Below are 102,807 nucleotides of genomic sequence, written 5' to 3'. Positions count from 1 at the left end.
GTCTCGAAGGCCTTAGATTCTCATCGTCCAGCTTATGTGTTTGAACCGTGGCTACTTCTCAAAGTACTATAAATAGTATTTAAGCGGTTTGCTATCTTGTCGTACATTCATTCAAAGAACTTTTGCTTTCCTTAATGACTCATTCAACTGTCACACTCTTGGCTATTCTCGTAAGGTGTGACACCCTAAATGATGTCGGATCGCTTCGTGATTTAATTCCCTTTTACTGGAGAAAAATCTTTTGTGTTTTTTCGATTCAGAAACTTTCTTCCTGAATTAATTTTGGACTTTCTCCGTTTCATTATCTGCGAAAGCGGATGCAAAGATAAGTGGTTTGTTTCTCACTTTCCAAATTAAATTTGAAAAAGTTTTACTTTATTTTTTCGGATTCTCGCTGACTCCTAACGCCTGCTTTTTCTACCGAAAACCACTCTTATCATGTCTTTTTTCTCTTTCCCGTCTCGCGCTTTCCGTGATTGGGAGTGCAAAGGTAAAAGAAGTTTTTAACTCCGCAATAAATAATCGAAAATAAATTTGAAAAAGTTTTTAAGGCTTTTCCTCTTCTTCATCTCCCTCAAACAATCCCATCATTTCAGCCTCCCTTTCTCTTCTTTCTCCCTTTTTTCCCGCCTCGCTTTCCGTATTGGGAGTGCAAAGGTAGAAGCTTTTTTCTTCTAAACAATGGCTATTTTTCAATTGGATTGGAAATAATTCTAAACTTCTGAAATACAAAACTTTAGTTTATTTTCAATAAAATACAAGCTTTCTTAAAAAGAAAAAACCTCCTATAAAGGAGGTTTTGGTACCTTGGGCCGGAGTCGAACCGGCACGAGTGTTACCTCATTGGTGTTTGAGACCAACGCGTCTACCAATTCCGCCACCAAGGCATTTCAAAAAAACGTTCAGGCATTTCCTAAACGGGATGCAAATATAGGTAATGATTTTTAAAAGAAAACATGTGAAGGTGAAATTTATTTAAAAATAATATGTTTTGGAATACATTAAAAATTAAGATTATTCAACTCTACTTTAAACCCATTTATTATCAAACATTTAAGCCGATTAAGATTCTAATTCACTTAACTCTAACCAACGCATTTCTAGTTCTTCTAACTTCTCATTAATCGAACTAAGCTCCTTTCCCCATTTGGTGAAATCAACTGCATCTCCTTCTCCGCTTGCTAATTTAGCTTCGAGCTCTTCCTTTTGTTTATTAAGTTTAGGAATTTCACTATCTATTGATTCCAATTCTCTTTTCTCCTTATAACTCAGCTTTTGCTTATCTTCTGCCTTTGGTTTCTCCTTATTAACTGATTCTTTACTTTTATCAGATTTAGTTTTTGGAGTTTGATTCTTAGTTGATCGATAGTCTGTATAATTCCCATTAAAGATTTTGATCTGATTATCTCCTTCAAAAAGAAATAATTGTTCTGTCAAATTATCCATGAAATATCTATCATGAGAAACAATGATTAAGCAACCTTGAAATCTATCGAGAAAGTCTTCTAATATAGAGAGCGTTTGTAAATCCAAATCATTAGTAGGCTCATCTAAAATTAAGAAATTTGGGTTCTTAATCAATACCAACAATAATTGCAATCGCCTTTTCTCTCCCCCACTAAGCTTATGTACAAAATCATGTTGTTGTTTTGGTGGAAAAAGAAATTTATTCAAAAACTGAGAGGCTGATATTTCACTTCCGTCTGGTAAAGTAAAATGCTCTGCAATTTCGAGCACAACTTCAATTACTTTTTTATTATTATCGAATTGAATTTCTTGTTGTTTGTAGTAGCCAAACTCAGTGTTAACCCCTAAATCCAATTTGCCAGCATCTGGTTTAATTTTTCCAGTCACAATATTCAGGAATGTACTTTTGCCAGTACCGTTTTTTCCCACAATTCCAATGCGATCTCCTTTTTTAAAAGTATAGCTGAAATTTTCGAATAGCTTCTTTTCATCAAACCCTATAGAGACTCCTTTCAATTCAAGAATCTTCCCTCCCATTCTCTTTTGAGAAATCTCTAATTCAACCTGATCTTTTTTGAGGTTCTTTGAGGCTTTTTCCTTCAATTCTTGAAAGGCATCAACTCTGTATTTAGCTTTCGTTCCGCGAGCTTTAGGCATTCTTCTCATCCATTCCTGTTCTTTCTTCATGAGGTTTTTGGCCTTGTCCACCTCAAGCTTTTCGATTGATTCTCGCTCTTCTTTTTTTACAAGAAACGCTTCATAATTACCCTTGTATTTAAAAATCTGCTGACGATCAATTTCTAAAATCCCGTTGCAAACTCTATCCAGAAAATAACGATCATGCGTTACCATTAAAAGCGTCATATTTTGAGTGGCCAAATAATTCTCCAACCATTCAATTATATTGATATCCAAATGATTGGTTGGCTCATCCAAAATTAAAAAGTCTGGTTTCACAATTAATTGAGCGGCCAAGGCTACTCTTTTCTTTTGCCCGCCTGACATATTCTCAACTGATTGCGTAATACTATCTATTCCTAATTGCCCTAAAATCTGCTGGACCTGACTTTCATAATCCCAAAGTTGATGTGCCTCCATTTTTTCCATCAAATCTTGGAAACGGGCTTGCTCCTTATTATTCATCTCAGGAATTGTGGCCAATTTTTCATATTCCTTAATGATGTTCAGAGATTCGTGATCGGAACTAAAAATAGCCTGCATAGCATTTTGACCCACTTCGAATTGTGGGTTTTGTGAGAGAAATCCGACTTTTATATCATTACGGAAGCTTAAATTCCCAGAATCTGGAGTTTCTTCACCCATTAAAATTTTTAAGAGTGTGGATTTCCCTGATCCATTGATACCTACCAATGCTACTTTTTCCCCTTGCTCCAAACCGAAAGAAATGTTTTCAAATAATACTCTTTCGCCAAAGCTTTTGGTAATATTTTCTACTGAAAGATAGTTCATGGAGCAAAATTAGGTCTTATATTTAAAATAGTAATGCATAAAGAAAAGTATTTCTATTAGTCAATTTTGGAATTTAAGAATTGATTTGAAAACTGAAAATTAAATAGAGTCTTTCAAGCAATTACAAGAGAAAAAAATATATCTATATGATATTCATTATTATCCAATAATTAATTATGGGATTGATTTTTGGATACCATTAAATATTTTCGATGTATTAGGTTTAAATTCTAAATTAATAATTGGCACATTCTGAATTATTCTTTTAATTGCATTGCTCAAAACCAATCCTATGAAAGTTTTTATCAATGATGTTCCATTATATATTATTCCCATGGAAAAGGAAATTGACAGGGAGCATTATGACCTGATTATTGATGCTGAAAAAGAGAATATCCGATTTGATAATTTGATTGATGACGTACTAATTAGAAAAGGCAATCTGGCCAATATTCTAGATTTTTATAAATTTCTATCAGCAGATAAAAACAAAAAACTTGATTCCCTTGCCTGTAAAGTATTTGACTATGATAATGTAGTAAAGGCTTTTAAAAAAGAATTCAAAATTGTAGAAGCAGCTGGAGGTATTGTCACCAAAGAGGACAAATATCTTTTTATTTACAGGTTAAAGAAGTGGGATTTACCAAAAGGAAAGCTTGAAAAAAAGGAGAAAGTTGAAATTGCTGCTGTAAGGGAAGTTGAAGAAGAATGCAATGTAAAGGTTGAATTAGGCCCGAAAGTCTGCAAAACGTGGCATACTTATACTAGGAATGGGAAAAACCATCTCAAAAAGACTAGCTGGTACCATATGACACTGAAGGAGGATAAAAAAATGAAACCACAGAAGGAAGAGGGGATTGAAAAAGTAATTTGGGTAAATAAAGTTGAACTAAGAACCGTGCTTTTGACTACCTATCGATCTATTCGGTACGTGATGAAAAAATTTCACGAATATCAGGAAGGTTTGATAACTGTAAAGAAAACAAAAGCTTAACTAATTTTTCGGGTTATACTCCATTTGCGTTTTCTTTCGCTTGCAAGTTCATCATCCAAGGCTTCAAAACGAGATGCGTGGCTAACGAATTCTGGAAGAATACTTTTTATTTGCATAATCATACCCAATTCATTTTCGTCATTCATCAGATCATTAAGTTTTTGTAATTCCTTGATGATGTCTTTATGCCCCATCCTTTCCGTTTTGGCAATTAAGATTTTTTCATGATGAGTTGGCAAAGTAGTTTCCTTATCACTTAGTAATTCTTCATACAATTTTTCCCCTTCACGCAAGCCAGTGAAAACTATTTTAATATCTTCCACATCAAAGCCTGATAATTGGATCATTTTCTTGGCCAAATCAATGATCTTAATGGATCTCCCCATGTCAAATACAAAAATCTCTCCCCCAAAACCCATTATCCCTGCTTCAATAACAAGCTGACAGGCTTCGGGAATTGTCATAAAGTACCGAGTGACATCAGGATGGGTAACGGTTATTGGCCCACCTTTTTCAATTTGCTTTTTGAAAAGCGGGATTACAGAACCATTTGACCCTAAAACATTTCCAAAACGGGTGGTGATAAATTGTGTACTATTTTTTACATCTTCTGAATTGGAATCATTTAAAGACTGCACATAGACTTCAGCTAATCTTTTGGTTGCCCCCATAACATTGGTAGGGTTCACTGCTTTATCAGTAGAAACCATCACAAATTTTTCCACATTATATTTAACAGAAAAATCCGCCAATGATTTGGTACCAAATACATTGTTAGCTACAGCTTCGAATGGATGCATTTCCATCAAAGGAACATGTTTGTAAGCAGCCGCATGATAAACTACATTAGGTCTGTATTTTTCAAATATTACCTCTAGTCTTCTTTTATTGGAGACATCCAATATGACAGGTATAATTTCTACATTCTTATCAATATTCAAATTAGTCAATTCGATATCAATAGCATATAGAAAAGATTCGGCTTGATCTAATAAAATTAGTTTTTTTGGTTTTACTTTAAGGATTTGCTTGGCAATTTCAGAACCAATAGACCCAGCCGCGCCTGTAATCAAAACGGTTTTACCAGCAATATTCTCTGCCACTTTAGGGTTTTGTAACTTTATGGATTCTCTTCCCAATAAATCTTCAATACGAATCTCTTTGATTTGATTCATACTTAACTCACCATTCACCCATTTGTCAGGAGCTGGAACTGTTCTGACTTTAACATGAGCTTTTAAGCAATAATCTACTAATTCATTCTTACGGTCAACCGAAAGATTTGCTATCGCAATTACGATTTCATGGATATGATATTTATTTAAAATTTCATCTAAATTATAATCTGCATCATAGATTGGGGCACCATTCAATATCTTACCTACTTTTTTAAGATCATCATCAATAAAGCCTACCACCCTCATTCTTGCATTTGGATCAGCATCAATTACCTGCTTTGTAATAATCCCATATTGGCCGGCTCCAAAAATCATTACATTTTTCCTGTGACGAACAGCATCTCTGTAGTATGCAAACAGGTTTTTAACTAAAACTCTATAAGAAAACAGAATGACAACTGATAGGATAAAACTTATTATCAAAACCGAGGCGGGAATAATCACACTTCCCCGATACCAATAATTAAGATAACTCACGATAGCAATTAAGAGCGTACCAATAAAGGTTGTATAGGAAATCCTTAGTCCGTCTTCAATGGAAGTATATCGGATAATTCCTGCATAGCTCTGGGTAATTAAAATTGAAATTAAGTGGCATATTAAAAATAATACTAAACCTTCTGTGAATTTGAAGGCTAACATATCAGCAACACTAAAATTAAATCTTAATAAATAAGCAAAAACGATTGCAGACATCAACAACACCAAGTCGATTAACAAAATAATCCACCTCGGTAAAAAACTGATATCATTAATCTTTTTGATCATAATATTACAAATATAATCTATTTAATATTTTTTTATAATAAATTAAGCTTTTATTTACAAAAGTCCTTTATCTTTTCGATAACCATGTTTTTTTGTTCGTCAGTTAATGAAGAACTTGAAGGAAGACAAAGTCCTTTTTGGAATAAAATTTCAGATACTCCAGATAAATAAGCTTTAGATTCTTTAAAGATGGGCTGTAAGTGCATTGGCTTCCATAAGGGTCTGGTTTCAATATTGTATTTTTCTAGTTCTTGTCTTAATTCTTCAGGCTCTTTTTCCATATCCTGATTGAATAAAACACAAGTTAACCATCTATTACTAAAAGCGCCATCAATTTCGTGTAAAAAATCAAAACCCAAAGATTTCAATTCCTTTTCATAAAAATCATGGTTAGAACGTCTATTTTCAATCCATTTGTTCAAAACTTTCATTTGACCTCTCCCTATGCCTGCTGCTATATTGCTCATCCTATAATTATAACCAATTTCAGAATGTTGGTAATGAGGCGCGACATCTCTAGCTTGCGTAGCCAAAAATCTTGCTTTATCAATCCAGTCTTTATTTTGAGAAACTAAAGCTCCTCCACCTGATGTTGTAATTATTTTATTTCCATTGAAAGAATAAACCCCAAAATCACCAAAAGTACCAAGTGGTTTACCATTTAATTTTGACCCCAGTGCTTCGGCAGCATCTTCTATTAATGGGATTTCGTACTTTTCGGATATGGCTTTAACTTCTTCAATTTTACCAGGCATCCCATATAAATGGACAAAAATTATAGCTTTTGGCTTTTTACCTTTTGCGATATAATCCTTTATAGATTGTTCTAGAAGATTAGGATCCATATTCCAAGTTTCCTTTTCACTGTCAATCAATACAGGTTCTGCCAATTGATAAACAATTGGATTTATAGTTGCTGAAAAAGTAAAACTAGAAGCCATCACCACATCATCTTTTTTTACGCCCAAAATTATGAGTGCTAGATGAATGGCAGCAGTTCCTGAACTCAATGCAGCGGCATAAGGAATGTTATTATACTTTTGAATATCCTCTTCAAAACCATTGACATTGGGCCCTAAAGGAGCAATCCAGTTTTCATCAAAAGCATGTTTTATAAAATTTATTTCTTCACCGCCCATGTGGGGTGCTGATAAAAATATTCTTTCGTTCATGGAATTATATATCTCCTAATTGTGGTCTTAAAATTATTTCTTCAACAACTGTTCTATCTGATAAGGAATATGCTGACCAAACAGATTCTGCAACATCTTCTGACTTCATAAATCTTTCATGAGGTAAATCCACTCCTTCCCAACTTGCAGTAAAAGTAGCTCCTGGTAAAACAGCTGTAACTTTTATTCCTTCTTCCTTCAATTCTTCTCTCAAACATTTGGTAAATCCTTGCATAGCATATTTTGTAATACTATAAGATCCTCCGCTAGCATAGGCAGTAATTCCAGCAATACTGCTCATAGAAAAAATATGTCCTTTTTTATGAGGCAAAAATACGGGTAATAATGCTCTAGTTAGATGATAAGCTGAAAATAAATTTGTATTCATCATCATCTCTAAATTTCCCTCGGGTTCGTCTTTAATGCTTCCGGGTATGAAAACCCCGGTATTGTTCACCAATACATCAACTTTGGGAGTTGTCTTCAAAACGAAATCAGCAAATTCATTTACCTCTTCTTTTTTAGACAAATCTGCCTTTTTAATAAAAACCTCAACTTTAAATAGCTTTTCTACTTCTTCTTTCAGTACACTTAAATCAGCTTCCTTTCTTGAACACGTTATTATATTAAATCCATTTTCAGCAAATTTCAAAATTAATGCTCTTCCAATTCCTTTGGTGCCACCTGTTACTACTATATATTTACTCATACCGTAAAATCTATTTTTATCTTTAAATTACGAAACTAAGGATTATTATGTTGGTTCAACAAACTTCAATGCAATAGTAGCGTAATGTTTATAAATTAATTTTACTGAAGGCTAAAATTTTTGATCACTTTAAGGGTTTTATTTATTGCAAAGAAAAATTTCATGCTAACTTTAAATTTGAAGACTCAATAAACTAAACCTTATAAAATCAGCATAAATATTCTAAGGTGAATTCCGTAAGCTATATGGATTAAGTTTAATGAATATTAATAGAGAATTTCATAGCCAGTTTCGACTATTTGGATTGGCTATTAAAAATAAAAATACACATGAAATGAGCATAAATCTAGAATCCTTAATATACCAACCGAAGGATGAACAGATTTAATGTGAATTCTATGTGGCAACTTTAAAACAATTATATACACATGAAAGCAATAGGCGCCTATTTTATATTTCTTGGTAGCATGTTCGTTAGGCGAGAGACTTTTTCTTCTTACTTCAAGCTTACCATAAACGAATGTATTTCCATAGGCTGGAACTCCATTATAATTGTTGCCATCACCTCTACCTTTATGGGCGCAGTTACTACCGTACAAACAGCCTATAATTTAGTAAGTCCGCTAATACAGAATTATGTAGTAGCACAAGTAACCCGAGAAATGGTAGTTTTAGAACTTGCCCCCACCATTACTGCAATAGTTATAGCAGGAAAAGTAGGATCGAGTATTGCCAGTGGATTGGGCACCATGAGAATAACAGAACAAATTGACGCCTTGGAAGTAATGGGGATCAATTCATCTTCTTACTTGGTTTTACCCAAAATTGTGGCTGCCATGATCATGTATCCACTTTTAGTAATTATTGCTGGTTTTCTTTCATTATATGGTGGGTATATAGCCGGTACAATGACTGGTATCTTAACTGAAACCGAATATATTTATGGAATTAGAATTGATTTTAATCCCTATACTGTACAATTTGCTTTGATCAAGTCAGTAGTTTTTGCTTTTCTGATTTCTTCAATTTCGGCTTTTCAAGGATTTTTTACTACTGGTGGTGCTTTAGAAGTGGGACAATCAAGTACAAGTGCTGTGACAAAAAGTTGTATTGCTGTGCTTTTAGCTGATTATATTTTAGCAGAACTATTATTAAATTAAGTTATGATTGAAATCAATAATATATCCAAATCTTTTAACGGTACACAAGTTTTAGATGATATCTCAGGCACTTTCGAAAGAGGTATTACCAACCTAATCATAGGTGCTAGCGGTACTGGAAAAAGTGTATTATTAAAATGTATAGTAGGCTTAATTATTCCCGAGCAAGGAGAAGTACTGTATGATGGGAGGGCTTTTTTAAAGGCAGATAAAGAAGAGAAATCTCAAATGCGAAGGGAAATAGGGATGCTTTTTCAGGGAGGTGCGTTATTTGATTCAAAAAATATTGAAGAAAACGTGATGTTTCCCCTTGACTTGCTAACCGACATGAAAAAAGATGAAAAGCTCGATCGTGTAAATAATGTATTGAACAGGGTTGGGCTTGATAATATCAATAAAAAAATGCCTTCTGAAATAAGTGGTGGTCAGAAAAAAAGAGTAGGAATTGCCCGAGCCATTGTAAATGATATTAATTATCTTTTTTGTGATGAACCTAATTCAGGTCTTGATCCTAGGACTTCTTTATTGATTGATGAGTTAATTCAAGAAATAACACATGAACTCAATGTGACCACCATAGTTGTTACCCATGATATGAATTCTGTAATGGGAATAGGAGAACACATCATGTATCTGGCAAACGGTAAAAAATTATGGGAAGGTACCTCCGATAATATCCTAACATCAGATCAGGAAGACCTGGAGGATTTCATATTTGCAAGTAAGTTTATGAAGAAGCTAAGAAAATCACTTTAAAATATAGCTGTTATCTGTACACTTCCATTATGAATGGTTTTTTGGTCCTCGCTTTTTCTACCTATATATTGTAAAATTAAGTTTAAATCCCCAATAATTTTCCTTCTTAAAGATACATTCCAAACATAGTTATCGCCAGCTCGAAGCCCCTCAAACATCTCATAGGCAAGTGGGCTTTGATTATTGGTCAATTCGGAATTAACACTTACGTAACTAAACTTAGATTCCAGAACGCCATTAGAACCTTGGATAAATTTATTAGAAAGCTCTACTGAATTCACTAATACCTCTCCTCCTACTGCTTCTTCAGGACTCCATTTATTTTCATTTTTATAAGATAAACTCACCCTATGATTTTTACCACCTTGCCACATAATTTTAGGAATAACTGCCGTAGAATTAAATTGATAGTCCCTCTCCTCTACCCTATCTGAAAATGAGCTGTTTTGAGAAGTTTTATATAAAGCATTGAAATTCCAATCTTGAAATGCATTCCAACTTCCTGCAAAAGAAAAATGGCTTCTATCCATACCTTCAAAACCATCTAATAATAGCTGTTTTCTATTGGATTGCGACCAAGTAGTTTCCAAAAAGGCATTTCCTCCACGATTATAAAATAAACTGGATTTCCACATATTTCTTGAGGATAAAATATTTTCATCCTGCTGTATATTAAAAGGTGAAATTCTATCCGTCCATTCCTCAAAAATATTTTTGGTATCCAAATTGGCATTGAAATTCCCTGAAAGTTTACCTAAATACTGCAGTAGATTTGGAGATTTTGCCCAACTATTTGGCATTTTCCACCTAAGTTGATATTGCAAATTATTAATGTAGGCGGTCTGATATTCATCTCCCATGGTCAATACTTTCACATAATTTCTATCTCCATAATCAGTTTCATCTTCAAAAAACTCATTTAATTCTTGTTCTCCATTCTCATTCAAATCTGACCAAGAGTGCGTTCCTAAGCCTCTAGCTACTTCCATAAAAAAATAGCTCCTCTGCAAAACCCGACCAGTTCCTGTTTGAAAATTCAGGTTTTGAACGATGTTATTATCCCAAATTGAGGATTGCCAATTCACGCCTCCTTGGAAATACTGTTGTGACTGAGCTGAATCTATTCTTTGTTGAATATTTCTCCTCAAAAAATTAAAAGCAAATTTATTTCCCTGACCATAATTAAATGAGGATTTCAATTGAGTATTTTGTGCATTTTCAGCATTGATCATTTGTCCTTCTCTAGGAATTTTATCGGAACGCAATTCATGGGATAAAGTAAAATTCCATTTCCCGGAATCTTCCTTAGCGATATAAAATTCATGGCTATCAAAATGTTGGAAACTTCTGCTTATCTCGCCTTCATTTTTGATCTTATGCTGTTGGGTTCTAAAAGTATAGCCAGGCATAAATTTATATTTGGCATATTTAAAATCAACTAAAGCCTTTTTCCAATCAGTATTTAAATCCCCATTTTCACTTTCCATAAAAAAGCCTTCAATGTTAATTCTGAAATCGCCATCACTATGGAAGTTCACATTATGTTGAAATCCACTTCCCACAGTTTCTTTATTTCTTAAAGCCAAATCATAACTTAAAACTTTATTTTTAGACTCAATACTTGTTCCCATCTTAATTAAATGTTCATCTCCAGCTAGAAATCTGGCTGATTCCTCCATTCCCCAATTTCTATTGAAGTCCATTGCTCGGAAAGGCTGAACTGGAGCAAAAGCAGAATCCAGATATTCATATTTTATGTGATATTGAATTCTCGTATCTTGCATAAAATGGATGGAATTTTTAGCAGAATTAAATCCTATTGCCATAGCATTTCCTTTAAGTTGAGTATCTTCTTTATTGAATCGGTTATTAACAAATTCAGAACCAGCATATTCAAAGCTTAAATCAGCCTCATCGTTCAAATTATAATTCAACCCGACATTTATAATTCTATGATTTTGAGGCAAAGCCATTATCTTAATTGGCTCGTAATTACCCTGAGGAATATCATTTATGGGAGCTACCCATTCGTACACAACCCCATTTTCTGAAGAATTTGCTATTCTATAATCACCTTTATGGTCTCCTACCATAGTGAAATTCAATTGGTAATGAGCGGTTTTAGGATTATTTGACAGCTTAAAAACAAGATAAGTTTTTCCATTAACCAGAGAATCAATTTTTGCATATCTTGCTTTATCTGGGGAAAATCCCAGGCTATCAATAGCAGGGATTTCGGCATAATCTGCATTATTACCCAAATTCGATAGCGCATCAAAATCTGATTGACTTAAATTTTCAAGTTGGTTATCCGGTTTATCAGTCTGCTGAAAGTAAGCAATATTTAAATCCAAATTACCAATGGTTTGCTCATGTTTCAACGCACTTACATTCCTGCTATATTGCCTATCAGAATATTCAAACTCTATTTGGATAATGCTATACTTTGAAATATAATGTTGGGTATTAAAAGTGATTTCCGCTGAGTTATAGTCAATAATATAATCATTTTCCAATCCTCTTTTTAATAGATTACCATCTAAAAACACTTTTTCAGAACCTGCTAAGATGAAGATAAAAGGTTCATTTTGAGGACCTTCAATCCTGTATGGTCCTAGGACACCTTCAAGGGGCTCAATATTTTGAACTCCTGTTTTGCTTCTGGCAAAGGAAGTGACCACCTGGGTATTTGATTGGGATGAATCAAAAGAAAGTTTGGAAGAAGAAACGCCCAAGCCTTGTACTTGCCGATTGAATTTTAAAAAATTTAAGTTTGAATTAGATTGAATATTCAAATCACCGGCTTCCAGACCCCAATTTTCATGAATGAGCTGCACATTCACTCTATCAAAATCCTGCAGGCGTTGGGTATTCCCTTCTGGTTCGAAAGGCATTTGTTGATCTGTCAATCGAGCTTGGAGTCTTAAATCATCGGAGATATTTCCAGCTATAGTTAAATCCATAACCGAATGCATCAAGGCAGATTGTTGCCCACCAGCTGAAACGGACCGCATAAAGGCACCAGAAATATCTATACCTCCAAGTCCCAATAATTCTTGAGTCGATTTCGGATTTGAAATTTCCACCATTAAATTCTCTTGAAACCTTGCTGAACTATCAAAAAGTTGTTCAGGAACTGCAGTTTTGACAATTAGTTGATTTCTGGGTAAATAATTAAAGCAAATTCTGAGCGTGTCATGCTCATTCAGTTTTGAGATTTTAAGAAGTCCTTCTGATAATTCATAGGCAATATTTTCCCCAAACTGATTTTGAATCTCTATGGAAGAGGGAATAATCAAGGCTGAATCAGGAACCGAAATTGCAGAATAGTAGGTTTGGAAGCAATGATTTTGGGCATTTAGAGACAAGGAGCTTAAAACAAAGCCCAATAAAACTATCAAAATAAATCTCTTTGCCCACTTCAAAATTAGCTCAGCCTTTTTAATTCAATAAAGAAGGTGGTTCCAATATTTGGTACTGATTCAAACCAAATATCGCCCCCTGCATGTTCAATTCCTCTTTTGGCAACAGCCAGACCAATCCCCGAACCGGTGGATTTTGTTGTAAAGTTAGGCAAAAATACTTTGTTATAATTGTCTTCAGGAATACCCATGCCATTATCTTGAATTGAAATTCTGACAGCATCATTTTGCAAATCAATCTTAATATTGATTTCAATATATTGATCATCTTCACCACTTTGCAATGCATTCAAGATCATATTATTGAATGTTCGCTCTATTATTTTAGGATCAGCCAGCACATAAATATCTTCAAGGGGCAAATCCAATTTAATCTTGACATGTTCGGCTTTAAAGAAATCGACTACCTTTCTTAAAATATCGGTTATGCAAATTCTTTCATTCTCAGGAATAGGCATTTTGGCAAAAGAAGAAAAGGAGGTAGCAATATCACTTAAATTTTCAATCTGCGACAAAATACTATCAATTTTCGCTGAAGCATCCGGCATTTGATTATCTGATCTTTGAATCTTCATTTGAAGATGTTGTAATGAAAGCTTCATGGGCGTCAATGGATTTTTAATTTCATGTGCCACTTGCTGTGCCATTTCTCTCCAAGCAGATTCCTTTTCAGTTTTACTTAATGCTTGCCTACTTTTTTCTAGTTTAAGAAGCATTTGATTATATTCTTTAATTAATAAACCGATTTCATCATCCACCTGCCAATTGATGGGCTTATTATCTGCAGATAAATTTACTTGAGAAAGCTTTTGTTTGAGTAGATTTAAAGGAGATGTTAGAATTTTAGTAGCAGTATAAGCCAAGAAAATAAAAATGATAAAGGAACCTACAAATATGTTAAATACATTATTCAGTAAATCGGTAAACAACAAATCATATTCTTTATTGGATTTGAAGAAAGGACTGCCCAGAATAGCTAACAACTCACCTGTATTGTAGGACCTGATCCCTACATAAGCAGATTGATAATTTAAATTTCCAATTTGCTCTTCAAGGGTTATCATCTTTTGTCCATTTTGAAAAATGGATGCATAAGCTTTCGGGTTAATTTTATAGGACAATAAGTTTTTTTCAAATACCTGTGGCTGGCTTGTTAAAAAAAGTTGTCCGCTTAAATCATACAGATTTATATCTGCATTTATAATTTTAGTAATGGTAGAAATATCATTGTTCAAATTGGCCTTATCCAATAAGCCACTTTCATAATTCATCAATAAAGGAACCAATTGATTAGCCACTCGGGTAGTGTTTTCTTCATATTTAGAAACTATATCATCCAAAAAAGTGGCATTTACGAATCCTAAAGTTGAAATGCTTACTGAAAGAAGTGGAATTAGAAAGGCTAAGGAAAAATATAGTTGGATTTTGGCACTAAGGCCTATACTTCTTGTTTTCCAATAGATTTTAATAAATTGAATTGCCGATATAATAAATATTAAAACAAAAGATAGAACGAAAAAAAATGAGATATTAGAAAAAAAACTATACCAGAAATTACTGACCTTACTAAAAATCAATTTCTCTCCATTGTTAACTATTACATTAAATTGGTAATTACCCTCTTTTTGAATTTTCAGTAATTGAATATCCTCTGAAACATCATCTTCTACCACATTGGGGAAATTTAAATCACCTACACTATAAGATAAAGTATCATTCTTATAAAGTGCATAATCGTATGGGATGTCTAAAAAGGTAGGTATATTACGATTTTTAACCAGTAGTTCAGGAAATACATTATCAGGTCTTATCTTTTTTGGCTTCAATTCCAATACAATCTTGGCAAATACGAAATCATTGTGCTTTACTTCAAAAACATATATATAATTTCTTTGTAATTGATTTTCTTCATTATTTCCAACTAAGAACAAATTCATTTCTCCCCTTTTATTTCTTTCATTCATTTGCTGAATGGGATAAGAAGAGGACATTGGCAAGCTACCACTGGGGTAAATTGTATTGCCTTCAGCATCATAAATTTTAATCGATTTCTCATACTTCTCGAAATAATCATTAAGATAATACTTCTCAATTTTATCGACTATGGTTTTATAGGGAGTTAAAGGCATTAAAAATTGCCTCTTTATATATTCATCTTTTTTAAGACTTTCCTCAAGCTGAACCAGCATATATTCTGCTAAAACATCATTTCCATTTAAGATCTTATCGGCCAAAATATTTCTTTGGTTGCCTTCATTCTGCTTTTCGAGAAACTGAACGGAAATAGTACTAATTATTGAGATTGCAATAATCAATAAAAACATATAAATAAAGCTCAGGAAATTAATATTCTCCAGTACAGACCCTAAGTTAGTTAAGAAAATAACTGTGTGGAGTATGAAGACAGTAAGCCCAATCCAGACAATCGGATAACCAAAATTGATGGTAAATAATTGAAAAATGACAAGGCAAAATAGTTGTACAAGCAAGAATTGTAGTGGCCTTGTTTTTTTTTGGGAATTATAAAAATGAACCACTTTAAACAACTCAAACACTAAAAAACCGAACAGTAGCACAATTGCAAATGACAACAATTGGAATATGCTGAATTCAATTGAAGAGGTGCTGTCCAATCCCCAATTTGAATGAATATAAATAAGATGAATAAAATAGAAGATACTTAAAGTGGCAATATATGAGAGCAGGTTTATACCCCATCCAAGGATTTGCTTGTTTTTAATATTTTTTAATAAAAAAGGTTTAATCTGCTTAATGGTAAAAAAACCAATGATAAAAAATAGCAAACAATTAATCAGTAAGTACCCTAAAGATGAATTAAAGTCAGAAGAGGCGAAAAATTTCGGGTCAAAAAGTCTTAAATCTATTGAATGAAAAGGAAAATCAAAGAACTCCATCAACCACCATAAAATGGCAATGCCCAATATAAAAGAAACGATCTTGAGAAATAGATTTCTTTGTCCTTGGCTAAATTTCCACAAAGATAAGATTAATATCCCTATGAAAATAAATTCCAAAATGAGGATTAAATAATGTAATTCGAGATGATAATATTCAAATTCATTTGTTAAAGAAATATAGAAAACCGGATTCCCATTTATATCATTTATAGCATACGCTTTTTCATTAGGGTTTTGATAAAGATTGATACCGGAAGGAGGTAATATTTTATTATTGTAACCCGACTGGACATATTCATTATTCACATCATAGTATTCAAATAATGGAATAACTGATATTATATGAACATCTCCGCTTTTAGACTTTAATAAGTATTCTAAATATTGTCCGGATTGCTTATTCACAAAATGCCATCCTTCATTTCTATATTTTTTCGAATCAGGAGCATAATGTTCATCAGACCAATAAACCAATGATATATTTTTAAAAATATAAAAAGGATAAGCAGTTTTGATCTCGTTAAGTGATTTGAAATCTAAAGATTTATTCTGCGAGAAATATTTGTTCCACTGCCCTTTATCTTTCTCAACTTTTTGGAGTTCCTTTAATAGTTTTGTTTGAGTTTCAGAAATAAACCCTTCTCTATCCGATTCTATAGAATGATAATAGCTTCGTAAGCTAAAAATCAAAATGGACAGCACTATTAAAAGAATATAAAGTAAATATTTCCTCACAATTGATGGATGTAAATTAAAGCATCAATATAGCAATAATCGTACTGGACTTTAAAAAATTGAAATGAAATAAATTTCAAATAAAACATGAACTCTTTGTAAGCATAGCTTAAGAATTCTGTTTTCTGGAAAGGAGTTCTTTAATATTAATTTTTCTATTCTGTTTTTTACTGTTTTTATACCATAAAAAACCAATTACCATAGCTACTAAATAAGGAGCTGCGAAAAGGTATAAGATTCCAAAATTTAATGAACTAGCAATCCCAACCTCACCATTATTGACATTATTCTCTACTGTTGCCCTACACATAGCGCACTGTGCTGAAAGCTGAGCTAAGTTAAAGAAGATAAATGATAACGATAAAATCAGAATCTTTTTCATGTGTATATTATTGTTTATTAAAGCCGCATGGAATATTCAAGGTTCCCCAGCCTAGTAAACCAACCTTTAACGACCTGTTACATTCATTTCGGTTGGTATGCAATGTTAATGACTATTTCATTTTAGGATATTGATTAATCTCTAAACTCAATTTTAAGACAAAGAGTTCTATTTAATTAAGATAATATGGACTGATCATAAAGTAAACTACAACTCCTGTGATAGAGACAAATAACCAAATCGGAAATGTCCATTTTACAATTTTTTTATGCTTTTCAATTTTATCAGTCAGTGCGTAATAAAAAGCAAAAAGGACAAATGGAACCACTACTGCGGCCAAAACTATATGAGGCAATAAAATACTAATATAAAAACCTCTCCAAAAAGTTAAACTTTTACTTTTTTCTGCTTCGTCTAAAATTCCATTTCCATTTATATCTCCATAAACAGTAGAATCTGCCGTTGAGTGATAAGTTACATAACTCACCAAAAATAAACTCCCTAGGATAAAGGCAATCGACATCATACTTTTATGCGCCTTAATATTTTTTTGTTTGATAAAATAAAGACCTAATAACAGTACAACAGTCGTAATAGAATTGAAAGTAGCATTCAAATGAGGTAGCATATAAACCCAATCCCCGGCACCCTGAATTTTCTCTGGAGTAAATAATAAAATAGCTACCACTACTGGTATAGCAATTGATAACACCCAGATTAATTTGGTATAAGACTTTTGACTTGTATTTACTGATTCCATTTATTTTTTACTTAATAAAACCCTTATTTCTAATATCAACCTGTCCACCTCTTTTGTTTCGTAGCCATTATAATAGCCTCTAATCCTATTTTGCTCATCCAATAATACTAAAGTTTTATCAATATCAATGGTTTCTTCTGAAGGATGATCTCCATTCCATTCTTTAGTCGGAAACATATAAATGCAATTGACAAAAAAATCCTTTAAATCATTGGGATAAAGATAGGTGTTTGCTTTTGCTGCAGATAAAAATAATTCATTACCCAACTGATCTACCATTCCAGTATCGATTGGTTGAAAACTTAAAATATTAACAGATACATCACTAAAGGTGTTCAATACCCTATTTAATTCATTTTTTAATGTTTGAATTTCTGAATCCTGAGCATTTGGAAAGTGGATAATCTTAAAATCAGTATTGTAAACCTCTAACAGTCTAACAAAATTCTTCTGATTCAGATCAACTAGCTCTATAGCTTTATTTGAAGATTCAAAATCTTTACAATAGGCCTTTTCTTCATTCTCAAAAAAAATAGGCAAATCAAATTCATTTTGCCCGTAAGATCTTAAAAACAAATATAAGATGACAGGAAAACTAAGGGTAAATAGCAGAATAAGAATTTTTGACTTCTTCATAAACAAAAAAATCAGGCTGATGTGAACCAACCTGATTTATTAAATTTTTAAATTTTAGAAATTAATTTCTAATATTAAAGATGGCACTACCTTCTACCATTAAGGCTATCACTAGCCATAAAATTAAAATGGTAGGGATTAAAATAGACCAAATTAAAGCTTTTTGTTCATGTTTTAAGTGCATAAACTCAGCTACAATATAAAATGCTTTTACAACTGTTAATCCTAAGAAAATAGACACCAAAATAATACCTCTTGGCAAAGTAAATGCAAATATAAACTCTATTATCGTTACAACGGCTAAAATACCGGCAACTTTCCAAATCTTTTTGGTCTTTTCTTTATCTTCAGGAATTACCTGAACATTGTTAGTTTCTTCGTGTGACATATCTTATATAAATTCTTTTTATTAATATCTCTTATTTTACCTAACTAATCTTCTAAAGTTAAATTAAGTAAAAAAGTGTAAATACGAATACCCAAACCAAATCAACAAAGTGCCAATAAAGTCCGGTTTTTTCCACCATTTCGTAATGACCTCTTTTTTCGTAGGTACCCACAACAGCATTGAAAAATATAATAAAGTTGATCACAACTCCACTAAATACATGGAAACCATGGAATCCGGTAATAAAGAAGAATAATGATGCGAATAATGGCGGGCCATATTGGTTTTCCGTTAAGTTGGCACCAAAAATAGTTTCTCCCATTGCATTTACAGTTCCTTCAGCAGTTCCGTGAATGAAGTGACTCCACTCCCATGCTTGACAAGCTAAGAAAGTTAATCCACCAATGATTGTCCATAGCATCCATTTGATAACGCCTTTTCTGTCCATTCTATGGCCTGCCTCAACCGCTAATACCATGGTAACACTACTTAAAATCAAAATGAAAGTCATGATACCCACAAAAATCAAAGGTGCGTGCCAACCATGTATAAACGGTACTGCTTCAAATACCATTTCAGGAATAGGCCAATATTCTGTGCTGAATTCAAATTCAGAAACAGTTCCTTGATAAGCAGGATGCGCATATCGAATTAGCCCGTAAGTTATTAGTAAAGCAGAAAATGAGAATGCATCCGATAAAAGGAAGAACCACATCATCAGTTTTCCATAACTAGCATTCATAGGGGCTACTCCACCTCCCCATTTGCTTTTTGTAGTAGTATCAATTGTTGCAGAAGTTGCCATAAATTTAACTGTTCAAAATAGGATTAATGATTTAACAACAAAAATATATATAAATATACCCAAAGTCCATCTAAAAAGTGCCAATAAGTGGTACACATTTCCATTTTCACCATATTTTTAGAATGTACTTTATATTTAAAAGCCGAAAATAACATAATTAATATAAATATCAGCCCTGAAATCAAATGAAATGCATGTAATCCTGAAATAACATAAAGAAATGAGCCCGAAGGATTACCTACGAAATAAACATCCCTATCCACCAATGCTCCCCAAGCTTCATATTGACCAATAAAAAAAGCCACTGATAATAAAGCTGTCAGTACCATAAAAAGCTTCAAGTTTTTAAAATTATCTTTTTTAGCGGCCAAATAAGCCAAATGCATGGTTACACTACTCGCTACCAAAATGATGGTATTATATAAAAAGATGTTTGGTAATTCAAAAATCAACCAATTACCTTCAGATTGACGAACAATATAGGCACTGGTTAGTGCAGCAAAAATCATTACAACAGTGACAATAAAAAGCCATAATGCAAACTTTAAGGGATGCATTGAGAGTATTTTAATACTCGGCTGTAATTGTTGTTGTTCTTTATTTATTGAAGTCTCCATTATTAAATTTTATCTAAAAGATAAGCTACTTGTACTATTGGTAAATATAAAAACGAACCGAACATTATTTTTAATGCTGCCTCTTTACTGCATTCTTTCATCAGATAGAATGTTTGGCTTAAAAACAAAACTCCACAAATGGTGGCTACCAAAGCAGAATATATCCCTGTAATTCCAAACATAGTTGGCAATAAGCCTAAAGGAATTAAAAACAAGGTATAAATCATAATTTGTATAGCGGTATTCAAATCCTTCTTACCACCTGAAGGTAATAATTTAAAACCAGCTTTTTTATAATCTTCATCCGCTACCCAAGCAATTGCCCAAAAATGTGGGAATTGCCAGATAAATTGAATTCCAAAAATAATCCAGGCTTCAATGCTAAAACCATTTGTTGCCGCAACCCAACCTAATAAAGGAGGCAAAGCCCCTGGGATAGCGCCAACAAAAACAGCTACAGGCCCCACTCTTTTCAATGGCGTATAAACAAAGCTATAAAGAATGAGGGAAATAAGGGAAAGAATAACGGTTAATACATTGGTGTAGATTAAAAGCAATCCTAAACCAGCAATTCCGGTAATGATAGAAAACACAATTGCTTCTTGTATGGATATTCGGCCAGTAGGCAATGGACGGTTTTTAGTTCTATCCATCGTTTTGTCATAATCAACTTCAAGAATTTGATTGATTGTCACTGCAGAACCAGAAACTAGAAACCCACCTAAAGACAAAAATGCCAAAATAGTATAATTAATACCTGTACCACTAAAACCCAATACATAGCCAAAAGCTGAAGAAAAAGCGACTAAAAAACTTAATCTAGGCTTAAGCAAAATAAATAAGTTCCTTACATAACTTAAAACTAAGTCCGAATAGGATAAATTTTGTGAATTAGGATATTGCATATTCCTTTTTATTAGTCATTTGAGTGGTATAAGCCACTTGCAAAAATATATAAAATTGAGCTCCAAAAATCATACTGCCTAAAACCAAATGAATTGGTTGTGCCCAAAATGGAATGGCAAAATAAGCCATTATAGTACCTGATAAAATTTCAAGGATTATCAAGCTCAAGAGTATTTTAACATTTCTATAAATATTATTTAAACCATTCTTCAGCTTGAATAATTCAAATAATAAGTAAAAATGAACAAGCGCAATAGCAATTGAAAAAGATCGGTGTATATAAAATTCAACTCCTAATCCTTCAATCCAGCTTCCTCTTAAAGCCTCTCCTAATCTATCTGCCACAATGTCTAAGGACTCTCTAACTTGAGTACCTAAAATAATCTGAATTAAAATCATTGCCATAGCTATTACCAGAACATAGGACAATTTTTTACGATTTTGTAATCCAGTTTTTTCTTTATTCTTGTTGTGATGAACAACAAAGTATAGAGCAGTTAATACAGCTAAAATGACTAAAGCCAATACCATATGAACAGTTATCAGCCATGACAACAGATTAGTTGAAACAACCACTGAGCCAATCCAACCTTGGATTAAAACTAATACCAAAGAAGAAAAAGCTAATATGAATATAATTTTAGATTGCTTTAAATACTTTAAAGAGCATAAAACACATAAAATAATTAAAAAACCAACTATTGCCCCTAGCAGCCTGTTCAAATATTCGGTCCAGGTTTTAGAAGCATTAAATGCTGCCTCTTCTTTGATGGACTCATCTTCCAAAATGGCTCTTCCAATTTCAGAATACCCAAAAACATCTAGGTATTTGGCGAATTTTATATTCTTTTGATGTCTATACTCAGCGTAGAAATCCTGATAATCCTCTGGTAACTCATCAACAGAAGTTGGTGGTACCCATTGACCAAAACATTTAGGCCAATCAGGACAACCCATACCAGAGCCAGTACTTCTTACAATACCACCAGCTAGTATCAAAAGATAAACAGCTATTACCGTAACTAATGTTAAGTTACGATAATAGCTGCTTACTTTAAATGATTTATTATGCGTCTGATTTTGCATCCGCAGCTGTTTTATCAACAACCTCTTTTTTCGCTAATTCCACTTCATGGTCTAAGTTAGACTCAGGAGTTTGCGACAATGGAATATGCTGTGGAATGAAATCCTCTTTAGCACCAGGCTTACTGTAATCGTAAGGCCATCTGTAAACTTTAGGGATTTCTCCAGGCCAGTTACCATGACCAGGCTCGATTGGCGCAGTCCATTCTAATGTATTTGATCTCCATGGATTCTGAGGTGCTCTTTTTCCTCTATACATTGAATAGAAGAAATTGAATAAGAATAGGAACTGAGCTGCTACCGTTACGAAAGCGGCTACAGAAACAAACATATTCAGATCAGTATAGCTACTGAATGCATCAAAATTCGTCCATGAATAGTATCTTCTAGGGAAACCAGCTATACCGATATAATGCATCGGGAAAAAGATCATGTAAACACCAATGAAAGTCATCCAGAAGTGGATATGACCTAATTTTTCGTCCATCATTCTTCCAAACATTTTAGGGAACCAGTGGTAAACACCCGCTAACAAACCGAAGATTGATAAACTACCCATTACCAAGTGGAAGTGAGCCACAACGAAATAAGTATCGTGCAACTGAATATCAATTACAGAGTTACCTAAGAAAATACCTGTTAAACCTCCTGAAATAAAGAAAGACACCAAACCAATTGAGAATAATGTAGCAGGCGTAAAGATGATATTACCTTTCCATAAGGTAGTTAAATAATTAAATACTTTAACCGCGGAAGGAATGGCGATAATCAATGTTAAGAACATGAAAACTGATCCCAAGAAAGGGTTCAATCCTGAAACGAACATGTGGTGTGCCCATACTACGAAAGACAATACAGTAATTCCTAACATTGAACCAATCATCGCTCTATAACCAAAAATTGGTTTTCTTGAATTAGTAGCAATAACTTCTGATGTGATACCTAAGGCAGGTAATAATACTATATAAACTTCAGGGTGACCTAAGAACCAGAACAAGTGCTGATACAAAATAGGACTACCTCCCATATTTGGCAAGGCCTCCCCTCCAATATAGATATCAGATAAGTAGAAAGAAGTACCAAAACTTCTATCAAATACTAATAATAGAGCAGCCGCAAATAAAACAGGGAATGATAATAAACCGATTACAGCGGTTAAGAAAAATGCCCAGATCGTTAATGGTAATCTTGAAAAAGACATTCCTTCAGTTCTTAAATTGATCACTGTGGTAATGTAGTTGATACCACCCAAAAGCATTGAAACAATAAAAAATACCATTGCTACCAACCACATCGTCATTCCGAGACCAGAACCGGCAATAGCCTGAGGCAATGCACTTAAAGGAGGATATACCACCCAACCCCCAGCGGCAGGTCCAGTTTCAATAAAGATAGATGACATCATCACCACACTTGACAAGAAGAAAAACCAATAGGACAGCATGTTCATGAAACCTGATGCCATATCACGTGCACCAATCTGTAGTGGAATCAAATAATTACTGAATGTACCACTTAGACCTGCGGTTAACACAAAAAATACCATAATAGTACCATGCATCGTAACCAGAGCTAGATAAAACTCAGGATCTAATTTTCCTTGTTCAGAAATCCATCCACCTAATAATGGTCTTAACCATCCCAAATCCATTTCAGGAAATCCTAATTGGAGACGGAAGATTACGGACATAGCAACACCTACTAGACCCCATATAATCCCGGTTATTAGGAATTGCTTACCAATCATTTTATGATCGGTGGTGAAAATGTATTTAGAAATAAAGCTTTGTTCGTGGTCATGGTGCTCATCATGCTGAACATCTTGACCTATATTTACTTCTGCCGTTGTTGACATAACTTTATAATTTAATTTTTTAGTCTAACTCCTTGTTATCAATTCCTGTTTTCAAAAGTGCCAATTCTTTTAAATCTTCCGGAACTTTTGTTAAATATTCAGGATTCCTCTTTAAGAATGATTCCTGTTCTGCATACCATTCTCTATAATCTTCAGGCTCATCTACAATAAGTGTTAACCTCATTGAATTATGACCTCTACCACAAACCTCTGTACAAGCGATTTCATAATTGAATTCAGGGTCATTCAATTCTTCGCGCATTTCCTCTGTTGTTTTAGTGGCAGTAAAGGTAAATGAAGTTGGCATACCAGGTACTGCATCCATTTTTAATCGGAAATGAGGTGCAAACACACTGTGCAATACATCTCTGGCTCTAATTCGAAAAGTTACGGGCTCTCCTTTTGGTATATGCATTTCACGAGGAATAAAATCATCATAAGCTGCTTTATCATTAAAATCGATACCGAAACTATTGGTAGCTTCGATTACTCTGTAATCGGTATTACCCAATTCGCCATCAAGACCAGGGTATCGAACTCCCCAAGCAAATTGATAGCCCATGATTTCAATATTATTGGTGTTTTCTGGAGCTGGTGCCGTGATATCGGTCCAAACTCTCCATCCAGTAAAAACCAAGATAGCTAAAACAACTGCTGGAACGAAAGTCCAAATTACCTCTAACTTATTGTTCTCAGGATAAAAAAGTGCCTTTGAATTTTCTTTATATTGGTACTTCCAAGAAAAGTAAAAAAGTAGAATTTGAGTCAATACGAAAACAACACCCGTTACTGCCATGGTGATCCAAAACATGAATTCATATTCTGAGCCATGTTCTGAAGCAACCGGCAAATTATAATTTTCAAATTCTTTGAAAGAATACCAGAAAAATAAGAACCCGGCCCCTACTAAAAAGACCATGAAAAGAGCTCCATTAATCTTATTAGAACTTGTCTCCAATTTATCGGTATTTCCTTTTGCCACACTAATCAGTGAGGAAATCCTGAAAATCAAGAACAAAATTGCTAATAATAGTACTACTCCTAAACCTATAGCTAAATTGAACATATATGTTATTGTTACTTAATTAAATTAAAATACGTGATGATGTTCTGCTTCTTTCAACATTGGGTGATTTTTAGCCACCAAAGGATATTTAGATAGACCAGTTAAGGCTACAAATAAGAAGGCCACTCCGAAGATAATTGCCATTCCAATTTCCAATAGACCAAAACCACCATTTTCCTTTAATACTGCTGGTGTCACCATCAAATAAAAATCAAACCAATGACCGATTAAAACAACTATTGTAACGATTTTCAAGAAAACTGTATGCCTTTTTGAATCTCTTGGCATGAAAACCAAGAATGGAAAGAAAAAGTTTAATATCAAGTTAACAATAAATACAATACTGTAATGATCGCTAGTCAACCTCTCAATGAAGTAAACAGTTTCCTCCGGAATATTGGAATAATAAATCAACATGAACTGAGAAAACCAGATATAAGTCCAGAAAATAGAGAAAGCAAAAACAAACTTTCCTAAATCATGAAGAACACCCGTATTCACAATTTTTAAATATCCGTTTTCTTTAAGAACAACTGTTATCAAAGTGATTGCGGCTAAAGCTGTTACCCACCATGAAGCGAATACATACCATCCGAACATAGTAGAGAACCAGTGTGTATCAATTGATAAAATCCAATCCCAAGCTGAGGTAGAAGAAGTAACGGCAAAGAATACAATAGAACCAGCAGAAATGCCTCTTAACTTATAGTAATATTTTTCACCTCCATTTAAATCCTCTTCCAAAGATTTTTTACGGATCCAACGGAACATTAAGAACCATACTACAAAGTAAACGACCATTCTAGCAAGAAAGAATGGAGTATTTAGATATCCTTCTTTACCGGCAATAATAGGATCATATCTTGGGTCATTTACATCGTATAAGTAATCGTGTGTCCAATGAAAAATATCATGACCTCCTAAAAAGAATATCGCTAATGTTAAAATAAAACCGATCGGTAGCCAATTTCCAAACGACATTGGAATTCTTATTAAAGCAGCAGACCAGCCAGCCTGTGATACATATTGAATTGCTACAAAGAAAACACCTAATAAAGCAAGACCGACAAAATACATATTGTTAATCCAAAGGTTGGCAAATATTCTCTTTGACCAGTGGTATCCGTGTCCTTCCTCTGCATGTTCTCCCGCATGAGCTTCCTCTCCATGAGATTCTGCAACTTGTTCAGTTTGCTCGCTATGAGATTCTTCATCAGCGTGACTACTGGAGCTAGCAGAAAAAATGCCTAATATAAGTAAAACGACACCGACAATTGCAAGAATAGAAAGTCTCTTTTTTGCTTTTGCAGTAAATTGAAATTGTTCTTCAGCCATGATAAATTATCTTAAAACTGTTTATTGATCTTGTTTTTGTAAAGTTTGTACATAACGTACAATTTTCCACCTGTCTTCTTGCTGCACTTGAGAACCATGAGCTCCCATTCTTCTAATACCATGAGTAATCACATGGAATATATGTCCCTCAGAAAGTTGAGAAGTAGCCCCAGCACTATATGAAGGAACCCCTTGATAAACTTTCCCCACTTTTGCAGTTTCATCCATTGAACCACCACCATTTTCACCATGACAATGGGTACAATATTTAGTATATAAAACCTTACCTTCTTCTAAAATCTGCTCGTTATCAGGTAAAGGGTTTTTCATGATTCTAGCTGCCAATTCAACACTATCTTTTGGCAGTCTGTATGGAAGCATTCCATTTTCATCTCTTGGAACTGTATTACCTACTGGCTCCCTCATTGTCATACCAAAAGGATTATTAGGATTAGAATTGAAATACTCACCATATTCATCCTCGTCAGAACCAACCCAAGCTCCTGCATCTTTATCAGTGATTTGGGTCAAGGGCTCATAAGAAACCGCATGATACATATTAGGCGCATATTCTGTTCCCGGATTATCTTCGCCTGGCTTACAAGCCACAACTAAAACGGTAACTAAGCCGAAAAATAAGATTTGAAATATTTTATTTTTATTCATCATTTCTTCAATCAACTTAAAATTTCTTTTCATTTATTTCTACAGCACCTGAATCTTTCAATATGGCATTAAGCTCATCAGTTGACTTACTATTCTTAGCTAAATCAATTGCCATTACATGTTTGTCATCTGTGCTTCTGATGTCGTAAATTCTTGGCTTGCCATAAGGCTTAAGATTACTAATCACGAAGAAAGTAGCCACCATGCCTAATGCAGAAAGTAACACCGTTACCTCAAAACCAACAGGAACAAATGATGGGATAGCTACATAATCCTTACCTCCAATAATCATCGGCCAATCAATTCCCATCATGTATATCATCATAAGGAATGCTAGACAAGTTCCAGTGATACCAAACATAAAAGCTGCTATGGAAATTCTGGAGCGTTTGTAGCCCAATTCGTCATCCAAACCATGAACCGGATAAGGAGTATAACATTCATGAATTTTTACATCGCTTCCACGGACTTTTTTGACTGCACTTAAAAGTACTGACTCGTCATCAAAAATCCCTACGATAAAGTTTTTACCGCTTTCCATAATTATTTTTTATTTTCAATTTCACCTGAACTAGATTTCAATACTGCTTTTACCTCTGCCATGTTAATCACTGGGAAGAATTTGGCAAAAGCAAAGAATAATGTAAAGAATAAACCAAAGCTGAATAGATAAATACCCATGTCATAAATAGTAGGGCTAAACATGGCCCAACTTGATGGCAGGTAATCTCTATGCAATGAGGTTACTATAATTACAAATCTCTCAAACCACATTCCGATGTTTACCACAATGGATAAAATGAAAGTAGCCCATAAACTTGTTCTAATTTTCTTAAACCAGAATAACTGAGGCGAAATCACATTACAAGTCATCATTGCCCAGTAAGCCCACCAGTATGGACCAGTTGCTCTGTTCAAGAATGCATATTGCTCATATTGTACTCCTGAATACCATGCCATGAAAAGCTCCGTAATGTAGGCTACACCCACAATAGAACCTGTGATCATGATGATGATGTTCATCAATTCAATATGATTGATTGTGATATAATCTTCTAGGTTGTAAACTTTTCTGGTCACCAACATAAGGGTCAATACCATAGCAAACCCTGAGAAAATTGCCCCTGCCACAAAATATGGCGGGAAAATAGTAGTGTGCCAGCCCGGAATAACCGAAGTAGCAAAGTCCATGGATACAATAGTGTGTACTGAAAGTACTAAAGGAGTAGCGAGACCAGCTAAAACCAATGATACTGTTTCATATCGTTGCCAAGTTTTAGCAGCTCCGTCCCAACCAAAACTTAAAGCACCATATATAACTTTTGAGATTTTGTTGGTAGCTCTATCTCTAATTGTAGCAAAATCAGGAATTAAACCAATATACCAGAATACTAAAGAAACTGTGAAATAAGTTGAGATCGCAAAGAAATCCCATAATAATGGAGAGTGGAAGTTAACCCATAAAGAACCCCAAGTATTCGGAATTGGTACGAACCAATAAAAACTTAACCAAGGACGTCCTGTATGTATTAAAGGGAATAATAATGCACAGATAACTGCGAAAATCGTCATTGCTTCTGCCGCTCTGTTAATGGACGTTCTCCATTTCTGACGGAACAAAAGCAATACTGCTGAAATCAATGTTCCTGCGTGACCGATACCTACCCACCATACGAAATTGGTGATATCCCAGGCCCATCCTACAGTTTTGTTCAAGCCCCACATGCCGATACCGTCCCAAAGGGTGATGGCCAAGGCATAGCCTCCGACAAATAGTGCTCCTAAGGAAAGTGCCATAGCACCTAACCATTTCGGATTTGGTTTGGCTTCTACGTGCCTACAAATATCATGAGATACATCATGATAGGTCTTATTTCCCGTTACTAATACTTCTCTTACTGGTGAAGTGACTTCCATATTGCTACAGTTATTAAATTAAGCCTTAGTATTTACTTTATCTTTATTTCTAATTTTGGTCATATACCAAACGTTAGGTGCTACTCGCAATTCTTCCAATACATGGTAAGCGCGTTCCTCATTCACCTCTTTAATTGGTTCATCAGTTTTCTCTTTCAATTTCAAATATTTAGAAATTGCTGAGTCCTGATTATTCAAGTCTCCAAAAATGATGGCATCAGAAGGACAAGCTGAAGCACATGCTGTGTTCACATCCTTATCCTCTAATTTTCTCTTCTCTTTCTTAGCTTTCAATTTACCCGCTTGGATTCTTTGAACACACATAGAGCATTTTTCCATTACTCCACGAGAACGAACCGTTACGTCTGGGTTTAACACCATTTTACCTAAGTCATTATTCATGGCCATGTTTTTATCAAACTTGGTATTGTCATGGTATTTAAACCAGTTGAATCGCCTTACTTTATAAGGACAGTTGTTAGCACAATATCTTGTACCCACACACCTGTTGTATGTCATTTGGTTTAATCCTTCAGAACTGTGAGTAGTGGCTGCCACCGGACAAACAGTTTCGCAAGGTGCATTATTACAATGCTGACACATCATCGGTTGGAAAGTAACTTCCGGATTTTCCGCAGCAATCTCCAATCCATCAGTATCATTTACATCAGCATCAGAGCTATAGTAACGGTCAACACGCATCCATTGCATATCCCTTCTCATTACTACTTCTTCCTTACCTACAACTGGGATGTTATTTTCTGATTGACAAGCAATCGTACATGCAGCACATCCTGTACATGAGTTCAAGTCAATCGCTAATCCCCAATGATGGTTATTATATTTGTGCCCATTCCAAAGAGTTAGTTTAGAAGGAGCCACTTTTCCTTTGCTTGTTTTAATATGAGGTTGGAATTTTCTCTTCCAATCCTTTTTCTGGTAATCCTCTAATAAAGCTTCTTGAATTACAGTTTCACGCCCCATGAAAGTTTGGTGCGTTTGAGTTTGAGCCAATTGATAACTTCCAGCAGTTCCATCTACGCTAACACCTGAGGTTAATACATAAGATTTATTGCCGTTTAATTGACCTAATAAAGGATAAACATCAAAACCAACTCCATTAGCTACTTTACCGGCCATTTTTCTACCGTAACCCAAGGCCAATCCGATAGTTCCATTAGCTTGCCCCGGCTGAACCAAAGCAGGAACTTCCATTGCCTGACCATTGATAGTCAAATTGATTTTAGAAGTTTTACCTTCAAATATTTTAATCCCTAACTCATTAGCCATTTTTTGAGAAATAGTAGCATAGTTATCCCAAGTGGCTTTAGAAATTGGATCTGGTAATTCTTGTAACCATGGGTTATTGGCATGAAAACCCGTTCCTATGGATACTTTTTGATAGAAAGCTACTTCTAATCCATTATTGTTAGGCTTGTAATTTTTATTGATTCTATTGGCGCAAGCTGATAAATCAACATCTTGAGTTGATAAATCACTACTTTCTACAGAATAGGTGAATACTCCATTATATAAAGTCTTATCCCAAAATATATCAAAAGTAGGCTCTTGGCTTCTATAATGATTATCTTCCCAATTCTTTCTTAGGAAGTTGTAATATTCTTGTTTGTTACCAGTCCATGTTAAGAAACTGTCCTGTGCTTGACGAGTTTTGAATAATGGAGAAATAGTTGGTTGCGTTAAGCTCAACTGACCTTTCTTTGGTTCTGCATCATTCCATGATTCTAGGAAATGATGATCAGGCGCCACGTATTTAACAACATCAGCTGTCTCATCTTTTCTATCGGAAGTAGAAACTGTTAAGGAAACTTTTCCTAAAGCTGCTTTCAAATCCTCTCCCATTCCTGAATCATAAACAGGATTGGCATTGTAGAAAATAACAGCTTTAATACTTCCTGCATTTGCATCTTTCACAAATTGAGTAAAAGCCGCATCATCACCCTTTCTTGCATTTGAATATTGGTTCAAGTCAATGGTAGTTCCATAATTACTTAACATGGAATTGATACCATTTACCAATATTTGAATATCGGTATCATTTGAGCCTGCCACAACCAAAGATTTACCTTGATTGGAAACCAAATCTTTTGCAGCCTTTGTAATGTTAGCAACATCAACTTTATTGGTATTCAGACCAGTATTACCAGTCATTTTAGCCACCTCATTATATAAAGCAGCAACCACTAATCCTTCCTGTGAAGGTTTAATAGGTGTTCTGTAATCAGCATTTGAACCAGTTAGTGAAAGGTTAGATTCAAATTGATAGTGACGAGACATTTTTTTGTTGTCACTATTTACCTTTCTAGTTTTGCTGTATTGTTTAGTATGTTCAATTGGAGAAACCCAGGTGCCTAAGAAATCAGCTCCAAAACTTACAATAGTTTTGGCTTTACTAAAATCATAAGCAGGAACGGCTTTCACTCCAAACATTTTATCATTAGCCACTAACATTCCATGCTGAGAAGCAGCATCATACATAATGTGCTCAGTATTGCCATACTTATCAGCCATTTCATTAATGGCCTTTAAAGTAGATGGTGAATTGATGGTATTAGAAACTATTCTAATCTGACCACCTGCATCGCTTATGGCTTGTAGTTGTTCAGTAATTTCTTTATTAATTGTCCCCCAATCTGCATTTTTTCCTTCTTTTAAAGGACCTCTTAACCGCTCTTGATCATATAAAGAAAGAACTGATGCCTCAACCTGTGCATTCACACCACCTTGAGTAATTGCAGAGTTTTTATTGCCCTCTATCTTGATAGGTCTTCCTTCACGGGTTTTCACTACTATGCTGGCATAATCACCACCCACTGAATAAGTAGAAGCATAGTAATTAGGAATACCTGGATCAACATCAACAGGTTTATTTAGATAAGGGATTGCTTTTCTTACAGGTGCTTCACAAGCCGCTAAAGAAGCCGCTGCGACACCAAACCCCATCATTTTCAAGAAGTCTCTTCTGGAAGGACTACCTCCGTTGGACTCTTTTTTATCATTGATTGGTAAGTACTCAGGAAATTCCTTTTCCGCATTTTTAACAAATGAAGGATCATTCGTTAATTGTTCAGTTCCTTTCCAATATGTTTTTTGATCACTCATATCTATGATTAATGAAGTCGATTAATTTCTTTTACTTAATAATGACATTTTGCACATTCCAGACCGCCTATGTCCACTACTTTCAAGTCGCCACCATCATGTGCCTCAACTAATTGATCGTAATATGCATTACCTTTTGCATTTACTTTAGTCTCTCTGTGACAGTTAATACACCATCCCATAGTTAATGTGCTCCATTGTTTAACAACCGCCATTTCCTCAATAGGACCATGACAAGTTTGACATTCAATTTCGCCAACATTCACGTGCTGAGAGTGGTTGAAATAAGCCAAATCAGGAAGGTTATGTACCCTTACCCATTCAATTGGTTTTACATTATCACCATACTCACCTGTTTCAGGATCGTAATCTATTGCTTTATATATTTTTGCGATTTCTTTCGATTCAGTTTTGATAGCTGTATGACAATTCATACAAATATTAGCTGAAGGAATATTTGCACTCTTACTGATCATTACGCCAGTGTGACAATACTGACACTCAATTTCATATTGACCTGCATGAATTTCGTGAGAGAAAGCAATTGGCTGAGTTGGCTGATATCCTTGCTGAACACCTACTGTGTAAAGACCATCAATAACTGTTTTAGCCACAACCGCTGTGAAAATTAGAATCACAAAGAATAAGAATCCGTTACTACGAACAAGCTTATTAAGGTTTAAGCTTTGGTTTACAAATTCTTTATCCCTCTCATCTATTTCTTCTTTTTGATTAATGAATTTAGTAAGAACAGTTACGATCAATACTAATACAACTAAAATAAGTATTAAAACTACCACAAAACCAACAATGATAAGCGTTAAGTATTCAGAAGGGATTCCTGAACCACCACCTGCTCCAGCCTGAGTAGCATCACCACCTGCATCAGCAGTTGCTTCTTGAGGTGGATTATCGGTTTGATACTTGATGTAACCTAATATATTTTTGATTTCTTCATCTTCGAAGTAATCAAAGCTAGGCATTACTGCCTTTCCATACTCATTGTAAAGATTTACAGCATACTCGTCACCGCTTTGGATTACCTTTTGAGAGTTACTAATAAAATTCAATAACCAAGGCAACTCACGTCTTTCATAAACGTTTTTAAGAGCGGGTCCAACCATTTTATTTTGGACTTGGTGACAAACAGCACAATTATTTTTAAATAGTTTTTCACCATTAGCTATCGCTTCCTCGCTTGTAGGCAGTTCATCGGCCTGTGCAAAAGAATTGTTGGGTAATGATAAAAAACTCACTAATAGGAATGCTATAAAAGATAAGCGAGTAATATACGTTTTCAAGGACATATTTATTTGTTCATTTAGCATCTGGGAACACCAATTATTAATTGGGTACAAATCTACTGCCCAAAGCCATTATTTCAAATACATTTCACTCACAAATTTGGCATTTTTATTACACTAATCAAGGAAATAGCCATAAACAACTGAAAACAAGTGTTTTATAAGGTTATAAATCAATTTCGCAATACTAATTTAGAAAAGTTATAAATAGGTCTTTAATTGAACTATTTATGCATTTAGAGGAAATTAACGGAATAATGCAATGAATTCATCTGTAAGTATTGAAAAAAGCCCCATCCTCAATCCTTCCCAAATGCCCCATCCTTAGTCCTTCCCCAAAAGGGAAGGAGATTGAGAGATTGTGCATGCTCGATTTCGATCTGAATGTTTTTAACTCAAAATCCGCTATACTGAAGCTATACTGAAATAGATAAACTTTTAATTAACAGGATGTTGGAAATAAAACAGCCTTTTCACCGTCTGAGCGATATTCTAAAGGTAAGACAACTAGCGATTAGACGAGTTGGTTTCCTTAAAGTTCAGATCTTAAGTTACTCCGCTTAATTTTTTAAAATTATCTTTGATTGAATTTGACAAATTTTCGCTTTGAAAAATGAAAGGTTATTATTATAAATCCTTTGGCAATTAAATCTGAAAAGTATTTTTCAGAAGCTATTTACATTTCCTTTTTGTTGCTATATTCTTATATTTCTTCTGAACCATGTGACACCCCTATAGTCCCCTCAAGCGCCAAAGGCATACCTATGGGGGGGGACAGTCTCACAGAATTATTTTAGTAGAAAGGAGGAAGCTTTGTCAATCTTTTTGTCATTTCTTAATTAAAATAATTAATGTAGAGAAACTACATTAAATTAAATAAACAAAAGAAATACTGTGCGACTCCCCCGCCAGCTGGCGGGGGCGAAGGGGGGTGTTGTAGGTTAAAAATAAACCATTAACACATTCGCGCTGAAAAATCACATTTTATTCAACATAATACGCTCTCAGTAGTATAATATTATAGACTATAAAACTAAATTTCATATGAGGAAACTAACTTTTAGAAACGGAGATATTTTACCGGCATTAGGTCTTGGAACTTGGAAATCAGAACCGGGAGAAGTTTATAATGCCGTAATAGAGGCTATTAAGGTGGGCTACAGGCATATCGACTGCGCCTACATTTATGGAAATGAAAAAGAAATTGGGGATGCATTGCAAAAAGCTTTTCAAGATGGATTGTGCACTCGAGATCAAATTTTCATTACCTCAAAATTATGGAACAATGCACATTTACCAGAGGATGTAGAACCAGCTCTTCAGCAAACTTTAAAGGACTTACAGTTAGATTACTTAGACCTTTATTTGATGCACTGGCCAGTGGCGCAAAAGCCAGCATCGCAATTTCCAAAATCAGGTGATGACTTCTTAGGACAGGACAATGCTCCTATCCAGAAAACATGGAAAGCCATGGAGGAATTGGTGGAAAAAGGACTCACCAACCATATAGGCGTGGCCAATTTCAATATCAATAATCTGGAAAAATTAAGAGAGATTGCGACCATAAAGCCTGAAATGAACCAAGTGGAATTACATCCTAATTTAGTGCAGGAGGAATTGGTCAAATTCTGCAAAAAGCACGATATTTTAATGACAGCCTACTCTCCATTAGGCTCGAAAGACAGGGCTAGCCAAATGAAAAAAGAGGATGAGCCAGATTTATTCGAGCTCCCTATCATTAAAAACTTAGCTGCAAAATATGATAAAACGCCTGCTCAAATTTTAATTGCCTACGGACTTAATCGTGGAATATCCGTAATTCCTAAATCTACCAATGCCGGTAGAATACAGCAAAATATTGAGGCTGACGCCATCGAATTGACCCGAAATGAGGTAGAGGCTATCAGCGAAGAAGATAGAGGATACCGATTTGTGGATGGTAGTTTTTGGACCCAAGAAGGGTCGCCTTATACGATGGATGATCTTTGGGGTGATTAATTAATAATTAAGAATTAAAAAAATAGTAATTAGAACAGCCTACGGAATTGAATTTCGTTGGCTGCTTTGTTTTACTTTTATAAAATCAACTTCTATTTTCAGGCAGTAAAGTATATTCCAGGAAATTACCATAGAGCTTTTTACCATCATCTGTTTTGGTAACTGCCTCCACTAAATATTTACCTCCTACAAAACATCCTTTCCAAGATTCTCCAATTCCACCAAAGGTCGCTTCATTATCTCCCCTTGATTTCATTTTATTGATCCCCACTTTATAAGCTCTCAATTGTGAGGCAATTTCTTTAGCTTCTTGTGAATCATCGCAAGCAATTGAACTTACCAAGGCCCCGTTAGAAACATTCATTTCATTGATTAACTCATTTTTATGATCTACCAAAATAATACTGTCCAATGGACCAAAAGGTTCATTATAATAAAGTTCTGCATTTTTTGGTAAGTTCAATAAAGCCGCAGGCGCATAATATGCTGAAGTATCTTGGTTAGGTAAGAATAATTCATCCTCTAACTCTCCTTGGTAAATGGAAACGGCTCCTTTACCTAAGGCATCATTATACATTACATCCAATTCACTTACTTTATTGGAATTGATTAATGGGCCAAAATCATAATCGGGTAATTCGGTTTCCCCTTCTTCTATCAGTAAAGGATGACCATAAGTCAAAGATTTCAGGACAGGCAAATACATTTCCAAAAACTTGGGGAATAGGCCTCTTTGTACAACAAATCGAACATAAGCAGTACACCTTTGCTTTCCGTATTTGAAACCGGATTTTATTTGTTTGGCTAAATTATCCCAATCGGAAAATTCCCACACGCCATAAGTGTTGATTCCTTCCATTTCCAGCATGTAGCGCTTATCAACATTATAAAGAGAACTTGCAATTGACCTCCCATTACTTTTTCCTCCCACATAAGAGAGACAATCAACGGCTTCATGGGTTACTAAGGCCTCACTTAAAATCCGCCCTGAACCACTAATTAAAGATACAGGAAGCCCTTCTCTTTTGGCCAATGCAAAACACAAAGTCAGCGACCAAAGTCCTCCGTCTGATGGGGTTTTTGCTATCACTGCATTTCCCGAAAGCACTTGTACCAAACAAGCATGTACCAAAACGGAAAGCGGATAATTCCAAGATGCGATATTGGAAATAACCCCAAGTGGTTCTCGATCACCCAACATTTCCTCAATATTATCTATATACCACCTTACACCGCTGATACATCGTTGAACACCATCCAATGCCTGAGGGTATGGCTTGCCGATCTCCCAAATCAAAATCAAGGCTAAGAGTTCCTTATGTTCGTCTATCAAGTCGATGGTCTTGCTAACCATTTCCTTCTTTTTTTCTAAAGAAACTTTTTTCCAGCTTTTAAATTCTTCAGCGCAATAGTCCACAGCTTCTTTTCCATCCTGACTTTTCATCATAGGATAAAAGCCCAATTGGGTGCCATCTAGACAGGAGTTGAAGGGTTTCAGATTCATTTGATTGTTCCAATCTCCTTTGATGAGATTCATCACATTGCCTTCTTCATTGAAAGCTTCAGGAATTAAGTTTTTAAGTTGATCAATAAGGACTGACCACTCTGCTTTGGGTAAGATATGCTTTGCCATAATTTAATTTTTCTTATTAACCTTTCGTGAGAAAAATATGTTTTGACAAAAAAATTGTTCCCCAATGAAAAAGGCGAGGGAAATATACTTCCTCGCCTTTTTTATAACAGCCAATTAATTAAGTATTGACCAAGTCCTCGCAGTCTTGAAACTGAACATCAAGAAATATAACAAAATTATTCTCTGCGAAAACTCTGCGTCTCCGCGACTCTGCGAGCTTTTTTAGCGTCTTTAGACGCCTGCGGTCAATCTTGTTATAGTAGCAAACTAATATTTTGCAGACTTCCCTTTTGCTAAAGTGTTGAGAATAAATTCTCTTAAATCATCATTGGCCGTTTCCAAATCAGCTTTCCGTAAGTACATCATATGACCACTTCTATAGCCTTTGAAACTCAAGCGATCTTTCATTTTCCCGCTTGGGTCTAACTGCCACATGGTATATTTAGAATTAAAATAAGTGGTGGCACCATCATAGTAACCTGTTTGGAACATCACATTTAAATATGGGTTTTCTGCCATGGCTTTTCTTAGGTCATCACGTGTATTGTTGTTAGTGAAATCCCATGGATAAACAGAGCCGAACATATTGTATTTGATATCGGTCTTAAATTTCAATTCTTCACGGATATAGGAATTAATCGCAGGCGTAAAAGAATGCAGCCAGGAAGTCAGCTCTGCACTATAATCAGGAGCAACACCCGCTTCTGTTTTGTCAATTCCCAAATAGCGAGAATCTAAACGACCAATCGTATATCCTTTTTCATCTCGCAACAACTCTTTCCAAAAAAAGCTAGTGGGCACATCCAAATTATGTTGTAAGATAGACTCTTTTGATAAGCCTGAATAATAAGCCATTTTCTCAGCAATTTCTCCTTTTTTCTGAGCTGATAAAAAACCACCTTTCGCCAAAGCCGGCATTAAAGTATTAATAGCAAATTCTTCAGCTTCAGGTAAAATTTCTAATAGGTCTTTTGATTGCAAAGCATCTGCTAAAACCCCGTGGTGCCAGGCAGCCGCGGTGAAATAAGGAAAATTTACAACTGAAGAAACCGGGCTGTCAGAATTAATGGCTTTATAATCAGCTGGTGAAACCAAAATTACTCCATTCAAATACATCCATTGTTGTTCTTGAAGAGCTAAGGCTAAACCTGATACACGAGTTCCGCCATAGCTCTCTCCTATCAGGTATTTGGGTGAAGTCCATCTTTCATGACGACTTACGAAAGTATTCAACCATTCCGCTAAATACTTAATATCTGCATTGACACCAAAAAATTTATCCCTATTAACATCTTTTCCACTTTCAGGTATTGTTCGAGAATAGCCTGTATTAGCAGGATTTACGAATACAATATCGGCTACATCCAAAACAGAATATGGATTTTCCTTGAACCCATAGGGCTGAACTGGATAGCCTTCTTCATCAATATTGAGAATCTTTGGGCCTGTATAAGCAACGTGCATCCAAACAGAGGCTGACCCAGGGCCACCATTAAAAGAAATCAATAAGGGGCGATTGTCATCGGAAACATCCGTTCTTTTATAATAAGTATAAAAAAGCGTAGCATCCGGCTCTCCCTTTTCATTCCATACCGGTTGTGTACCTGTAGTGGCGGTATAGGAGATTTTTTGTCCTTCGATCATGGTTGAGTGATTCGTCACCACTGTAGTATCTACCGCTATTTTTCTGTTTTGAGCTGATGTGGCAAGACTGACCAATAGCAGGCTTATCAATAGTAAAGATCTTATGTTTTTCATAACTTTTGTTTATTAGGATACTTATATTCCTAAATCTAATAGAATGAATTGAAAGTGACTAGCGAGTTGTGGTTTAGATGTGTTATAAAAGGATTAGTGGTGAATTGTTGTTCCTATTACGAAGGTTTGGCGGCATTTTCTCATTTCGATAAAAATATAGTCGAAAAGAGGATGGCATTGAGTGGCAAATCCAAGTGGACGCTTGAACTAGGGAGAATTACTGCTTTGGATAATACAAATGATTGTAATCGATAAATCAATCCATTTCAACCCTTCTAGCTTCTTTCCTATTTACATAATCTTCTATCAATACATACAAGACCGAATTAAAAAGAATAAAAATTATTGCACTCCAAAATCCATGAAAGCGAGTGAGCCAAGTGGAAGCCCCAAAACTATGAGCAATGAGCACAAACAATAAAAATATCTTTCTAAGTTTCACGTGCACCAAAAGGAACAAGGTAATTTTATAACCTATGGTGAATATAATCACTATAAGTTATAACTTTTGGTGAATAGGAGTTTAATTTAAGTATAGAAGGTCATTTATGACTACTTTCCTCGTCCATTACAAAAGACCTAAAATTATCTTTATCGATAATTTGGCTTTCAGCTTGATAGTTTTCTGAGAATGTTTTAGGCAGTCTCACGAATTTCTTTTTCTTCCATTTAAACTCAAAACCAAAGATTTTCCCCGCATTTTCCTCTACAAAATCTACTTCCTGCTGTTGTTTCGTCCGCCAGAAATAAATATTTGCAATGCTTTCTTTGTATTCATTTCGTTTAATTCTTTCAGCTATTAAAAAATTCTCCCAAAGCGCCCCCTTATCCTGTCTTAAAGCGAGCTGATTGAAATTTCCAATGACCATATTTCTGACACCATTATCATAAAAATAGATTTTCTTACTTGTCTTTATTTCATTTCTCAGGTTACGGCTAAAACTACCTAGTTTGAAAATGATATAGCCCTTCTCTAGTAAATCAATGTATTTGATAACCGTGTTTTTATCCACATTAGCAATTTGTGCCAATTCGCTATAATTCACCTCACTACCTATTTGGTAAGCTAATGCCTGCACCAGTTTTTCCAAAACTTCCGGCTTTCTAATATCTGACAGTGCAAGGATATCTTTATATAAATAACTATCTACCAAGTTTCTTAAAATGGAAGGTTCATCACCAGGATTATTCAAAACATCAGGATAAAACCCATAAATCAATCTGTTTTCCAAGTCTTGCTCTGCATACAAATAACCATGGTGATTTTCAAATTCCTCCCATGAGATAGGAAATAGTTGGTATTCCCATTTCCTACCTGTTAAGGGTTCATTGATTTTATTAGACAAATCAAAAGCTGATGAACCACTTACAAACAATTGGACATGCTTAAATCTGTCGGTTATGATTTTCATGCTTAATCCAATTCCCTCAATTCTTTGCGCTTCATCAATAAATACGTATTTATAATCACCTAAAATCCTTCGGATTTGTGCAGTAGTTGGTTCAGTTAGTAATTTCCTAACCTGTGGGTCGTCCCCATTAAGAAACAAATAATCTTTTGAGTGAATAATGGATTCTATAAGTGTGGTTTTACCAACCTGTCGTGGTCCAATAACAATTATTGCCTTATTAGTGCCTATCCTTTGCTTTATCTTATCACTTAAAAATCGATTATACATACTTTTAATTTCAAATATATAACTTTTAGTGAATATAATCACCATAGGTTATAACTTTTGGTGAATAGAAATAATGATAATCGATAAATCAATCCACTTCAACCCTTCTAGCTTCTTTCCTATTCACATAATCTTCTATCAATACATACAAGACCGAATTAAAAAGAATAAAAATTATTGCGCTCCAAAATCCATGAAAGCGAGTGAGCCAAGTGGCAGCCCCAAAACTATGAGCAATGAGCACAAACAATAAAAATATCTTACGCAACTTAGCAGGTAAATAATAACCCAATACCCCAATTAATATTATCCAGATAATGGAAATGACAAACAAACCAGAGACATGCTGGGACATAAACCATGCCCCAATAGGGTTGCTTTCCTTTGCTTTGGATAAATCCCCTTTCCAATACTCAGGATCTTGCCAAAAGCTGGTGATGAATATATCGAATATACTTGCCCAAAGGGCTGGGATTAGGAGTAGGAGTTTATGGTTTTTTTTCATTGGCGAGGGTATGGGTTTATTAGAATTAACGTAAAGCTTTGATGAGTGGGGCTTAGAAACCACTAAGCTTGCCATTTGCACACAGCCACTGCAATTAATAAAATTACACATTGTGGCTGACTTTCCAAGTACCGCCAAACTTTCCTGACTGATAAACCCCCAATCATTCATAGGTGATGTTGTGGTTTCGTTTTCTATTATTCTGTGGCTATATAAATTTCCACTTCAGAATTTTTTCCGTTTTGAGATTTTTGTCCATAAACTTCAAAATCAGAAGTATATCTGCGGTTTAGTTCGCTGTCTTTTGCCCAAATCTCTTGCCAAGATTCTATTACCGCATTTGGCATTTGTCCCTTTGCGACAAACTTTTGGTATTTTCCACCCTTAAATGTTCGTCCGATTAATCCATCTGGAATTTGGTCAAGTGAGTTTACTTTTAATCCAATAATCGAAGTATATTTTCCTTTATAATCAGTTTCATAGTCAGTGTAAATTGAGTAAATCTCGTCACTATTCTTATTAGGAATTTTGCTCTGGATATTTTCAGTATAAAATCGGTCCCAAAGCTTTCCTAAATCCTCTACTGATTTTTCATTTTCATTCGTTGTCTCTACAGAAATGCCAATAATCATAAAGCTATCTAAATGCTCCATATTTTCTTCATTATTTTTACAGGATAAGAGTCCTAATATTGATATAATTAGTAAAATTCGGTTCATTTTAAACCTAAATATTTATTTGATAATGTACAGCTACTTCCGATGACATAAAGCATAAACTGAGATTTCTTGATTTGGCTAATGAACCACAACAAATCGATAGTAACTTAATTATTATCTATCGAATATTAAAATAATGACAATTAAGTTGTCATTATTTCCCTTTCATTGACAACTCCAACATAATATCTAGATTAAAAAGGTTTTGGCTACCAATGAACTAATAGCCTAAATATAGAAGAATAAATTTTATTCTCATCTTAATAATTACACTTTTAGTCGGAGAATTTGTAATAGAAAGCTCATTAAAGCATCATTTAATAGTAGGATATGTAGTTTTAATCAGTTCTACTTGGTAATTCAATAATTTCTTTTTCATTAAAAAGTAGCCTCTTGATAAAAGAAATGCGTAATTGTTCAATGCCGTAAACAAAATTTCCAAATTATTGTCATAGTATTGTTCATTGCCAAAATACATCCAATTTTCGGAAAGATATAAATCAAAATTTTCTTTAACTTCCTTGGTGATTTCAGATTGGTATTTACTGTCTGCCAACATTTCTTTTATTCCATTTTTCAGTTCTTCTTCAATGGGTTTTATACGTCTAAAATTTGCACGAATCTGTTCAAATGGAGTGGTGAAATTCACAAATTGCAATTCGTTTGTTAGCTTTATATAGGTTTCATATCTGGAATCAAATTCTTTATCATAATCAAAAAATTCTTTATAAAAGCTTTCTAATACAGGTGTATTGCTATTAAGCTTTTCTTTTTTACTGAAAAACTGAAATATTCTTATATCATTTTGCTTTATCTCTTCATTTAACTCCTTCAATTCTAATTCAAGTTTCTGAATTAACCCTTTACAATCTTTCCGCTTATATTTTTTTCCATCATAATCGAATGTTTTAATATCAATCACCTTAAGTGAGATTTGCTTTAAAGTTTCAATATCATTTTGCAAACCTATTGCTGTATATGCCAAATCAACATTATTGTCAGAAAATAGATTTTCCAAAATAATATCATCCAAATCCATCTCTATATTGTTTGGCTCAAATGCTAAAGGATTTTTATTGTCATAGTACCCATTATAGACTTTAGCGAATGAATTATCTAAAATTTCCTTTTTGTATTCTTTTTTGAACAGCTCGAATGGTATGGTAGAAGATTCTCCTTGAAATTGAATTTCTTTAAAAATCTTTTTGGTTAAGTCTTCTTGAGTTTTTTCTGGGTTAATGAACAATAGATTTGCAGGCGTGTGGTCTATATTAGCTGAAGAAAAACCTGTTTTCTCCAACATTTCTATTCTATCTTCAGTACTTGGATGCGAAGCCCACTGATCTTTAATCACCAATTTTGATTTATTGAATTTGTTTAATTCTTCTATTGAAACTTCTGGTAAATTATTTCTGACTTTAATATTGCTCTCTTCTCCAACAAAATTCATTACAAACAAGTGTTCTTTATATAAATTCTGGCTTTTTTGATTATCAGTAATTTTCTTGTCATAAAATGATAAAACATTATTGAAAGACTGGTCAGCTAATGACATTCTAAGCAAAGAACTCTTCAAAGGTTCGTATCCTGTCACACTTGCCGCAATTTTATCTGCATGGAATTCCATCTCTCTCGACAAACCCATATAACTTTTGTTTACTACACCATACATTTCCTTTAATACCCATTGGAAAGCTTCAATAATTTTAACAGCAATGACAACAAAAATTGAAAAATAACCACTTAAGTTAGCCCATCTTTGGATTAGTCTATCATAAGATTCATTATCATGAAGCAGGTTAAATATTACTTGATTCACATTATAAACATAACTCCCTACTTTCATTGTTTTTTGCGAGAAATGACCAAATTCGTGACTCAAAACTGCCTTAAGTTCCGATTTAGAAACGGTATTCACTAAACCTAATCCTATTTGAAGGTTCTTTTTGATGGGAAAAAACATACTCCAAAAATTAGAATCATAGAAAACGGCCGCATTTACATCCCTAGATAAGTAAACTTTCTTAGGAAAGCTTGTTCCTACTTCTTTAACAATGCTATCAATGAGACTAAAAAGTTCGGGTTCATCTACTTTGGTAATTTCAAAAAGATGTGAGCGATCAGCTTTGTGTGATTGAAATATGAACTTCAGTAAAAAGATTAGTACAAGAATTCCTAAACTTGCTATTCCAATCCCCAAAGCTAAGGTGATAAACATTGGTCGAAAAACTATTAACATTATGCCTCCATAGATACATAAGGCTGTTAAGCCAATAGCAAATGCTAACATTAGCATATAGGTTATTAAAAAGACGTTAATAGCAATTATAGACTTGGTAGTTTGAGTTTTAAACTCTGATGAAACTTTGATTTCTCTTTTTGTCATTAAAATGTCTATTTTTTTAAATCACACACACAATTGAATAATAATATCAACTTAATCGTAATTATTTCATCTCTACCAACAAATTTTCATTCGAAACAGATTGAAGATCGCAGGTAAACCGATAGCTTAAATATAAAAGGATTAATTTTATTTTCACCCTGTGAATTATACTTGTAGTCGAAATATTAATAATGGATATTAATATTAGAGGTTCATTTATCAATTAGCTAAATCTTATTAATACGATCAATTTAGATAGCAATGAAATAACCAAAACTACTGTTAAAATTGTAAGAAAGCGTTTAAGTGTAAAATTTCGTTTGAAAATCCAGGCAATTAAAAAAATAATTCCACTGATTAGAGAAAATACAATCGGAGTCATAATCAAACTGATCAAAATCCCCAATAACATCCCTAATTCATTCTCTTCAGTAGCTCCATAAATTATACTGTAAACCAATATCATACTTCCATTTCCTATCCAATAGTCTTTATATCCTCTAAACCAGTGCTGCTTCGTATTTATGTCAGTAATTTTATTCATGGATTTACATTTAATTCAATTCCTTTTAATTCCATAAGTTCCTACAACCTCCTATAGCAACACTTCAGATACAAGATTGCCATTCTCATAGACTTCTTTTTTAGCTTCTATACCTAATTCAGTCCAGAAAATTTGTTCGCCTTCCTTCTGACCATCTACAAAGCTAGCACTACTTGATAATTGGCCGTTTTCGTAGTACCAATTCCATTCACCAGTTTGTTTGCCCGACTTAAAGCTACCTTCCGACAATACACCTCCAAAAGAAGAATAGTTAGCATAATATCCGTCTAACTTTCCGTTTTTGTAGTTTGATTCTTGCTGAACAACTCCAGATTCGGGATAGTACATCAGCCATTTTCCTTCTTTTAATCCATTTGAAAAATACCCTTCTTCAAATAAATCAATAGAACCCTCATAATAAGCAACAAATTCTCCTTCACCTGCTTCCACCATCAGTTCGCCTTGCTCAGTCCATGCCGTTTTTATAATATATTGATCCTCCGCAAACTTACCAACTTCTTTGGTTTTACCATCCGGGTAGTAGGTAGTCCAAGTTCCAAGCTTTTCACCATTTTCAACCTTCCCTTCCTCCATTCTATTTTTATTGTCGTAATATGAAATATAAGTACCATTTCCATCTTCGATCAGTTGTTTTCCATCAGCATCCCAAAGATTAAGGATTCTTTGTACCTCCCTCGCCAAATAATTGATCTCTTGATGAGGAGTCCCATCTCCATAATAAAACTTCCATATACCGCTTAATTCTCCATCCTTGAATGATCCGGTCGAATTTAAATTTCCATTTTCATAATAACTTAACCATTTTCCTATTGGTTGATCGCGAGAGTACTGAGCAATTTGAGACAGTTGCCCATTATCGTAATAGGCTCTATACTCACCAGTTTGTCTGCCTGTGGTATAATTACTTGAATCTACCAAGATTCCTTCTGCATTATAATTCAGCCAAGTACCATCAAACAAGCCATTTTGGTATTCCCCACGTTGCATTAATTCACCAGTCTCATAATACCATTCCCACAGTCCCACCTCTTTCCCATCTTCAAAATTACCAGTCAACTGCTTTTGTCCGTTTTCATGAAAATAGACCCAGGTTCCAATTTCTTTGCCATTCAAAAACTCACCTTGTGACTGCACAGCACCACTTTCATAATAGAAAGTTTGCATTCCTGAAACTCCTTTTGACAAGCTATAAGCTGAAATGGAAAGCACAGCAAAACATACAATTACAAATGGTAACCTCAATTTAGAGTAGGCGGGCGTAAAATCGGTCATCTCAACGGTATTAGCAGGGATAGATCGGAATGAAAATTTATAACCAGCAAACATTGCTACCCCATAAAACACGAGGTCAATAATAGTAAAGGCCTCTTGTGTAATCAGTATTATGGTCTCAAAATCTATTAAAGTAAGCGTTTGAAAATATCCCATTGTTTGCGCATCTGCAATAAACCCCACTTGAGAGAAAAAATTGCCCAACAGGCAACCTAGCAAGGCGAAAAATCCGCCTACATATCCAAATATTGGTGTTATACCTGCGCCAAAAAACCGGACGCCCAAACCTACTAAAAAACCAACACCTATGGCCATATAAGCAATTTGATATTCAGTAGTTACCGTAATGGCTGCCCAGATTAAGGCACAAATAACTGATACAAAAAAACCTCCTAAAACTGCATATTGTAAATCTTGGTGTGGAATAAATTCATTTTTTATATCTTCTGGTAATTCCGCTATGAGTTCTGTGGCACTTCTATTTACAACAGGTATTTCTTCTTTAACAGATTCATCAATTTGAAAATCTTCACAGTTGTCTTTAAAGTTTGCCTTTTCATTTGTTAGACTACAAATTAGGCCTTGCTGCATATCCATTTTTCTATTTATACATTTCTTGCAGAATTGAAGCTGATCCTCTCTTGTCATATTAATGTGGTTAAAATTGCTGGGGTTTTAGGAAATTATATTAATCTATTAATTTAAATTAGAAGTAGGTAAAATCAATTTAGAGATTTATTACCGATGAACTTATAGTTTAAATATAGAAGAAAAAAAATTATTTCCATCCCATGAATTATACTTTTAGTCGAAAAGTTTATACATGATCTCTCAACTCCTTACATCCTGAATTTCTTTAGTGTTGTCAAATACTTTTTTAGCAAAAGGGCAAAGCGGTATAATTTTCACATTGTTTTCTCGAGCATATTCAACTGATTTCATTACTAACTTCTTGCCTAGTCCTTTTCCTGCAAATTTTTCTTCTACTCCTGTATGGTCAATAATAAACTGCGTTTTTCCTGCCCAGGTGAAGGTCATTTCTCCAGCAAATTCATCATTGTAGTAAATCACATAACGTCCTTTTTTGCCATTGTCTTCCCGTTCAATTTTGATGTTGTCTTGCGTTCCTTTGATGCTCAATGCACCTGAAGGACATTTGGCTACTTGTGCAATTATTTCCTGGGAAGTGGCATTTTCAGGAGTTATCCATGGCTTTTCTTGTGGATGGTAAACCTTGGGCAAGGTTTTAACACATATACCTGCATGAATGCATTTTTCTGGTTTCCATAAAATGGTGGTTTCTCCGTTTGAATATTCTTTGGTTTTCATGAGTTGTTCTTTTAAGTGAATTTAAGTTTAAATCTCTTCGGGCGTCAGAGACGCCTAAAATTTCTCGCGGAGCCGCAAAGTTTTCGCAGAGAATATTTTTAGATCACGGACAATTTTCTTTTTTTTAATTTTAAAAAGAAAATTTCCGAGATGACGCACTGAGTTAATTTAGTAGGTCTTATATACCTTGGTTTTTAATGTTTAAAGATTTTCTAGTGCTGGGACTGTCAATTTCTCAAGATCCCAATTGGCTCTTTTTGCTCCTGCCTGATAGGCTGACTCCATAAAATCCAACAATACTTTTCTTGGATCTCCTTCTGTTAATAGACTATTATATTTCAAAATCGCCATAGGGCTTCCGTTGCTATTCACCCACTCTGCTGAAGAAGGAGATAAAATTTCCTGGTCTAAGCCTTCGGGAGATGGATAAGTATAGGAATAAAATGCTGGTTCGGTTACATTTTCATCACCCGCCCAGAAACCAAAACTTATGCATTCATGCGTATAAGCGTCCTTGTCTGATAGCCGTGCATCCTTTCCCATAGGAGGTGCTTCATTGCCAGAGAAACGTGTAACCGCCAAATCCATCGAATGCCAATAGAGGTGAACGGGACAGGTTTTGCCATAAAAACGGCCGCTGAATTCTGTAAACACATCATCCACCCAAACTAAACTCCGCCACAAACTTTGGCTATACTCCTTATCATAATGGTGGTATTCGGTAATCTCTCCAAAAGACTTATCAATCCCTAAATCATAAGGGACATCTATTATAGAAACTGAAATATTGAGTTTCTGAATAATGCTGCTCAGCTTTTTGTAAAAGTCTGCCACTGTTAGTCCTTCCTGCAAAGGAAAACTTTCAACTTCTCCTTTGCTTGTATTGACTTCCAATTTATGTTCAATCACATTTAAGGTAATGCTGAATTTATCGAGACCTGAATTGTAAGGAATAGAACCTGTTGTGATTCCCTGTGTATTCACGTATTGCGTGACGTACCACCAGTGATTTTTTCTTGGTGTCATTTTTAATCGAATTTTCCCCATCACTTGCAGGAACAAATGAAGGGTCATTTTCTTATCTTCATTTCCTTTATATTCCAGTTTGGGTAAGTTTAATAGTTTCTCCATGATTATAAGTTTAAAATTGTGAATAGACCTAATTTTTCAAATTGATTCTTCCGCTCCAGATTTGTGTCTTCACAAATCTATCTAGAGCTGTGAAGACACAGCTCTTGGCTACTATTGGATAATATAACAAAATAGGGTTAGTTTAATCCTCTAAATATCCGAATTTTCCATTATTGAAGTCATTAAAGGCTTCCATCAATTCTTCTCTGGTATTCATTACGAATGGACCATGTGCTGCAATGGTTTCATTAATGGGTTCGCCACTCAAAACCAGCACTACTGCCTCATCACTGGCCTCAATCTCAAATGCCTCGCCATCATTGGCCATCAATGCCATATAGTTTGTGGCTGCTTCCTCTTTTCCGTTGATGACAACATCCCCTTCCAAAACAAGAAGGGTGGTATTGTAATGGGCAGGAAATTCAAAAACAGCCTTTCCGCCTTTGTTCAATTTGGCATTCAGCATATAAATAGGCGTAAAAGTTGAAGCGGGACCCTTAGTACCCTTATATTCGCCAGCAATCACTTCTATATTTCCAGCATTGTTTTCCAATTCATAGCGTTTGATATCCTCATATTTTATAGCTTGATATTTAGGCGCACTCATTTTATCCTTTTTGGGCAAATTGACCCAAAGCTGCACCATTTGAAAATCACCTCCTTTTTTGCTCCATTCTTCTTCATGATATTCTTTGTGAAGGACACCGCTGGCAGCCGTCATCCATTGAACATCCCCTTCGCCTATAATCCCACCGCCTCCACTGCTGTCGTGATGTTGCACTTTGCCTTTATATGCAATAGTCACGGTTTCAAAACCTCTATGCGGGTGCACCCCTACTCCTTTTGGTTTGTCAGATGGCGGAAAATGATGGGTTGAATTATAATCCAACATGATAAATGGATTCATGCGTTGCATATCCATTCTGTATCCACTTGGGATAAAATTATGTACCCGAAAACCATCTCCTACGAAGTGTGGTTCTTTCGGACTTGCTACAATTTCTACTGTTCTTGTTTTCATAATTTCGTATTTTTTATTGAAATTACTCACAATGCATTTACTGTGCATTGATGTATGATAAGAACTTAAGTTATCCTCAATAATTGTAATGTTTTCTTTTGGTTATAGAGCACTTTTATAATTTTTTATGGTATCCATAAGAACAGAAATAAGCATTACATAACTTGTTTTGTGCTGTTAGGCTCGCTTTATGCTTCATACTTTTTCCATTGATGAAAAAGTATGCAAAAAATCTAGGTAAAATGATGCTACTTCCCGCAAATGCCAACGCTGGCCCGCCATTTTACCCTCCAGCCCGCTTTTTCGCTTAAGGCGAAAGTTGGGGAGTTAGCCATTAATGAACTCAACAAATAGATTCGGTCATATTATACTCTTATTTATCTTCGTTTAACCTGGTTATCGATATTTTTAGAATATTTGACTAAAATATTTATACTTTGAATTACTTAGTTTTTAAAATTCTTTTGTGCTAGCTCCTTGCGGACACGGCTTAAACTTTCGGGGGTAATACCTAAATAGGAGGCTATCATGGTCTGTGGCACTCTTAATAAAAGGTCAGGATACATTTTAATAAATTGCAGGTATCTATCTTCCGCCATCGCACTCAACAATAGGTTGATCCTGTTTTGTAAATGTCTGATATGATTATAAAGCAGTCGATTATTGAAATCAGTAAATCCAGGAATTTTTTCTGAGAGCAGGCGAATAAAATCATTGTCTATCATCACTACTTTACCGTCCTCCAATGCTTGAATGTAATAAATGGAAGGTTGATTGAAAACCGAACTTTCCCTATCTGTGGCAAACCAATTTTCAGGTGCAAAAGAAAGAATGTGTTCTTTTCCATTTTCATTGATCGAATACTGCCTTAAGAGTCCATTTTCAACAAAAAAGTCATGCTTACAGTATTCGCCTTTTTGCAATAAGTACTCCCCTTTCTTAAAAAATTTAGTGACACAGTTTTCAAGCAAAGAAGAAATTTCTTCTTCGGTTACTTCAAGATTTGAAGTCAGATAGGTTTTAAAGTTGGGGCTTTTCATTTTTGTTCAAAAAGTGGTTTTAATAACCGTAAAACAAGGGATAATGATATTTAAGTTATCAATATTTAGAATCTACCGCTAGCTTTTTTAGAAAAAAGTGAAAAATTGGTTTGGGTTTCTGATGAACTGATTGCTTTGATATATGTGGAGAATTATGTTTTTTGAAGACAAGTGGCTGTTTCTCTTGTATTTGCATTTTGGACATTTCAGTTTAGAAAGGCATTTTTCTTAATTCAAAAAATGCTATCTTTATTAAGAATTCAAGTAGAGATGAGGCTAATTCTTAAACTTTCGTTTCTAGCGTTATTTGTATTTCCAATTCAGAGAATTCATGCTCAAAAATCTGATAGTCAAATACAAAACCCTAGGCTAAAATATCCTTCTAGTATAAGCTTGTATGCCATAGGCCCTAATGCCATCGGTTCCATCTCCTACGACCAATTCCTCACCCCTCATTTAAATGCAGAAGCAGGTATTGGTTTTATAGGAGTTCATGTTGGGATGAAAGTTCACCTTTGGGGCGGTTCTGACAAAAAATGGACCCCTTACATGGGAGCGGCAGTTGCCCGTTCCTTGTTTCCTGCAGTTGGAGTGGAGTTTCTACCTTATTTCCCGATAGGAGTTCAATTTGTGGGAAATAATCACTTTAATTTTGCTTTTGAAATTGCTCCATTACAGTTTGAATTTTTAGCTTGGAATCTGGTAGGTATCAAATTTGGGTATAGGTGGTGATATTGCATTACTGGATCATCCATGCTTTTTCTGTAGAAAATCCATAGTGGATTTCATCAATTTCTTCAATGGTTCTTGATTAATGTCTGAAAGCTTCTTAACGTAAATACAAGCTGCTCCCATTTTGAATTTCCCCAGCTCTTTTAGTAGTTCTTCCTGACCTGCACAACCGCTATAAACATAAAGCGAAATGGCAGTTTTTCGAGGCGAAAAACCAATCAGTGGCCAGTCACCTTCTTGGCTACTTCTTTCAGATTTATAATGATATTGTCCGAATCCTATAATAGATTCGCCCCACATTTTGGGTTCTTGTCCTGAAACTGCTTGCATCAACTGTACAAGTTCATAACTATCTTGTTTCTTTTGCTCAGTATTAGCATACGAATTAATGAATTCATAAACATCTGCATCGTTCTTTTTGGTTTTTAATTCGGCCATAATAATTAGATTAAGTATTCTAATATACTGAAACTAGAGGGATTTATGTAATTCTATTTTTGAAACTTATTATTGCAATTGCTATATCAAGCTGACCCTCAAAGCACAAAACCATATTTTCTAGAAACCAAATAAAACTTGCCAATAAAAAAAGCCGGTATCAACCGGCTTTTAAAAATCAATTATAGTATATGGATGAATCAGTACCTCATAATTCGATCTATTCACAAACTTATACTCTTCATAAATTGACCCATCAGTTTGCGAAGTGCAAGATAACAGAGTATTTAGTATTCCAATAATTAAAAGCCGCATACAGATTACTTTCAAGCTACCTTCAGGTCTCATTTAACTTCTCTAATTAAAGATTATTCAAATTATATTATTTACACTGATCAGCATTATCGATCATATCTTGAGTATAATAGAATGTAAACTCATAATACCTTTCACCCAATTTCCGACTTTGATAATTCTCTATATCCAAAGGACTATTTTCATCTTCAATTAATAGTGTGTCACATAATTCCGTACCAAGAAATACAGCGCAGGGATCACAACTTGCCAAGGGTGGAATAAAATCACTTTCTTTTATAGATTCAGGCCCATCATCATCGGTTTCATATATAATTGAATCATTTGCATTGACGTTGAAATCCTGCCAATCAGCAGTGTAACTTATATTTGAGCCCGTCTCATTTATATATATGTATTTTGCTCTAACCTGATAATCTACTTGTTTACATCCGGTATTGGATATGGCGAGCAGAGCACTAATTCCAATAAGAAAAAAGCGCATCCAAATTATTTTTTGATTGGGGATAGTCTGAATATTTCTCATATATTAAATCTTAATACATAATTCAATAATCCATATTATCAATCACATAAGAATATCTATGATGTCTCTCTTCAATTTTTTCATAGTCGTAATTAATACGATCAAGAATACCATCATCATTTGATTCATTTTTAACATAAGTTAAACGACTAGTATCGCTAAAGATGATGATTAATGAATCTGCATTAATTATATATTCTCGATTTACATCTGGGGTTTTTTGTACTTGAATAAATGATTCATTTATATCTAAATGAACAATATTCTGAGACTCCCCAAAGTAATATTCGATATCTATCTCAGATGACGATTCGTTTAAATATAAAAATTCTTCTGTTACTATGTCTACTGGTTTTTCACATCCAAATAAGATTGTACAGGATAGTATTCCGATCAGTTCAATTACAAAAAATTTTACTCTCATTTTATTGATTATACTTTTAATAATAATAACATTCCATCAATTACACCTTTCTTGTCCATCTAATGCATATTCTAACTGTCGAATCAAACAACATCTTACCTTATCTTTATATGATTCCCTATAAACGTATCATACTCTGAATAATGACAATTGTTAGTTACTTTAAACACATCTAAAAAAACCCACTGAAATCTAACCGACTATATGATACTGTATGACAGGGGTACTCCAGCTCAGTAATCGCTACCTGAAGACTTTTGACCCAACTTTCAATAACAATAACATTAGATTAAGATACTCTCCTTTAGGAAAAACTGAGAGCTTACTTAAACAAACTCCCTACTCTAAATCAAAATCACTGGAAACTTATGGAAAGCATCAATCGGTTTTGGTTGAGTGGAAATATTAGACAAATATATACTAAAACTTACATGTATGATACATTTGTTTGTAATTATTCTCATAAAAAAAATTGTAATGCAGATATATTTGCAAAAAATTTGTCACAAAAAAAGCCGGCATCAACCGGCTTTTTAAAAATCAATTATATTCTTATTCTATTGGTTCTGCATTCTCAAAATCATCCTCTGAAAATTCATATTGGTAATTCGTATAGTTTTTGGAAATTTCTTCACGACTATAGTTCTCCTTATTTAGAATATTAAAGGTAGAGGGATCTTCTGGAAGAAAACCACTAGCTCTTTCACCTCGATAGATAATTCTTAATGAGTCAGAATAGGCTATTATTCCCGTTTTACTACCAAACATAAGCTCAAATTCTTGAGTCAAAGTATCATTTTGAAAAATTGAATAATCAGTCAAGGAATATTCCTCATCAATTTTAGTGTATGATTGAATCACTATTTTATAATTCGATCTATTCACAAACTCATACGCTTCATAAAATGACTCATCAGTTTGCGAAATACAAGACAATAGGCTACTTAGTATTCCAATAATTAAAAGCCGCATCCAAATTATTTTCTGTTCCATTTGTATATTTATTTTTAATGTTATTCTTCCAACCTGTCCACGTTCTTTGACCTATTAACGCATCTTCCAACTGTCTAATTGTATACCCACTTACTTGGTCTGAATAGGTTCTGACAATATTGCTTGTCCCCCACTTCTTTTCATTAAAATCATACCATGCTCCAGTAGTAGTTGTACCAAAGCCATCAATTAAATCTTGGACAATTCCAGTATAATTTAAACGACCATAAGACACTGAGTAACTAGGATATTCTAATAGTGAAAGCATCCATTGAACACCTCTAGCCCAACTTTCAATAACTATATCGTCACAAAAAGTATAATCATTGTTCCTGTCAAGTTCCCAGTGTGAGGCATGTGCTAACTCGTGGATAGTTGTTGCATAAAGATTTTCACATGCTCTATTTGGTTTAAAAATTCTTATTTCCGGAAAAGTAGTCCATCGTTTTAATGGTCCGTGGTCACCATTCGAATTAACATCATCCCAATCAAAAGCCCCAATAGTAACACGACCTAGCATTTGATTTCTTTTTGGAGGGGTTCTTAGGCCTGCACGATTTTCATAATAGTACCTATGAGCTGCCCGATGAATTATGGCATACATTCTAGACATCCCTGAATAAATATCAAGATTCCAATCCTTTTCTTTTAAGCGAGGACCATTATAATATGCTTGTCCCCATCTTTTATCTCTAATTTCAAAATCATTTCGTTCCCATTTGATACTATAGTTTACGTTTCCTTTAAAATTATGGTCAATAAAAAATTCACCTTTACCATCAGTTAAATCTTCCTTTGTCGTAAACCAACTATATGCTCTTGCCTTCACTCCTCTCAATGGCACAAGTTTATTTACTCCCGGTGAATCATCAAACATTTGAATTTTACCTTTAAGCTTCCACTTTCTCCGTGCACTTACAGACCGATTATTTTGAACAGATTCATCTTTCAAATTACCAGTAATTCTAAGTGCTTCTATTTCCAATTCGTCCATGAAAGACCATTCCTCGGTATTTCTTGAAGATTTTGAATCATCTATTGACTCCGGTAAAAATAATTCCTCTATTATCTCATATTCAAGATTTGGAAAATCATAATCTTTAGCTACTGCACAATACTTCCATGTATAACTTGTATCAGGTAGTTCAGGATCGTGATAATAGGTTCCACCTTCTTCAATTTCATAATCCAAAGGATAATCAAAAAGCATTAAAGTCGTGTCTGCAAGTAGCTTTGCATACTCTTTATCTGTCCTAGGAAGAAATCTGACATATAAATGCGTCACATTGATAATAGATATATTATGGCTTCTTGAATTAAATTGAGTATTTCCCTTCAAGTTTTGAAATGCTCTTTGCATATTTTCGATGGTATATGGGTTTTCCAACTTTTTACCAAGCCTAATAACATCATCCTGAAATTGCGATTGATTTATATTGCTTATAGGTTCATTAAAAATTTCATCTTTTTGACAACTGCTTAAAATTATTAGCAGTCCAAAAATAAAGGTCAAGTTTATTACTACTTTTTTCATCTTTTTAAAAAAAGAAATATTTATTTTCATGTTTATCCTACTCTTTCGATTTTCGGTACCTCGGCTAATTTTTTAAGTGTTTATTTAGCAATATCACTATTTTCATTTTCATAGGGATGCCATCCCATTTTAGCTGTCATTATATTTTATCAAATAAAATCATCAAAATTACACACCCTCCTTTTAAAACACTGAGAGCCTCCTTAAACAAACTACCTACTTTTCATCAAAATCATTGGAAACTTAAAGAAAGCGTCAATGAGTTTTGGCCGAGTGGAATTATTGTACAAATATATAATAAAACTTACATGTAATATACATTTGTTATTAAATATTTTTGACAATTTTTAGCCTTTTGAATGGCAAGTGTGAATTGATTGCGGATTCGCGGTTTTAAATCATTACATTGAAAATATCACTTTTCAGGGTACTTGTTATTGAAAAAATATTAAACCTTCATAAGCTTTTAGGCAAAATCAATCCCAAGATAATTTTCCACTAAATATAAATTTAGCACCAAGAATTTTTGAGTATAAAAAAAGCCGGCATAAACCGGCTTTTCATTTTTAATAATATGTTTTTAATCAAGACATGTCTTTATTTCGACATTCTTTTACGCTCGTTTTCGTCCAAGTAAATTTTACGCATTCTGACGCTTTTTGGAGTTACTTCCAAATACTCATCTTTCTGAATAAATTCCATTGCTTCTTCCAATGAGAAATTGATTTTTGGAGCAATTTTCATGGCTTCATCACTACCCGATTTACGCATATTGGTTAACTGCTTTCCTTTATTGATATTCACATCCAGATCGTTATCTCTAGAGTGCTGACCAATAACTTGTCCCTTATAGATCACATCACCTGGATCAACAAAGAAAACCCCTCTGTCTTGCAATCTATTAATCGCAAATGCGGTAGAAGGCCCTTCTTCCATTGAAATCAGTGAACCTTTGTTCCTTTCTGGAATATGTCCCTTATATGGCGCATATTCTTTATATCTGTGATTCATTACGGCTTCTCCAGCTGTAGCGGTCATCATGTTATTTCTAAGGCCTATAATACCACGAGCTGGAATTTCAAATTCCAAATGCTGAACATCACCTTTTGGCTCCATCACTAACAATTCACCTTTTCTTTGGGTCACTAACTCAATGGCTTTACCTGACACTTCATCTGGAACGTCAATCACCATATGCTCAATAGGCTCGCAACGAACGCCATCAATTTCTTTATATAATACTTGTGGCTGACCTACTTGCAATTCATAGCCTTCCCTTCTCATGGTTTCAATCAAAACAGATAAGTGCAAAATTCCTCTTCCGTAAACCAAAAATTTATCTTCGGAATCCGTTGACTCTACACGCAAAGCCAAGTTTTTCTCAGTCTCTTTCATCAAACGATCACGCAAATGTCGAGAAGTAACGAATTTACCTTCCTTGCCAAAAAATGGAGAGTTGTTGATGGTGAAGAGCATACTCATAGTAGGCTCATCGATTGAAATTCTTGGCAATGGTTCTGGATTTTCAGGATCGGTTACCGTATCTCCAATATCAAAACCCTCTAAACCAATGATAGCACAAAGATCTCCTGAATGTACTTCCTCCACTCTTTTTCTTGCTAAGCCTTCGAACGTATGCAATTCTTTGATTCTCATTTTCTTAACAGAACCGTCTTTTTTACAAAGACCGATTTGCATGCCTTCTTTCAACGTACCTTGGTACAATCTTCCAATTGCAATTCGCCCTACGAAAGAAGAATAATCCAAAGATACAATCTGTAATTTCGGTACACCCTCCTTAACAGGTGCTGCAGGGATTGTTTTAATGATTTCATCCAAAAGTGGCAAAACATTATCAGTTGGCTCTTTCCAATCAGTACTCATCCAACCATTTTTACTTGAACCGTATATGGTTTGGAAATCCAACTGATCTTCAGTCGCATCCAAGTTGAACATCAAATCAAAAACTTGTTCGTGCACTTCATCAGGACGACAGTTTTCTTTATCCACTTTATTGACTACCACTATTGGCTTTAAGCCTAAGTCTAATGCCTTTCCTAGTACGAAACGGGTCTGTGGCATTGGTCCTTCAAAGGCATCTACTAAGAGTAAAACCCCATCAGCCATTTTCAAAACACGCTCTACTTCACCTCCAAAGTCAGAGTGACCTGGAGTATCAATAATATTAATTTTAACCCCGTTATAAGTAACGGAAACGTTTTTACTCAAAATGGTAATTCCACGCTCTCTTTCTAGATCATTATTATCCAAAATTAATTCGTCTGATTCCGTACCTTCACGAAATTCTTGACAAGCATAGATAATTTTGTCAACCAAAGTAGTTTTACCGTGGTCAACGTGGGCAATAATCGCCACATTTCTAATTTCTGACATCTAAATAATATAAATAAATTAACTGATATTCAACTAGTTAAGACTATTAAATATTATTCTCAACTAATCAAGTTGCAAAGGTAAGTAAAATAGTTTGGGGGATAATGCTTTTGGAAATAAATTAATGATTCGGTAATGGAGGATTCGCCTCATATCAAACACAGGTGACAAAAGCAGACGCTTGCGCTCAATGTTGATAAGTTAAGCTTTTTTATAAAGTCAAATTCTATAATAATTCCACAAAAAGATGATTTTTTATTTATTGGATTCTTAAATATAACGCCTATGGTTGTGTCTCCACAACCATATAAAGTAGCAGGTACTGATGTGTTTATTAGCATATTTCGATGCATTTGTGGAGACACAAATGCGGGCAAAAAAGGATAGAGAAATCACTAATTTAACGAAATTTCGCTTGCACTAGTCAATTGTTTAGATAAAAAAAGCTGTCTAATATCAAATAAGACAGCCTTCTTTACATACAGCATTTAAAATAATTTATTGAACTGCAGTCAATGCATTTAGATTTCCGTAGCCAAATTCAGAGTTTCTGTTTGGATAAAAATCAGATGATTCCCTGAGCTTTTGTAGGACTTGGTCACGATTCCAGCTTGGGTTTTTGGACCAGACCAATGCCGCAATTCCTGCAGTGGTGGCTGTGGCTACAGATGAACCACCCACTGTAGAAGGCTGATTTCCGCTCATGGCCACTGAAAGTGGATGTGCATCCGATCCCGCTTTCTCCATGATAACCGTAAAATCAACTTTACTTCCTGAATGGCAAGTATTGCATCTCTCGTAGCGTCCTTCTTTTATACCCGTAACAGCTACTGTTTCATTCATATTAGCTGGGAAAATTACACCATACCAATTAGTCCAGCTGGTGGAAGTACCAGCAGCCGCAAAAATTAATTTACCCCTGCCATAAGCATAACGGATGCCATCGGCTACTTTTGAGTTGTTAAATACATCTCCTATTGACATACTGATTATTTTTACGTCAGAACGGTTTCCAAGATACAATAATGCTTCGGTCACACCATCTTTTTCATTTCCGCCATTTACAATCACATCACTTGTTCCCCTCACACCAACTAAATTGGCATTATAGGCTACACCTACTGCTGAGCCGTCATTGCTTCTTGGTGCTGTGGCAACTCCAGCCATGGAGGTACCATGCCCACATTTATCATCTGGGCCGTCATATTTTTTCCACCACCAAGACCCTGTTTGGTAAATTCCTTTTCTTTCTACTGTTCTGTTTTGCGAATAACCCGAATTAAATTGACTTCCCAGCTTATCTTGATCAGGAGATAATCCCGTATCAATCATACCAATGGTTATTCCTGCACCTGTGCTATAATTCCAAGCTTGGTCAATTCCCATTTGGGGATAATTCCATGACATTTTTGCACCTGGGGCTATATCAGTATAAAGTCCGGCTAAATTATAATTAGGATCATTTGAACATCCGGAATCGCTATAGCGCTCACCCTCACCATATTTTTGGAATTCAACTTCATAGCTTAAAGGCTCCACATATCGAACAATATCCAATGACCTTAATCGATTAATCACCTCCAGGTCATATACTTTCATTTCTATAAAAGGTAAAACCTCATGTGAATAATTAGGCAATTCCTCATCTGTGATATTTTGTTGCCTTTTTCTTTCCATCACAGATCTGGTTTCCTCCAATATATCCTTTCGTGAACTAACCCAATCAGGATCCTGTACATTTATTGAAGTAATCCTTTGATTGATATTGCGTTCTCCTGCAGCTAAATAGCCAACTGTAAGAATACTGTCGGAATGTACAAGAGCACTCCACAATTGGACATCATTTAGCTCAGACCAGTTAAACTCATTTCTTTCTTCCAATGCATTTTTAATAATGGCATCAATTTCGTCTTTGGGGACAATTTCAATTTCCTGTTCTGGTTGAACATTTTCATCAATTAGGCTGAGGTCTTCATTATCTTGCGTACAAGACCATAGCAAGGCCGAAGCCAAAAATACTGTTAAAACTTTTCTCATTTCCATAGTGATTAGTTTTGGTTTTAATTTATGCTGTATGCAGAGTAAATTGCAAAACTTAAATTTAACTTACAAGTGTTTGTTAGAATTAAATTTGTATTTATTTAAGAAAAGAGAAATTAATATTCGAAATAAAGTGGCTTTAAAAGGAGTTAGGCCAAATAATTGTAATTATGAAAGGTTTAAAAATTTTGAAAAGCTAATTGATTATTACTTTTTGTCAAAATAAACTTCTTTGTCATCATATTTAATCATATAACGACCTTTTGGGAGTTTTTTAATATCGCAAGATACGTCTTTCCCTCTTTTTATGATTCTGCTGTTGTTATCGTAAAGTAAAAAACTGACCTCATGAGTGAACTCAATTATCCAATTTTCCTCGTCAATAGCATGGCTGATCTCTTCCTTATCGGAATGAAAGTTGAAACTTTCCGAATATTTGACATCCATTTTGGGATCATGATATTGTACTCTATATAGATTGTCCCCTTTTACATGATCAGGCTCTATGCTATGTTGATTAACAAAAATACCTCCTTTTGTTTTCACAGTATCCAAAGCCATCCATCCGTCCTCTGTCTCCTTCTCCACTATGTAAAATCCTTCTTTGGATTCTTTGGTCGTGATCCAGATAATTTGATTTTCATCAACATAAACTTTCAACCAGCTAAATTTAAGGTCTTCTTTGATTACTTCAGGGTTGGCAAGCTCTGGTTGGCAATTTTCATGGTGAACAATCCGGATTACGACCCGCTCATCTTGCTCAAGGTTTTGCATATCGATTTCATAGGCTGAAACTTCCGGATTATTTACGACTAATTGGCCATTTAAATAAATTTCCTCTATACAAAAACCCAACTCTTGTCCTAAATAAGGATTTCGTACAAAAACATTCTCCCCATGAAAAAAACCCCTGAAATAGCTATCCTTACCTGATAAAGAAAAGGATAACAATATGAATGACATTATGAGCAGTAATGCGTTTTTCATGTATTCAATTTACCGATCATTCATATCTCAATGATTCAATAGGATCTAATTTGGATGCCTTAAAAGCAGGGTAGTAGCCAGACAAAAGCCCAACTGCCACACAAATAACAATACCAACAAACATCCATAACCATGGCACAATGAAACCGCCTTCACCGATGATGGTCGATATCCCATTCCCTATTCCAATTCCTAAAATAATTCCAGCAATTCCTCCGATCTGACAAATTACGATTGCTTCCCATAAAAATTGTAAGCGAATCTTGGTTGGGGACGCTCCAATTGCTTTTCTAATTCCTATTTCTCTTGTTCTTTCGGTTACTGAAACCATCATAATATTCATGAGTCCGATGGAAGCACCCAAAAGCGTGATGGCCCCAATGGCAAAACCACCAATTCTCAAATAACCAGCTATTTCTTCCATTCTTTCGGCCAAAGACTCACTTTTTTGAATATTAAATGAACTTTCTTGTCCAATACCATCTCCTCTTATTCCTCTCATCACTCCTGTAGCTTCTGCAATTCCCTGTTCCATTAAAATAGGATCTGGTAAAGATACTGTAATATTATATTGCAAAGTGCGATTAGCTATTATGGTTGACAATCCTATGGAAATAAGTATAGATTGGTCAGCTCCGCCACCGCCCATTCCTCCTTGCTCTTTCAGTACGCCAATCACTTTAAATCGAGAACCAAAAAATGAAATATCTTTATTGATGGGATCCACATTTTCTTTAAATAACTTACCTACAACATTAGCTCCCAAAATCACTACGCTACTGTTATTCTGGATTTCCAATGGGGCAAAATTCCTTCCCTTATCAATTTCATAAGCATTCTGAATTAAATAATTCTCATCCGAAGCATAAACCCTGATAGTCGGAGTAGTTTTTTCGGATTTGTATTTTAATTCTGCACTACCTGTAATTCGTGTATTGATGGAAACATTGCCTGCAAAATTATATTTATCTTTAAATTGCACAGCTTCTTTATAGCCAATGGGTTCATATCGCTTTTCCTTTTTACCATCTGAGGTACTTCTCCTACCATCCAATCCTCTTGCCTCAATATCAAAATTATTGGCTCCTAAACCCGCTAAATTTCCACTAACAGAATTTTGTATTCCGTCTATGGCGGTTAATATCCCTACCAAAGCAGTAATGCCTATTGCAATAATGGCAGCGGTTAAAATAGTCCTCAATCGATTGCCTTTAATCGACCTAACCCCTTCCTTAATGTTTTCCAGATAATCCAAAATCAATTAATTTTTTTGTAAATTTTAGCAATTTAATGTGAATATTCACGATATATTACATAAAAGCAAGAAACTTTGATTTGAAACTCCAATTATTATATTTAGTTATATATTTATAACAAGATTATATCAGTTTATATGTTAAAAACTTTCAAATTATTAATACTAATATTATCACTGTCCATAATTTGTGCCAAGGCCAATCAAATTTTGATCCCAATGGACAAAGAGCAATCCAACCATTTAAAGGCTTATGGATTATCTTTTTGGGTATTGGAAAAGGAAATTCCCATAGATTGGTTATTGAACTACAGAGGGGGAAGCTTTTTAATTGAAAGCAAACAAAGTATCATCAATGAACTAATTATTAGAGGTGTTTCCTACGAAATTATTTCAGATGCGGCCGCCAATAGTTTACTGGATGAAATAGCCAGTCCGTCCTCTAACAAAGATGCGATGCGACTGGATAAAGTACCCAAAATTGCCGTTTACTCACCTAAATCAAAGCAACCTTGGGATGATGCCGTTACGCTTGTACTAACTTATGCCGAAATTCCTTATGATGTGATTTTCGATGATGAAATTATGACGGAAGGGCTGTCCGATTATGATTGGTTACACTTACACCATGAAGATTTCACGGGACAATATGGTAAGTTTTACCGTAGTTATGCCAATCAACCTTGGTATATAGAACAACAAAAAGAATATGAAGCCATGGCCAAAAAACATGGTTTCAGAAAAGTATCACAACTCAAACTGGCCATCACACAAAAAATAAGGGGTTTTGTGAACAAAGGAGGGTTTCTTTTTGCGATGTGTTCTGCAACTGATACTTATGACATTGCACTTGCGGCAGCCGGAGTAGATATTGCCGCCAGGATGTACGATGGAAATCCTGCAGACCCCAATGCGCAAGAAAAATTAGATTATGAGCAAACATTGGCTTTCGAAGATTTCAAATTGGAAATGAACCCATTGGAATACGAATATTCGAATATAGATCAAAATCAAATTGACCGACCGGGCATAAAAGAAGGAAATGATTTCTTCACTTTATTTGAGTTCTCAGCAAAATGGGACCCTATCCCCACCATGTTGACGCAAAATCATGAAAAACTGGTTAAAGGTTTTATGGGACAAACTACCGCCTATAGAAAATCATTAATAAAACCTGATGTAGTTATTCTAGGTGAAAATAGTGAAATTGATGAAGCGCGCTATATCCATGGCATTTTCGGTAAAGGCTTTTGGACTTTTTATGGGGGGCATGACCCCGAAGATTATCAGCACTTTGTGGGCGAGCCACCAACTGATTTGAATTTACATCCCAATTCTCCGGGTTATAGGTTAATTTTAAATAATATTTTATTTCCTGCTGCTAAAAAGAAAAAGAAAAAGACATAACCCTAGTTGTAAGGTTCATTCAAATTATTCAATATGGTATTCTGTCGGTGCGCCACCGACCGAGGTGAATGCCAAGATTAGTGGCACACTAACAATTTGAATTTTGTTTGAATACCTAACACTATTCAATAAAACTATGAATATGACCAAGCAGGAATAATCAGTTTTTCCAAAGGACAACACTTGTTATATATTTTATTGAATAAATACAATTTGTCAAAATTTTAAATTGTACTGAACATAAAATTAAAATCTAAGAATTGTAATAAATATCCCCTTCTTAAATGTACGAATCCTTACTCCGAATTAAAGGATATTTCTTTTAACTATTAACCTACATATATTCATATTTAAATAATAAAATATACTATCTCATGATTTATTAAATCGGTTAAAATACAGTATTTCAAATAGTTGTAATTTTTCTTGTGTCCTAATTTTCAGAAAATACCTTTGCGCTCTGAAAATTTAATTTAACTCTAAAAAGTACAAGAAATGAAAACTACTACTACAAAAACCAATTCAAAAGTAAACACAGAAAAGGAACAATTATTGAAAAGGATTATTAAGAAAAATAACTCTATACAGACGGCCTGTATGTCTCTTTGTGAAGGTCATTAATATAATTTTACTTTAAGTAAAATGATCCAAGAAATTGCCAAAAGTAATGAAGCACTGATGTCAGCGCTAGATTGCAATGAAGACAATACAATAGTTGAAGGTTTTATGGAAAGATATTCCGTAAACCGAGCTGAGGCAGAAGAAATCCTACTTGAAACCAAGAAATGGTTATGGTTAGCATCAGAAAACATTAAAGAGAAAAAAGGGTTTCGCCTTTTCATTGATAACTCTTTGATGATCATTGATGAGATGTGGCATAATTTTATTTTGCACACACGTCTGTATCAAAAGTTTTGTCATGAGAAACTAAATTTATTTGTGCATCATGAACCTACACCTGCTTCCGAGAAAATAATAGGGTTTGACAGCGATGAAGAAAAACAAAAGTTTCAGCAGCAACAGGAAGAAAAATTAAGTCAACAACTCTCCTATATCTATGACAAATTAGGTGCTGAAACAGTCAGTAAATGGTATGAGGAATTTCCTGAAAAATTTACTGAGAAAAAGATTCAGGCTTTGAAAAGATAAATATTGGTAATCCCACATTTCAAAAAACGGTAGTTAATATATCATATATTTCTACCGTTTTTTTGTTGACTAATTTCAGAAAATCGTATAATATAAGATTTCCTTATATCATAAATACTTAATAATTTCCGATTAAATTCTATATATTTCTGTTTCAGACTAATTTCATGAAAAGAATTTGAAAGTAAGTTGTTCACATATTCATAACTCCCAAGCTGAAAAAAACTTATTCAGGTTTTTCCTTATGAGTTTTTTAATTATACAACTATCAACTGCCTACAGTCAATCATATTTCTCCCCTTTAATGCAACATTATTCTGCAAAGGATTATAAGGCGGGGATCTCCAATTGGGATATGCTGCAAACAAAAGAGGGCCTATTATACTTTGCCAATTTAAACGGTATCCTACGGTTTGATGGGGAGGAATGGCAATTTATTGATATATCAGGAGGCAAATTCGCCCGAAGCATCCATGTAGATTATAAGGACAGAATATATGTGGGAAGCAATGATGAGTTGGGATATTTAGAAATTGATGACTTGAACAAGACCTATTATCAATCCTTAACTGACAAACTAAATCTTGAAAGAATTGGTCTTGTGCTTCAAATCTTGAGCATAGAAAATGACGTGTTTTTTATTACCAGAAAATACTTAATTCGATTGAATCAAAATGGATTTAAGTATTGGGATTTAAATAGAGGTTTTGGAGGATTTATATATCAAGACAATCTTTATATCAAAGAATTTAATAAAGATTTATTAAAATTTTCAAATGATAGCTTAATTAAGCTAAATGGAAAGAATATTGCCCTACCATCTACAATTAGAAGCAATATATTTGATAATAATAATGAAAAATATATAATTGGATCAAATGACAACAAAGGTTTTATATTTAGAAATGACTCTATTATAGAAACAAATGACCAATATGATTTTGGCAATTCAATCCTTTCTTTAAGCCATCATAATTCAAAGTACAATTCTGTTTGGGCATCAAGCGCAAATAAAGGTGTTTTTAATTTTAATATTGGAGATACTGTTTTTAGAACTATAAATACTAGAAAGGGATTACCCACCAATATTATCATCAGCCACTTCCCAGATAATCAGAACGGTATCTGGGCCATGCATCAAGAAGGGGTTACTAGAATTCATGCGAATGAAAAGTTAATGTTTTGGGGTGATAATCAAGGTTTTGAAGCTTCAATTAACAACATCTTAAATTTTAAACATCAAATGTATCTACCTACATTTAACGGGCTTTACATTTTCAACAAGGAATTGGTTCTTGAACGTATCAAAGAAACTGAAGACAGGCTTTTTAATGTATTTCAGGTAAAAGATTTTAATATAGCATTAGGCGACAACCAGCTTTATAAACTTCAAGATTCTGAATTAATTAATACTATCCCAATTAAGGCAGGGACAAATGCTTTTTTTTCTGAAAGTGGTCATTTTTACATCACTACTTTTAGAGATGGTATTGTACAATATTCAATTGATAATGACGGGGTAAATCCTTTTATCCCTGAAATAAGCGGGTTTTGCAATAGTGTATTAAGTTTGAATTCGAAACATTGGCTAAGCTATAAATCAGAAGGAATTTATTTAATTGATGAAAACAATGGAAATCCTAAATGGCAGTTTTTTAATCAAAATCATGGATTACCAGATGTTAATGCTATCACTATTTTAAAGTCTATAGATGATGAAATCCTTTTTAGTACCTCAAAAGGATTCTACACCTTAAACAAAGCACCAAAAGCTGATTCCAGTGATTTATTTATACCTCAGTCCACTATTTCAGATGAACCACTCAATATAAGTCATATAGATCAAGACCAATACGGAAACTACTGGTTGACTGTGATTGAAGAATCCCAAAAACAAGTGGTTTTAAAATTAGAAAGGAAAAAGGATGGAAGTTATCAAAAGGTAGCTCGGCCTTTAAAAGCCATTCCCAATCAGAATTTTTCTACCATTTATGTTGATGAGGCTGAAGACAGCGTGGTCTGGATAGCCGGAAATGAGGGCCTTTATAGATATGACGAAAAAGTGAAAGTGGATTTAGAAATCCCTTTCAACACTTTTATTAAAAAAGTAAGCCTTAATGATTCTGTATTTTCGCACGGATTGTATAAAGAATATAGAGGCACTGACAGCATTCCTACATTAGTAATCCAGCAACCCAAAGAATCATTTCCTCAATTGGAATTTAAAGACAACAATATCAAATTTGAATTTAGTGCTCTTTATTATGAACAACCAGAACGAAACCAATACTCCTATTATCTTCAAGGATTTGATAAGGAATGGTCAGTATGGTCAAATATGAATACTAAAGAGTACACCAATTTACCAGCAGGCAACTATCAATTTAAAGTGAAATCCAAAAATTTATATGACACAGAAGGAAATACTGCTATTTATAAATTTAAAATCCTTCCTCCTTGGTATCAAACTACTTGGGCTTATTTTCTATTTAGTATCATAGTTGTCAGTATCATTTGGGCTTTGATGCTTGCCTATACTTACAGGGTACGTCAGCATAGAAAAAGACTCAAATTGATCGTTGCTGACAGAACTTTCGAGGTAATACAACAGAAAAAGGTAATAGAAAAGCAATTACTCAAAATGCAAAATCTCAATGAGGAAATCAGCCAACAGCGAGATGATATTTTAGAAAAAAATCAGGAATTGGAGAGCTCTCAGGAGGAGGTGATAGCCATTAACAATAAACTACAGGAACTTAATCATGCTCTGGAAGCTAGAGTTGAGAAAAGAACGGCCAAAATAAAAGATACGATTAGAAAACTACAGCAAACGAATAAAGATCTCGATACTTTCACCTACAAAACCTCACATGATCTAAAAGGCCCAATTAGCAGGATAAAAGGCATTTTAGCTTTGGCCAGGTTTGAGAATCCGGAAGTCAAAACGGACAGATATTTGAACTTGATTGAGAAAACTACCAAAGAAATGGATATTTTATTGGGTAAATTAACTCAAGTCCACAATATCTACAATTCAAAAATCGATTATACAACTATTGATATTCCAACTGTCTTTAAGGAAGTAATGGAAAAAATCAGTCCTTTGGTGGAGCAATCGAAATTCAAATTTCATTTTGACTTGAAAAATGAAGGCGAGCTTAAAACCGATGAGAAAATGCTCGAATTGATCTTGCTCAATTTACTGGAAAATGCTTTGATATATTCTGATAAAAATAAAGAACATCAGGAAATAAAGTTAAGCACAATTCGCAAGGACAGTTCTTTTTTCCTTTCTATTGAGGATAATGGCGTAGGAATCCCTGAAAAACAAATGCCCAAAATATTTGAAATGTTTTACAGAGGTTCAGAAAAATCAATTGGAAATGGGCTGGGGCTATACTTAGTAAAGGTTGCCGTAGAGAAAATTGGCGGTACGCTTAAAGTAGAATCGGAAGAATTTGTTTTTACTAGATTTACTATCGAATTTCCATTAAAGAAAAATTAATCAATATAATCAAGCTTTCTTTTTAGCCATCAATTTTTTCTCCTTGTCAACTAAACCTTTTAATGTCTGGCTTTTGAAAATTTTCACGGTTTCATTACGGACTTTCAAAAAGGCTTCCCTAATAGAGCAAGTTTCTTCATCTTTGCATTCTTCACAGCGTTCATAAAATTTGAAAGTAACACAAGGGAGTAAGGCAATAGCGCCATCAAATAATCTTAATACTTGGGCTAGGTTTACGGTTTCAGGATCTTTGCGAAGATAGTAGCCCCCTCCTTTTCCTTTTTTACTACCCAGTATCCCATCATTTTTCAATTCTAAGAGAATTGCTTCCAAAAATTTCTGCGGTATATTTTCCTCTTCCGCTATGGTACTGATTAAAGTAGGTCCTTCTCCGTATTTTCTACCTAGGTGTACAAGAGCATTTATGGCATATTTCGATTTTTTGGAAATCATGTAGGCAAATATACGCTTTGAAAGTGATTTTTAAGGGTGATTTATCAAAAAGAATAGACAAGATTATTTTAGATTCGATTCAATATAGGCCCTTAAATCTTCCACTTGTTGATGGCTCATTTTTTCCAAAGTATAGTTGGGCATATATTCTTTATGTCCCAATTCAGAATAAGAACCATTCCTGATGATTTCGTAAATTGACTTCTTGCTGCTTTCAGGCATGTGTTTTTTGAGCCATTTAAAAGTGAGTACTGAATTATCCAGAACCAAATCACTTTCACCATAAGCATGATGGCAATGCTGACAGCCCAATTCATAAATAGCCTTTCCATACTTTGGCCTTCCTTCCAAAGGATACCCTTTTTCTTTACTTTCTGGTAATTCCGAAAATGTGGCCGGAGACTTAGTCAGATAATGTGATTTAATAAATGCAATAGCACTATCCGGATTGGATTTAGCCAAAGAATTCATCTTTTGAATATCAGTATCATTCATTTCTAAATCTTTCATTTTCATCTGCAGTGTAGATAGATAAGAAAGAATGCTTTTCATTTCCCACTCCTCCAACTCACGCCCTTGCGAGCAGACAGTTGCACATAACTGAATGCTCCCTTTTAAACTATTTTTTGCATCCTCTACTAAACTTCCATACTTTAAAATATAATCATCATTGTACCAAGATTCCCTATTAACTATACCCCAAAAAGTAGAGCCTTGCAGATAGGGTAAATCATTTTCAATTGCGTATTCCAATCTTGCATCCTGATCCACCAAAGTTAAATCAGGGTCTTCTCTTTCCACATTATGGCAACTTGTGCATGTATAAAATTTACTGATAGCTTTGGATGCAAATCCATCAGGTGGTTTTGTTTTACCCGTGTGAATTAAATCATAGCCTCTTTTGATATCAATAGAATCTGGTTTTTCAATATAATGATCAGGGTAATCTTGCCCTAAATCATGCAAGACTTCAATCAGGTTATCATTTTGATTGAATTCTTGAGTCTTGAGGATTGTAAAAGACCCTACTGATAGCAATAAGATGACTGCTATGATTAAGCGTACATTATATTTTTTAGCATTATTCATCATCTCTATTTCCTTGCCCCTACTTTAAAATCCCTAGTGATATTGAATCCAAAATGGATATTTCCTTTTTCAACCCTTCCTGTAGTTTCCGCTATGTACAAAGGAGCTATCATGCCCAATGAATTGGTAAAATTTAATTGAAAGATATGCCCTTTAGTTTCCAATTCAATTCCCAAGCCAGCTGAGGATTGGTATTGACTAGCCAGCTGATCAGGCAAATTGAAATAATATTCCAGATTAAAAGCCAGTACTTTGGAGACTTGAATCCTGGTGGCAGTACCTAAACTGTAAATATCATTATTGCTTTCTAAATCCAAAACGAAATTACGATGAACATAAGTAGGCATAAGCTGAAAACTTATAAATTCATTAAATTTTCGACCTAAAAGTAATTGGTGAACAAAAGTTAGGTTATTGGTAAAGGATAAATTCTCGGTTTGAGGTGTTTGAATGGTTCTTACCGCTGCATTGGTATAGTAAACTAAAGAAACCGGGCTCCCTCCATCCTTTCTTTGTTGTAAAAATCTGTATTTTAGATAAACATCATAATGTTTTTGCAAAGAACTTCTGCCAAATCCAATATTGATAAAATCCGTAATGGCATAATCCAAACCAATTCTGATGGTCGCATTATCCAAACCATATAATTGTTGTATCCCTGAGCTAATATCTCCAAACCTATGAGATATGATAAATTTCATCATGCCTTTGGGAAGTACTTCAGTTGAGTGTCCATTGACAATTCTAGTATCCCTAAATACTTTTACACGATCTTCTTGAGCGAAGATATCACTCATGCATAATTGTACTATTATAATTGCTATTAATTTCTTCATAACATTAATTATCTAAAGCCCCATCATCCACCCAACAAGCGATGGCTTGTATCTCTTCATTTGTTAAATCAGGTCTTCCTGCTGGTGGCATAGACCCACTTTCAGTCCTACTTTTTATTCTTGAAGCATTTTCAAAAATATTTTCATCATCAGAAAAATCAGGGAATTGAGATCCGTTGTGACATCCACTTACTGCACAATTACTGGCAATAATGGGTTTAACATCATTGCTAAAACTTATATCTGAAAATATTTTAATCCCAGATATTTCCGTTTCGCAGCCATTTGCATCTCTTGCAAGGATTTTATAATTCCCATTTGATAATCCTGTGAAAACTGGGTCATTTTGGGATTGATTATCGTTCAAAATATATTCGATTGGTTCTACTCCACCTTCTTGGGCAAGCATTATACTGCCTGTATTTTCACCACATTCAGAATCACTTTTCTCAATTACAGAAATCTGAATTCCATTCTCGTTACTAACAGTGGCTTTAATTTCCTCGCTAACACAATTTGAATTGATTTTTCTAGCTTGAATGGTATAGGTTCCGGCCGATAATTCAGTAAATACATTATTCTGAGTGAAATCACGATCGTTCAGTCGATATTCATATTCATTATCTCCATCAACCCTAACCATAATTTCACCAGCACTCTCCCCACAGGGAGTATCTTTTACAGAATCAATAAGCAGTTCAAAAGATTCATTTTCGCATTCATCATCAGGACCAGCAATCCTATCGTATTCGCAACCGAAAAGTAAAAGTAAAAGGAGTATTTTATAAGATTTGTCAAACATAAAAGTCCTAAATTAAACTAAGCCTATCAGGCAATTTCATGATAATATTTAGTGCCAACCTGATATTCCATACCAAATAATCCCTATCAATAAAATAAATTGCTTGATTACATGAGATTAAATTAAGCAATAGAATAACGGATCAAACACCTTTATTGGATTTAATTACTTAAAGTGAAACAATAAAAGTCAATTCTACAAAAATTGTTTTTCATTAAACTAATAAAAATATAACAGAATCAAGATAGGATTTTTAGAAAATTGGTATAAATGACAAATAAAAGACAAAAACTGACCCTATTCGGTCAATAGCATTTATACATTGATTAGAGAAAAGTAATAAAATCTGTTTTAGTTTTTTCTTCGTAAGTGGATTAAAATTCAAGAAATAGAGATGTTAAAAAAATAAAATTCTTGAATAATGTAAAAACCAGAACAGATTTAAAATAGTAGTAGTTTCATAGATTAATTGGTTTAAAGCGACTCGAACGAGTCGCTTTTTTTAAATAAAGCCTATTATGATAATTACTTCGCAGTTTTACGCCTAGTGGTAATTCCAAACGGTAGATAAAGCGGACAGAAACTGATGAAACTTGTGGCAATAAATACCACTGCAAATATTCCTAAGATAATGGCTAAAGTCCCTGAAATGATTCCAAAGTAATATAACACTCCTACAACTATAGCTAATATAATCCTTACGGTTTTATCAGCTGTTCCCATATTGGCTTTCATAATGATTTAATTTAAGTGAATATTTTCTTTAAATTAAATCATTAATTAAGATCAAGATGTAACTTAAGTTACAAATGGAATCTAGTTACTTACGTTTCCAAAGTTCAGAATTTTGGGAAAAATCTTTTATTGTCGAGTTAACAAATCAACGGCTTTTTTCATAGCCTTCAAACTTTGTTCCTCCTCATAAATGTGGGCAGGTGCTGCTCTTTCCTGGCAATCATAAAGCGGACAAGTTTCACAGGTTTCATTTACTATACGAATGGGAATCACAGGGTCATTATGAAATTTTACCTTGCGTTTCATTTGAGGACTGATCAACAAGCCAATGGAAACACTACTGTTTTGTCCTATATTTTTATTGCTGGGTTTCGCCAGACTGATAATCAAATATTCATTATCAGAATCTACATATTGACTTCGTTGAACTTTGCATTTTACGCCATCATCATCCTTGGATTCTTGATTTCTTAACTCCTTCAATATTTCGATAGAAGCCCATCTCCTGCAGTAATGCTGGTCTAAGGCCGTTCCATGTGGATTATGTAAACCAGACAAGTGCATCTCTTTGGTCAGCTTAAATGTTTTTTCGTCTGAAGTACTAAAACGCAAAAAGAACAGCTCCTTAATACCAAAAACTTTTGGCAACAAATTGGTCATTCTATGCATCAACATTTCCGGTGTGCACTGATAAGTTTCCAATATATCCAATAAAATTTGAGCATTGAATTGAGGCTCAGTCAAAAACTTTTTCAAGTCCTCCACTATAGCCTTTTCTGGTAGTGCCAATGCACAGGCAAAATAGGAGGCTTTATAATTATTCAATACTTCTTCAAAAGAATTAACCGAAATCCAACTAGAAGTAAAAGGTCTTGGACTCAATTTCAAAAATTGATATCCTAATTCTTTTGCCAAGGTGAAACGCTGTTGCGATTCCGTCAATTTAGGATTCATCAACAATTGTGGCGTATCCGAAGGTATTGTCATAGAACGTAATGGTTTCAGTTCTTGTTGATGCTCCAGTCCTTTTGGCAAAATCTGATATTGATATTCCGTTTTAAGTATTGCTTGAAACTGCTCAAAAGTATAGGGAAATGTTGCCTCTTTCAAAAATCTTGTTCTGAAAGAGGCTACTTCCCGTTCTATACTCTCAAAATAATTATCGTGCATTTCTTGAAACGAACGCAACATATTGAGATATAAACTCTCAACTCTTAGTCCGTAATTTCTACTGATTTCAATCAATGTACTTATAAAAGCTCCTAATTTAGCAGGAGCATTACTTAATAAATCCAATAAATGAGCTGGTTCTATCCCAAATAATTCTAAAGGCAGTTCCTTGAATAAATTGGATTGCAATAACTCCCCTAATGGTGCTAATTTTTTACTAAGTTGTAATGAAACTAAATCATCAAAGCTCACTTCAAGTGCTTCAGATAAAATATTGATTTTTTCAATTTTCGGATACTTTTTACCTTTTTCTATTTCATTTAAATAGGATGCAGATAGTCCAGTTTGCTTTGATAATTGCGCAAAGGACAATCCCTTTTCTAAGCGTAGCTGTCTTACTTTTAATCCAAAAATCAGTTTTACATTTTCTTGAGATATAGCCATTTCTTCATATTTTTTGTTAAAACCTTTATTCTCACTTTCAGCGAAAAAACTTTTTTCATTTTTTTTTCGCCACCCATATCCATTCCTCTTCACTTACTTCGCATTCGCTAATATAGCGAATAAAATCTAATAGCGAATATTCGCTTGTAATTTATTTTTCGCTTCTCTACATTTGAAACATCGAACACTTAAAAATCTGATAATCAAATGGAAACTACATCAGCAAAAATTAAGAACACAAAAGAAAAGAAAGACAGCATCAACCTATTGACTGATGAAGCCATCTCTTTTCTTAATAAACTTCACGAAAGGTTCAATGAAAAAAGATTAGAGTTGCTTGGAAGAAGAGAGCAAACTTATGATCAGATCAGGCAAGGTAAAAATCTGGACTTCCCCAAAACCACTGAAGACATAAGAAATGATCCAGATTGGAAGATTGCTTCACTACCAAAAGATCTGCAAGACCGAAAAGTGGAAATTACCGGGCCTGTTGACAGAAAAATGATCATTAATGCCCTGAATTCTGGAGCAAAGGTTTTTATGGCTGACTTTGAAGATGCCACTAGTCCGACTTGGAAAAACATCAAAGAAGGACAGCAAAACTTATATGATGCTATAAGAAGACAAATTGATTTTACTGCAGAAAATGGTAAAAGTTATCAATTAAAAAATAAAACAGCGGTTCTTAAAGTAAGACCGAGAGGCTGGCATTTATCGGAGAAAAACTTCCTAGTAGATGGTGAACCGATTGCGGCCTCCCTCTTTGACTTTGGACTATATTTCTTCCACAATGCGCATGAACTCATCAGAAATGGTAGTGGGCCGTATTTCTATCTCCCAAAATTAGAGCACCGCTTTGAAGCAAGGTTATGGAACGATGTATTCATCTTCGCGCAAAATGAACTAGGCATTCCTGTGGGAACGATCAAATCTACTGTTTTGGTAGAAACCATTACGGCTGCTTTCCAGATGGAGGAGATTATTTATGAATTGAGAGATCACATGGCAGGACTAAATGCGGGAAGATGGGATTACATTTTCAGTTTCATTAAAAAATTCCGTGACAGAGCGGATTACATTTTACCGGACAGAAACCAAGTCACCATGCAAGTGCCTTTCATGAAAGCTTATGCCAATTTATTGGTTAAAACATGTCATAAAAGAGGTGCTCATGCTATTGGTGGTATGTCTGCTTTCATCCCAACAAAAGATGAAGTAGAAAATGAGAAAATATTGGATAAGGTCAGAAATGATAAAACAGAAGAAGCATTGGCAGGATATGATGGAAGTTGGGTAGCTCACCCAGCACTAATCCCTGCAGTTGAAGCTGTTTTTGATCAAATTATAGGCAACAGACCACATCAAAAGCATGTATTAAGAGAAGAATTTAGCACCTCAGCCTCTGCCTTAACCAGCCCCCATGTAATGTATGGGGAGGTAACTGAAAAAGGAGTCCGCATGAATATCAATGTGGCCTTGCTTTACATAGAATCATGGTTACAAGGAACGGGTGCAGCCGCCATTAACAATTTAATGGAAGATGCCGCTACTGCAGAAATAAGCAGGGCCCAACTATGGCAATGGTATCATCATCAAGTTTCCTTTAAAAACGGAAAGATATTTAATCGCGCACTCTACTGCTTACTATTGGAAGAAGAAACTGAAAAAGTGAAAGAAATGCTAGGCAAGGAAAGAGTGGAGACTGGAAAGCTGGCCATCGCAAGGGATTTATTGAAGAACCTTGTAAAAAGCGATGACTTTGAAGACTTCCTTACGCTTAAGGCATATCCATACTTATAAAATCAATTTAAATCATACTATAAATATAAACGACATGAAATGAGCATAAATATTCGAGGGCGATTTTATACCAACCGCCTGATGCCTGCCTGCCGGCAGGCAGGAATATTTATTGCGAATTCTCCCTTAGGGATCCCGATGGGGCATGTGAGAACTAAAAAACAAAAAATATACACATGAATACTCAAGAGAAAATCGATCAGTTAGTAAAGGATTGGACGACCAATCCAAGATGGAAAGATGTAGAACGAACTTATACACCAGAAGAAGTGGTAAAACTTGCCGGAACTGTGAAAATCGATCACAGTTTAGCCAGATTAGGTGCAGAAAGATTATGGGAATTATTAAAAACAGAAAATTTCGTATCAGGATTGGGGGCCTTAACTGGTAATCAAGCAGTACAAGAAGTGCAGGCAGGTTTAAAGGCAATCTATTTAAGTGGATGGCAAGTAGCAGCAGATGCAAACTTAGCCGGTCAGATGTACCCTGATCAGAGTTTATACCCTGCTGACAGCGTGCCAAATGTAGTAAAAAGAATCAATAATGCATTGTTGAGGGCAGATCAAATTCAATCTGTAAGTGGTGAAGGCGATATACATTGGATGGCTCCTATAGTGGCAGATGCCGAAGCAGGATTTGGTGGAAACCTTAATGCTTTTGAACTCATGAAAGGCATGATAGAAGCTGGAGCAGCAGGTGTTCATTTCGAAGATCAATTATCATCCGCCAAGAAATGTGGGCACTTGGGAGGAAAAGTATTAGTTCCTACACAAGAAGCCATCAATAAATTAATTTCGGCAAGATTAGCAACTGATGTGATGGGAGTCCCAACTATAATCATTGCAAGAACTGATGCTGATGCCGCCAATCTCCTTACTTCGGATGTAGATGAAAGAGATCGTCCATTTTTAAATGGTGAAAGATCATCAGAAGGATTCTTTGGCGTTAAAAATGGATTGGAACAAGCTATCAACAGAGGACTAGCTTATGCTCCTTATGCTGATTTGGTTTGGTGCGAAACTTCTCATCCTGATTTGGGAGAAGCAAGAGAATTTGCACAGGCCATTAAAGAAAAATATCCTAATAAAATGTTGGCTTATAATTGCTCTCCTTCATTCAATTGGGCAGCAAAATTAACTGAGAATGAGATGTTGGAATACCGAGAGAAACTAGCCGAAATGGGCTATAAATTCCAGTTCATAACTTTAGCCGGATTTCATGCATTGAATACTGCTATGTTTGAATTGGCTACAGCCTACAAAAACAAAGGAATGGCCGGATATTCTGAATTGCAGCAAAGAGAATTTGCTTTGCAGAAACAAGGGTTCAAAGCAGTTAAACATCAAGCTTTTGTGGGTACTGGTTATTTTGATGCCGTTCAAAATGCAGTCATGCAAGGAAAATCTTCCACTACAGCTTTGAAAGGTTCAACTGAAGAGGCTCAGTTTTAGTGGGCTCAAATGACAGCGCCACCTCCCACTTGCAGGTGTTTTCACCTGCAAGTTTGTATAAAATAAAAATAGTCAATTTAGCAGTTGTTTAGGTGAAAACACCTAAACATGGCGATTTTGCAATTTTGGTTAGTGAAAAAAATTTCCAAAATGGTTGGTGTGCAACCAACCATGGGATTATTTTATTAGCTTAAATGAAACCTGGTAGGTTTTTGATTCAACCCTAGAAAATACCGTTTCCGTAGTTTACACTTAATAGTGTTTCATGTTTCAAAAGGCTTCTGAGAGGAAGTCTTTTGTATTTTTAAAAATTATAATTCACTATAGCATTAATCAAAAACAAGTTTACTTTGTTGAGCACGAAAACAGGATTATCAGGAAAACCTCCTGTTCCATGTTTATAGGTAAGCAATAGCTCAGGTTTAAAACCTTTCCATTTTACATTTTCATAAAATAAATCGAGATTGATGTGCATGTAATTAGGAATAGCATATTTATTTAGAGTCGGCTCAGTCACCGATGGTCTCCATTGATGACCAAGACTGAAAATCGACTTTAGCTTTTGATCAGAAAAATTGAAGTTCTGATGATAATACATCACTACCGCATGATTATTTCCAAATCCTTCACTCCTTTCTCTTTTCTGAAAACTGAATAAAAACTCCCTGCCCCATTCACGGGGAAATAAAAATCGTCCTTGGCCGGTGATGTGATCATATCCCAAACTGATTTTTCCGTTTTTAAGTGCATGAGACAACTGCAGCCCAAAAATCTGTGCAGTTTCATTTTGAACATATCTTAAAGCAGGATCTTGATTACCTCCTTCTCCTACCTTATTTTGTAACAACCACTCTGCTGACAATGCTAAGCCAGCGTTTTTAAAATTGTAAGTGGGCTTTGCATATAAAACATTGAAAATATTATCAACATAATAATCCCACAGCTCGACTTTTAGATTAGGACCAATTTGATAATCAACATTGGTCAATACCACAAAATCAGATTGTGAATTTTCCTTGTATTCACTTCCTTGTCCGTCTATATCTCTCCCGACAGGATAAATTCCTAAGGTCTGACCGATATTTTCAAAACCATTATAACTTCTCGGGGCAATTCTATTGATTGCACCCAATTGAAATTTTAACTTATCTTTATCTTCATATTTATAAAATGCCCCTTCAAACAGGGTTGGAATCATTCTGCCATCTTGCCCATTCATAAAAGGTGAAAAGAAACCCTGTCTCCCCACTTTTATTTGATGATATCCGTTTTTGTATTGCAAATACAATTCTCCGGGATAAGCAATAAACCGTTGAGATAGGTCTTGAACATTAAAATTTCCTGCCACATATCGACTTCCCCTTCCGGTCGTGGGGTCTGAGGCCTGCACATTTCCAATTCCAGTGTTCCAACTACTGTAAACTGCCCCACCAACTTGCCAATGTTTATTGAAATTATAGGTGTATTTTAATTTCAAGCCGGTAGCTATGGCATACCAATCCTGCAAGTCTCCCTCATTGAAGGAGTGCATATAGTAATTTCGCCATTGCCCACTAAGATTTCCCTTTTTATTTTCAGCTTCATCCTCCTGAGCTAAAAGTAGGAAAGTGGATAAAAAAAATATGGAAAATATAAAAGTAAACTTCATCTATTTGGTTTTCTTAATTTGATAGACACTATCATAATAATGAACTATAGGGTGAAAAGGCCCAAATTTATGCTGTTCAGCAGGAAATGGATCATCCCATGGTCCATAAGCAGTTGAAACTGGCTTCAATTTTAAATCAGGGAAATCTTTTTCCGTATTCGGCTTTTGAGGTCTATCAAAACTATTGATATAAGCTGCCACATGAAAAGCTTCTTCATCCGTTAATTTTGGATTTGCTTTTGTAGCAATCAGATGTGGCATATTGGCTTTAATAAATTGGGCAGCCGTTAAAACTCTATGCATTCCAGCACCATGATTGAAGGAATCATCTCCCCAAAGTGGTGGATATTGGTAACCTTTTCGTTCATCAGCTAGTTTTGTTCCTTGCCCATCTTCACCATGACAAACCTGACATTCATTGATGTAAACCTGTTTTCCAAAAACAGTATCAGCTTTTACTTCAGGAATTTTAACACTTACAAATCCTTTATACCAGTCAGCTGTATCTTCAGGAACACCTTCACTCAGCCATTCCATATATCCAACTAAAGCTTGCATTTGCTCTGAATCTTCAGGCAGGGCTTGACCGTTCATACTGCGTTCCATACAACCATTAATACGCTCTTCAATGGTTCCAATTTTATTTTCACGACCTCTAAACTGAGGAAACCGATTGGTTACGCCCACCCAAGAACCAGAGCCTGGCTTGGTTCCCGCTTCCAAATGGCAATTTTGACAGGTTAAATTATTTCCAGCATAAAGCCTTTTATCTTTATTGATTACTTGAGGCCCCATCCACTTTGGGGATTCAGTTGCCAATAAATAGCCAAATTTAACTTGCTTTCCTTTTTTACCCTCCGGTAAATCTTTTTCAATATTAGGCAAGCTCCATTCTTGAGGCTCATTGGAAAAAGAGGCTCCATACCATTTAGAAACATCATCCATAAATACTACACCCAAAAAAAGCAGGAAAACAATAGCCACTATGCTGATCAGTACAGCAGTGGTTAGCCTCATTAATTTTAAAAATTCCATCGTTGTAAATTAAATAAAATATGGGTGATCAAGGTATCTGAATTAATGCGGTAATTTATGTCTTATTTTACCGTAAACATAAGTTCCCAAAACAGCTGAAGCAATTACCACCAAGATTACCCCAACACCATTTCCTAGCAAGATAAACATGGGTCCAGGGCAAGCTCCTGTTAGGGCCCAGCCCAAACCAAAGATGGAACCTCCAATTAAATATCTAGCCCAGCTAAATTGCTTAGGTGCTATGATTATTCTATCTCCGTCAATTGATTTTAATTTGTTTCTTTTAATAATTTGTATAACGATGATTCCCAGCACTACGGCTGATCCAATTACACCATACATATGAAATGATTGGAATTTGAACATCTCGTAAATCCTGAACCATGATATCACTTCCGCTTTAGCAAGGGTAATTCCAAATATGGTTCCTATAAATAAATATCTAAAAAATTTCATTCTATTCAGTTTGTATCTTTTGAATTTGATTAAAGGACAAGTAAATAAGGTAGTACAAAATAGGTCATGATTAGCCCACCAATGAAGAAACCGACAACCGCCAAAAGGGAGGCAGGCTGAAGATCACTTAAACCGGAAATAGCATGCCCAGAAGTACATCCACCTGCGTAGCGAGTACCAAAGCCGACCAAAAAGCCACCTATTACTATGAATATTATTCCTTTAACAGTCAATAATGATTCCCAATTGAATATTTCTTGAGGGACTACAGTCTGCCCTGGATTTTCAATTCCATATGATTGAAGCTCGGCTATAGTGGCTTCCGAGATGTGTGCTGCCTGATCATTACCCAAATACAAATAGGATATTAACCCACCTAAAACCAATCCTGCTGCGAATACCAAATTCCACATTTGATCCCTCCAATTGAAATCGAAAAAATCACATGATTTTCCAGCGCCCAAAATAGAACACATGGTTCTCAGGTTGGCAGAAAGACCAAAAGACTTCCCGAAAAACAACATTGAAAACATCACTAATGCAATCAAGGGACCAGCTACATACCATGGCCAAGGTTGACTTATCCAATCTAATAATTGATTCATAAATTATTCTAATTAATTTTATTTTAAGTTTAACAATCCTTCACTTATTAGGATAACAATGCATAACCATCATTTTCCCAAATTGATAAAACAAAATTAATGTAGTAACATTCATTGAGGCGTAACAAAAGTTACGAATTAGATGACATTTGTCATGTGGACTGCATTTTGATCACAAGTTTATCATCTAAAAGTATATATTTATAAATTACGTTTAAACCTTTTATAGACAATCCAATGGGAAATATAGTAATGGAAGAAATTTTCAAGGCCATTAATTTTAGCGAGCAGAAGTTTGAAAATACTGAATACGAGCATTGTACTTTTGTCAATTGCAACTTTCAAAACTGCGATTTATCAAACTTTAAATTTATTGACTGTGATTTTGAAGATTGTAATTTAAGTTCAGTACAACTTAAAAACACATCCTTGCAAACCGTTAATTTTAAAGGCTGTAAAATATTGGGAGTCCATTTTGATGAATGCAATAGCTTTGGATTATCCTTAGGTTTTGATAACTGTCAACTCAATCATTCTGTATTTTTTCAACTTCAATTAATGAAAACAAAATTTATTAACTCAAAGCTTATAGAGGTTGACTTGGGGGAAAGTGACTTGAGGGGAGCTAGTTTTCAACAATCAGATTTAGCAGGCGCAGTTTTTGAAAAATGTGATTTGCAGAAAGCAGATTTCAGAAATGCCATGAACTACAGCATAAATCCTGAAATAAATAAATTAAAGAATGCTCTATTTTCAATTGATGCAGTCGGAGGACTTTTGGATCAATATCAAATTAAAATAGAGTACTAACTTGAGATCTATTATTATAATTACCATTACCGCAATGCAGGACAAGCTATAATAAGATTTCGGATAATTTACTTTTTTTTGACATATGAAAAGAAAATTTCCGAAATGACGCTTTGAAGAAATTTTGTAGAGATTTAAAATCTAACTCAGATTACCAGTAAAAAGTATTCTTTTTATAGGGAATATATTAAGGTTTTTTCTTAGGAACCAGTTTCTTAATCGTTAATCCTTGAACTAAAATGGAAAATACCACCACTGAATAAGTAGCAGACAAAATTAAATTTTTAGCTTCGAAATCATCTGGGATTGAAAGCGCCAGAGCAACAGAGATTCCTCCTCTGAGACCACCCCAAGTAAGAATTGCCAAGGTATTCTTTTCAAATGTTCTTAAGCGTTCCATTATTTTGACTGGAATTCCGACCCCGATTAAACGAGCAAATAATACTACTACTATCGCACAAAGTCCAATTAGAAAATAATCTGGATGGTATTCCTTTGAAATTACAATGATTTCCAGCCCTATTAAAATAAAGAGAATGGCATTTAACGCCTCATCTACCAAATGCCAAAATTTATAGACATAATCACCCGTTGCGCTACTTTTGTCAGAGGCTTTCCCTTCCTTGCTTAAAAACAGGCCAAGTACTACCACAGCCAAAGGACCGGATATATGAAAAAACTCTGCTGCTTTATAAGAAACCATCACTAAAGACAGAGTTACCAATACCTCTAACTCTACATGTTCATTATCAATTATCTCTAATAATTTAAGTCCGAAAAAACCAAATAGTGCTCCTAATAACAATCCTCCCCCTACTTCCATCCCAAATAAACCAAGCGTACCTCCTATACTAAAATTACCAACTCCTGTTTGTGCCAGTCCAAGTATTGTCAAAAATGCCACTACGCCAATTCCATCATTAAACAAAGATTCACCCGCAATCTTAATTTCCAATTTTTTTGAAACTTTGGCATCGGATAGCAAGGCCAATACTGCGATTGGGTCAGTAGGGGAAATCAAAGCACCAAATAAAAGGCAATAAATCAGGTCAACTTCATAGCCAAAAAACCCGAAGATATAGAACATCAGAAAACCAACTACAAAAGTGGAAATCAAAACGCCAACAGTAGCAAAAATCAAAATTGGCCAACGCTCCTCTTTGAGTTTTTTTACATTAATTGATAATGCCCCGGCAAACAATAGAAAACTAAGCATTACATCAAGCAAGACTTCTTTGAAATCAAACTCTGAAACAATAGAAATGGCTAAGTCTGTAATTTCCGGAAAGACATATCCAGATAGAAGAATTAAGACTGATAGTACTAAAGCAATGATCATTAACCCAATAGTGGAGGGTAGTTTTAGATAATTAACATTTATAAAGGTAAAAACTGCTGCCAAAAATATTAGTAAGGTAATTAAATCTAATACACCCATTGTGATAATAATTTTAAGTTTGCCTAAGGTTCAAATGGAAAAATAATAATTAAAAAGAATAGCGCCATAAAAAAAGCCTTGTATTTATTCAAAAACACAAGGCTTTATAAACATATCAATGAATGCTTTAAGGTTTATATCCTAAATTAAATATTTTTGATTAACGACCAAATGCCTCTACACTATAGTCAAGTTTGGTACCATACATTGGGAAAGTAATCTTTAACAAACCATAAAAACCTCTTTTCTGAAGTCCTGGTCTCATACCAATTTCAGCACCGTACCCCCATCCTAGCGTTCTGTTGAAGTGCCCGTCAATCCCTATTCTACCACCAAACATAAAAGTATTGATAGTGGAAGCATCATATTCGAAAAATTGGTTTGCTCCTGTAGGTTGATGAAAGAAATTTTCAACTGTTACCATAGGAAAAATAAACAGGTCAAGAAAAGTAGAAAATACATGATCATCTACTAATTCTTCATAGGTTTTATCCGGTTTGGCAGCAAAATTTTTAATCCAGGTAAATCCTCCACCTACTGAAACCCCTGCACCTAATACATTACCGAAAACAGCATCTTCTGATTCCCCGCTTATTGAATTTGGAGATTCTTCGGTTTCCCCAACAGGATTAACTACCACTCCCTGAGATGCAATTGCCCGACTCAATTCTGAAGTTGTTTCGTAATACACACCCCCTAAGCGAGCAAATAAGATCTCTCTTCGTTTGTTGGGAATATCTGCTTTTTGCGGAACCTTTGCTGCCCATTCTGCTCCTTGATAATTCTTAGAATATAAAGGTATTCTACTTTCAGATTCTTGTTCTTTATCCCAGATGTGGTATGACGCACTTGCTTCCGTGAAAAAGTAAGTTCTAGCTCTGGATTGTGGATCAAAGCCATTTTTTTGGGCTGCATTTCTAGCAAAATCACTCCCTATAAAATAAGGGATTCTGGCATGAGCCTTAAAATGCATTTTATCTTTTAAATAATAGGTAGCGTCCACACCAAATCCAGAAGTGATATTGGTCACATGTATGTCCCCATAGGCGGGGGTTATCCCAATGAATAATTTATTGATATCATAGGGATCATTATACATTTCCTCGAAGGTCACCGTTTTATTTTCAGATCTTCTTCTAAACTGAGCATCCGCAGTAAACACGAAGCTATAGGAAACCAATATGATGAGAATGAGTCTTACTATCTTCACTATAATTCTATTTTTTACAGCTGTAAATATAATAATTAATTAGGACTACAATAAATGTAGTTCCTAAATCAACAAAATCCATGGTAAATTAAGGAAAAATAGCAAATAATTTTTCGGATTACACCTATGAAATAAGGTTTTTCAAAACTTTCTCGTGTGATTTCACAATATGATCTAAATCTTCTGCCGATAATGAAGTGGACAAGAACCATGATTCAAATTGTGCAGGAGGTAAATACACCCCTTCATTCAACATGCCCTGAAAATATTTTCCGAACATTTCCGTATCACAACTTTTGGCTCCATCAAAATCCTCAACCGCTTGATCCGTAAAAAATATACTGATCATAGAACCTAACTGGTTGATGGTATAATTTTTACCTAAAGCAGTATTTACTTTGGCTATTTCCTTTGCTAAATATTGTCCTGAAGCACCAATTTGTTCATACACTTCATCATGATCATTCAGATAATGAAGCATCATTAATCCTGCTGACATAGCAATGGGATTACCTGAAAGCGTTCCTGCCTGATAAACCGGTCCTTGGGGAGAGACAAAATCCATGATTTCTTTTTTTCCTCCATAAGCTCCTACCGGCATTCCTCCACCGATGATTTTCCCAAGAGTAGTAATATCTGGTTTTACTCCAAAAATTCCTTGAGCCCCTGCCTTTGACAATCTAAAACCGGTCATCACCTCATCAAAAATTAAAACAATGCCTTCTTGATCACAGATTTCTCTTAAGCCTTGTAGATAACCTTCTTTGGGAATTACACAGCCCATATTTCCAGCTACAGGTTCCACTATCAAGGCGGCAATTTGTCCTTTATTTTGATCGACTATATTTCTTACCGCCTCCAAATTATTAAAAGGTGCCGTTAATGTATCTTTTGCCGTTCCCTTGGTAACTCCGGGAGAATTGGGGGTTCCCATCGTGGCTGCACCGCTTCCCGCGGCAATCAGAAAACTGTCACCATGGCCATGATAGCAGCCCTCAAATTTCAATACCTTATCCCTGCCGGTATATCCTCTGGCTAATCTTACAGCAGACATGGTAGCCTCAGTACCGGAATTTACCATTCTCACTTTTTCAATAGATGGTACCATATGGGTAATTAATTCTGCAATCTCAATTTCCTTGGACGTTGGTGCTCCAAATGAAAGCGAACTTTTTAAAGCATTGGCTACTGCGGCTTCGATTGCTTCATTTCCGTGACCTAAAATCATGGGGCCCCATGAATTGATAAGGTCGATGTATCGATTATCATCCTCATCATACATATAGGCACCTTTAGCACTTTTTACAAAAATAGGATCTCCTCCTACTGCCTTAAAGGCACGGACCGGGGAATTCACCCCGCCCGGAATAAAATTTTGCGCTTTTTTAAATAATTCTTTGCTATTGGACTTGTCCAGCATAAATAATTTGATTTTCGATTTTATTAAATTAGTCTGTAAAAACTGATGGCTTTTCTTCTACTTGTTCGAAGTTTAGCATCTTCAACTCCAAATCCTGCATTTTCATAATAGGGACTACCTGATTGTCATTGGCATTCGTATAATCAAAGCCAAAATAGAGGTGACCCTCTTGGAAACCTTCATTATATAAGCCATATTGGAAATAATTGCCAAATTCTATTAACTGCTTACCAAAAAACCACATCGTTTCATATCCATCATAACTGTATTGTGAAGGCAATTTGTTATAACTTTTTCTGTAATTTTCTTTAAACTCCGCAACTGCGGATGAACTGAAATCAAAGTAATTTTGACCTATCATCACCACTCCCATTCTTTGTAGCTGGTCAAAGGATATTTGGTTGAAATCCAGCCATTCATCATATCCAATAATAGGGATACTATCTCTTCTTGTATCTAAGGCGCTCAGCACATTGGAAACTAATAAATTATCTGAAGAGGCCACCATAATATGTCCAATGGTATCCCTTGACATTACCAATGAGTCATCTTCAGTTACTTTTACTTTAACTGTATTACTAATATATACCTTTCCGTAGGTATCAACCGTATCCTTATCGTAAACTTCGGTCAGAGACCTTAAAATTTCGGTGCTCGCTACCGCTGACCTGGAGGCCGCCATCCACGTAATATTAAAAGAATCTGCTTCCAATGTTCTTCTGTAAGTATAGGCAAAAACTGAATCTTGCGCTTTACTTCCATAAAATATGGTAGCATTTTTATTTTCCATATTTTCAATTGCATATTTAGCGGCCACTTTTGCACGTGTTTCTGCAGTTGATTTCATTAAAAAAGAATATGGGTTTGTGGCAATGGTCTCCGAATTTGTTGACAATGGGTTGACCATATTTATTTTATGGCGATAAGAATATTCCCGAACCATGTTAGCAGGGATGGGATACAATGGCCCAATTATCAAATCCATTTCCAATAACTCTCCACTTTCAATAATTTCAGCGGTTTTGAGGCTATCTCTATCAGTATCATATGAGAATAGTTGTATCTTTTCACCATCAGCGTTTAATTCATCCACCGCAATTTTAATCCCCTGATATAAATCAAGCACAAATTGATTTCCCTTATTTCCTTTGGAAGTGGACAAATTTTCTGCCATAAATGGTAAGAGGACAGCCACTCTATATTGATCCTTCTTTTCCGTAACACTTTTATCCACAAAATCGAAACTAGCACGATTTAAATCAAAAGAATCAATCAAAAACTCCATTAATTCAACTTGGCGATCTACCATGGGTTGCTGATTGATTTTCATTGCTAAATACTTGGCCAATACTTCATCATAAGGATTTAATTCCATAGCTTTCTGCAATAATGGAATGCTATCGTAAGCAACCAATGTGGCCTTTTTGATTTCATTCGCAATATTTTTCAAATCATCTTTTTCAGTGCTATTCAAGATATTGAGCCCTTTCATCAAGTTTCCTTCCTGCAATAGCATTTTGCCATACCAAAGATTTACCTCATCAATTTTTTCCCATTCAGGATGGGTAGTCCTGATTTTAGCCAAAACCTCCATAGCCCTTTCCTTATTGCCAGTTTCATAAGCAGCAATACTGTAAAAGTATGAAGCATACAGATAGAATGGGTTGTTTTCGTTCAAATCAAGTAAATTCTTGAAATGATTTTGAGCCCGTTGGTAATCACCTGATTTAAAATAATTCTTTCCTGACAAGTATTCTGACTGATAGTTAACTTGTGCATTAACTTGAAATACACTTATTATTAATATCAATCCGAAAATGACTAATGATTTTGATCGCATGCTATTTTTATTAAAATATTAATTAATCCTGCTTTGTCATATTAACTTTTTTCGAAACCTGTTTGGGTTCTTTTCACTCATTTCTCCCCACTTCGGTATTTTCACCGAAGTCTTTGCATTGATCGGCTCAGTGAGTCGCTCAGAAATTTGCAGGTAAAAACACCTGCAATATGTTAAGGATTCTTTTCCTTTACTACTGAATCTGGTCATTGAGCCACCGACTAGGGTCTTTTACCATGGTTCGTGGCACACCAAACATTCAGTTTTTAACCTGACCAGCTTCCTTCTTACTCCCATTCAATAGTGGCCGGTGGCTTAGAGCTGATATCATATACAACCCTATTGACCCCTTTCACTTTATTGATTATTTCGTTTGATACATCACTCAAGAAATCATAAGGCAAATGTACCCAATCTGCCGTCATTCCATCCACACTGGCAACAGCTCTTAGCGCTACTACCCTTTCATAGGTTCTCTCGTCCCCCATTACGCCAACCGATTGTATTGGCAATAATATGGAACCTGCTTGCCAAACTTGATCATAAAGCCCTCTTTCCTTCATCATTCCTATGAAGATTGAATCTACTTCTTGAATGATATTCACCTTCTCAGGCGTTACATCCCCTAAAATCCTGATGGCCAAACCAGGGCCGGGAAATGGATGTCTTCCTAAAATTTTAAGGTCAATATCCAAAGCTTTCCCTACTGAACGTACACCATCTTTAAAAAGTGTTTTTAAAGGCTCTACTACTTTGAGATTCATTTTCTCCGGCAATCCCCCAACATTATGGTGAGATTTAATGGTGGCAGATGGACCTTTAACTGAAACCGATTCTATAATATCCGGATAAATCGTTCCTTGTGCTAACCATTTCACATCTTTTATAGCTTTGGCTTCCTGATCAAAAACCTCAATAAAAGTTTTTCCAATTGCCTTTCTTTTGCCTTCCGGATCTGAAATACCTGCTAAAGCTTTGTAGAATTGCTCTTTGGCATCAACTCCTTTTACGTTCAAGCCCATGTGCTTATAGGAATCCAATACCTCCTCAAATTCATTTTTCCTCAATAAACCATTATCTACAAAAATACAATAGAGGTTTTTACCAATGGCATGATGAATCAACATGGCGGCAACTGATGAATCAACACCTCCAGAAAGACCAAGCACCACTTTATCGTTGCCTAATTGTTCTTTTAATTCTGCAATGGTGATATCAGCAAAAATCTCAGAAGTCCAATCTTGGGCACAACCGCAGATTTTTACCAAGAAATTTTCCAATAATTGTTTACCCTCTATGGTATGCGTTACCTCCGGATGAAATTGAATTCCGTAGGTAGGCTCATTTTCCAATTCAAAAGCGGCCACTTCCACTGAAGGCGTACTGGCAATAATTTTAAAACCTTCCGGCAAAGTTTTGATGGTGTCTCCGTGGGACATCCAAACTTGTGAACCTTTGGTCATATTTTTGAGCAAATCATTATCTTCATCAAAGCTGGTGAGTTTGGCTCTGCCGTACTCCCTGATTTCGGACGGAAGTACTTCCCCACCGTTATTCTGTGCTAAATATTGTGCGCCATAACAAACTCCCAATAAGGGAATTTTACCTCTATATTTGGTTAAATCAATTTTAGGGGAATCCTCATCCCTAACGGAACAAGGGCTTCCGGAAAGGATCACACCTTTCACATCAGGGGTTAATTCAGGTGCATCATAAAAGGGGTGAATTTCACAATAAACATTGAGTTCGCGAACTCTTCTGGCAATGAGTTGGGTATATTGAGACCCAAAATCAAGAATAATAATTTGCTCTGTCATGGTGCAAAAATAATAGGATGAATCAGTTAAGCATAGAAAAAAGTAAGATTGCTTTTAAATTATTCATTTTCAATGTTTTACAAAGGTGATTTATGATGGAAATTAGATAATTTGATTGGTTTTACATCCATTATTAAAAAAATCTGTTTCAGACTAGCCAAAATCGATATATCAAAATTAGTATTTATATCCTTTTGTCTAGAGATATTTCGCCCTTTCAGGGCTTGGTTGAATTATGATTTTGTTAGCGTAGGGCTTCACCCTACGTTGAGGTATGTCAGCCCTTCGAGCCTCAAATTAAATTCATGTATCAGCCATTAAATGTAGAGTTAAATTATGCGTTTTGGTCTTAGAATTCAATGTTGAATTCTCCAAAGTCAGCCCTGAAAGGACATAATATTCTAACACTACATGAAGTCCTGTGAAAAAAGAAAATATATTACTAAGCCCTGAAATGAATAAAATTTAGCCAAGTAGCATGATGATCATACCACTATTTTACGCCCCTACAGTGCTTGATTGACTTAATACTTTACTAACTAACATAGGGCTTCACCCTATGTTGAGGTATGTCGGCCCTTCGGGCCTTAAAAACCATGCATATTTTAGCTATCAAGTACAGGTCATAAATGTGAGTTTTTTTGGGGTTTCAATGTTGAATTCTTCAATTTCAGCCCTGAAAGGGCATAATTTTCTAACACAGGGTGAAGCCCTGTGTCCATAGTGAATACCAGCTACCCAAGCCCTGAAGGGGCGTAATATTTAGTCCCACACATAGCGCTCATCATATTCAACATCATACTTTTTTAGAAATCCCCTATATTCTTCTTTGAATGTCATATTATAGTGATGTTCATGCTGTTTTACAATATACTCAATTACAGCTTCCACCTGAGAAGGATTTACGGAAAAAGCACCGTATCCATCCTGCCAATAGAAATTGCTATATTCTTTGCCTTTTGTTTTTATCCATTTAGAGGAATGAGACTTAAGTTCTTCCATAAGTTTTGTTAATGGAATTTTTTTAGATAGTTTACATATAACATGAATATGGTCTATATATCCACCAACTTTAATAGCCTGACAATCCAATCGATTACAAACCCCTCCCAAATAGGCATGTAATTCTGCTTCTATAGGTTTTTTGATTAAAGGTTCTCTATTTTTTGTACTGAATATTATGTGTAGGTAATTTTGTACAAGTGACTGTCCCATGATTAATTTATTTCGCCATTTCAGGGCTTGGTTGAAAAGCAACTTTAGCTTTAAAGTTATAGTTTTTGAAAATATTTGCCAACTTTTAACTTTTCATCAATTGTATTTCGCCCTTTCAGGGCTTAGTTGAATTATGAATTTATTAGCGTAGGGCTTCACCCTACGTTGAGATATGTCAGCCCTTCGAGCCTCAAATTAAATTCATGTATCAGCCATTAAATGTAGAGTTAAATTATGCGTTTTGGTCTTAGAATTCAATGTTGAATTCTCCAATGTCAGCCCTGAAAGGACATAATATTCTAACACTACATGAAGTCCTGTGAAAAAAGAAAATATATTACTAAGCCCTGAAATGAATAAAATTTAGCCAAGTAGCATGAGGATCACTCCACTTTATTACGCCCCTACAGGGCTTGATTGATTTAATACTTTACTAGCTAACATAGGGCTTCATCCTATGTTGAGGTATGTTAGCCCTTCGGGCCTTAAAAACCATGCATATTTTAGCTATCAAGTGCAGGTCAAAAATGTGTGTTTTTATATAAGGTTTAAATGTTGAATTCTTCAATTTCAGCCCTGAAAGGGCATAATAGTCTAACACAGGGTGAAGCCCTGTGAAAACAAGAATGGATCTCCAGAGCCCTGAAGGGGCGTAATATCTTATCATGTTTAGGTGTTTTCACCTAAACAACTGCTATGTGGGCTTATTTCATCTGATAGATTTATTCAAGTGAAAACACCTGACAAGGGGGTTCTCAAACTTATAGATTTAGTTTTATTATCCTCAACTAAAAACTCTAAATCCCCAAATGAGCATATCATCCACTTGCTCACTATTTTCCATCCATTCCTCTATGGTTTCTCTTAATATAATGCCTTGCGTTTCCATTTTTTTCATGTGAATGGAAGAAAGCAATTCTCTCAAATTCCTGATCATGAATTTCTTGTCTCTTTCGCCTCCAAACTGATCCACATATCCATCAGAAAACAAATAAAAGCAAGTATCGCCCACTAAATTGATTTCATGCTTATCGAAATCTTTAATATTTCGCTTTTCATCCAAGCCCACAGTGGTTTTATTACCTCTTATTTGATGAAGCTGTTTATTTTGTATATAAACTAAAGAGTGATTGGCTCCCGAGAAATAAACTTTATTTTTCTTTTTATCCCATACACATATTGAAATATCCATTCCATCCCTATTATCACTTTGTTCTTGTCTCAAAATGTGAATAACACTTAATTTCAATTGTTTCAGGATTTCATCAGGTTGCGTGATACCTTTAAAATTTACTATGTGGTTGAGCATATCATGGCCAATAAAACTCATAAAAGCACCCGGTATTCCATGTCCGGTGCAATCTGCCACAGCCACTATCACTTTATCTCCCGTTTCACTAAACCAATAAAAATCACCGCTTACGATATCTTTAGGATTATAATAAATGAAATAATCTTCTAAATGCTTACTTATCCGATGAGAAAAAGGCAGCAATGCAGTTTGAATGCGCTTAGCATAATTAATGCTGTCCGTAATATTTTTATTCTTTTCTTCTATCAACTCATTTTTCCGCACTACATCCGAATTAATGGTCTTTAATCTTTCCGCTTGCGTTTCTATCTCCTCTCTTTGTTGACGAATTTCCTCATTTTGAATTTGTAATTGATTATTGGCTTTTTGCTTTTGGTTTTTGGCACGAAAAGTCACAATAGCAAATACGACCAATATCACCAAAATACTGATAATGGCTATATTTAAAATGCGTTGTTGGGTAATTTGCTTTTGTTTGAGCTCTTGATCTATTCTCAATATTTCATTCTCTTGCTCTTTTTGTTCAGATTCGTAGATGATCCTCAAGTTCGCAATCTGCTTTTGCTTTTCTTCATCCATCAATTGATTTTCATGAATGTAAGCGGAGTCTTTAAATTGGTAAGCCAATTGATAAGCACCTTTCTGATAGAATATTTTCGATAGATTTTCATAGGACTTAATCTTCCATTTTAAGGAATTGATTTGTTTGGCAATTTCCAGGGCGGTTTGTGCATTCTCCTCTGCTGAGCTCAACCTATTGGTACTTAAATAAATTTCCACTAAAAAATTCAAGTATTCAACCGCTCCCAAATAGTCCTGATCTTCAATTAAATAATCCAAAGCTTGTTGAGTCAAATCAATGGCCTCCTCTTGCTTTCCTTGCTGAAAATTCACTTTTCCTTGAACCCCTAAAGCATAAGCCATTCCGTTAATGTCATCCAATTGATTGAAAATTTCATAGGCTTCTTTTTCTAATTTAAGCGCTTTTTCATTTTCACCCGTTGCCTGATAGACTTCTCCTATATTTAGTTTATAAACCCCTGTGCTCATGGCATATTCTGAGGAATCAATTAAAGCTAGGGCTTTGGAATAGTATTTTTTGGCATTGCTGTAATCCTCCTGATTAAAGTATAAAATCCCTAAGCTATTGGAAGAGTTGGCCACACCTTTTGAATTGCCCAAAAGTTCATAATTCCTGAGCGACTCCAATAGATTGGAAATAGCTTTTTCATAGTCGCCTAAAACAGTATAAATAGCTCCTAAAACATGGAGAGAGGCGGCTTTTCCAGTATAATTTTGGTTTCGCTCTGCTATTTTTAAGGCATCATTGGCATATTTCAGAGCAACTTCAGGCTGAACTGATCGGTAACCAATGGCCAAATCTAGGTAAATACTGGTCTTAATACTGTCATTTGAGTGCTCAGCGACATTCAATAAGCTATCCACTTCCGAATTTTGTGCAGATAGCGGTGCACACACAAGCATCAAAAATGTAAGTATTAAAATATTTTTCATTTTGCCTTCAATATCAATGAGCTGTATGTATTTTACATCCTTCCATAATTTCTCATTATATTTCGATTTGATTACAAACAACCGAAACCGAACGGAAAATAATCTATAATTAACTGAATACAAAAATATAATTTTATCTATTTCAATATTCATGGAACAATCCTTAAAAAACTTAATATTATCATTTTTTGCCGTGATTACGCTTAGCATAATTACAGCTGAATTTGCATTTTCTCAGGATAATATTGACAAGAAAACAGTTGAACTAGATACCGCACTTTACGAAACGGATAAAAATTCCCTGTTTCCATTGCCTGTGGTTTATTACACCCCTGAAGCAGGACTTTTTTATGGTGCCAGTATTTTATATAATTTCTTTACCAACAGAAAAAAACCAATTAATGCCAGTCAAATACAATTGGCTGCGGGCTACACCACCAAACAGCAAACCTTGATATTCTTACCTTTTCAGATTTTCTGGGACCAAAATAAATGGAGAAGTATAGGGGAATTAGGCTATTATAATTATGCCTACCCATTTTATGGAATCGGAAATAATGGTCAACAGGATGTTTATTCAACTTACAGAGCCAGTTTTCCAAGAGTACGTGCTTTTCTTTTAAAAGAAACTGCTCCCAATTTATTTGTAGGCGGACGCTACTGGTTTGAGAATTATGATATCATTGAGTGGGATAATACAGGAGATTTTCAGCAAGAAGATTTTTCAGGAGGAACCTATAACCGAACCAGTGGTTTGGGCCCTGCCATGATATACGACACCAGAGATGGTGTTTACTATCCAAGAAATGGCCATTATTTGGAAAGTTTTATTGAATTCAATCACCAATACACTGGCAGTACACACAATTATACCGCTATTTCCTTTGACTATGCCTATTATTATTCCCCTGCCGATAAAACCGTTTTGGCTGCCAATGCCTTTTCATGGTCGAATCTTGGAGATGTTCCTTTCAACAGATTGGCACAATTGGGAGGCAATAAAAAAATGAGGGGCTATTTTCAAGGTTATTTCCAAGATAATAATTTATTGCTGGGTCAATTGGAAGTAAGGCAAGAGCTTTTCTGGAGAATTGGCTTAACGGCTTTTGGCTCAGCAGGGCAAACCGCCAACACTTGGGGAGATTATGGCATGAACCGATGGAATTATGCGGCAGGAGGAGGCTTGCGCTTCACCTTTGACACCAAAAAACACATCAACGTAAGATTGGATTATGCTGTGGGGAAGGATAGCAATGGTTTCTATATTGCTTTTAATGAGGCTTTTTAGAGGATTGTTTTTAGAACGCCAGCATAAAACCTGTTTGCAAGCTGTAAGCTTTGAACTACTAAACTAAGCAGTTTATGCGCTCCCGTAAAAACCAGTCAGTTATATTACATCTACTGTCCTGAAATGATGATGGCTGACCAAATTGAAAGCATAAATTGCGGGACAAATGCAGAAAAACTAACTATGGAATAAGTAAGCAAATGGGTTTTATGTTTTGTTAGTTGCTTTATTTTTTTTGATCTGGATTATTAGGGTTATTTTGAATAATATTCATTTGCTTGCCCCAAGTTACACCTTTTGTGTTCTCGTAAAGCTTCACAAACGGTGTCAGTCCAAAAAATCCATTGAGCATTATATATGCTTCCCATATTAACTCTTGCAGCCCATCTTTTGCAATTTCAATATTTAAGTCAAAGTCCTTTATTTTCTTGAATAAAAGAGGTCTTGAATGCAGTAAATGAGTATCATAATCAGAAAAGAAATTTACCGTTTCTTCAACATCTTCCTCTGTTTTTTCTCCATTAAACATGTATTCAACTAACCATGTTGTTACTAACTCTTTTGATAACTTTTCTGAATCATCACAAATTTCAAGTAAATCAAGAGTATATTTTTCAATTAAAGGAATATATGCAGGTAATGCCTCTGGTCCTTCGTCTTTTATTATGTCTCTTACTCTTTCAAATCCTCTTTTTATTGATCTAGCTGGGGTCCCGTTTAATTGAGGGTCAATAGGACCCATAGTTGCACTAGGATGCAAGGTGATTGAGTTACCAGATAATGATAACATTGTAGCGGCAGAATAAGCAGAATGAGGTATAATAAAGTGAACTTTTTTAAAGTTATTCCTTAGTATATTCACTATTCTCTCAGTTGCATCAGGTTGTCCTCCTGGACTGTGAAGTAATACATCAACTTCATCTTCGGCACTGTAGGAACTAACTAAATCAGTAAATCCGTCAATATCAGATAAGTCTATTGAATTAGGAGTCCCCGGAGGTGTGCCAACAAATTTTGTTGCATAAACTAAAAGCGGTCGACCTCTTAATCCTTCAATTTCTTTATAACACTGAATTCTTAGATTCAATAGTAAATCTCCATTCAGGTTATGCTGATATTGACCGATAAAGTTATTCCAATCTTGGGTAGTTTTAAATTTCTGACGTTGATGAGGTTGATTTGGCGTTGATGCTTCCATTAGAACTTGATTGCGATGAATAGTTGATATTTTTCTTTTTACCCATCGCGATATATGTTCTCTCTATCAACCCATTCACTTGCTTATAAGAATTCAAAGCATTCAGTGATTTTTCCTCAATACTATTAGTATTTGTAGAGCTTGAAGGAAGTAATTCTGATATAATATTTCGATTTTCCATAATAAGGATTGCAAAGATACAAATTATAACGATGAATATTAAATATAGTTAAATATATAAATAGTTTACTTATTTTAAAATAATTTGAACGAATCATATAGCAACGTTAGGCTATCAATCGTTTTGATTGGGAATCTTAGCAATTTGATGACCTTTCATAATGATTTAATAGCTTATGTTGTATTTAGTATGTTTTAAATTAGTCCTAAAGTTATGCATTATAGGCTAATTGAAAAATACGATGTTCCTTTCTTAAAACCTTCTACATCATTTACAACTACTCAAACATTCCTCAAAACAGAAAACCGACAATAGGTGGGTTTGCAGGTTTTGATTGTATATCTGAACTGCTAATATAGGTGAAATTTTAGGGTATTCGGCATAGAAATTATATTATTCATCGAAAATCTTGTTAATAATTAATGAAAAGGGGTGTGATATCCACCATTTAGGACTTGCTAGTTAACCATAAACCAAATAATATTCCGTGCTGAGTAAAATTAGTCCTTCCTTAAAATTAGGACAGTCTTTAAAAGCATGCGTTTTGCTTTGCAATGCGCGCTAGTAGGAAACGCTATTTTTCATTTAATGCTTCTTTTACCATTGACTTAATTTCAGAATTACCGCTTTGCTTTGCTAATTTTAAGGTTGATTTGCCATTGGGATCATCATAATTTAAAGGAGCTCCGTTCTCTATTGCCAGCTTAACCATTTGAGGATCACCCGATTTAATTGCCTCGTGAATTACGGTTTCACCATCCCGACCTACTACATTTACATTAGCACCATTTTTGAAGTAAAATTCAGCAATTTCATATTTCTTTGCATGCAATGCTGCTAAAAGCGGAGTTCCGCCATCATCTGGTGTTGCCTCCAGGTCAGCTCCGCGATCCAACAAAAGTTTAACCAACTTTAAGCATCCACCTTGTGAGGCGAACCTAATAGGCGTTTGATTTCTTGAGGCTTTTGATTTCCAATTAACATCTACCCCGTTATCTAATAGTATTTCAACACTTTCATAAGAATTCGATATAGCTCCGACCATTATAGGGTTTAATCCATTCTTTGCTTCAAAATTTAAATTTGCGTCATATTGAATAAGGAGATTTAATGCAGTAGTATCGTTTTTAAAAACCGCAAGCCATACTGGAGTAAGACCTTTTGAATTATACTGCTCTATAGGAGTCCCCTTTTGTAAAATTTCTTCCAGGCTTGTATAATTCTTATTTTCTAATGCTTTAAATATATCTTGAGCAATGAGAGAATTTGATAGAATTGCTAAGATTAAAATGATGGTTATTTTTTTCATAAGAATATTTTTTTATGATTTATGATTTTATAAGCATCCCTAATTTGATTAAAATTAAAAAATTTAATTTAAACTAAAGGTAAATTAATTGATTTCTTTTACAAAGGTAGTTGGTGTTTACAACTTAAAACACGCATTTTGATTTGCAACGCTAGATGGTTAACCTCACCTATTTCCATTTCAATTCCCCTGGGTGATACTTGACTTACAGGTTTTCTTGAATCTCTTCCATGGTAAAAAATACGGGTTTCAATTTTCCTTGCGCATATAGCGCTGATTGGTCATTGTAATGAGCTGATTCAGGATGGTCACTCGCTCCGTAAGGCGTGATGGATTTAGCCTTGACTTCCTCTCCAAATTCAACCACTGAAACATAAGAATCCCCTGTTTGTGCCCGGATATTCAAGCCTTTAAGACCGATATCCGGTAAGTGACCTTCAAATAGTCCAGAAGAGGCGAACATAATTCCTGTTATTGAAATGCCTCCATCTATAGGATAGCTGGTTTTCTCAGCATCCACTTCATATTGCTTTGATTTTAGGCTTCGCTGATGTCTATAAATATCTCCCCAAGCGACCTTCCAAGTCCCCTTTTCTGCAGTTAGCTTTTCAATGGTTTGTTCCAGTGCCACTACATAAGGGTTTTCAGTCTTAATTCTTTGTAAATAGAAACTCTTAAATTTCCAGATATAATAAATGGATGTGGCTACGGAAGTGCTACTGCTGAAGCGATCCCAATTAATAAGCATATTAAGCGGTTCACGGACTTTCTCGATGCGCTCGGGATCTAATTTCTCTATCTTCTTCACTTCTCTTTTTATTGCTTCAATGTCTTCTATCGCAATTTCTACATATCGGTCAAAAATAGCGTCTTGCAGGGAGTTTATGGTGGCATTATCTAATGTATCCAAAATGTTTTTAGCCCTTCTGCCTCTATTGCTATTTCGCTGATAGTAGGTCATGTAATCAGGGAAATCCGCTGGTTCTGGATTTTCTTGAGTGGTAGTTTCAAAGGGCCTATTATTACAATTTTGCACATACTGATCTACAGGATTAAGTACTTGCGGTAATTCCTCTAGCTTATGAAAACCTTGCCATTGGGCTTCTTTGAGACTCCCATCCACAGCTAGGTGCCAATTGAATGAAGTATCTCGTTTTGGAATGATGCCATTGTAGAGGTACATAATATTGCCTTGATCATCGGCATAAGTAATATTGTGGACGTAAAGCGCATTCAATCTTAGTGCATCCTTGAAAGACTCCAAGTTCTCGGATAAAGCCATCCTGTAGAGTTGTTCCAACATTCCTCCTTTTTGTAAAGAGGCTAATTTTATGCTGATGGGTTTACCATTTTCCGACTCCGATAGAATTGGGCCATGAATGGTTTTTCGGAAACTTACTTTTTGATCAAAAATACCCGAATCAGTCTTTATTTTAATAGTATCCTGATAGGTTTCTACCTTTAAATATTGCTCACCAAATTTATACATTGAAGAATCTTTAGGATGGTTAAATTGAATTTCATAAGCATCCGCCCCATCCGGATTATTAGTAGTCCAAGTCCAACCTAAATTTTCATTATGCCCTAAAACAGGGAAAATGCCAGACCCTTTCCTTACTACTCCATAAAAATTCAATCCTTCCCCACTTGTTAGCTGAAATTCATAAGGATCTTCATAAGCCATATGCGGATTGGCTACCAAAATGGCTTTATTAAATTTGGATTTACCGGGGCCTACCGCCATAGCATTTGACCCGATGCCCTTGATGTCATCCTCCAAATATTCTACTATCATATCATCATTCAAGCGTACCTGTCCAAGTCCTCCAAAGGCATTACCCTTATGCTCAGCCAGAAAAAACCAAGGCTCAAAACTGGTGATTAATTGAGGCTTTACTTCAGGATTTTGATTGAGGTAATAATTTAATCCGGTCGCATAGCCATCAAAAAGTTTTTTGAACTTTGGTTCAAGTGATTGGTATTCCTCCTTTGAAAGCCTTTCAATTTCAAATGCTTTTACACGTATATCATTGGGTTTTCCACTTTCCCCTTCCACTTCTGCCAGCCTACCAATAGATTGGATAATCTTTTGTTCAATTCTATTGAAATGATCCTCCGCTTGTGCATAGGCAAGACCGAACATCATACTTTCATCAGTCTTTCCATTTATATGTGGGATTCCATAGAAGTCTCGATAGATTGTTACTTCTTTGGCTAGTTCTTCTGCTGTGGAAGATGTGGAATTTTTATCACTACAGGCAAAGCTTACAAAAAATAGGAAAGCAATTGGCGTTACGTTATAAAAATTAAAATAGAATGGAAACCTGTCAGGTTTGCATTTGATATTAATGATGAGGCACGCTTCTATTTTAGTTCTATAATTTCTATAAACCTGACAGGTTTGGGCTAATTTCTTAAAAGGACAAAGCAAGATTAGTAAATATTTAATTTTCATAGTTGATAATTTTTTCTGGGGCTAAACTATCGAAAAAGCTTACTTCATCATAGACTGATTAAGCCGATATTCCCCTGTTAAGTAAATTATTAGAAAATGAAAATTATATAAATTAATTTAAACTAAAGGTAAAAAAGGGTTTTCTTTTAGGGAGGCAATGTATCAAGAAGGATAATTACGTGTTTCGCTTCTCAACGCTTGCTAGACTAGCCCATTAAGAATGGGTTAGGCATTGCAAACTGCACTATACGGGAAGTAAATTTTTTAGTCTAAAAATGTTCAATTTTCATTATACTATTAGGGTGTGAATATTTAACCATTCCACTTTCAAATATTTTATTAGCTAATTCTAAAGCTTCAAATCCTGTTTTTACATCTTTTACTTTAAAATGCTGTGTAGAATATTTTGCTTCAATTAGCTCCAAGTTTAAATTTTCCGCATATTCTATAAAGTCTGATTCTGTGATCAGATTCTCATTATTCTTGGTCAGGACTTCACTTATTAAAATATAGTAAGAGTCTGGATCATTTTCAGAGAGATAAAATACTGGAGTAGCTGAAAAGATCTCGTCATCCTCGTTTAATATCTTTAGGTAATCATTGACAACGGTGCACTCTGCCACGGATTCATTAATTCTCACACAAATTTTATTATAATTATTTGCTTCAATATTCACATCTATGAAAGAATATTTGCTCAAAATTAGCTCTGCTAAATCATCGGTTACACTATCCTGTTCAAATTCAATAAATATCTCAGATGAAGATTGTTTGAGATATATCTTTGAGTCTGCTGTCGCAGAATATATAAAATTATTGTCACAAAGCTGTGAATCCATCAACTCCTCATTTTTCTCACAACTAAAAAATAAAACAAGCCCAATTATTGTAAGTAATGATAATTTATGTAGTGGTTCCATGAGTTCATTTTATCAATAAGACACCAAGTAAAGCCGGATGGTGGTAAAGTATATAAAATTTAATTTAAACTAAAGGTAAACGGTCTCATTATTTTTGTAATATCACTTCAAATAGAAATATCCCAAAACCAAAAAACCCCCAACCAAAAACTGATTGAGGGAGTTTCAAACCATAAACTATTAAACTATACTACTAATCTTACATTACTACTAATCTTATTACTGCAATTCTGTAAAATTACCCAAATCCAAAGTCCAGTCGTAATCCTTATAATTCACATCGGGATCAACATCCTCTGGAATGCAGTCGTATTTTTTTAAAAATCCTATTACACCTCCTCCATCAGAGAAATCACCTTTAAACCAACTGAAAAGTGTGGTGACATATACCTCATCTTCACTTTTATCATAATCAGTAGTTCTTTTTAAAAACTGTCGGGTAATTTGATCTAGCTCTTTGTCTAATTCATAGGCACTATAAACTGCCACATAAGGACAGGAAGTAGCTCCGCAATTTAAGGCAAAATGGATTCTTCCATCTGTTTCGCTTACCCTAAATTGCTTTTCCAATTTACTGGCAAAGGGATCTTTCATAAAGCCCATTGATAATTTCACTTTGGAACCACGGATAATCCCATGCTCTATAAAATCCAAGCTTAATAATTCGCCCCCCACATTGATTTGATCTGCCTTAAAGAAAGCGCCTCTATCATGAAAAAGCTCAGGATTTTCCGTTAAAAGAATTTGAACAAAGGCATTATAGGTATTAATCCAGAATGCCTTGGTTTTATTATCAGTATCCAGAGATTTGGCTAATTTATCTAACGGCAAAGCCTTATATTCATTCACATATTGCTGATAATCAGCATTATTTTTTACCGATGTTATTAAATTCATACTTAATCGGACAAATTCATTGGGCTCATTTTTGATTTTATTTTGTCCAAAGCTATGGAAGCCGACAAAAATGAAATAAAAACTAAATAGTGTAAGGCTAAATCTTTTCATTATAGTTATTTCGTAAGTTAATTGATTCTAATTACGCATTAATTCAAATTACAGATGCCCCAAACCCAGAATAATAAAATATCTGTCATTATTCCGACACTTAATGAAGCGGAAAATATTGGTGATTTAATCCAATTTCTTCAGCAGAATAGTCATAATAATGTAGCAGAAATCATTGTGAGTGATGCCAATAGTCAAGATGACACCGTTAAAATTGCTAAAAGATTGGGGGTTCAGGTAATTTATACAAAACAAGCATCTAGGGCTCATCAAATGAATGAGGGAGCAAAAATTGCAACAGGTGAAATTTTATATTTTGTCCATGCAGATGCCAAACCTCCCATGACATTTGTAAAAGATATTTTAAATTTTATTGAAAAAGGATATGACTTTGGCTGTTATAGATTCAAATTCGATTCAAAACACCCGTTTTTGGCAGTCAATTCTTTTTTCACCCGCTTTAAGGTGCTATGGTGTAGAGGTGGTGATCAGACTTTATTTATTAAAAAAGATGTATTTGAAGATAACAATGGCTTCAATGAGGAATATGTAGTAATGGAGGATTTTGAGCTGATCAAAAGGCTATGGAAAAAATATAAGTTTGGAATTATCCCGAAATCTGTTTTGGTCTCAGCTCGGAAATATGAGGACAACAGTTATTGGCAGGTAAACATTGCCAATTTGAAGATCTACAAAATGTTCATGAAGGGTTATCATCCTCAAATTTTGAAAGAAAAGTATCATCAGTTGATAAAACATCCGAAAGAAATTAAATAGTCAACCCCTGTTTAAATAGTTTATTTAAGATATTAACATTAAGTTCGTTTCCCCTTTCAACACTATTAAATTAAGGTGATTGCCTTAACGACTTTTTCGCTAAAGCGAAAAACCTATTGTTCTCTTTTGTTACTCGTATGTTTGATTCAGTTTACCAGCAACGAAATAATAGATAAATTTGGCAAAAAACAAGGAAAGGGTAGGAATAGCATTTTGTGTGAGATAACAGTTTTGTATATCGGA

The 102,807-nt window shown here is 34.8% G+C and carries 81 protein-coding genes and 1 tRNA gene; 15 read left to right on the top strand and 67 right to left on the bottom strand.

Annotation, left to right across the window (positions count from 1 at the left end):
* Positions 1-546 precede the first annotated feature (546 nt).
* From ACFE0M_RS00780 to abc-f, 3 genes are all read right to left on the bottom strand, one after another.
* The gene (locus ACFE0M_RS00780; protein ID WP_434543831.1) at positions 547-732 is read right to left on the bottom strand and encodes a hypothetical protein; all 186 of its coding nucleotides are present in this window, start codon (positions 730-732) and stop codon (positions 547-549) included.
* Positions 733-800: 68 nt separating this feature from the next.
* Positions 801-887 (bottom strand) — tRNA-Leu (locus tag ACFE0M_RS00775).
* Between the two features lie 175 nt (positions 888-1,062).
* Positions 1,063-2,937 (bottom strand): ribosomal protection-like ABC-F family protein, encoded by a 1,875-nt coding sequence (abc-f, locus tag ACFE0M_RS00770; protein ID WP_434543830.1) that lies wholly within the window; start codon positions 2,935-2,937, stop codon positions 1,063-1,065.
* Positions 2,938-3,229: 292 nt separating this feature from the next.
* Between abc-f and ACFE0M_RS00765 the strand changes: the two genes are divergently transcribed.
* On the top strand, positions 3,230-3,931 hold the full coding sequence (locus tag ACFE0M_RS00765) for an NUDIX hydrolase (RefSeq protein ID WP_434543829.1): 702 nt from the start codon (positions 3,230-3,232) through the stop codon (positions 3,929-3,931).
* Here the strand turns inward: ACFE0M_RS00765 and ACFE0M_RS00760 are convergent.
* From ACFE0M_RS00760 to ACFE0M_RS00750, 3 genes are read right to left on the bottom strand one after another with little or no spacing between them, the layout of a single operon-like run.
* Positions 3,928-5,877, bottom strand: coding sequence for a polysaccharide biosynthesis protein (locus ACFE0M_RS00760; protein WP_434543828.1), 1,950 nt, complete (start codon positions 5,875-5,877; stop codon positions 3,928-3,930). The genes ACFE0M_RS00765 and ACFE0M_RS00760 overlap by 4 nt on opposite strands.
* A 50-nt stretch (positions 5,878-5,927) precedes the next feature.
* Positions 5,928-7,049, bottom strand: a complete 1,122-nt coding sequence (locus ACFE0M_RS00755) for a DegT/DnrJ/EryC1/StrS family aminotransferase (RefSeq protein ID WP_434543827.1) — start codon at positions 7,047-7,049, stop codon at positions 5,928-5,930.
* A 4-nt stretch (positions 7,050-7,053) separates the two neighbouring features.
* Entirely contained in the window at positions 7,054-7,758 is a 705-nt protein-coding gene (locus ACFE0M_RS00750; RefSeq protein ID WP_434543826.1) for an SDR family oxidoreductase, read from the bottom strand.
* Between the two features lie 428 nt (positions 7,759-8,186).
* Between ACFE0M_RS00750 and ACFE0M_RS00745 the strand changes: the two genes are divergently transcribed.
* Together ACFE0M_RS00745 and ACFE0M_RS00740 are read left to right on the top strand one after the other, a co-directional pair.
* Positions 8,187-8,918, top strand: coding sequence for an MlaE family ABC transporter permease (locus ACFE0M_RS00745; RefSeq protein ID WP_434543825.1), 732 nt, complete (start codon positions 8,187-8,189; stop codon positions 8,916-8,918).
* Between the two features lie 3 nt (positions 8,919-8,921).
* The gene (locus ACFE0M_RS00740) at positions 8,922-9,674 is read left to right on the top strand and encodes an ABC transporter ATP-binding protein (RefSeq protein ID WP_434543824.1); all 753 of its coding nucleotides are present in this window, start codon (positions 8,922-8,924) and stop codon (positions 9,672-9,674) included.
* Here ACFE0M_RS00740 and ACFE0M_RS00735 read toward each other — a convergent pair.
* The 18 genes from ACFE0M_RS00735 to ACFE0M_RS00650 form a co-directional block, all read right to left on the bottom strand.
* A complete protein-coding gene (locus tag ACFE0M_RS00735) occupies positions 9,671-13,099 on the bottom strand; it encodes a hypothetical protein (RefSeq protein ID WP_434543823.1) in 3,429 nt (1,142 codons plus the stop codon). The genes ACFE0M_RS00740 and ACFE0M_RS00735 overlap by 4 nt on opposite strands.
* A 2-nt stretch (positions 13,100-13,101) precedes the next feature.
* Entirely contained in the window at positions 13,102-16,749 is a 3,648-nt protein-coding gene (locus tag ACFE0M_RS00730) for an ATP-binding protein (protein ID WP_434543822.1), read from the bottom strand.
* A 109-nt stretch (positions 16,750-16,858) separates the two neighbouring features.
* Positions 16,859-17,131, bottom strand: coding sequence for a hypothetical protein (locus ACFE0M_RS00725; RefSeq protein ID WP_434543821.1), 273 nt, complete (start codon positions 17,129-17,131; stop codon positions 16,859-16,861).
* A gap of 172 nt (positions 17,132-17,303) precedes the next feature.
* Positions 17,304-17,891, bottom strand: a complete 588-nt coding sequence (locus tag ACFE0M_RS00720; RefSeq protein WP_434543820.1) for a DUF420 domain-containing protein — start codon at positions 17,889-17,891, stop codon at positions 17,304-17,306.
* Positions 17,892-18,527 (bottom strand): hypothetical protein, encoded by a 636-nt coding sequence (locus tag ACFE0M_RS00715; RefSeq protein ID WP_434543819.1) that lies wholly within the window; start codon positions 18,525-18,527, stop codon positions 17,892-17,894.
* A 61-nt stretch (positions 18,528-18,588) separates the two neighbouring features.
* Complete coding sequence (locus ACFE0M_RS00710) at positions 18,589-18,915, bottom strand: cytochrome C oxidase subunit IV family protein (RefSeq protein WP_434543818.1); 327 nt, start codon at positions 18,913-18,915, stop codon at positions 18,589-18,591.
* Positions 18,916-18,973: 58 nt separating this feature from the next.
* The gene (locus ACFE0M_RS00705) at positions 18,974-19,720 is read right to left on the bottom strand and encodes a cytochrome c oxidase subunit 3 (protein WP_434543817.1); all 747 of its coding nucleotides are present in this window, start codon (positions 19,718-19,720) and stop codon (positions 18,974-18,976) included.
* Between the two features lie 23 nt (positions 19,721-19,743).
* Complete coding sequence (locus tag ACFE0M_RS00700) at positions 19,744-20,337, bottom strand: cytochrome c oxidase subunit 3 (protein ID WP_434543816.1); 594 nt, start codon at positions 20,335-20,337, stop codon at positions 19,744-19,746.
* 2 nt (positions 20,338-20,339) lie between these two features.
* Positions 20,340-21,242 carry a heme o synthase gene (gene cyoE / locus ACFE0M_RS00695; RefSeq protein WP_434543815.1) on the bottom strand — a complete coding sequence of 301 codons (903 nt, stop codon included), beginning with the start codon at positions 21,240-21,242 and terminating at the stop codon, positions 20,340-20,342.
* On the bottom strand, positions 21,229-22,329 hold the full coding sequence (locus ACFE0M_RS00690; RefSeq protein WP_434543814.1) for a COX15/CtaA family protein: 1,101 nt from the start codon (positions 22,327-22,329) through the stop codon (positions 21,229-21,231). Before ACFE0M_RS00690 ends, cyoE begins: the two co-directional genes overlap by 14 nt.
* Entirely contained in the window at positions 22,310-24,181 is a 1,872-nt protein-coding gene (locus ACFE0M_RS00685) for a cytochrome c oxidase subunit I (RefSeq protein WP_434543813.1), read from the bottom strand. The genes ACFE0M_RS00690 and ACFE0M_RS00685 overlap by 20 nt, the downstream gene beginning before the upstream one ends.
* Before the next feature lie 19 nt (positions 24,182-24,200).
* Positions 24,201-25,247: a cytochrome c oxidase subunit II gene (locus ACFE0M_RS00680; RefSeq protein WP_434543812.1), complete on the bottom strand. Its 1,047-nt coding sequence runs from the start codon at positions 25,245-25,247 to the stop codon at positions 24,201-24,203.
* Positions 25,248-25,271: 24 nt separating this feature from the next.
* A complete protein-coding gene (locus ACFE0M_RS00675) occupies positions 25,272-26,582 on the bottom strand; it encodes a quinol:cytochrome C oxidoreductase (protein WP_434543811.1) in 1,311 nt (436 codons plus the stop codon).
* A gap of 21 nt (positions 26,583-26,603) precedes the next feature.
* The gene (locus ACFE0M_RS00670) at positions 26,604-27,251 is read right to left on the bottom strand and encodes a c-type cytochrome (protein ID WP_434543832.1); all 648 of its coding nucleotides are present in this window, start codon (positions 27,249-27,251) and stop codon (positions 26,604-26,606) included.
* A gap of 13 nt (positions 27,252-27,264) precedes the next feature.
* The gene (locus ACFE0M_RS00665; protein WP_434543810.1) at positions 27,265-27,789 is read right to left on the bottom strand and encodes a DUF3341 domain-containing protein; all 525 of its coding nucleotides are present in this window, start codon (positions 27,787-27,789) and stop codon (positions 27,265-27,267) included.
* Positions 27,790-27,791: 2 nt separating this feature from the next.
* Complete coding sequence (nrfD, locus tag ACFE0M_RS00660) at positions 27,792-29,165, bottom strand: NrfD/PsrC family molybdoenzyme membrane anchor subunit (protein ID WP_434543809.1); 1,374 nt, start codon at positions 29,163-29,165, stop codon at positions 27,792-27,794.
* Between the two features lie 18 nt (positions 29,166-29,183).
* Positions 29,184-32,288 carry a TAT-variant-translocated molybdopterin oxidoreductase gene (locus tag ACFE0M_RS00655; protein ID WP_434543808.1) on the bottom strand — a complete coding sequence of 1,035 codons (3,105 nt, stop codon included), beginning with the start codon at positions 32,286-32,288 and terminating at the stop codon, positions 29,184-29,186.
* A 35-nt stretch (positions 32,289-32,323) separates the two neighbouring features.
* Positions 32,324-33,595, bottom strand: a complete 1,272-nt coding sequence (locus ACFE0M_RS00650) for a c-type cytochrome (protein WP_434543807.1) — start codon at positions 33,593-33,595, stop codon at positions 32,324-32,326.
* 1,041 nt (positions 33,596-34,636) lie between these two features.
* On the opposite strand from ACFE0M_RS00650, the gene ACFE0M_RS00645 reads away from it, so the two are divergent.
* Positions 34,637-35,590, top strand: coding sequence for an aldo/keto reductase (locus ACFE0M_RS00645; protein WP_434543806.1), 954 nt, complete (start codon positions 34,637-34,639; stop codon positions 35,588-35,590).
* A gap of 85 nt (positions 35,591-35,675) precedes the next feature.
* Here the strand turns inward: ACFE0M_RS00645 and ACFE0M_RS00640 are convergent, their stop codons facing one another.
* Together ACFE0M_RS00640 and ACFE0M_RS00635 are read right to left on the bottom strand one after the other, a co-directional pair.
* A complete protein-coding gene (locus ACFE0M_RS00640) occupies positions 35,676-37,223 on the bottom strand; it encodes an aldehyde dehydrogenase family protein (protein WP_434543805.1) in 1,548 nt (515 codons plus the stop codon).
* A gap of 267 nt (positions 37,224-37,490) precedes the next feature.
* Positions 37,491-38,981 carry a S10 family peptidase gene (locus tag ACFE0M_RS00635; RefSeq protein ID WP_434543804.1) on the bottom strand — a complete coding sequence of 497 codons (1,491 nt, stop codon included), beginning with the start codon at positions 38,979-38,981 and terminating at the stop codon, positions 37,491-37,493.
* Between the two features lie 48 nt (positions 38,982-39,029).
* Here ACFE0M_RS00635 and ACFE0M_RS00630 point away from each other — a divergent pair, with 48 nt between their 5' ends.
* Entirely contained in the window at positions 39,030-39,236 is a 207-nt protein-coding gene (locus tag ACFE0M_RS00630) for a hypothetical protein (protein ID WP_434543803.1), read from the top strand.
* A gap of 287 nt (positions 39,237-39,523) precedes the next feature.
* On the opposite strand, the gene ACFE0M_RS00625 is transcribed toward ACFE0M_RS00630, so the two are convergent.
* The 10 genes from ACFE0M_RS00625 to ACFE0M_RS00580 form a co-directional block, all read right to left on the bottom strand.
* On the bottom strand, positions 39,524-40,660 hold the full coding sequence (locus ACFE0M_RS00625) for an ATP-binding protein (protein ID WP_434543802.1): 1,137 nt from the start codon (positions 40,658-40,660) through the stop codon (positions 39,524-39,526).
* Positions 40,661-40,748: 88 nt separating this feature from the next.
* Complete coding sequence (locus ACFE0M_RS00620; RefSeq protein WP_434543801.1) at positions 40,749-41,165, bottom strand: hypothetical protein; 417 nt, start codon at positions 41,163-41,165, stop codon at positions 40,749-40,751.
* A 197-nt stretch (positions 41,166-41,362) separates the two neighbouring features.
* The gene (locus tag ACFE0M_RS00615) at positions 41,363-41,818 is read right to left on the bottom strand and encodes a GyrI-like domain-containing protein (RefSeq protein WP_434543800.1); all 456 of its coding nucleotides are present in this window, start codon (positions 41,816-41,818) and stop codon (positions 41,363-41,365) included.
* Between the two features lie 379 nt (positions 41,819-42,197).
* Positions 42,198-44,270, bottom strand: coding sequence for a M48 family metalloprotease (locus tag ACFE0M_RS00610; protein ID WP_434543798.1), 2,073 nt, complete (start codon positions 44,268-44,270; stop codon positions 42,198-42,200).
* A gap of 223 nt (positions 44,271-44,493) precedes the next feature.
* A complete protein-coding gene (locus tag ACFE0M_RS00605; protein WP_434543797.1) occupies positions 44,494-44,814 on the bottom strand; it encodes a hypothetical protein in 321 nt (106 codons plus the stop codon).
* Positions 44,815-44,865: 51 nt separating this feature from the next.
* A complete protein-coding gene (locus tag ACFE0M_RS00600) occupies positions 44,866-46,755 on the bottom strand; it encodes a toxin-antitoxin system YwqK family antitoxin (protein WP_434543796.1) in 1,890 nt (629 codons plus the stop codon).
* Positions 46,756-46,938: 183 nt separating this feature from the next.
* On the bottom strand, positions 46,939-47,436 hold the full coding sequence (locus ACFE0M_RS00595) for a GNAT family N-acetyltransferase (protein WP_434543795.1): 498 nt from the start codon (positions 47,434-47,436) through the stop codon (positions 46,939-46,941).
* Positions 47,437-47,637: 201 nt separating this feature from the next.
* Positions 47,638-48,567 (bottom strand): DUF5996 family protein, encoded by a 930-nt coding sequence (locus ACFE0M_RS00590; RefSeq protein ID WP_434543794.1) that lies wholly within the window; start codon positions 48,565-48,567, stop codon positions 47,638-47,640.
* A gap of 142 nt (positions 48,568-48,709) precedes the next feature.
* Positions 48,710-49,588, bottom strand: coding sequence for a pirin family protein (locus tag ACFE0M_RS00585; protein WP_434543793.1), 879 nt, complete (start codon positions 49,586-49,588; stop codon positions 48,710-48,712).
* Between the two features lie 446 nt (positions 49,589-50,034).
* Entirely contained in the window at positions 50,035-50,628 is a 594-nt protein-coding gene (locus ACFE0M_RS00580) for a Crp/Fnr family transcriptional regulator (RefSeq protein WP_434543792.1), read from the bottom strand.
* 240 nt (positions 50,629-50,868) lie between these two features.
* On the opposite strand from ACFE0M_RS00580, the gene ACFE0M_RS00575 reads away from it, so the two are divergent.
* On the top strand, positions 50,869-51,360 hold the full coding sequence (locus ACFE0M_RS00575; protein ID WP_434543791.1) for a hypothetical protein: 492 nt from the start codon (positions 50,869-50,871) through the stop codon (positions 51,358-51,360).
* Positions 51,361-51,375: 15 nt separating this feature from the next.
* Here the strand turns inward: ACFE0M_RS00575 and ACFE0M_RS00570 are convergent, their stop codons facing one another.
* The 3 genes from ACFE0M_RS00570 to ACFE0M_RS00560 form a co-directional block, all read right to left on the bottom strand.
* Positions 51,376-51,798 (bottom strand): DUF1801 domain-containing protein, encoded by a 423-nt coding sequence (locus ACFE0M_RS00570; RefSeq protein ID WP_434543790.1) that lies wholly within the window; start codon positions 51,796-51,798, stop codon positions 51,376-51,378.
* Between the two features lie 382 nt (positions 51,799-52,180).
* Positions 52,181-52,639, bottom strand: coding sequence for a hypothetical protein (locus ACFE0M_RS00565; protein ID WP_434543789.1), 459 nt, complete (start codon positions 52,637-52,639; stop codon positions 52,181-52,183).
* 22 nt (positions 52,640-52,661) lie between these two features.
* Positions 52,662-53,063 carry a hypothetical protein gene (locus ACFE0M_RS00560; RefSeq protein ID WP_434543788.1) on the bottom strand — a complete coding sequence of 134 codons (402 nt, stop codon included), beginning with the start codon at positions 53,061-53,063 and terminating at the stop codon, positions 52,662-52,664.
* 214 nt (positions 53,064-53,277) lie between these two features.
* Between ACFE0M_RS00560 and ACFE0M_RS00555 the strand changes: the two genes are divergently transcribed.
* A complete protein-coding gene (locus ACFE0M_RS00555) occupies positions 53,278-53,472 on the top strand; it encodes a hypothetical protein (protein ID WP_434543787.1) in 195 nt (64 codons plus the stop codon).
* Positions 53,473-53,615: 143 nt separating this feature from the next.
* Here the strand turns inward: ACFE0M_RS00555 and ACFE0M_RS00550 are convergent, their stop codons facing one another.
* The 6 genes from ACFE0M_RS00550 to ACFE0M_RS00525 all read right to left on the bottom strand — a co-directional run bounded on the left by ACFE0M_RS00550 (position 53,616) and on the right by ACFE0M_RS00525 (position 62,266).
* A complete protein-coding gene (locus ACFE0M_RS00550) occupies positions 53,616-54,035 on the bottom strand; it encodes a hypothetical protein (protein ID WP_434543786.1) in 420 nt (139 codons plus the stop codon).
* Positions 54,004-55,590 (bottom strand): hypothetical protein, encoded by a 1,587-nt coding sequence (locus ACFE0M_RS00545; protein ID WP_434543785.1) that lies wholly within the window; start codon positions 55,588-55,590, stop codon positions 54,004-54,006. Before ACFE0M_RS00545 ends, ACFE0M_RS00550 begins: the two co-directional genes overlap by 32 nt.
* Positions 55,591-56,187: 597 nt before the next feature.
* The gene (typA, locus tag ACFE0M_RS00540) at positions 56,188-57,984 is read right to left on the bottom strand and encodes a translational GTPase TypA (protein ID WP_434543784.1); all 1,797 of its coding nucleotides are present in this window, start codon (positions 57,982-57,984) and stop codon (positions 56,188-56,190) included.
* Positions 57,985-58,482: 498 nt separating this feature from the next.
* Positions 58,483-60,021 carry a S8 family peptidase gene (locus tag ACFE0M_RS00535; RefSeq protein ID WP_434543783.1) on the bottom strand — a complete coding sequence of 513 codons (1,539 nt, stop codon included), beginning with the start codon at positions 60,019-60,021 and terminating at the stop codon, positions 58,483-58,485.
* Between the two features lie 210 nt (positions 60,022-60,231).
* Positions 60,232-61,011, bottom strand: a complete 780-nt coding sequence (locus ACFE0M_RS00530) for a hypothetical protein (protein WP_434543782.1) — start codon at positions 61,009-61,011, stop codon at positions 60,232-60,234.
* 16 nt (positions 61,012-61,027) lie between these two features.
* Positions 61,028-62,266, bottom strand: a complete 1,239-nt coding sequence (locus tag ACFE0M_RS00525) for an ABC transporter permease (protein WP_434543781.1) — start codon at positions 62,264-62,266, stop codon at positions 61,028-61,030.
* Positions 62,267-62,404: 138 nt separating this feature from the next.
* Between ACFE0M_RS00525 and ACFE0M_RS00520 the strand changes: the two genes are divergently transcribed.
* The 3 genes from ACFE0M_RS00520 (at position 62,405) to ACFE0M_RS00510 (ending at position 68,327) form a co-directional block, all read left to right on the top strand.
* On the top strand, positions 62,405-63,673 hold the full coding sequence (locus ACFE0M_RS00520; RefSeq protein ID WP_434543780.1) for an asparagine synthetase B: 1,269 nt from the start codon (positions 62,405-62,407) through the stop codon (positions 63,671-63,673).
* Positions 63,674-64,315: 642 nt separating this feature from the next.
* On the top strand, positions 64,316-64,822 hold the full coding sequence (locus tag ACFE0M_RS00515) for a hypothetical protein (protein WP_434543779.1): 507 nt from the start codon (positions 64,316-64,318) through the stop codon (positions 64,820-64,822).
* A gap of 244 nt (positions 64,823-65,066) precedes the next feature.
* A complete protein-coding gene (locus tag ACFE0M_RS00510; RefSeq protein WP_434543778.1) occupies positions 65,067-68,327 on the top strand; it encodes an ATP-binding protein in 3,261 nt (1,086 codons plus the stop codon).
* 9 nt (positions 68,328-68,336) lie between these two features.
* Here the strand turns inward: ACFE0M_RS00510 and ACFE0M_RS00505 are convergent, their stop codons facing one another.
* From ACFE0M_RS00505 to ACFE0M_RS00480, 6 genes are all read right to left on the bottom strand, one after another.
* Complete coding sequence (locus ACFE0M_RS00505) at positions 68,337-68,780, bottom strand: RrF2 family transcriptional regulator (protein ID WP_434543777.1); 444 nt, start codon at positions 68,778-68,780, stop codon at positions 68,337-68,339.
* 63 nt (positions 68,781-68,843) lie between these two features.
* Positions 68,844-69,872 carry a c-type cytochrome gene (locus tag ACFE0M_RS00500; RefSeq protein ID WP_434543776.1) on the bottom strand — a complete coding sequence of 343 codons (1,029 nt, stop codon included), beginning with the start codon at positions 69,870-69,872 and terminating at the stop codon, positions 68,844-68,846.
* A gap of 2 nt (positions 69,873-69,874) precedes the next feature.
* Complete coding sequence (locus tag ACFE0M_RS00495) at positions 69,875-70,705, bottom strand: DUF5777 family beta-barrel protein (protein ID WP_434543775.1); 831 nt, start codon at positions 70,703-70,705, stop codon at positions 69,875-69,877.
* 4 nt (positions 70,706-70,709) lie between these two features.
* Positions 70,710-71,507 (bottom strand): hypothetical protein, encoded by a 798-nt coding sequence (locus tag ACFE0M_RS00490; protein WP_434543774.1) that lies wholly within the window; start codon positions 71,505-71,507, stop codon positions 70,710-70,712.
* A 525-nt stretch (positions 71,508-72,032) separates the two neighbouring features.
* Complete coding sequence (locus ACFE0M_RS00485; RefSeq protein ID WP_434543773.1) at positions 72,033-72,242, bottom strand: YgaP family membrane protein; 210 nt, start codon at positions 72,240-72,242, stop codon at positions 72,033-72,035.
* Between the two features lie 126 nt (positions 72,243-72,368).
* Entirely contained in the window at positions 72,369-73,856 is a 1,488-nt protein-coding gene (locus ACFE0M_RS00480) for a helix-turn-helix domain-containing protein (RefSeq protein ID WP_434543772.1), read from the bottom strand.
* A 207-nt stretch (positions 73,857-74,063) separates the two neighbouring features.
* Between ACFE0M_RS00480 and aceB the strand changes: the two genes are divergently transcribed.
* Both aceB and aceA read left to right on the top strand, forming a co-directional pair.
* Complete coding sequence (gene aceB / locus ACFE0M_RS00475; protein WP_434543771.1) at positions 74,064-75,656, top strand: malate synthase A; 1,593 nt, start codon at positions 74,064-74,066, stop codon at positions 75,654-75,656.
* Between the two features lie 176 nt (positions 75,657-75,832).
* Complete coding sequence (aceA, locus tag ACFE0M_RS00470; RefSeq protein ID WP_434543770.1) at positions 75,833-77,107, top strand: isocitrate lyase; 1,275 nt, start codon at positions 75,833-75,835, stop codon at positions 77,105-77,107.
* Positions 77,108-77,411: 304 nt separating this feature from the next.
* Here the strand turns inward: aceA and ACFE0M_RS00465 are convergent, their stop codons facing one another.
* From ACFE0M_RS00465 to ACFE0M_RS00450, 4 genes are read right to left on the bottom strand one after another with little or no spacing between them, the layout of a single operon-like run.
* A complete protein-coding gene (locus tag ACFE0M_RS00465) occupies positions 77,412-78,755 on the bottom strand; it encodes an OprD family outer membrane porin (protein ID WP_434543769.1) in 1,344 nt (447 codons plus the stop codon).
* The gene (locus ACFE0M_RS00460; protein ID WP_434543768.1) at positions 78,756-79,790 is read right to left on the bottom strand and encodes a c-type cytochrome; all 1,035 of its coding nucleotides are present in this window, start codon (positions 79,788-79,790) and stop codon (positions 78,756-78,758) included.
* A gap of 42 nt (positions 79,791-79,832) precedes the next feature.
* Positions 79,833-80,246, bottom strand: a complete 414-nt coding sequence (locus tag ACFE0M_RS00455; RefSeq protein ID WP_434543767.1) for a YeeE/YedE family protein — start codon at positions 80,244-80,246, stop codon at positions 79,833-79,835.
* Positions 80,247-80,275: 29 nt separating this feature from the next.
* Positions 80,276-80,851 carry a YeeE/YedE family protein gene (locus ACFE0M_RS00450; RefSeq protein ID WP_434543766.1) on the bottom strand — a complete coding sequence of 192 codons (576 nt, stop codon included), beginning with the start codon at positions 80,849-80,851 and terminating at the stop codon, positions 80,276-80,278.
* Between the two features lie 237 nt (positions 80,852-81,088).
* On the opposite strand from ACFE0M_RS00450, the gene ACFE0M_RS00445 reads away from it, so the two are divergent.
* Positions 81,089-81,661 carry a pentapeptide repeat-containing protein gene (locus tag ACFE0M_RS00445; RefSeq protein ID WP_434543765.1) on the top strand — a complete coding sequence of 191 codons (573 nt, stop codon included), beginning with the start codon at positions 81,089-81,091 and terminating at the stop codon, positions 81,659-81,661.
* Positions 81,662-81,848: 187 nt separating this feature from the next.
* Here ACFE0M_RS00445 and ACFE0M_RS00440 read toward each other — a convergent pair whose 3' ends face one another.
* From ACFE0M_RS00440 to ACFE0M_RS00410, 7 genes are all read right to left on the bottom strand, one after another.
* Positions 81,849-83,099 (bottom strand): cation:proton antiporter, encoded by a 1,251-nt coding sequence (locus ACFE0M_RS00440; protein ID WP_434543764.1) that lies wholly within the window; start codon positions 83,097-83,099, stop codon positions 81,849-81,851.
* A gap of 160 nt (positions 83,100-83,259) precedes the next feature.
* The gene (locus ACFE0M_RS00435) at positions 83,260-84,309 is read right to left on the bottom strand and encodes a hypothetical protein (protein ID WP_434543763.1); all 1,050 of its coding nucleotides are present in this window, start codon (positions 84,307-84,309) and stop codon (positions 83,260-83,262) included.
* Between the two features lie 124 nt (positions 84,310-84,433).
* A complete protein-coding gene (hemL, locus tag ACFE0M_RS00430) occupies positions 84,434-85,729 on the bottom strand; it encodes a glutamate-1-semialdehyde 2,1-aminomutase (protein WP_434543762.1) in 1,296 nt (431 codons plus the stop codon).
* Between the two features lie 28 nt (positions 85,730-85,757).
* Entirely contained in the window at positions 85,758-87,569 is a 1,812-nt protein-coding gene (locus ACFE0M_RS00425; protein ID WP_434543761.1) for an ABC transporter substrate-binding protein, read from the bottom strand.
* Between the two features lie 287 nt (positions 87,570-87,856).
* Entirely contained in the window at positions 87,857-89,386 is a 1,530-nt protein-coding gene (gene guaA / locus ACFE0M_RS00420) for a glutamine-hydrolyzing GMP synthase (RefSeq protein WP_434543760.1), read from the bottom strand.
* 762 nt (positions 89,387-90,148) lie between these two features.
* A complete protein-coding gene (gene tnpA, locus ACFE0M_RS00415) occupies positions 90,149-90,601 on the bottom strand; it encodes an IS200/IS605 family transposase (protein WP_434543759.1) in 453 nt (150 codons plus the stop codon).
* A gap of 784 nt (positions 90,602-91,385) precedes the next feature.
* On the bottom strand, positions 91,386-93,581 hold the full coding sequence (locus ACFE0M_RS00410) for a tetratricopeptide repeat protein (RefSeq protein ID WP_434543758.1): 2,196 nt from the start codon (positions 93,579-93,581) through the stop codon (positions 91,386-91,388).
* Here ACFE0M_RS00410 and ACFE0M_RS00405 point away from each other — a divergent pair.
* Positions 93,580-94,716 carry a BamA/TamA family outer membrane protein gene (locus ACFE0M_RS00405; RefSeq protein ID WP_434543757.1) on the top strand — a complete coding sequence of 379 codons (1,137 nt, stop codon included), beginning with the start codon at positions 93,580-93,582 and terminating at the stop codon, positions 94,714-94,716. The two genes, ACFE0M_RS00410 and ACFE0M_RS00405, sit on opposite strands and share 2 nt — an antisense overlap.
* A 226-nt stretch (positions 94,717-94,942) precedes the next feature.
* Here the strand turns inward: ACFE0M_RS00405 and ACFE0M_RS00400 are convergent, their stop codons facing one another.
* The 5 genes from ACFE0M_RS00400 to ACFE0M_RS00380 form a co-directional block, all read right to left on the bottom strand.
* Positions 94,943-95,914 carry an SDH family Clp fold serine proteinase gene (locus ACFE0M_RS00400; RefSeq protein ID WP_434543756.1) on the bottom strand — a complete coding sequence of 324 codons (972 nt, stop codon included), beginning with the start codon at positions 95,912-95,914 and terminating at the stop codon, positions 94,943-94,945.
* Between the two features lie 755 nt (positions 95,915-96,669).
* The gene (locus ACFE0M_RS00395; protein ID WP_434543755.1) at positions 96,670-97,404 is read right to left on the bottom strand and encodes an ankyrin repeat domain-containing protein; all 735 of its coding nucleotides are present in this window, start codon (positions 97,402-97,404) and stop codon (positions 96,670-96,672) included.
* Between the two features lie 205 nt (positions 97,405-97,609).
* On the bottom strand, positions 97,610-99,859 hold the full coding sequence (locus ACFE0M_RS00390; protein ID WP_434543754.1) for a penicillin acylase family protein: 2,250 nt from the start codon (positions 99,857-99,859) through the stop codon (positions 97,610-97,612).
* 269 nt (positions 99,860-100,128) lie between these two features.
* A complete protein-coding gene (locus tag ACFE0M_RS00385; RefSeq protein ID WP_434543753.1) occupies positions 100,129-100,779 on the bottom strand; it encodes a hypothetical protein in 651 nt (216 codons plus the stop codon).
* A gap of 219 nt (positions 100,780-100,998) precedes the next feature.
* Positions 100,999-101,787: a DUF547 domain-containing protein gene (locus ACFE0M_RS00380; RefSeq protein WP_434543752.1), complete on the bottom strand. Its 789-nt coding sequence runs from the start codon at positions 101,785-101,787 to the stop codon at positions 100,999-101,001.
* Positions 101,788-101,841: 54 nt separating this feature from the next.
* Between ACFE0M_RS00380 and ACFE0M_RS00375 the strand changes: the two genes are divergently transcribed.
* On the top strand, positions 101,842-102,564 hold the full coding sequence (locus ACFE0M_RS00375) for a TIGR04283 family arsenosugar biosynthesis glycosyltransferase (RefSeq protein WP_434543751.1): 723 nt from the start codon (positions 101,842-101,844) through the stop codon (positions 102,562-102,564).
* Positions 102,565-102,807: the final 243 nt, after the last annotated feature.

It is taken from the genome of Marivirga sp. (assembly GCF_051117495.1).
Taxonomy (GTDB): Bacteria; Bacteroidota; Bacteroidia; order Cytophagales; family Cyclobacteriaceae; genus Marivirga.
This window is presented reverse-complemented; position numbering and strand designations above follow the sequence as displayed.

What these genes read in the sequence shown, in the direction of transcription:
- abc-f (WP_434543830.1), bottom strand. Translation starts at nt 2,937, where the DNA reads ATGAACTATCTTTCAGTAGAAAATATTACCAAAAGCTTTGGCGAAAGA.
- ACFE0M_RS00765 (WP_434543829.1), top strand. Translation starts at nt 3,230, where the DNA reads ATGAAAGTTTTTATCAATGATGTTCCATTATATATTATTCCCATGGAA.
- ACFE0M_RS00760 (WP_434543828.1), bottom strand. Translation starts at nt 5,877, where the DNA reads ATGATCAAAAAGATTAATGATATCAGTTTTTTACCGAGGTGGATTATT.
- ACFE0M_RS00755 (WP_434543827.1), bottom strand. Translation starts at nt 7,049, where the DNA reads ATGAACGAAAGAATATTTTTATCAGCACCCCACATGGGCGGTGAAGAA.
- ACFE0M_RS00750 (WP_434543826.1), bottom strand. Translation starts at nt 7,758, where the DNA reads ATGAGTAAATATATAGTAGTAACAGGTGGCACCAAAGGAATTGGAAGA.
- ACFE0M_RS00745 (WP_434543825.1), top strand. Translation starts at nt 8,187, where the DNA reads ATGAAAGCAATAGGCGCCTATTTTATATTTCTTGGTAGCATGTTCGTT.
- ACFE0M_RS00740 (WP_434543824.1), top strand. Translation starts at nt 8,922, where the DNA reads ATGATTGAAATCAATAATATATCCAAATCTTTTAACGGTACACAAGTT.
- ACFE0M_RS00725 (WP_434543821.1), bottom strand. Translation starts at nt 17,131, where the DNA reads ATGAAAAAGATTCTGATTTTATCGTTATCATTTATCTTCTTTAACTTA.
- ACFE0M_RS00720 (WP_434543820.1), bottom strand. Translation starts at nt 17,891, where the DNA reads ATGGAATCAGTAAATACAAGTCAAAAGTCTTATACCAAATTAATCTGG.
- ACFE0M_RS00715 (WP_434543819.1), bottom strand. Translation starts at nt 18,527, where the DNA reads ATGAAGAAGTCAAAAATTCTTATTCTGCTATTTACCCTTAGTTTTCCT.
- ACFE0M_RS00710 (WP_434543818.1), bottom strand. Translation starts at nt 18,915, where the DNA reads ATGTCACACGAAGAAACTAACAATGTTCAGGTAATTCCTGAAGATAAA.
- ACFE0M_RS00705 (WP_434543817.1), bottom strand. Translation starts at nt 19,720, where the DNA reads ATGGCAACTTCTGCAACAATTGATACTACTACAAAAAGCAAATGGGGA.
- ACFE0M_RS00700 (WP_434543816.1), bottom strand. Translation starts at nt 20,337, where the DNA reads ATGGAGACTTCAATAAATAAAGAACAACAACAATTACAGCCGAGTATT.
- cyoE (WP_434543815.1), bottom strand. Translation starts at nt 21,242, where the DNA reads ATGCAATATCCTAATTCACAAAATTTATCCTATTCGGACTTAGTTTTA.
- ACFE0M_RS00690 (WP_434543814.1), bottom strand. Translation starts at nt 22,329, where the DNA reads ATGCAAAATCAGACGCATAATAAATCATTTAAAGTAAGCAGCTATTAT.
- ACFE0M_RS00685 (WP_434543813.1), bottom strand. Translation starts at nt 24,181, where the DNA reads ATGTCAACAACGGCAGAAGTAAATATAGGTCAAGATGTTCAGCATGAT.
- ACFE0M_RS00680 (WP_434543812.1), bottom strand. Translation starts at nt 25,247, where the DNA reads ATGTTCAATTTAGCTATAGGTTTAGGAGTAGTACTATTATTAGCAATT.
- ACFE0M_RS00675 (WP_434543811.1), bottom strand. Translation starts at nt 26,582, where the DNA reads ATGGCTGAAGAACAATTTCAATTTACTGCAAAAGCAAAAAAGAGACTT.
- ACFE0M_RS00670 (WP_434543832.1), bottom strand. Translation starts at nt 27,251, where the DNA reads ATGATGAATAAAAATAAAATATTTCAAATCTTATTTTTCGGCTTAGTT.
- ACFE0M_RS00665 (WP_434543810.1), bottom strand. Translation starts at nt 27,789, where the DNA reads ATGGAAAGCGGTAAAAACTTTATCGTAGGGATTTTTGATGACGAGTCA.
- nrfD (WP_434543809.1), bottom strand. Translation starts at nt 29,165, where the DNA reads ATGGAAGTCACTTCACCAGTAAGAGAAGTATTAGTAACGGGAAATAAG.
- ACFE0M_RS00655 (WP_434543808.1), bottom strand. Translation starts at nt 32,288, where the DNA reads ATGAGTGATCAAAAAACATATTGGAAAGGAACTGAACAATTAACGAAT.
- ACFE0M_RS00650 (WP_434543807.1), bottom strand. Translation starts at nt 33,595, where the DNA reads ATGTCCTTGAAAACGTATATTACTCGCTTATCTTTTATAGCATTCCTA.
- ACFE0M_RS00645 (WP_434543806.1), top strand. Translation starts at nt 34,637, where the DNA reads ATGAGGAAACTAACTTTTAGAAACGGAGATATTTTACCGGCATTAGGT.
- ACFE0M_RS00640 (WP_434543805.1), bottom strand. Translation starts at nt 37,223, where the DNA reads ATGGCAAAGCATATCTTACCCAAAGCAGAGTGGTCAGTCCTTATTGAT.
- ACFE0M_RS00635 (WP_434543804.1), bottom strand. Translation starts at nt 38,981, where the DNA reads ATGAAAAACATAAGATCTTTACTATTGATAAGCCTGCTATTGGTCAGT.
- ACFE0M_RS00625 (WP_434543802.1), bottom strand. Translation starts at nt 40,660, where the DNA reads ATGTATAATCGATTTTTAAGTGATAAGATAAAGCAAAGGATAGGCACT.
- ACFE0M_RS00620 (WP_434543801.1), bottom strand. Translation starts at nt 41,165, where the DNA reads ATGAAAAAAAACCATAAACTCCTACTCCTAATCCCAGCCCTTTGGGCA.
- ACFE0M_RS00615 (WP_434543800.1), bottom strand. Translation starts at nt 41,818, where the DNA reads ATGGAGCATTTAGATAGCTTTATGATTATTGGCATTTCTGTAGAGACA.
- ACFE0M_RS00610 (WP_434543798.1), bottom strand. Translation starts at nt 44,270, where the DNA reads ATGACAAAAAGAGAAATCAAAGTTTCATCAGAGTTTAAAACTCAAACT.
- ACFE0M_RS00605 (WP_434543797.1), bottom strand. Translation starts at nt 44,814, where the DNA reads ATGAATAAAATTACTGACATAAATACGAAGCAGCACTGGTTTAGAGGA.
- ACFE0M_RS00600 (WP_434543796.1), bottom strand. Translation starts at nt 46,755, where the DNA reads ATGACAAGAGAGGATCAGCTTCAATTCTGCAAGAAATGTATAAATAGA.
- ACFE0M_RS00595 (WP_434543795.1), bottom strand. Translation starts at nt 47,436, where the DNA reads ATGAAAACCAAAGAATATTCAAACGGAGAAACCACCATTTTATGGAAA.
- ACFE0M_RS00590 (WP_434543794.1), bottom strand. Translation starts at nt 48,567, where the DNA reads ATGGAGAAACTATTAAACTTACCCAAACTGGAATATAAAGGAAATGAA.
- ACFE0M_RS00585 (WP_434543793.1), bottom strand. Translation starts at nt 49,588, where the DNA reads ATGAAAACAAGAACAGTAGAAATTGTAGCAAGTCCGAAAGAACCACAC.
- ACFE0M_RS00580 (WP_434543792.1), bottom strand. Translation starts at nt 50,628, where the DNA reads ATGAAAAGCCCCAACTTTAAAACCTATCTGACTTCAAATCTTGAAGTA.
- ACFE0M_RS00575 (WP_434543791.1), top strand. Translation starts at nt 50,869, where the DNA reads ATGCTATCTTTATTAAGAATTCAAGTAGAGATGAGGCTAATTCTTAAA.
- ACFE0M_RS00570 (WP_434543790.1), bottom strand. Translation starts at nt 51,798, where the DNA reads ATGGCCGAATTAAAAACCAAAAAGAACGATGCAGATGTTTATGAATTC.
- ACFE0M_RS00565 (WP_434543789.1), bottom strand. Translation starts at nt 52,639, where the DNA reads ATGAGAAATATTCAGACTATCCCCAATCAAAAAATAATTTGGATGCGC.
- ACFE0M_RS00560 (WP_434543788.1), bottom strand. Translation starts at nt 53,063, where the DNA reads ATGAGAGTAAAATTTTTTGTAATTGAACTGATCGGAATACTATCCTGT.
- ACFE0M_RS00555 (WP_434543787.1), top strand. Translation starts at nt 53,278, where the DNA reads ATGACAGGGGTACTCCAGCTCAGTAATCGCTACCTGAAGACTTTTGAC.
- ACFE0M_RS00550 (WP_434543786.1), bottom strand. Translation starts at nt 54,035, where the DNA reads ATGCGGCTTTTAATTATTGGAATACTAAGTAGCCTATTGTCTTGTATT.
- ACFE0M_RS00545 (WP_434543785.1), bottom strand. Translation starts at nt 55,590, where the DNA reads ATGAAAAAAGTAGTAATAAACTTGACCTTTATTTTTGGACTGCTAATA.
- typA (WP_434543784.1), bottom strand. Translation starts at nt 57,984, where the DNA reads ATGTCAGAAATTAGAAATGTGGCGATTATTGCCCACGTTGACCACGGT.
- ACFE0M_RS00535 (WP_434543783.1), bottom strand. Translation starts at nt 60,021, where the DNA reads ATGAGAAAAGTTTTAACAGTATTTTTGGCTTCGGCCTTGCTATGGTCT.
- ACFE0M_RS00530 (WP_434543782.1), bottom strand. Translation starts at nt 61,011, where the DNA reads ATGAAAAACGCATTACTGCTCATAATGTCATTCATATTGTTATCCTTT.
- ACFE0M_RS00520 (WP_434543780.1), top strand. Translation starts at nt 62,405, where the DNA reads ATGTTAAAAACTTTCAAATTATTAATACTAATATTATCACTGTCCATA.
- ACFE0M_RS00515 (WP_434543779.1), top strand. Translation starts at nt 64,316, where the DNA reads ATGATCCAAGAAATTGCCAAAAGTAATGAAGCACTGATGTCAGCGCTA.
- ACFE0M_RS00510 (WP_434543778.1), top strand. Translation starts at nt 65,067, where the DNA reads ATGAGTTTTTTAATTATACAACTATCAACTGCCTACAGTCAATCATAT.
- ACFE0M_RS00505 (WP_434543777.1), bottom strand. Translation starts at nt 68,780, where the DNA reads ATGATTTCCAAAAAATCGAAATATGCCATAAATGCTCTTGTACACCTA.
- ACFE0M_RS00500 (WP_434543776.1), bottom strand. Translation starts at nt 69,872, where the DNA reads ATGATGAATAATGCTAAAAAATATAATGTACGCTTAATCATAGCAGTC.
- ACFE0M_RS00495 (WP_434543775.1), bottom strand. Translation starts at nt 70,705, where the DNA reads ATGAAGAAATTAATAGCAATTATAATAGTACAATTATGCATGAGTGAT.
- ACFE0M_RS00490 (WP_434543774.1), bottom strand. Translation starts at nt 71,507, where the DNA reads ATGTTTGACAAATCTTATAAAATACTCCTTTTACTTTTACTTTTCGGT.
- ACFE0M_RS00485 (WP_434543773.1), bottom strand. Translation starts at nt 72,242, where the DNA reads ATGAAAGCCAATATGGGAACAGCTGATAAAACCGTAAGGATTATATTA.
- ACFE0M_RS00480 (WP_434543772.1), bottom strand. Translation starts at nt 73,856, where the DNA reads ATGGCTATATCTCAAGAAAATGTAAAACTGATTTTTGGATTAAAAGTA.
- aceB (WP_434543771.1), top strand. Translation starts at nt 74,064, where the DNA reads ATGGAAACTACATCAGCAAAAATTAAGAACACAAAAGAAAAGAAAGAC.
- aceA (WP_434543770.1), top strand. Translation starts at nt 75,833, where the DNA reads ATGAATACTCAAGAGAAAATCGATCAGTTAGTAAAGGATTGGACGACC.
- ACFE0M_RS00465 (WP_434543769.1), bottom strand. Translation starts at nt 78,755, where the DNA reads ATGAAGTTTACTTTTATATTTTCCATATTTTTTTTATCCACTTTCCTA.
- ACFE0M_RS00460 (WP_434543768.1), bottom strand. Translation starts at nt 79,790, where the DNA reads ATGGAATTTTTAAAATTAATGAGGCTAACCACTGCTGTACTGATCAGC.
- ACFE0M_RS00455 (WP_434543767.1), bottom strand. Translation starts at nt 80,246, where the DNA reads ATGAAATTTTTTAGATATTTATTTATAGGAACCATATTTGGAATTACC.
- ACFE0M_RS00450 (WP_434543766.1), bottom strand. Translation starts at nt 80,851, where the DNA reads ATGAATCAATTATTAGATTGGATAAGTCAACCTTGGCCATGGTATGTA.
- ACFE0M_RS00445 (WP_434543765.1), top strand. Translation starts at nt 81,089, where the DNA reads ATGGGAAATATAGTAATGGAAGAAATTTTCAAGGCCATTAATTTTAGC.
- ACFE0M_RS00440 (WP_434543764.1), bottom strand. Translation starts at nt 83,099, where the DNA reads ATGGGTGTATTAGATTTAATTACCTTACTAATATTTTTGGCAGCAGTT.
- hemL (WP_434543762.1), bottom strand. Translation starts at nt 85,729, where the DNA reads ATGCTGGACAAGTCCAATAGCAAAGAATTATTTAAAAAAGCGCAAAAT.
- ACFE0M_RS00425 (WP_434543761.1), bottom strand. Translation starts at nt 87,569, where the DNA reads ATGCGATCAAAATCATTAGTCATTTTCGGATTGATATTAATAATAAGT.
- guaA (WP_434543760.1), bottom strand. Translation starts at nt 89,386, where the DNA reads ATGACAGAGCAAATTATTATTCTTGATTTTGGGTCTCAATATACCCAA.
- tnpA (WP_434543759.1), bottom strand. Translation starts at nt 90,601, where the DNA reads ATGGGACAGTCACTTGTACAAAATTACCTACACATAATATTCAGTACA.
- ACFE0M_RS00405 (WP_434543757.1), top strand. Translation starts at nt 93,580, where the DNA reads ATGGAACAATCCTTAAAAAACTTAATATTATCATTTTTTGCCGTGATT.
- ACFE0M_RS00410 (WP_434543758.1), bottom strand. Translation starts at nt 93,581, where the DNA reads ATGAATATTGAAATAGATAAAATTATATTTTTGTATTCAGTTAATTAT.
- ACFE0M_RS00400 (WP_434543756.1), bottom strand. Translation starts at nt 95,914, where the DNA reads ATGGAAGCATCAACGCCAAATCAACCTCATCAACGTCAGAAATTTAAA.
- ACFE0M_RS00395 (WP_434543755.1), bottom strand. Translation starts at nt 97,404, where the DNA reads ATGAAAAAAATAACCATCATTTTAATCTTAGCAATTCTATCAAATTCT.
- ACFE0M_RS00390 (WP_434543754.1), bottom strand. Translation starts at nt 99,859, where the DNA reads ATGAAAATTAAATATTTACTAATCTTGCTTTGTCCTTTTAAGAAATTA.
- ACFE0M_RS00385 (WP_434543753.1), bottom strand. Translation starts at nt 100,779, where the DNA reads ATGGAACCACTACATAAATTATCATTACTTACAATAATTGGGCTTGTT.
- ACFE0M_RS00380 (WP_434543752.1), bottom strand. Translation starts at nt 101,787, where the DNA reads ATGAAAAGATTTAGCCTTACACTATTTAGTTTTTATTTCATTTTTGTC.
- ACFE0M_RS00375 (WP_434543751.1), top strand. Translation starts at nt 101,842, where the DNA reads ATGCCCCAAACCCAGAATAATAAAATATCTGTCATTATTCCGACACTT.